The 115343-nt window shown below is 61.0% G+C and carries 101 protein-coding genes and 2 tRNA genes (2 of these 103 cut by a window edge); 38 read left to right on the forward strand and 65 right to left on the reverse strand.

Annotation, left to right across the window (positions count from 1 at the left end):
* From KI617_RS04575 to cobA, 14 genes are all read right to left on the reverse strand, one after another.
* Positions 1-2202: the 5' portion of a DUF927 domain-containing protein gene (locus KI617_RS04575; protein WP_226450842.1), read on the reverse strand. Its footprint begins 690 nt before the window's first position; 2202 of the gene's 2892 nt are visible here — the first part of the coding sequence; its start codon is at positions 2200-2202; its stop codon lies off the left edge, out of view.
* Positions 2199-2525 carry a hypothetical protein gene (locus tag KI617_RS04580; protein WP_226450843.1) on the reverse strand — a complete coding sequence of 109 codons (327 nt, stop codon included), beginning with the start codon at positions 2523-2525 and terminating at the stop codon, positions 2199-2201. The genes KI617_RS04575 and KI617_RS04580 overlap by 4 nt, the downstream gene beginning before the upstream one ends.
* The gene (locus KI617_RS04585) at positions 2522-4750 is read right to left on the reverse strand and encodes a phage tail tape measure protein (protein WP_226450844.1); all 2229 of its coding nucleotides are present in this window, start codon (positions 4748-4750) and stop codon (positions 2522-2524) included. The genes KI617_RS04580 and KI617_RS04585 overlap by 4 nt, the downstream gene beginning before the upstream one ends.
* A complete protein-coding gene (locus KI617_RS04590; RefSeq protein WP_226450845.1) occupies positions 4747-5100 on the reverse strand; it encodes a hypothetical protein in 354 nt (117 codons plus the stop codon). The genes KI617_RS04585 and KI617_RS04590 overlap by 4 nt, the downstream gene beginning before the upstream one ends.
* Before the next feature lie 11 nt (positions 5101-5111).
* Entirely contained in the window at positions 5112-5864 is a 753-nt protein-coding gene (locus KI617_RS04595) for a hypothetical protein (RefSeq protein WP_226450846.1), read from the reverse strand.
* A 301-nt stretch (positions 5865-6165) separates the two neighbouring features.
* Positions 6166-6375: a helix-turn-helix transcriptional regulator gene (locus KI617_RS04600; protein WP_226450847.1), complete on the reverse strand. Its 210-nt coding sequence runs from the start codon at positions 6373-6375 to the stop codon at positions 6166-6168.
* Positions 6376-6503: 128 nt separating this feature from the next.
* Positions 6504-7199, reverse strand: coding sequence for a hypothetical protein (locus tag KI617_RS04605; RefSeq protein WP_226450848.1), 696 nt, complete (start codon positions 7197-7199; stop codon positions 6504-6506).
* 95 nt (positions 7200-7294) lie between these two features.
* Complete coding sequence (locus KI617_RS04610) at positions 7295-7615, reverse strand: hypothetical protein (RefSeq protein WP_226450849.1); 321 nt, start codon at positions 7613-7615, stop codon at positions 7295-7297.
* A complete protein-coding gene (locus KI617_RS04615) occupies positions 7608-7862 on the reverse strand; it encodes a hypothetical protein (RefSeq protein WP_226450850.1) in 255 nt (84 codons plus the stop codon). Before KI617_RS04615 ends, KI617_RS04610 begins: the two co-directional genes overlap by 8 nt.
* Before the next feature lie 83 nt (positions 7863-7945).
* The gene (locus KI617_RS04620) at positions 7946-9271 is read right to left on the reverse strand and encodes a tyrosine-type recombinase/integrase (protein ID WP_226450851.1); all 1326 of its coding nucleotides are present in this window, start codon (positions 9269-9271) and stop codon (positions 7946-7948) included.
* Between the two features lie 112 nt (positions 9272-9383).
* Positions 9384-9468: transfer RNA gene (locus tag KI617_RS04625), tRNA-Leu, on the reverse strand.
* Between the two features lie 25 nt (positions 9469-9493).
* Positions 9494-9892 carry a Rap1a/Tai family immunity protein gene (locus tag KI617_RS04630; RefSeq protein WP_226450852.1) on the reverse strand — a complete coding sequence of 133 codons (399 nt, stop codon included), beginning with the start codon at positions 9890-9892 and terminating at the stop codon, positions 9494-9496.
* A 147-nt stretch (positions 9893-10039) separates the two neighbouring features.
* Positions 10040-11638 (reverse strand): hypothetical protein, encoded by a 1599-nt coding sequence (locus KI617_RS04635; RefSeq protein WP_226450853.1) that lies wholly within the window; start codon positions 11636-11638, stop codon positions 10040-10042.
* Positions 11639-11808: 170 nt separating this feature from the next.
* The gene (cobA, locus tag KI617_RS04640) at positions 11809-12579 is read right to left on the reverse strand and encodes a uroporphyrinogen-III C-methyltransferase (protein WP_226450854.1); all 771 of its coding nucleotides are present in this window, start codon (positions 12577-12579) and stop codon (positions 11809-11811) included.
* A gap of 298 nt (positions 12580-12877) precedes the next feature.
* On the opposite strand from cobA, the gene KI617_RS04645 reads away from it, so the two are divergent.
* The 8 genes from KI617_RS04645 to ahbB (KI617_RS04680) all read left to right on the forward strand — a co-directional run bounded on the left by KI617_RS04645 (position 12878) and on the right by ahbB (KI617_RS04680) (position 19243).
* Positions 12878-14524: a cytochrome D1 domain-containing protein gene (locus KI617_RS04645; protein WP_455550760.1), complete on the forward strand. Its 1647-nt coding sequence runs from the start codon at positions 12878-12880 to the stop codon at positions 14522-14524.
* Positions 14525-14652: 128 nt separating this feature from the next.
* Positions 14653-15486: an ethylbenzene dehydrogenase-related protein gene (locus tag KI617_RS04650; protein ID WP_226450856.1), complete on the forward strand. Its 834-nt coding sequence runs from the start codon at positions 14653-14655 to the stop codon at positions 15484-15486.
* Between the two features lie 6 nt (positions 15487-15492).
* Positions 15493-15843, forward strand: coding sequence for a plastocyanin/azurin family copper-binding protein (locus tag KI617_RS04655; RefSeq protein ID WP_226450857.1), 351 nt, complete (start codon positions 15493-15495; stop codon positions 15841-15843).
* Between the two features lie 22 nt (positions 15844-15865).
* Positions 15866-16168 (forward strand): c-type cytochrome, encoded by a 303-nt coding sequence (locus tag KI617_RS04660; protein WP_226451838.1) that lies wholly within the window; start codon positions 15866-15868, stop codon positions 16166-16168.
* Between the two features lie 7 nt (positions 16169-16175).
* Complete coding sequence (locus KI617_RS04665; RefSeq protein WP_226450858.1) at positions 16176-17339, forward strand: cytochrome D1 domain-containing protein; 1164 nt, start codon at positions 16176-16178, stop codon at positions 17337-17339.
* Positions 17339-18307, forward strand: coding sequence for a siroheme decarboxylase subunit beta (ahbB, locus tag KI617_RS04670; protein ID WP_226450859.1), 969 nt, complete (start codon positions 17339-17341; stop codon positions 18305-18307). Before KI617_RS04665 ends, ahbB (KI617_RS04670) begins: the two co-directional genes overlap by 1 nt.
* A complete protein-coding gene (locus KI617_RS04675; protein WP_226450860.1) occupies positions 18300-18758 on the forward strand; it encodes an AsnC family transcriptional regulator in 459 nt (152 codons plus the stop codon). The genes ahbB (KI617_RS04670) and KI617_RS04675 overlap by 8 nt, the downstream gene beginning before the upstream one ends.
* Positions 18755-19243 carry a siroheme decarboxylase subunit beta gene (gene ahbB, locus KI617_RS04680; RefSeq protein WP_226450861.1) on the forward strand — a complete coding sequence of 163 codons (489 nt, stop codon included), beginning with the start codon at positions 18755-18757 and terminating at the stop codon, positions 19241-19243. The genes KI617_RS04675 and ahbB (KI617_RS04680) overlap by 4 nt, the downstream gene beginning before the upstream one ends.
* A 63-nt stretch (positions 19244-19306) precedes the next feature.
* Here ahbB (KI617_RS04680) and KI617_RS04685 read toward each other — a convergent pair whose 3' ends face one another.
* From KI617_RS04685 to KI617_RS04710, 6 genes are all read right to left on the reverse strand, one after another.
* Positions 19307-19522 carry a hypothetical protein gene (locus KI617_RS04685; RefSeq protein WP_226450862.1) on the reverse strand — a complete coding sequence of 72 codons (216 nt, stop codon included), beginning with the start codon at positions 19520-19522 and terminating at the stop codon, positions 19307-19309.
* Between the two features lie 36 nt (positions 19523-19558).
* Complete coding sequence (locus KI617_RS04690; RefSeq protein WP_226450863.1) at positions 19559-20371, reverse strand: ferredoxin--NADP reductase; 813 nt, start codon at positions 20369-20371, stop codon at positions 19559-19561.
* 242 nt (positions 20372-20613) lie between these two features.
* The gene (gene cphA / locus KI617_RS04695) at positions 20614-23184 is read right to left on the reverse strand and encodes a cyanophycin synthetase (protein WP_226450864.1); all 2571 of its coding nucleotides are present in this window, start codon (positions 23182-23184) and stop codon (positions 20614-20616) included.
* A gap of 15 nt (positions 23185-23199) precedes the next feature.
* A complete protein-coding gene (locus KI617_RS04700; protein WP_226450865.1) occupies positions 23200-25455 on the reverse strand; it encodes a cyanophycin synthetase in 2256 nt (751 codons plus the stop codon).
* 131 nt (positions 25456-25586) lie between these two features.
* Positions 25587-26057 (reverse strand): cyanophycin metabolism-associated DUF1854 family protein, encoded by a 471-nt coding sequence (locus KI617_RS04705; RefSeq protein ID WP_226450866.1) that lies wholly within the window; start codon positions 26055-26057, stop codon positions 25587-25589.
* Positions 26058-26061: 4 nt separating this feature from the next.
* Positions 26062-28359, reverse strand: coding sequence for a cyanophycin metabolism-associated ABC transporter (locus KI617_RS04710; RefSeq protein ID WP_226450867.1), 2298 nt, complete (start codon positions 28357-28359; stop codon positions 26062-26064).
* Positions 28360-28482: 123 nt separating this feature from the next.
* On the opposite strand from KI617_RS04710, the gene nirJ reads away from it, so the two are divergent.
* Together nirJ and KI617_RS04720 are read left to right on the forward strand one after the other, a co-directional pair.
* The gene (gene nirJ, locus KI617_RS04715; RefSeq protein ID WP_226450868.1) at positions 28483-29622 is read left to right on the forward strand and encodes a heme d1 biosynthesis radical SAM protein NirJ; all 1140 of its coding nucleotides are present in this window, start codon (positions 28483-28485) and stop codon (positions 29620-29622) included.
* Positions 29619-31190, forward strand: a complete 1572-nt coding sequence (locus tag KI617_RS04720; RefSeq protein WP_226450869.1) for a nitrite reductase — start codon at positions 29619-29621, stop codon at positions 31188-31190. Before nirJ ends, KI617_RS04720 begins: the two co-directional genes overlap by 4 nt.
* Positions 31191-31317: 127 nt before the next feature.
* Here KI617_RS04720 and KI617_RS04725 read toward each other — a convergent pair whose 3' ends face one another.
* The 8 genes from KI617_RS04725 to KI617_RS04760 all read right to left on the reverse strand — a co-directional run bounded on the left by KI617_RS04725 (position 31318) and on the right by KI617_RS04760 (position 41301).
* Positions 31318-31635 (reverse strand): c-type cytochrome, encoded by a 318-nt coding sequence (locus KI617_RS04725; protein ID WP_226450870.1) that lies wholly within the window; start codon positions 31633-31635, stop codon positions 31318-31320.
* 48 nt (positions 31636-31683) lie between these two features.
* Positions 31684-34359: an arsenate reductase (azurin) large subunit gene (locus KI617_RS04730; protein ID WP_226450871.1), complete on the reverse strand. Its 2676-nt coding sequence runs from the start codon at positions 34357-34359 to the stop codon at positions 31684-31686.
* Positions 34360-34370: 11 nt separating this feature from the next.
* Positions 34371-34949: an arsenate reductase (azurin) small subunit gene (locus KI617_RS04735; RefSeq protein ID WP_226450872.1), complete on the reverse strand. Its 579-nt coding sequence runs from the start codon at positions 34947-34949 to the stop codon at positions 34371-34373.
* A 12-nt stretch (positions 34950-34961) separates the two neighbouring features.
* Entirely contained in the window at positions 34962-36098 is a 1137-nt protein-coding gene (locus KI617_RS04740; protein ID WP_226450873.1) for a cytochrome-c peroxidase, read from the reverse strand.
* Positions 36099-36107: 9 nt separating this feature from the next.
* Positions 36108-37232, reverse strand: a complete 1125-nt coding sequence (locus KI617_RS04745) for a cytochrome c peroxidase (RefSeq protein WP_226450874.1) — start codon at positions 37230-37232, stop codon at positions 36108-36110.
* Between the two features lie 180 nt (positions 37233-37412).
* Positions 37413-38783 (reverse strand): sigma-54-dependent transcriptional regulator, encoded by a 1371-nt coding sequence (locus tag KI617_RS04750; protein ID WP_226450875.1) that lies wholly within the window; start codon positions 38781-38783, stop codon positions 37413-37415.
* Between the two features lies 1 nt (position 38784).
* Positions 38785-41061 (reverse strand): PAS domain-containing sensor histidine kinase, encoded by a 2277-nt coding sequence (locus KI617_RS04755; RefSeq protein WP_226450876.1) that lies wholly within the window; start codon positions 41059-41061, stop codon positions 38785-38787.
* A gap of 66 nt (positions 41062-41127) precedes the next feature.
* Positions 41128-41301 carry a hypothetical protein gene (locus KI617_RS04760; protein WP_226450877.1) on the reverse strand — a complete coding sequence of 58 codons (174 nt, stop codon included), beginning with the start codon at positions 41299-41301 and terminating at the stop codon, positions 41128-41130.
* A gap of 36 nt (positions 41302-41337) precedes the next feature.
* Between KI617_RS04760 and KI617_RS04765 the strand changes: the two genes are divergently transcribed.
* The 9 genes from KI617_RS04765 to KI617_RS04805 all read left to right on the forward strand — a co-directional run bounded on the left by KI617_RS04765 (position 41338) and on the right by KI617_RS04805 (position 46940).
* Complete coding sequence (locus KI617_RS04765) at positions 41338-42030, forward strand: L,D-transpeptidase family protein (protein ID WP_226450878.1); 693 nt, start codon at positions 41338-41340, stop codon at positions 42028-42030.
* A 68-nt stretch (positions 42031-42098) separates the two neighbouring features.
* Positions 42099-43343 (forward strand): nucleoside recognition domain-containing protein, encoded by a 1245-nt coding sequence (locus KI617_RS04770; RefSeq protein ID WP_226450879.1) that lies wholly within the window; start codon positions 42099-42101, stop codon positions 43341-43343.
* Between the two features lie 85 nt (positions 43344-43428).
* Positions 43429-43513, forward strand: a tRNA-Leu gene (locus KI617_RS04775).
* Positions 43514-43735: 222 nt separating this feature from the next.
* The gene (locus KI617_RS04780; RefSeq protein ID WP_226450880.1) at positions 43736-43984 is read left to right on the forward strand and encodes a type II toxin-antitoxin system RelE/ParE family toxin; all 249 of its coding nucleotides are present in this window, start codon (positions 43736-43738) and stop codon (positions 43982-43984) included.
* Positions 43981-44295 (forward strand): helix-turn-helix domain-containing protein, encoded by a 315-nt coding sequence (locus KI617_RS04785; protein ID WP_226450881.1) that lies wholly within the window; start codon positions 43981-43983, stop codon positions 44293-44295. Before KI617_RS04780 ends, KI617_RS04785 begins: the two co-directional genes overlap by 4 nt.
* Before the next feature lie 198 nt (positions 44296-44493).
* Positions 44494-45069, forward strand: a complete 576-nt coding sequence (locus KI617_RS04790; protein WP_226450882.1) for a pseudouridine synthase — start codon at positions 44494-44496, stop codon at positions 45067-45069.
* The gene (locus KI617_RS04795; RefSeq protein WP_226450883.1) at positions 45062-45505 is read left to right on the forward strand and encodes a DUF192 domain-containing protein; all 444 of its coding nucleotides are present in this window, start codon (positions 45062-45064) and stop codon (positions 45503-45505) included. Before KI617_RS04790 ends, KI617_RS04795 begins: the two co-directional genes overlap by 8 nt.
* The gene (locus KI617_RS04800; RefSeq protein ID WP_226450884.1) at positions 45505-46035 is read left to right on the forward strand and encodes a chorismate--pyruvate lyase family protein; all 531 of its coding nucleotides are present in this window, start codon (positions 45505-45507) and stop codon (positions 46033-46035) included. Before KI617_RS04795 ends, KI617_RS04800 begins: the two co-directional genes overlap by 1 nt.
* Positions 46036-46073: 38 nt before the next feature.
* A complete protein-coding gene (locus KI617_RS04805; protein ID WP_226450885.1) occupies positions 46074-46940 on the forward strand; it encodes an alpha/beta fold hydrolase in 867 nt (288 codons plus the stop codon).
* Between the two features lie 47 nt (positions 46941-46987).
* On the opposite strand, the gene KI617_RS04810 is transcribed toward KI617_RS04805, so the two are convergent.
* Positions 46988-47242 carry a hypothetical protein gene (locus tag KI617_RS04810; protein ID WP_226450886.1) on the reverse strand — a complete coding sequence of 85 codons (255 nt, stop codon included), beginning with the start codon at positions 47240-47242 and terminating at the stop codon, positions 46988-46990.
* On the opposite strand from KI617_RS04810, the gene KI617_RS04815 reads away from it, so the two are divergent.
* Positions 47241-48791: an alkaline phosphatase gene (locus KI617_RS04815; protein WP_226450887.1), complete on the forward strand. Its 1551-nt coding sequence runs from the start codon at positions 47241-47243 to the stop codon at positions 48789-48791. The genes KI617_RS04810 and KI617_RS04815 overlap by 2 nt on opposite strands.
* 90 nt (positions 48792-48881) lie before the next feature.
* The gene (locus KI617_RS04820; protein WP_226450888.1) at positions 48882-49601 is read left to right on the forward strand and encodes a hypothetical protein; all 720 of its coding nucleotides are present in this window, start codon (positions 48882-48884) and stop codon (positions 49599-49601) included.
* An 88-nt stretch (positions 49602-49689) separates the two neighbouring features.
* On the opposite strand, the gene phaP is transcribed toward KI617_RS04820, so the two are convergent.
* From phaP to gspG, 9 genes are all read right to left on the reverse strand, one after another.
* A complete protein-coding gene (gene phaP, locus KI617_RS04825) occupies positions 49690-50256 on the reverse strand; it encodes a phasin family protein (protein WP_226450889.1) in 567 nt (188 codons plus the stop codon).
* Positions 50257-50334: 78 nt separating this feature from the next.
* Positions 50335-52059: an alkaline phosphatase D family protein gene (locus KI617_RS04830; protein WP_226450890.1), complete on the reverse strand. Its 1725-nt coding sequence runs from the start codon at positions 52057-52059 to the stop codon at positions 50335-50337.
* Positions 52060-52155: 96 nt separating this feature from the next.
* Positions 52156-52680, reverse strand: a complete 525-nt coding sequence (locus tag KI617_RS04835) for a hypothetical protein (RefSeq protein ID WP_226450891.1) — start codon at positions 52678-52680, stop codon at positions 52156-52158.
* Positions 52677-53234, reverse strand: a complete 558-nt coding sequence (locus tag KI617_RS04840; protein ID WP_226450892.1) for a GspMb/PilO family protein — start codon at positions 53232-53234, stop codon at positions 52677-52679. Before KI617_RS04840 ends, KI617_RS04835 begins: the two co-directional genes overlap by 4 nt.
* Positions 53231-53761: a PilN domain-containing protein gene (locus KI617_RS04845; RefSeq protein ID WP_226450893.1), complete on the reverse strand. Its 531-nt coding sequence runs from the start codon at positions 53759-53761 to the stop codon at positions 53231-53233. The genes KI617_RS04840 and KI617_RS04845 overlap by 4 nt, the downstream gene beginning before the upstream one ends.
* Complete coding sequence (locus KI617_RS04850; RefSeq protein WP_226450894.1) at positions 53754-54521, reverse strand: hypothetical protein; 768 nt, start codon at positions 54519-54521, stop codon at positions 53754-53756. The genes KI617_RS04845 and KI617_RS04850 overlap by 8 nt, the downstream gene beginning before the upstream one ends.
* A complete protein-coding gene (locus tag KI617_RS04855; RefSeq protein WP_226450895.1) occupies positions 54502-56196 on the reverse strand; it encodes a GspE/PulE family protein in 1695 nt (564 codons plus the stop codon). The genes KI617_RS04850 and KI617_RS04855 overlap by 20 nt, the downstream gene beginning before the upstream one ends.
* A gap of 9 nt (positions 56197-56205) precedes the next feature.
* Positions 56206-57390, reverse strand: coding sequence for a type II secretion system F family protein (locus KI617_RS04860; protein WP_226450896.1), 1185 nt, complete (start codon positions 57388-57390; stop codon positions 56206-56208).
* Positions 57391-57401: 11 nt separating this feature from the next.
* The gene (gspG, locus tag KI617_RS04865; RefSeq protein ID WP_226450897.1) at positions 57402-57836 is read right to left on the reverse strand and encodes a type II secretion system major pseudopilin GspG; all 435 of its coding nucleotides are present in this window, start codon (positions 57834-57836) and stop codon (positions 57402-57404) included.
* Between the two features lie 112 nt (positions 57837-57948).
* Here gspG and KI617_RS04870 point away from each other — a divergent pair, with 112 nt between their 5' ends.
* Positions 57949-58578, forward strand: coding sequence for a lytic transglycosylase domain-containing protein (locus KI617_RS04870; RefSeq protein WP_226450898.1), 630 nt, complete (start codon positions 57949-57951; stop codon positions 58576-58578).
* An 84-nt stretch (positions 58579-58662) separates the two neighbouring features.
* Here KI617_RS04870 and KI617_RS04875 read toward each other — a convergent pair whose 3' ends face one another.
* From KI617_RS04875 to KI617_RS04885, 3 genes are all read right to left on the reverse strand, one after another.
* Positions 58663-59562, reverse strand: coding sequence for a nucleotidyl transferase AbiEii/AbiGii toxin family protein (locus KI617_RS04875; RefSeq protein ID WP_226450899.1), 900 nt, complete (start codon positions 59560-59562; stop codon positions 58663-58665).
* Positions 59559-60185, reverse strand: coding sequence for a type IV toxin-antitoxin system AbiEi family antitoxin domain-containing protein (locus KI617_RS04880; protein ID WP_226450900.1), 627 nt, complete (start codon positions 60183-60185; stop codon positions 59559-59561). Before KI617_RS04880 ends, KI617_RS04875 begins: the two co-directional genes overlap by 4 nt.
* Positions 60186-60296: 111 nt before the next feature.
* Positions 60297-61592: a hemolysin family protein gene (locus KI617_RS04885; RefSeq protein WP_226450901.1), complete on the reverse strand. Its 1296-nt coding sequence runs from the start codon at positions 61590-61592 to the stop codon at positions 60297-60299.
* A 486-nt stretch (positions 61593-62078) separates the two neighbouring features.
* Between KI617_RS04885 and KI617_RS04890 the strand changes: the two genes are divergently transcribed.
* Both KI617_RS04890 and KI617_RS04895 read left to right on the forward strand, forming a co-directional pair.
* A complete protein-coding gene (locus KI617_RS04890; protein ID WP_226446022.1) occupies positions 62079-63128 on the forward strand; it encodes an IS630 family transposase in 1050 nt (349 codons plus the stop codon).
* Positions 63129-63229: 101 nt separating this feature from the next.
* Positions 63230-65542, forward strand: coding sequence for a P-loop NTPase fold protein (locus KI617_RS04895; RefSeq protein WP_226450902.1), 2313 nt, complete (start codon positions 63230-63232; stop codon positions 65540-65542).
* A gap of 248 nt (positions 65543-65790) precedes the next feature.
* Here the strand turns inward: KI617_RS04895 and KI617_RS04900 are convergent, their stop codons facing one another.
* Both KI617_RS04900 and xseA read right to left on the reverse strand, forming a co-directional pair.
* Positions 65791-66375 carry a superoxide dismutase gene (locus KI617_RS04900; RefSeq protein ID WP_226450903.1) on the reverse strand — a complete coding sequence of 195 codons (585 nt, stop codon included), beginning with the start codon at positions 66373-66375 and terminating at the stop codon, positions 65791-65793.
* Between the two features lie 39 nt (positions 66376-66414).
* The gene (xseA, locus tag KI617_RS04905) at positions 66415-67767 is read right to left on the reverse strand and encodes an exodeoxyribonuclease VII large subunit (protein ID WP_226450904.1); all 1353 of its coding nucleotides are present in this window, start codon (positions 67765-67767) and stop codon (positions 66415-66417) included.
* Between the two features lie 282 nt (positions 67768-68049).
* Between xseA and KI617_RS04910 the strand changes: the two genes are divergently transcribed.
* From KI617_RS04910 to KI617_RS04965, 12 genes are all read left to right on the forward strand, one after another.
* Entirely contained in the window at positions 68050-68655 is a 606-nt protein-coding gene (locus tag KI617_RS04910; RefSeq protein WP_226450905.1) for a MotA/TolQ/ExbB proton channel family protein, read from the forward strand.
* Positions 68656-68658: 3 nt separating this feature from the next.
* Positions 68659-69072 (forward strand): ExbD/TolR family protein, encoded by a 414-nt coding sequence (locus KI617_RS04915; protein ID WP_226450906.1) that lies wholly within the window; start codon positions 68659-68661, stop codon positions 69070-69072.
* Positions 69072-70073, forward strand: coding sequence for a tetraacyldisaccharide 4'-kinase (gene lpxK, locus KI617_RS04920; RefSeq protein WP_226450907.1), 1002 nt, complete (start codon positions 69072-69074; stop codon positions 70071-70073). The genes KI617_RS04915 and lpxK overlap by 1 nt, the downstream gene beginning before the upstream one ends.
* Positions 70054-70230 (forward strand): Trm112 family protein, encoded by a 177-nt coding sequence (locus tag KI617_RS04925; protein WP_226401137.1) that lies wholly within the window; start codon positions 70054-70056, stop codon positions 70228-70230. The genes lpxK and KI617_RS04925 overlap by 20 nt, the downstream gene beginning before the upstream one ends.
* Entirely contained in the window at positions 70230-71015 is a 786-nt protein-coding gene (kdsB, locus tag KI617_RS04930; RefSeq protein WP_226450908.1) for a 3-deoxy-manno-octulosonate cytidylyltransferase, read from the forward strand. Before KI617_RS04925 ends, kdsB begins: the two co-directional genes overlap by 1 nt.
* A gap of 74 nt (positions 71016-71089) precedes the next feature.
* The gene (gene adk, locus KI617_RS04935; RefSeq protein ID WP_226450909.1) at positions 71090-71743 is read left to right on the forward strand and encodes an adenylate kinase; all 654 of its coding nucleotides are present in this window, start codon (positions 71090-71092) and stop codon (positions 71741-71743) included.
* Between the two features lie 10 nt (positions 71744-71753).
* The gene (locus KI617_RS04940) at positions 71754-73013 is read left to right on the forward strand and encodes a 6-phosphofructokinase (protein ID WP_226450910.1); all 1260 of its coding nucleotides are present in this window, start codon (positions 71754-71756) and stop codon (positions 73011-73013) included.
* A gap of 28 nt (positions 73014-73041) precedes the next feature.
* Positions 73042-75099, forward strand: coding sequence for a sodium-translocating pyrophosphatase (locus KI617_RS04945; RefSeq protein WP_226450911.1), 2058 nt, complete (start codon positions 73042-73044; stop codon positions 75097-75099).
* 105 nt (positions 75100-75204) lie between these two features.
* Positions 75205-77382, forward strand: a complete 2178-nt coding sequence (locus KI617_RS04950; protein WP_226450912.1) for a type I secretion system permease/ATPase — start codon at positions 75205-75207, stop codon at positions 77380-77382.
* Complete coding sequence (locus KI617_RS04955; RefSeq protein ID WP_226450913.1) at positions 77379-78794, forward strand: HlyD family type I secretion periplasmic adaptor subunit; 1416 nt, start codon at positions 77379-77381, stop codon at positions 78792-78794. Before KI617_RS04950 ends, KI617_RS04955 begins: the two co-directional genes overlap by 4 nt.
* Positions 78794-79411 (forward strand): helix-turn-helix transcriptional regulator, encoded by a 618-nt coding sequence (locus tag KI617_RS04960; RefSeq protein WP_226450914.1) that lies wholly within the window; start codon positions 78794-78796, stop codon positions 79409-79411. The genes KI617_RS04955 and KI617_RS04960 overlap by 1 nt, the downstream gene beginning before the upstream one ends.
* 116 nt (positions 79412-79527) lie before the next feature.
* Entirely contained in the window at positions 79528-93687 is a 14160-nt protein-coding gene (locus tag KI617_RS04965) for a retention module-containing protein (RefSeq protein WP_226450915.1), read from the forward strand.
* A 111-nt stretch (positions 93688-93798) separates the two neighbouring features.
* Here KI617_RS04965 and KI617_RS04970 read toward each other — a convergent pair whose 3' ends face one another.
* From KI617_RS04970 to KI617_RS05015, 10 genes are all read right to left on the reverse strand, one after another.
* A complete protein-coding gene (locus KI617_RS04970; protein ID WP_226451839.1) occupies positions 93799-94494 on the reverse strand; it encodes a Crp/Fnr family transcriptional regulator in 696 nt (231 codons plus the stop codon).
* Positions 94495-94569: 75 nt separating this feature from the next.
* The gene (locus tag KI617_RS04975) at positions 94570-96408 is read right to left on the reverse strand and encodes a nitric oxide reductase activation protein NorD (RefSeq protein WP_226450916.1); all 1839 of its coding nucleotides are present in this window, start codon (positions 96406-96408) and stop codon (positions 94570-94572) included.
* Between the two features lie 3 nt (positions 96409-96411).
* Positions 96412-97569, reverse strand: a complete 1158-nt coding sequence (locus KI617_RS04980) for a 4Fe-4S binding protein (RefSeq protein ID WP_226450917.1) — start codon at positions 97567-97569, stop codon at positions 96412-96414.
* Positions 97566-97985: a hypothetical protein gene (locus KI617_RS04985; RefSeq protein ID WP_226450918.1), complete on the reverse strand. Its 420-nt coding sequence runs from the start codon at positions 97983-97985 to the stop codon at positions 97566-97568. Before KI617_RS04985 ends, KI617_RS04980 begins: the two co-directional genes overlap by 4 nt.
* Positions 97966-98748 (reverse strand): CbbQ/NirQ/NorQ/GpvN family protein, encoded by a 783-nt coding sequence (locus tag KI617_RS04990; RefSeq protein WP_226450919.1) that lies wholly within the window; start codon positions 98746-98748, stop codon positions 97966-97968. The genes KI617_RS04985 and KI617_RS04990 overlap by 20 nt, the downstream gene beginning before the upstream one ends.
* Positions 98745-99011: a cytochrome C oxidase subunit IV family protein gene (locus KI617_RS04995; RefSeq protein ID WP_226450920.1), complete on the reverse strand. Its 267-nt coding sequence runs from the start codon at positions 99009-99011 to the stop codon at positions 98745-98747. The genes KI617_RS04990 and KI617_RS04995 overlap by 4 nt, the downstream gene beginning before the upstream one ends.
* Before the next feature lie 2 nt (positions 99012-99013).
* Complete coding sequence (locus KI617_RS05000) at positions 99014-99625, reverse strand: cytochrome c oxidase subunit 3 family protein (protein WP_226450921.1); 612 nt, start codon at positions 99623-99625, stop codon at positions 99014-99016.
* A gap of 91 nt (positions 99626-99716) precedes the next feature.
* Positions 99717-100664, reverse strand: coding sequence for an FxDxF family PEP-CTERM protein (locus KI617_RS05005; RefSeq protein ID WP_226450922.1), 948 nt, complete (start codon positions 100662-100664; stop codon positions 99717-99719).
* 430 nt (positions 100665-101094) lie between these two features.
* A complete protein-coding gene (locus KI617_RS05010) occupies positions 101095-102471 on the reverse strand; it encodes a cbb3-type cytochrome c oxidase subunit I (RefSeq protein ID WP_226450923.1) in 1377 nt (458 codons plus the stop codon).
* A 19-nt stretch (positions 102472-102490) separates the two neighbouring features.
* Positions 102491-102919 carry a c-type cytochrome gene (locus tag KI617_RS05015; protein WP_226450924.1) on the reverse strand — a complete coding sequence of 143 codons (429 nt, stop codon included), beginning with the start codon at positions 102917-102919 and terminating at the stop codon, positions 102491-102493.
* 154 nt (positions 102920-103073) lie between these two features.
* Here KI617_RS05015 and KI617_RS05020 point away from each other — a divergent pair, with 154 nt between their 5' ends.
* A complete protein-coding gene (locus KI617_RS05020) occupies positions 103074-104348 on the forward strand; it encodes an NYN domain-containing protein (protein WP_226450925.1) in 1275 nt (424 codons plus the stop codon).
* 57 nt (positions 104349-104405) lie between these two features.
* Here the strand turns inward: KI617_RS05020 and KI617_RS05025 are convergent, their stop codons facing one another.
* The 11 genes from KI617_RS05025 to creD form a co-directional block, all read right to left on the reverse strand.
* A complete protein-coding gene (locus KI617_RS05025; RefSeq protein ID WP_226450926.1) occupies positions 104406-104912 on the reverse strand; it encodes a hypothetical protein in 507 nt (168 codons plus the stop codon).
* A gap of 99 nt (positions 104913-105011) precedes the next feature.
* On the reverse strand, positions 105012-105383 hold the full coding sequence (gene panD, locus KI617_RS05030; RefSeq protein ID WP_255584486.1) for an aspartate 1-decarboxylase: 372 nt from the start codon (positions 105381-105383) through the stop codon (positions 105012-105014).
* 102 nt (positions 105384-105485) lie between these two features.
* On the reverse strand, positions 105486-106310 hold the full coding sequence (panC, locus tag KI617_RS05035; RefSeq protein ID WP_226450927.1) for a pantoate--beta-alanine ligase: 825 nt from the start codon (positions 106308-106310) through the stop codon (positions 105486-105488).
* Positions 106311-106430: 120 nt separating this feature from the next.
* Positions 106431-107249: a 3-methyl-2-oxobutanoate hydroxymethyltransferase gene (panB, locus tag KI617_RS05040; protein ID WP_226450928.1), complete on the reverse strand. Its 819-nt coding sequence runs from the start codon at positions 107247-107249 to the stop codon at positions 106431-106433.
* Positions 107250-107255: 6 nt separating this feature from the next.
* The gene (locus KI617_RS05045; RefSeq protein ID WP_404826811.1) at positions 107256-107546 is read right to left on the reverse strand and encodes a DMT family protein; all 291 of its coding nucleotides are present in this window, start codon (positions 107544-107546) and stop codon (positions 107256-107258) included.
* A gap of 68 nt (positions 107547-107614) precedes the next feature.
* Positions 107615-108091: a 2-amino-4-hydroxy-6-hydroxymethyldihydropteridine diphosphokinase gene (gene folK / locus KI617_RS05050; protein WP_226450930.1), complete on the reverse strand. Its 477-nt coding sequence runs from the start codon at positions 108089-108091 to the stop codon at positions 107615-107617.
* Entirely contained in the window at positions 108088-109431 is a 1344-nt protein-coding gene (gene pcnB, locus KI617_RS05055) for a polynucleotide adenylyltransferase PcnB (RefSeq protein ID WP_226450931.1), read from the reverse strand. Before pcnB ends, folK begins: the two co-directional genes overlap by 4 nt.
* Before the next feature lie 47 nt (positions 109432-109478).
* On the reverse strand, positions 109479-110147 hold the full coding sequence (locus KI617_RS05060) for a histidinol-phosphatase (protein WP_226450932.1): 669 nt from the start codon (positions 110145-110147) through the stop codon (positions 109479-109481).
* Positions 110144-110797 (reverse strand): DnaA regulatory inactivator Hda, encoded by a 654-nt coding sequence (gene hda / locus KI617_RS05065; RefSeq protein ID WP_226450933.1) that lies wholly within the window; start codon positions 110795-110797, stop codon positions 110144-110146. Before hda ends, KI617_RS05060 begins: the two co-directional genes overlap by 4 nt.
* Positions 110745-112169 carry a glycoside hydrolase family 3 N-terminal domain-containing protein gene (locus tag KI617_RS05070; protein ID WP_226450934.1) on the reverse strand — a complete coding sequence of 475 codons (1425 nt, stop codon included), beginning with the start codon at positions 112167-112169 and terminating at the stop codon, positions 110745-110747. Before KI617_RS05070 ends, hda begins: the two co-directional genes overlap by 53 nt.
* Positions 112166-113515: a cell envelope integrity protein CreD gene (gene creD, locus KI617_RS05075; protein WP_226450935.1), complete on the reverse strand. Its 1350-nt coding sequence runs from the start codon at positions 113513-113515 to the stop codon at positions 112166-112168. The genes KI617_RS05070 and creD overlap by 4 nt, the downstream gene beginning before the upstream one ends.
* Positions 113516-113763: 248 nt before the next feature.
* Between creD and KI617_RS05080 the strand changes: the two genes are divergently transcribed.
* Positions 113764-114615 (forward strand): putative RNA methyltransferase, encoded by an 852-nt coding sequence (locus KI617_RS05080; protein ID WP_226450936.1) that lies wholly within the window; start codon positions 113764-113766, stop codon positions 114613-114615.
* On the opposite strand, the gene creC is transcribed toward KI617_RS05080, so the two are convergent.
* Positions 114616-115343: the 3' portion of a two-component system sensor histidine kinase CreC gene (gene creC / locus KI617_RS05085; RefSeq protein WP_226450937.1), read on the reverse strand. It continues 697 nt past the right edge of the window; 728 of the gene's 1425 nt are visible here — the last part of the coding sequence; its start codon lies off the right edge, out of view — the gene reads right to left on this strand; its stop codon occupies positions 114616-114618.

Genomic DNA, 115343 nt, shown 5'->3' on the forward strand with positions numbered 1-115343 from the left:
GTAGTAACGCTTGGTTGCCAGATCCAAGGCCCGTGAGAAGTCGGCACCATTCTGATAATCGTGAAGTGCTTCCCAGGCACCCAAGCCCGCCCCCGCATCTGCAGCAATATCAACCAAGCGTATTTCCTGACCAGCGCGAGTTACGCGGTTGGCTTCTGCCATGTGCTGGGCTAGGCTGATCTCACCCGCCGACAGGAAGAGCACGCGCCAAAACGCACGCTCGCGGGCGCCTCCTGTCCGTGCGGCGCGGGTCTTGCCGGCGCCATTGGCGAGCATGTAAGCGGTCTCCCCTGCTACCTTGGGGTCAAGCTGGGCCAGCTCATCAAGGGCGAGCAGCGCGTCACAGTGCTGCATGGCCAGCGCTTCGAGGCCGTTATCAGTTGCCCGCCAGCGCTGCATATAGCCGCCATCGCCACAGACAGAGCACGCCACCCGTAGCGCCGTGGTCTTGCCGTCGCTGGAATTGCTGCGGTAGTGAAAGCCCCCAGACTCACTGCCCACCAGGTGCAGCAGCGGGGAAGCGAAGGCCACGGACACGGCGAACAGCAGGCGTGAATTGCCACGGCACAGGCGCCCCACGTTGTCCCGCCATTCATCCGCCGTGCCCTTGGTCTTGAAGGCATGCACGCTACTGCCTTCTGCCTCATACAGCCATTCGTCCGATTCGTTTCCAAATGCACGATTTGGCAGCACATAGACGGCCGGGCCGTCGCTGGTGGCATGCCATCCGGTGCGGCTGGTAATCCGGGCCCGGGCATCCGGCCGGGCGCTCTGCAGGTAGGCAATAACCTTCTGCCGGCCTCCCGTCGCCATGGTCAGGCCAGCATCCAGCAGCATGCCAGCCACTTCGAGACCATCCCCGCGAAATAGCGTCATCGGAATAACCAGCTTGTGCTCTACCTTGTCGGCATCGTAGAGGCGGACCAACAAGCCCCAGCCCTGGTTATCCGGGTTACGCACACGGGCAATGGGCTCAAGGTAAGAGCAAATCCACTTGGGGGCGCCCTGGTTGCCTTCGCGATCCGTGTCGGTGAAATACACGCCACCCACCTCGAGGCCGTAGCAGGTGCGGGACCCGCCTGCCGGTGCGCTGCCCTTGTCCGGCTTGCTCGCCTTGGCGCCGGGCGCTGCGGTTTTTGCTGGCTTTGGCACGTCGACCGCAGTACGCCACGCGCTGCCGGTGGATACGTCTGCACAGCGTGCAGCATCCCAGCCAAGCAAATCGGCGGCATCGTCGCCCTTGTCACTCAGGCCAAAGGCTTGCGGCTGCACCTGGTAGAGCGCGGCCGGCGCATTGGTGAGGGCTGAGAGGATGCTAGCCAGCTTGGCCATGCATGCCGCCCCCGGTTCATCTAGGTCAGGCCACAAGGTGACGTCACGGCCTGCCAATGGCAGCCAGCCGGCCTTATCCACGGCATTGGAGCCACCCGGCCAGCTCACACAAACGAACTCAGGGAAGAGCGGGCGGGCAGCGTCAGCGGCCTTCTCGCCTTCGCAGACGATGACCGGCGCATCGGGCCGGGTGGCGAGCAGCTCAAGGCCATACAGCAGACGCGGGGCCGGTGGCGACTTCCATCGCCATTCAGTGCGGCCGCCCGCGTTCCGCCAAAACGTGAGCTGGGCAAAGCTCTTGCCATCCTTGCCCTGATAGCGATCAATGAAGAAGCCAAGGCGGCCGGCTGCCGTGCGGTATTCATAGCGGATAGATGGCCGGCCTTGGCGTGGATTCGCGACAGGAGGAGCGGCAGCATCTTCAGGAACCGGAATAACACATTCCCAGCCATCGGCACCCGGGGCAGGCTTGCGGCTGGGGGCGGCTGGGGCTGGTTTTCTCGGAGTGGTCGCTGTGCTGGTATTGCCGGCCGGGCGGTCGCTGCTTGTGGCGCGTTTCTGGCGGTTTGGCTTTTGAATGCCGAGCAGGTCGGCGAGGCGTTCGGCTGCATCCATCTGCGAGCAGTCAAAGCGCCATGCCGTCATCGCTACCAGGTCGCCCCAAGTCTCGCCAGTTGCGAAGTCACCACCCGCCCCCGTGTCACGATTGGTCGAGAGGCTGCCCAGCTTGCTATCAGAGCGCTTGGGGTTGAGCGCCAGGTATTCACGGGCCTGATCCTTGCCGCCTGCCATCCCGCAAAACTCCATTACGGTATCGAAGCTAGAAAGCGCTGCCGCGTCAATTCGTCGAATGAAGGTTACGCTAGTCATTGGGAAGCCTCATCTCCACGGTGAAATGCTTCAATAGCCGCCAAGATGGCGTCTCGTTCACTGCGGCCATGTTGATATTTTCTAGAGCAGCGGCGACAAAGCTGATAGGCCCAAGCAACAGGAATGGGCAGGTTTGGCGGGAATAGCCTTATCTCCATGCGCGGCTTGCGGATAGCACCAAATGGCTTTCTGCACCCCGCGCAAGCCTTGCTAGGTTCGCCTATGTGAAATTCATTATCGACCCCAGCAAATGCCGGGTTGATATCGTGGATGGTCTTGCCTTCTGGGATTTCTTCAATGCTGAAAAATGCGGGGCGTTTCATCGTCTAAAGCCCTTCTGCATGGCCTCACGACGGAATAGGGCGGTTACTTCCTTTGCGATATCCGCCCGGGCTTCTGTCTCAAATCGGCCAAGATTTCCGAAGTCCAAAACTACTGTCGATTTGGGGCCCCCATTCATAGAGCCGGAGGTAGGTTTCAGGCTATCCATGGGCATCCTGGCTATTAACGACCTCGGCACCAATCCGCCTTCGGCAAACCTCGGGAGTCGCATGCTGTTGATCTGGTGCAGCAAGCTGGGCCCGTAGTGGCTCACGGCAGCAGCCTTGATTACGTATTCGCCATTGGACAGGCGGGCAAGGATGCTGTCCGATGTGCCACTGCCGGGGCCGCGAATCCAACCACCAGAGGCAAGGGCTGGCGTTGCAGTGGATGATGCATCTGTCGAGACAGTACCTGTTTGGGTAACTGTTACCGGGATTGTTCGCGGTCTGGTTAATTTCTCGAGTTCGAGCTCGATAGTAGCAATGCTGGATTTCAGATCATCAACTTTGAGTTGAACCTGAATGGATCGTGCACTTTCCTTCAAGGCGTCGAGTTTTCCCTGTAATTCACTCAGCGTCTGAGCCTGTGCGGCTGCCTGCTGATTCAGGTCTGCGGCCTCTTTCGATTTGGCCTTGGCCTGGGTTTCCAGGGCTTGCGCCTGAGCTTCAGCAATGCCTTGGATCAGGCCGGAGTCACCCGACTTGCCGGCGAACGATTCGGCCCGGCTCAGGAATTCATCTGCCTTCTTGGCATATGCTTCCATTTCCTTGAGGCGGCCGTCGAGTTGCGCGGCGCCGGCTGCTGCTGCGTAGTAGCGCCCCTGGTCGAACATACCCTGTGCCTGCTGCGCATAGGCCGCCGTTTTGTCTTCCTCGCTCATGCCCTTGGTAGAAGCGTCGAAAGCCTTGTCCGCGGCGCCGGTTCGCTTGGTACGGGCGGCGTCAAACAGTCGGTCTGATTCGCCCTTGGCCTTTTCCGCCTCTTTCAGCGAGGCCTGCCAGGCGCTGCGCACAGCATCAACCAAGCGCTGCTGGTCGGCAATCTGAGCATCGACGCTTTCCTTCGTCTTGCCCTGAACCAAGCTTAATTCGCCCGTTTGAATGTAGGAAACATACTTGGCCAGCTCCGCCTTCTTGGCGCTCAGCGTCTCTTCATAGCCCTGGCGTTTCTTGGCCGTTTCGCCTTCGGTATTGGCCAGGGCCTTGGCCTTTTCCTGAAACTGCTTCAGTGCGGCCTCGGTGTCGGCAATGTTGGCATTCAGGCCTGCATCCGGTTTGATGCCCTGGTCCGCCAGTTCCTTCTGCTTGGCCTTGAGTTCAACCAGGCGCTGGGTTAGATCAGCCACCCGCTTTGCCGGGTCGTTCTGGCCGGTCAGGGCAGCCATGAGCGAATCGAACCAGCCCAAGCCGGCACCCTTGTTTTCGAGAAGAATTGAGGATAGCCGTGCTAGGGTCGGCACAATCTCATTTCCAATACTTCGACCGATAGAAGACGTAGCAAAGCGAATCCGAGCCATGTTCTGTTCCCATTCCTTGGCGGCGGCGATTTGCTCCGGCGTGAAGATCACGCCGATATTCTTGGCTTCATCGGCAAAGCGCTTGATGCTATCGGCGCCCTGAGTGAGAACTGGCAGCAGCTTCAATCCGGCTTCTTCCATCAGCTTGACCGCCAGCGCCGATTTCTGCGCACCATCCGGCATTTTCTTGAAGGCCTCGGCGACGTCGTAGAGGATTGCCTCCATGGGCCGGATATGGCCGGTGCTGTCCCGCACCTCAACACCCAGCGCCTTGAACGTGGCTTGCGCCTCTTGGTTCCCATGGGCCGCTTCATTTACCTTGACGGCCATCCCCTTCATGCCCTGAGCAAACTCTTGGGACGAGACGCCATTAACGGTGAAGGCGTAGCCAAGTTCCTGAAGCGACTGAGCGCCAAGACCGGAACTGACGGACAGTTTGCCCACCTCGTTGGCCGCCGCTGCGGTGTTGTTGGCCATGGCAATGGCGGCAGCCCCGACTGCTGCAGCCACCCCAACCACCTGGGCAATACCGCTCACAGCCAAGCCGGCAAAACCGCCTGCCGTGCTTTGAATTCCTTGGGCTGCAACAGTCTGCACGCTGGCCATATTGGCAGCGAACTTTGCCACCAGGTTGCCGGATTCGTTCAGCGTCTGTTTCAGACCCCGGTTGTCGCCACCAATCTCAACGACAGTGTTTGGGTTGCTCATTGCAGTTCATCCTTGACCAAACCTGAAAAGGCATCGCCGAGGATTTCCGCAATCTTGGCGCACGACTCGTTCAGCAGATCACGCGCCCGGAACATGTGGGGGTTCAGTTCCTTGGCAGCGGTCAGAATGGCTTCAAGTTCTCGATAGGTCAGGCCGTTGAAGTCATCGGTCGGGCAGTCGCACAGCGCAGCCAAGTCATTCAGTGAAATGCCGGGCACGGCGAATTCACTGACAACATCGCAGGTGTGCCCCGGCATCGTGATCCGGTTCCACCAATCGCGCATTTCGGTAATGGAGATTTCGCGGACGGTGAAGGTTTTGGTGTCGGTCGTTACGGTCTTGGTAGCCATGATTTGTTCCTTTATTTGGCGGAGTTGAAAGCCTCTATCAGGGAGGCGTTAAGGTTGTCTTTCCAGGTCTTCGCGATGGTGGTTGCAGCAAGTTGGGGAAGGTCAAAGCGCCGCTTGTAGGATGGTGAGCGGATAACGACCAGGAGCGGCCGGAGGCCAACAGGTGGCCCCATATCGATATAGGCCCCGCGCTTCAAGTGACCATCGCGAGCATTTCCTCTTGCCCAGAAGATGCGGCCAGCTCGTTGAGCGTTTCGCTTGCTGCGCCGACTGTTCGACTTGAAGGCGGCCCGGTCTGGACCAATGCGGAGCTGGGAGAGAATTTGCTGCACTTGGCCGCGGCTCATGTTTCCGTAGGCGTCCAGCCTGGCGCCGGCACCGGGCGCAACGAACTCGCCAAATCCCAGCAGACCAGCTCGGCGCAGATACTGCTCGAGTACTTTTGTGGCACGTCCACCACCCTCGAAGTGGTGACCAAACATCTGGGCAGATGAAAGGCGGTTCTTTGAGAAGGCCTGATCTTTGATGCCTACGCGCGCCCGCAGTTTGTCTCGGGTCGCAGGCTGCACAAAAGTTGATCTAAGGAAGTAGGGGGTTGGCCGGTCGGTCTTACTGCGCATTTCCCGCTTGAGTGCGTCTTCTGTTGCCTTGGCGGTTTTGGTAATGGCGCGGGCGATCCCGAAGCGGCTTTGCTTTTCCAGGTTGTTGAGCGCGCCAAGAACGGAGGCGAGACCGCGAACCTTGAATGTTGGTACGACGCTCATGGAAGGCGCCCCCAAATGAGCACAGTCCGTTCCCGGTCGGCATCTGTGAAGCGATAGCGACCCCGGTAGACGATTTCGCCATCCTTGTCGGTACCCGGGTTTCGCTCGCAAGGGATTTCAAGGCCAGCCCGGCGAAGGGATGCTATCGCATCAGGAACGTTCGAAGCGCCGGCAACCCTGTCCAACTCCTCTCGGCTACATGGGCTGCTAGCCAAGGCGCAAATGATGCGGATTTCGCGAGGGTTGGCAGTGGAGAATGGCGGCAGGCTTGGAATGCCTGGCAGAAATGGCTGATTCATGTTCAGCCCTTCAGCTTTTCCACTAGCTCAGCGATTGACGAGCGCGACCAGGCTACAGTTTTGGGGCCAAGATGCACTGGCTTGGGGAAACGCCCGCTTTTACATCCTGCCCACCAGGTGGATTTGCTGACAGGAATGATTGGCGGGATACCGCTCTTCCTGTCTCCGATGATTTGCGGCAATCGGAGAAAGCCGTCTGTTGCGTTGTCCATTCTTGACCGCCTAGGTTTAGTGAATACCTAAGCAATACTGAATAGACCAATGTTGTTTTTTTACAGGTTAGCAGCTCAACGTGGCACGCGAACCGGTTTGCCGTTATACGTTTATCTGCTAAACGTATTTATTTTGATTTTCGTATCCAGTCATAAGCGGTACGCTCGGCGTTACTTTCTGAGAGGCTGATGCCAAGCGTTCTGGCTTTGTCGAAAAGGTCGGGGGTTATTTTTAACGCCGCCTGTCTCATTGACTTGTAATTCCCTGCCTCATACATCGCGACGGCAATTTCTTCTAGCTTCTTGTATTTTTCGGCCCGAGCACTTCCCCCTTTTTTTCCTGCTTCGCGCATGTCCACCTTCTGATTTGGGCTTTCGCCAAGCTCAGCTTGAATAACTTCGCAGAAGTTTTTAAAGGTAGTGTGCGCAGTGATTGCACACGAGAAGAGGGAAACAGATTCTGAAACATTATTCTCTGACAAGGCACCCAGGCTGGAATAGATGTAATACAGCGCCACTTCGAGGTGCTCGGAAAGGCATTTGGCAAAATCTTGGTAAGTGGCTTGGTCCGGAAGTGCAGAAATTACGGCTTTCCCAGCTTTTGCTCGGTCATATGGTCGGTCAGCAAGCCCGATAAGACCATACCAATCCGAAGGCATCACGCCAAACCAACTGCAGCAAGAGCTAAAGCAATCTGCTATGAAGTCATGATATCCATCAAGTATCAATCGGTTGGCCGGAGTGAAACGCTGGTCATCAATGATCAAGGCCCATTCTGTTGGATTAGGGCCCTCGCGGCCCTGAAGCAATGGTTTGTTTTGCACTGGTGATCCTTCTGCACCCTTCTGTTAGATGCCACCCCCAGGCGGGCGAAGGTTTCCCGCTTTTCATCTGGCCGGACTAGGGGGCGGCGTGCTCGTTACATCTGCTGTTCTTCTGCAAGCTCAATGCGGCGGGCTTGCTGCTCGTCGGCTGTCATTGCTGCCCATGGTTTCCAATTGCTTTCAAGGTTGATATAGCTCCCATCCTGCTCGCTGCAAACGATGAATTCGGCGAGTACGGCCATTGCGCCAGCCGCTTGCTCAGAAAGAGGCCCTGCGCTAGAGAGAATTGCGGCCATAGTGGCATGCTGCTTGGCAAAATATTCATCATCAGTTTGCTTGCCAATAGTCCAGTCGATAGAAGGAAGCATGCTCAGCACGGCCCGGCAGGCCAATGCGCCATCGCGATATTCACTCATGGCAAAGTTCCTTTTGAAGATTTTCAAGACATTCAATAAGTCGAGACGTTTGCCCACTATCTGAAAGCCTATCCTCTAACACCTCAGCTATGCCATGGGCGGTGGTGCCAGCCTCAATGCGGTCTGTCAAGACCGATGCGAGAGAGTATTGACGAAGGTTTTCGGCCAATATTTCTGCAGCCATTTCAGCTGCAAGAGCAATCCGCTTATTTAAGTCGCTGTTGAGAGTAATATTTTCGGTAGCCATTTTCGGAACTCCAATAAGTTGCGTTGTGGTCAGGGCTTGCCTCGCGTTGCAGTCGCTTGGCTTGCCCGCTTTGCCTGATTCCGTCAGGCGGCGGTATTGCCTCGCAGCGGAATGACATCTGCCCCCGCTTTCAACTTATCCAGGTAGTCAGCCCATAGCTGCATCATCGCCTTGCGCTCTTTCAGGAACTTGGTGCGGTTGTAAGCAGTGCCAAGGGCATCAGACACTTGGTGGGCGAGCTGGTGCTCGATTACTTCCGGTTTGACGTGCAGTTCTTCGTGCAGGATGGTCCGTGCCATCGCTCTGAAGCCGTGCCCCGTGATTTCGGTCTTGGTGTCGTACCCCATGCGTCGTAGGGCAGCATTTACCGCAGCATCGCTCATGGGCAACTTGGGATCACGCCCGGGGAATACGTGGGGGCCATGGCCTGTCAGTGCGTGCAGCTCTCGCAGGGTGGCAACCGCTTGCGAAGCCAGCGGAACAAGATGCTCTGTCTTTGTTTTGTTGATGAAATAGCGCCATTCCCCTTTATCCAGGTCGAAACCATCCCAGGCGGCCTTGCGCAGCTCGCCAGGGCGAACGAAAAGCAGGGGGGCGAGCAGTAGGGCGCTGCGAACAACGAACGTTCCTTTGAACCCGTCAATAGCCCGTAGCAATTCGCCGACGCCCTTGGGGTCGGTAATGGATGGAAGGTTTTCTGTCTTGGGGGCCGGGATGGCTCCCCGCAGGTCTGGGCAGGGGTCGCGATCCGCCCGGCCGGTGGCGATGGCATAACGAAAGCACTGGCTGATTTCGCTTTTCGCCTTATGTGCCGTGTAGCGTGCTCCCCGCGCATCGATGCGGCGTAGCACTGTCAGGATTTCAGGGGCAGTAATTTCAGCTATTGGCCGGCTGCCTATCCAGGGGAAAACATCTTTCTCAAGGCGAGCAAGGGCTTTCTTGTATTGAGCCTCTTCGACGTTGCTGCGCTTGTTCTCCAACCATTCGCGGCAGATGATCTCGAAACTATTGGCAGACAACTCAACCCGAGCCGCCTTGGTTGCCTTGCGCTGCTGGCTTGGGTCAATGCCTTCAGCAAGCATGCTGCGCGCTGTGTCGCGATCACTACGGGCCTTCTTCAGGCTGGTTTCAGGATAGACGCCAAGCGATAACAGTTTTTCCTTGCCGTCGATACGAAACTTCAGGCGCCACCATTTCGACCCGTTGGGGCTTACTAGCAGAAACAGCCCTTTTTCATCGGCCAGTTTGTAGGGCTTTTCAGTCGGTTTTGCTGTTCGAATGGCCGTATCGGTCAATGGCATGGCTGTTACTCCGTCGAAACGTCGAAGATGCGCCGTAGCCAGTGGGGGTAAGTGTTTGGGGGTAACACCCTTGGGGGTAGGTGCCGTTACCCCCAGAGTTACCCCCACTAAGGCCCGGATTTGTTCGAATCATTCTGGACCGTGCTGGAACGAAAGGCAACAAAAAACCCGCACTGGGGCGGGTTCTCTGGACTTGCTCGGACTTCTTAAAACACCTTACTGGTGCCCCGGGCCAGACTCGAACTGGCACACCTTTCGGCGGCGGATTTTGAATCCGCTGCGTCTACCGATTCCGCCACCGGGGCGAGTGGAGGCCGGATTATCCATGAATCACTTCTTTGGTTCAAGCGCTTCGCTGCATGGAAATGCTTTTGCCAGTGCGCCGGCGACCAGGGTGGCCGTGCTCATGGTCGTGTTGGGCGGCACGCGTTCGACATGGATGACCACGGCGCGGACCAGTCGCATCGATAGATCCGGGTCGTTTGGCAGGCAGAAGGCGTTGAGTTTGACGCCGATCTTCTCGGCCAGATAGTCGCTGATGGCATAGCTGTCAGCGAAGCCGGCGACGTAAGCGATGCAACGAGCGCTGCGAATCGACTGGAAAGGGTCGCTGCTCTTTTGCCGGGCGTACATTTCTTCGGCAGCCTGACAGTCGCCGCGCAACTCGTCGGGGGAATAGGCGTGAGCTTGGGAGGCAAAGAGGGCGGCAATCAGCCAGAGGTATTTCATGGGGTTTTCCGATAGTCGTGTTGCTCAGGATGAGGCGGCACGGTGCGGAAGAATCCTAACAGAGTCGTTTCTTGCCGGGCAGGGGCGAGATGGAGTGTGGCGATATGCCGGCTCGCTATTGATGGCGCTCCGGCATATCGGCCATGCTTAAAGGCAGCCGCCCAGTTGCGCCCTGTTCAGACGGTTTCTGATCTGGCTGCGCAGGCGACTGATCGCATTGGTCAACTGGCGTCGCCTGAGGGGATTGAGTTCGGCGTCGCGTTCCCGGATCAATTCGGTCAGACGTTGCTGTTGCGCGGCAATCTCTTGCATCAGCGTCGGACAGTCGACCGGCAGGATGTCGGTCACGTTCAGGTAACGGGCCCGACGTTCCTGGACTATTTGCCGAATACGGAGTATCTGGCTGTGCGTGAGCCGCCCTGTGCCGCCGTGGTTCCAGTAAGACATGATGTTTCGGCGGGCCAGTGAGAAAGCGTGACCGCCGAGCGAGAGGGCGTGAATTTCGATAGCGGAGCCGAGTTCGGCGATATAAGGGTCCGGTGGCGTGTCATCGATGAGTGTGCGGTCGCCATCCAGTTCATCGATGGGGCCGCCGCTGAGCAGGTAATCCGTTGCTTCCCTCAGTGTCGCGAAGGACATGCCGTGGGTGTGCGGCAAACCAAAGTGGTGACCGAGTTCATGCGGCAGGACGCCCAGCGCGTTGGGGTCGAAGAAACTCATCGCCACGAAATCCATGTTTGACCAGGAGAAGCCGCCGCCAACTGAATAAGCATCCGGTCCGAAACGATAAATGACGACGACGCTCCGGTGCTGGGCGGCGAGCGCATCGAGACGTGCCTTGATCGTCGGCCATCGCGGCAGGCTTTCGACGTTGCCGGCCGGCAGGCTGTTGACCTCGGTGTCACGCATTTCGCGCAGCAGGCCATCGTAGGTGAAACGCACGCCGGCGACAGCAAAGACCCGGTTGGCTTCGTCGACCCACTGGCGGGCACCGTCGGGCGTGATTTCGCAACGTCGGCCGCCATCGTTGTCCGATACCTGATAGGCGACGATGGGTACGGCATAGTTGATCAACGCGGCGCTGGCAAATTTCTCGACATGTAGTTGCCCCGTGCCAAGGTTGTGTTCGATCTTGCCGTGCTGAAAACGAGCGACAATATACGGCTGGCGGTTGCGCAACTCGTCGTAGGGGGCGCTGACCGGGTAGCCGATCACGCTGCGCTCCCAGCGCAGTTCAGCCCATCGCTCGCGAATCGCCCCGTAAACTTCGTGAGCGCCGGTGGCCGGTGTCCAGTAGATAGAACCCTTCTGGAAGTGGTTATAGCGTCCGATGCCGTCGGGGGCGGTGCTTTCGTTGGTCATCGGGTAGCCGAGCAGGGATAGCTCGGCGCCCATGGTGCGCCAGCGCTCGCGGATCAGGCCATGGATTTCGTAGGCCCCCGTGGATGGGTGCCAATAGACCGAGGCATGCTCGAAATGGTTGAATTTTCCAACCCCGTCGGCGGCTGTCGTTTCATCGGAAATGGGATAGCCGAACGGGGAGGCGTCGCCGCCAAGGGCCAGCCAGCGCGCCCGGATCATGCCGTGCACCTCGAAGGCACCAGTCCGGGCATGCCAATAGATCGCGCCGTTCTGGAATTCCTGCTTTTTTCCGCCATTGGCCGCCGCTACTTCGCCGCCAACTGCCGCGCCGAGGAAACCGGAAGCCCCGCCCAACTGGGCGTATTTGTCGCTAATTGCCGTCATCGCACTCTCCTTGCTGTTCGATTGAACTGACCAAAGGTTTGCTGCTGCAGCACACCAGAGCGGGGCAGGGAGGGGGAAACTCATGAGCTACCGCTCCTGCGGTGTGCTCATGAGTGTATGCCTATTTCATGAAGGCGGTGAGACGGGGATTATTCCAATGGTCTGGCGGGTCAGGCCGGCCTGGATTCGAACCAGTTGAGTTTTTCGTGGAGGCTGACGACGCTGCCAACGACGATCAGGGCCGGCGGCTTGATGCCGGATTCGGCAATGCGATGGGGCAATGTGCCGAGCGTGGCGAGCAGGGTTTGCTGGTCGGCTTGAGTGCCGTTGCGGATCACGGCAGCTGGCGTCATTGAGGGCAGGCCATGATTGATCATTTGCCGGCAGATTTCTTCGGCAGCGCCGATGCCCATATAGAAAACAACGGTATGGCAGGGGCGGGCCAGGGCGGCCCAGTCGAGATTGACCGTACCGTCTTTCAGGTGCCCGGTAACAAAGGTCACCGACTGGGCGTGGTCGCGATGAGTCAGCGGAAACCCGGCGTAGGCAGCGCAACCGGCAGCGGCTGTCACGCCAGGGATCACTTCGAAGGGAATGCCGGAGGCTGCCAGGGTTTCGAGCTCTTCGCCACCGCGGCCGAAAATGAAGGGGTCGCCACCCTTCAGTCGAACGACTGCTAAGCCTTCTTTGGCGAGGTCGACGAGCAGATGGTTGATGGAGTCCTGTGGCATCGTGTGCTTGGAGGATTCCTTGCCGGCGTAGATGATGCGCGCATCGGCCCGGGCCAGATCCATGATGCCGTTGCCGACCAGATGGTCGTACACGATGGCGTCGGCCATTGAAATCAGTCGTGCTGCCTTGATGGTCAGGAGTTCCGGATCACCCGGGCCGGCGCCGACCAGCCAGACCTTTCCGCCCTGCAGTTGTTTTGTAGTGTTCATGCGTTATCTCAGCCGTTTGGCGGCCATCCTAATGCGGGATTGGGCGCCTGCCAATAGCAGGGGATAAATCAATTTATGCGGATAGTTCTAAAGAACTACGCTAATAGTTATATAGAACAACATTTACCTGAATGTAAAGGATTTCTTATGGTTAAAAGCTTGATGAGCATCAAGGATGTGATTTGGGTGGAGGTTCAACCTAGCGAACATCGCGTAACGGGGATCGAGGCGCGAACCGATTCGTTCTAGGAGAGGAAAGATGAAGAAAAACGTAGTGGGGATCATTGCACTTAGCGCCATGGCTGTTGCCATGGGTTCTGCCTTCGCTCAGGAAACCGCCAAGGTCGCTCCGACTCTGACGGCTGCTGAAAAAGAACAGGCCAAGAAGATTTATTTTGAACGTTGTGCCGGCTGCCATGGCGTGTTGCGCAAAGGCGCCACCGGCAAGAACCTTGAGCCGCACTGGACCAAGAAGGACAAGGACGGCAACGTTACCGAAGGCGGCACGCTCAAGCTTGGCCAGCAGCGTCTGGAAAAGATCATTGGTTACGGTACCGACGGCGGCATGGTCAACTTCGACGACATCCTGACCAAGGAAGAACTGTCGCTGATGGCCAAGTACATCCAGAACACGCCGGATGTCCCGCCTGAGTACAGCTTCAAGGAAACCATGGATTCCTGGAAGGTCATCGTGCCGGTCGATCAGCGTCCGACCAAGCAGATGAACAAGTACAACCTGAAGAACATGTTCTCGGTCACCCTGCGCGATACCGGCGAAGTGGCCCTGATCGACGGCGATACCAAGGAAATCCGCAGCATCGTCAAGACCGGCTACGCAGTTCACATCTCGCGTCTGTCCGCTTCCGGCCGTTATGTTTATGTGATCGGTCGCGATGGTCGTCTGTCGCTAATCGACCTGTGGATGGAAAATCCGGCGGTTGTGGCTGAAGTCAAGATCGGTTTCGATGCCCGCTCGGTCGATACCTCCAAGTTCAAGGGCTTCGAAGACAAGTACGCGGTTGCCGGTTCCTACTGGCCGCCCCAGTACGTCATCATGGACGGCGACACGCTCAAGCCGCGCAAGGTCGTTTCCACCCGTGGCATGACCGTCGATGGCGAATACCATCCGGAGCCGCGCGTTGCTTCCATCGTCGCATCCTTCATCAAGCCGGAATGGGTTATCAACATCAAGGAAACCGGTCAGATTCTGCTGGTCGATTATTCCGACATCGAGAACCTGAAGACGACCACGGTCGGTTCCGCCAAGTTCCTGCATGACGGCGGCTGGGATGCTTCCAAGCGTTACTTCCTGGTGGCAGCCAATGCCTCCAACAAGATCGCTGCGGTCGATACCAAGACCGGCAAGCTGGCAGCGCTGGTCGATACCGCCAAGATCCCGCACCCGGGTCGTGGCGCCAACTTCACCCATCCGAAGTTTGGTCCGGTATGGACGACAGGCCACCTTGGTGCTGACGTTCTGACCCTGATCAGCACGCCGTCGGATAAGAAGTCGGATGCCAAGTTCAAGGAATACAACTGGAAGGTCGTTCAGGAAGTCAAGCACGTTCCGGGCAACCTGTTCGTCAAGACCCATCCGAAGTCCCAGCATCTGTGGGCTGACTCGCCGCAGAATCCGGACAAGGAACTGGCTGAATCGGTTGCCGTCTGGAAGATGTCCGATCTGTCCAAGCCGTTCAAGGTCATCAACGTAGCCAAGGACTCCGGTCTGCCGGCAACCAAGGCCACCAAGCGTGCTGTGCATCCGGAATACAGCGCTGATGGCAAGGAAGTCTGGATCTCCCTGTGGGGCGGCAAGGCTGACCAGTCTGCCATCGTGGTTTATGACGATGCAACGCTGACGCTGAAGAAGGTGATTACCGATCCGAAGATGATCACCCCGACCGGCAAGTTCAACGTCTACAACACCCAGCACGACATCTACTGATCGACTGTTGATTGTTTGATTTGAAGCAAGTTACGGGGGCGAAAGCCCCCGTAGCATATGAAGCACAAATACTTGTGCAGAGTAAATTAGCTGCGCAGAGAGCAATCATTTTGGCGGAGATAATCTTGATGAAAAAAAACCTCATTTCCCTGGCTGTATTTGGCGCTTTTGTCGCGCTCGGTTCGCAGTCGGCTATCGCTGCGCCGGACTGGAACAAGGCTGCCAAGAGCACAATCCATGTTTTTCACCCCGGTGCTGCACCGATTGAATGGATTCAAGGCAAGGGTGAGCACAGCGGCGCCAGTGGTCTGAAGAAGGGCGAGGCCTGTGCCGGCTGCCACGTTGAGGACGGCAAGCTGAGTCTTGACCTCAAGCGCCTGGCCAGCAAGGAAATGGAGCCGAAGGGCGCCCCCAAGACGATGACCTACCCGGTTACCGTCCAGGCGGCCTACGATGCGGCCAACCTTTATGTTCGCCTGACCTTCAAGGCGCCGGCTGGCGGCTTCGACAAGTCCGACAAGGACAATGAGCTCAAGGCCACCGTGATGTTCCCGAATGACAAGGTGCCGCTCGCCGATCAGGCTGGTTGCTGGGCAGCCTGTCACGAGGACGCCAAGGGCATGCCGAAGGGCAAGGACAAGACGAAGTACGTCTCGGCCGGTGCGATGGATTTGGTGCAATGGGCGAGCAGCGGCAAGTCGTCTGACGGTTTTGTCGCCGACAAGCGCAACATGACGGGCGGCAAGGCAGGTGCAACGGCCGAAGGCGCCAAGGCTGGCGATACCTACACCGTGACCTTCACCCGCAAGCTGGCCGGCAACGCCGTGCTGGCAGCCGGCAAGGCTGTGCCGTTCGGCATCGCCATTCACGCCGACAATGCCGGCGGTCGTTTCCATCACGTCTCCTTCGGCCACACGATTGGTCTGGGTGCTGATGGCGACGTGAAGGCTGCCAAGCAGTAAATCTACATGCCATCCGGAGCGACGCAGTATCCCGGATGGCTGTGGCTGAAAAGAGCGCCGCTTGTGCTGGCGCTCTTTTCTTTTTCTGCGCTGGCGCAGACCGTGGCAGAAGTTCGTATCGAGAGCTACAAATTTGTGCCTGCCGAGGTGAGTATCAAGGCTGGTGACAGCGTGCGCTGGATCAATCACGAAAAGCGGACCAGCCATTCAGTGGTCTTCCCGGCTGAAGGCGGGCTGGAGTCGGAGCGGATGTTTCCCGATGAAAGCTGGCAGCGCCGTTTCGAAAAGCCGGGGCGCTACGATTATCATTGCGGGCCACACCCAGAAATGAAAGGCAGTGTCGTTGTTGGCGAATAATTCCGTTCTTGGACTTTTTTTTCTGGCGACCGCGAGCATCGTGAGTGCCGGGCCGACATTGGCCGTTGAGCCTGATGCGGTGCGCCAGAAGGAACTGGTTCACCTTGTCCGCCAGGATTGCGGCTCCTGTCACGGCATGACCCTGAAAGGTGGGCTCGGCCCGGCGCTGCTGCCGGAGACCTTGCGCGACAAGCCGGCCGAAGGGCTGGCGGCAACGATCTACTATGGTCGCCCGGGAACGCCGATGCCGCCGTGGAAACAATTCATGTCCGAAGCCGAAGCTGCATGGATTGTCGATAAACTGATGACCGAATTCCCCCAATGAGAACGCCATGCGCCTGCTGCTGAGTCTTTTCTTCGCCCTCTTGCTCAATGCTTGTGCCGGCCCGCAACTGCGCGGCACAGGCGATCTTGGCCTGATCATCGAGCGCTCAAGTGGTCACATCACGCTGGTCAATACCACGTCGCGCCAGCCCTATGCCCGCATCGGCGGCCTGGGCGATCTGTCGCACGCTTCCGCCGTCTATTCGCGGGATGGCCGCTATGCCTTCATCTTCGGTCGCGATGGTGGGCTGACCAAGATCGACCTGCTCGAAGCGAAGATCGTCAAGCGCATCATCCAGTCCGGCAACGCCATCGGCGGCTCAATCTCGCAGGACGGCCGCATCGTCGTCGCCCAGAATTACACGCCGGGCGGCATCAAGGCCTTCGATGCAGAAACGCTCGAACTGCTCTCCGAAGTGCCGGCCGAATTTGCGCCCGGCCAGTTCTCCAAGGTCGTCGGCCTGGCTGATACGGGCGGCAACAAATTTGCCTATGCCTTGTTCGATGGCGGCGAAATCCGCGTCACCGATTTCAGCGATTCCAGGCAGCCGAAAACTCAACGTTTTCCGGCCGGCAGCCAGCCCTACGATGGCCTGGTGACGCCGGATGGCCGCTACTTCCTGGCCGGCCTGTTCGGCGAGGACGGAGTGGCGATGCTTGATCTCTGGCAGCCGGAAAAGGGCGCGAAGAAGATTCTCGAAAACTACGGCCGCGGTCAGGAAAAACTGCCGGTCTTCAAGATGCCGCATCTGCGCGGCTGGTCGGTGGCACAGGGCAAGGCCTACTTGCCGGCGATCGGTCGCCATGAAGTGCTGGTTGTCGATGTCGCGACCTGGAAGGAAGTTGGGCGCATTCCGGTGCGCGGCCAGCCAGTCTTCGTCATGGCACGGCCGGATGGTCGCCAGATTTGGGTTAATTTTGCTTTCCCGGACAATGGCAAGGTCGACGTGATCGACACCTTGGCCGGCCAGGTTGTGCACAAGATGGAGCCGGGCAAGGGCATCCTGCACATGGAGTTTGCCCCGCGAGGTGAGAATGTCTGGCTGTCGGCGCGCGACGATAACAAGGTGGTCATCTACAACACCGAAACTTTCGCCAAACAGGGTGAAATCCCTGCGGAAAGCCCCTCCGGCATTTTCTTTACCTCCCGCGCCGTGCGTATTGGCTTCTGATGGCCGACGCGCTCGACTTCCAGTTGCTCAACGATTTCCAGCGTGATTTTCCGCTGGTGTCGGCCCCGTTTGCCGAACTGGCCTCACGCCTGGGGGTAGGCGAGAAGGTCGTGCTCGGCCGGCTCGAAAACCTGCGTCGCGAAGGCAAGATTTCCCGGGTGGGCGCCGTTTTCGCGCCCAAGCGCATCGGCGCCTCGACGCTGGCGGCGATGGCAGTGCCGCCGGAAAAACTGGAGGCAGTCGCGGCGGCGGTCAATCGCTTTCCCGAGGTCAATCACAACTACGAGCGCGAGCATCGCTACAACCTGTGGTTCGTCGTTACTGCGGCCAGTGAGGGGCGTTTGCAGGCCAGCCTTGGCGCTATCGAACAGGCTGCCGGTTATCCGCTGCTGGCTTTGCCTTTGCTGGAAGAGTTTCATATTGATCTCGGTTTTTGCCTGAACGGTGGCAAGCAGAAATCGGTGGCGACGGCCCTGCCGGTAAAGCCCGTCGCCCTGATGGATGAAGCCGAGCGTCGTCTGGTTTCGGTGTTGCAGGAGGGCCTGCCTTTGTTCATTCGGCCCTTCGCCTTGATCGCCGAGCGCGTTGGCGCCTCCGAGCCGGAGGTTATCGGCCGCATCCGGCGCTGGCTGGAGGAAGGAGCGATCAAGCGCTTCGGTGTTGTCGTTCGCCATCACGAGCTCGGCTTTCGCGCCAATGCCATGCTGGTTCATGACATCCCGGATGACCAGGTCAGCGCCATCGGCCGCGCATTGGCCGAAGAGCCGGGGGTGACGCTGTGCTACCGCCGGCCGCGTCGCCTGCCTGACTGGCCGTACAACCTGTTCTGCATGATCCATGGTCGTGAGCGTGGCGAGGTTGAAGCCACCATTGCCGAACTCCGCCAACGCCATGGGCTTGAGACCTGCGCCCACGAAGTCCTCTTCTCGTTAACCCGCTTCAAGCAGAACGGGGCCCGTTATGCCTGAACTCTCCGAACTCGACCGGAAAATCCTCGCCCAATTGCAAGGCGACTTTCCGATCTGCGAACACCCCTATGCCGAGGCTGCGTCACAACTCGGTATTGATGAGGCCGAGTTGCTGGAGCGCCTCCAGCGTTTGCTGGCCGACAAGGTGCTGACCCGTTTCGGGCCGATGTTCCAGATCGAGGAAATGGGCGGTGCTTTCGTGCTGGCTGCACTGGCCGCGCCTGAGGCGCGTTACGACGAGGTGACGGCGCTGGTCAATGCACTGCCGCAGGTCGCCCACAACTACCGTCGCGAGCACGAACTGAACATGTGGTTCGTGCTGGCTACCGAAACGAAAGATGGTATCGCCGAAGCGATCGCCCGCATCGAGCGCGATACCGGCTTGCCAGTCTATGCCTTCCCCAAGGAGCGCGAGTTCTTTGTCGAAATGAAGCTGGAGGCAAGGCTGTGATCGACCAGAAAATTGACGATGTCGACCGCTCGCTAATTGTCGCCACCCAGGGCGGTCTGCCGCTTGTCTCACGCCCCTATCACGCGATTGCCGAGCAGCTGGGCTTGAGTCCCGACGAGGTCATGCAGCGACTGCGGGCCATGCTGGCCTCGGGCATCATTCGCCGCATCGGTGCCGTGCCCAATCACTACGCCATCGGCTGGACCGCCAACGGCATGACGGTGTGGGATGTTGCCGACGATCAGGTGGACGAACTCGGTGCCCGCATCGGCGCCCTGGATTTTGTCACCCACTGCTATCGCCGCCCGCGCGCCCTGCCGGCCTGGCCTTATAACCTGTTCGCCATGGTGCATGGTGCCTCACGTCAAGAGTGCTCGGCCAAGGCGGCGGAAATACGCGCCCTGCTGGGCGATGCCTGCCGGGCGAACGATATTCTCTATTCGACCCGCATCCTGAAAAAAACGGGTTTGCGCATCAGTCGCTGACTGAAAGCTCCGAGGTCTTCTTGGATGTGAAATGGGTGTGCCGTTTGGCGCGCCCATTTCACTTCATGGGTGGCCGTCGTTAACCGTCGGTAACCCATCGTTTTCCTCATCAAGTATCCGCCAGACGTACATCAGGCTGGATTCGTTGAATTCGTGACCGCTTTCCACGTCTTGCCACCAGACCTGCGATCGGGCATCCGGCCCGAGGTATCGCCAGCGACGAATCTCGCCGCTGCATAATTCGATGCGAAATATGGCTCGTGATCTCAGTGCAGCCACAGCGAGCAGTTCCTTTCAGTGGGCAGATTACTCACTTTACCAATAATTCTCGCAGGCAAAGTGGCCGGGGGCTCGCCCAAGATCGGGGCGGAAGCCGCGAGCGCTCAGTACCTGGCGCACGTCGTCAAGCATTTGGGGGTTGCCGCAGATCAGCATGCGAGCTCGTTCGGTATCGATGGGCAGACCGATGCTTCTCTCCAGTTCTCCATCGTGCAGCAGGTCGGTCAGTCGACGATTCAGCATGCCCGGAACCGCTTCCCGCGTGACAATCGGAGCAAAGCGCAACTTGTGGCGGTGCTCAGCGAAAGCTTCGTCTTGCGCGATGGCGGCAATCTCATTTCGATAGGCGAGTTCGGAAATGTGGCGAACGCTGTAGGCGAGCACCAGATTGTCGTACTGCGCCCAGACCTCTGGGTCACGAAGGATGGACAGGAATGGCGCAATCCCGGTGCCGGTGGCCAGCATCCAGAGATCCTGCCCGCCGACAAAGCGGCTTGTTGTCAGGTAACCGTAGGGCTGCTTTTCGACATAAAGCGTATCTCCGACCGACGCTTCGGCCAATTTTGTGCTGAAGGCGCCGTTGGGCACGATGATCGAAAAGAATTCCAGATGCTCATCGTAATTGGCCGAAACCATCGAATAGGGGCGCCAGATCGTGCCACCACTGCCACTGGCGATGCCAATCCGCGCGAATTGGCCCGGCTGGAAGCGGAATGACAGACTGCGTGTGGTGCGTACCGAGATCAGCTTGTCGGTCCATCGCCGGATGTCGAGAATATGCTCGGCAGTCGCTTTGTCGGTGGGCGCTGGTGGCGGGCCGCGGCGGAATGTAGATGCGGATGTCAGCATGAATTGGCTTTCAACGGGAGTCATGACCGAACAACATGCAAGGTAGCGGCGAGTTTTAATCGCGCTGTAGCGGGTGTTCTTATCTAGGGTAGTCAGTCAAGCCGCTAGCGAAGTTCCCGCCTGTACGATGTAATTCGTGGGCAGGGGGCAATCGTTGCTATCCCAACATCAGGATTCATGGCCTCAAAAAGCGAAGGCCCGGCATCGGCCGGGCCTTTGTTCTACTCGATGGAGAGCAAGGTTTAGCCGGCTGCGATCCGTTTTTCGATATGCGCCAGCGCCTCTTCCACCTGATCGATCAGGATCAGACAGAGGTCGCCGGGTTGCAGGCGGTTCAATGCGGTGTCGATGGCCAGGAACTCGCCGGTAATGGCGTCGATCTGCTTGGTGCGGCTGGCGTTGGCCAGACCGGCACGCAACAGGCCGATCACTTCGCCGTCGGCTCTGCCGCGCTGGCAGGCGTCCTGGTAGAGGATCACGTCGTCGAAGGCTTCGCCGAGGATTTCGGTTTGCTGGCGGATGTCCTCGTCACGACGGTCACCGGCGCCGCTGATGACGACCGAGCGACGCACGGCCGGCATGTTTTCGACGGCTTTGACCAGCGCCAGAATGGCGTCCGGGTTATGGCCATAATCGGCGATCAATGTCGCGCCCTTGAAGTCGAAGACGTTGAAACGGCCCGGGGCGGTCATTGCATCGCTGACGAAATTGGCCAGGGCACGTTCGATAACCGGCCATTCGTAGCCGAGCGCCCAGCCAGTGGCAGCGGCCGCCATGGCGTTCTCGATCTGGAAGCCGATGCTGCCGTTACGGGTCAGCGGGACATTCGCCAGCGGCACGCGGTGTTTCTTGCGGCCCTCGCCGAAAATGATCGCATCGCGCTCGACATAAACCACCCGCTTGCCTTGGGCGCGGTGCGTGGCCAGGACGTGATGGTTGCGGTCGCGGGCGAAGAAAATGACGTCGCCCGGGCAATGGTTGGCCATCGAGGCGACAATCGGATCGGTTGCGTTGAGTACGGCGGTGCCGTGTGGCGAGACGTTTTCGACAATGACCCGCTTGACCACGGCCAGTTCGTCGACCGTGGTGACGTAATTGAGGCCGAGGTGATCGCCGAGGCCGATGTTGGTGACGACGGCGACATCGCACAGGTCGAAGCCGAGGCCTTCGCGCAATACGCCGCCACGCGCCGTTTCGAACACCGCCGCATCGACATCCGGGTGCATCAGAACGTTGCGGGCACTGCGCGGGCCGGAACAATCGCCGGTGTCGATACGCTTGTTTTCGATATAGATGCCATCGGTGCTGGTCATGCCGACACGCAGGCCGTTCGATTCGAAAATGCGGCCGATCAGTCGGCTGGTCGTCGTCTTGCCGTTGGTGCCGGCGATGGCGACGACCGGGATGCGGGCATTGTCACCATCCGGGAACATCATGCCGACGATGGCTTCACCAACCGGACGACCCTTGCCGAAGGACGGATCGAGGTGCATGCGCAGGCCGGGGGCAGCGTTGCATTCGACGATGCCGCCGCCTTGCTCTTCGAGCGGCTTGAGCATGGTGTCGCAGACGACGTCGATGCCGCAGATGTCGAGGCCAACGGTCTGGGCGGCAGCCACAGCGGCGGCAGCCAGTTCAGGGTGAACGTCATCGGTCACGTCGGTGGCCGTGCCGCCGGTGGACAGGTTGGCGTTGTTACGGAGCACGACGCGGACGCCACGGCCGGGAACGGAATCGGCACTGAAGCCTTGTTCGGCCAGGCGGGCAAGGGCGATTTCGTCGAAGCGAATTTTGGTTAACGAGGTGGCGTGACCATCCGAGCGACGCGGGTCGCTATTGACGATATTGACCAGTTCACCGACGGTATGCGTACCGTCGCCGATGACCAGCGGCGGATCACGGCGGGCGGCGGCGATCAGCTTGTCGCCGATGACCAGCAGGCGCCAGTCGTGGCCGGACAGGAATTTCTCGACCATGATGTCGTCGCGGAATTCGATGGCGACACGGTAGGCGCGGCGAACCTGTTCTTCGGTGGTCAGGTTGACCGAAATGCCCTTGCCCTGGTTGCCGTCCTGCGGCTTGACGACGACCGGCAGGCCAATTTCCTGGGCGGCCACCCAGGCGTCGTCTTCATCTTCGACCGGACGACCGAAAGGCACCGCAACGCCGGAGGCGTGCAGCAATTTCTTGGTCAACTCCTTGTCCTGGGCGATCGCTTCGCCGATGGCGCTGGTGAAACTTGTTTCGGCCGCCTGGATGCGCTTCTGCTTGCTGCCCCAGCCGAACTGAACCAGGCTGCCCTGGGTCAGGCGGCGGATCGGGATGCCGCGGGCGATGGCTGCCGAGACGATGGCGCCAGTCGAGGGGCCGAGGCGGATGTCTTCATCGATATCGCGCAGTTCCTTGAGCACGCCGTCGAGATCGAAGGGGGTGTCGTCGAGGGCAGCCTGGCACAGTTGCTCGGCGCGCTCGAAGGCCAGCCGGCCGACGTCTTCTTCGGAGTATTCAACAACGACTTGATAAACGCCGGCATCGACGGTCTGTGTTGTCCGGCTGAAAGTGACCGGGCAACCTGCCTGGGCTTGCAGGCCGAGGGCGCAGAACTCCAGCGCGTGGGCCATCGAGACGGTGTCGAGGTGATCCGACGGGATCAGGTCGCCGAGTTCCGGGAAGCGCTCGCGCAGGCGGGCTTCGAAGCCGGGCAGGTCGGCAATGGCACATTCACCACCTTGGCAGGTGACGATGGCCTGAATCGCGGTGTGGCGGCTCCACAGGTTGGGGCCGCGCAAGGCACGAATGCGGGAAACGTCCATGACGCTAAATCCTTGTTATTTCCGGGTGATCGCCGGCTTCTTGGCGGGTTGCGGTTTGCGGGCACGCTGCGGGAGCAGGGCTGCCGGGTCGGCGATTTCGAGGCTGAAGGTCTTGATGCCGATGGTCAGCACTTCCTGGCTGAGACCCATGGCCCAGCCGCCGGCAATCGCTGCCAGCACGTTGGCAATGCTGGTGGGCAGCTTGGCCTTGCCAATGTAGGGGGCGTCGACCAGGCGGCAGAGGCGGATTTCGTCGGCACCGGAGCGCAGCACAATGCGGTTGTCGACCACGGTGACGCCGCGTTTGCCGGCGGCCAGATGGGCGACCAGCGTCGGGTTGGTGGCGTCGCAGGCAAAGAAAATCACTTCGCCATCGCACAGTTCGGCGAAATCGGCGACCAGTTCGTCTTCGGCATTGAGCACGGCATGGCCGTTCGGTAGTACGACATCGACCTGGGTCCGGTAAATCGAACGCGGCGTCGTGTAGTACTCGCCGCCGGTCGGCTGGACATCCCAGCGCGACAGGTCTTCGTCTTCCGGCACGATATTGGTCACGATGCCGACCGAGCAGCGGTCGTAGGCCAGGCCTTCGCCGAGAATGACCTCGGCGCCGTTCTCGATCACGGCAGCTTGCGCGGCGCGATTGAGCAGCAGGCGGCGGCCGCCTTCCCAGTTGGCCGCACTGGTTTTCTGGACCTGGCGGCGGGCGAGGAAGATACCGTCCGTGCAGGCCAGGCCGCCATGCTGGCCGGAAAGATAGATCAGGTGGGCGACCAGCTTGGCGACAGTATTGCGGCCGTGGGTGCCGGTCACGCCGACGAGCGGAATGCGACCGCTTTCTTCCGGCGCAAACAGATTGTCGACAATCGCCTGACCAACCGGGCGCGGCTTGCCGATGCCCGGCTTGATGTGCATCAGCAGGCTGGGGCCGGCATTGACTTCGACGATGGCGCCGCCTTGTTCGGCCAGCGGCTTCGAGACGTCCCGGCAGACCAGGTCGATGCCGGCGATGTCGAGGCCGACGACGCGGGCGGCCAGCGAGGCAACGGCGGCGGTGTCGGGATGGACTTCGTCGGTGCAGTCGAAGGCGTGGTTGGCGTTGCGCTGGATCAGCACCTCGCGGCCCTTGGCCGGCACGCTGTCAGCATCCAGTTTCTGGCGCTCGAGTTCCATTTTGGCAGCCGTGTCGATCTTGATGATCGACAGCGGGTGCAGTTCGGTGATGCCGCGGCGGGGGTCGGTGTTGACCTGGGTGTCGATCAGTTGCTGCACGGTCGATTTGCCGTCGCCGGTCACGGTGATCAGGTCGCTGCGGTTGGCGGCGACCAGCTTGCCGCCGACAATCAGAAGGCGGTGTTCGATGCCCTGGATCGAGCGCTCGACCAGCACGCCGGAACCTTCTTCGGTCGCAATGGCGTAGGCCTTGGCGACTTCTTCCTTGCTCATCAGGTCGATGAATACGCCGCGGCCGTGGTTGCCGTCGGTCGGCTTGACGACGACCGGGAAGCCGATGTCTTCGGCCGCCTCGCCGGCATCTTCGGCGCTGTCGACTTCGCGGCCTTCGGGGACCGGTACGCCGACCGAGGAGATCAGTTCCTTGGTTAGGTCCTTGTCGCGCGAGATGGTTTCGGCGATGGCGCTGGTCTGGTCGGTTTCGGCCGTCCAGATGCGGCGCATCGCGGCACCGTAGCCGAGCTGGACGAGGTTGCCGTCATCGAGCAGGCGGATGTGCGGAATCTTGCGGGCTTCAGCCGCATTGACGATGGCCGCAGTCGATGGGCCGAGATACTTGCGGTCAACCCGGCGGCGCAGCGGCCTGATCGCCTCTTCAAGATCGAAGGGTTCGTTCTTGATCGCGGCGAGAACCAGTTCGCGACCGGTGTCTAACGCCAGTCGGGTGCATTCTTCGTGGAAATTGCTGACCACCAGCTTGTAAATACCGCGGGTGGTCGTCTCGCGGGTACGGCCGAAGCCGTCCGGCAATCCGGCCAGTGTCATCAGTTCGAGCACGACATGCTCAAGAATGTGGCCAGGCCAGGTGCCTTCCTTCAGGCGACGCAGAAAGCCGCCGCGCTCGTCGTAGTTGCAGCGGTGCTCGACGAGGCCGGGTAGCCAGGCGGCCAGGCGGTCGTAGAGGCCGGGAATCTTGTCGGAAGGGAAGTCTTCGAGTTCGCCGATGTCGATCCAGGTTTCAATCGAAGGCGGGTAGGTCCAGATGCTCGGGCCACGCAGCGAAATCGTGTCCCGGAAAATAATGTCCTTGTTCTTCATGCTCTTGGCTAGGGCTCCAGTGGCCGGCAGTGATGAATGTCTTGTTTCAGCATTATTAACGCTTTCGCGTTGTTTGCGGCTGACCGCTGTGCAAAATTGTCACACTTCTGCACAGGCTGTTACACAACGATTTACAGGAAACGGTCGAGCAGCTTGCGGCTGTTGCGATCAAGCTGGGTCAGGTCGCGAACGAGGAACTGGATGCCGTTGGCGTCGGCGATCAGCAGGCGCGTCTGGCTCAGGCGGCGAATATCTTCCTCGCCCTTCAGGATCAGCTCAGCCTGGCCGCGATTGGTCACCAGTTGCCAGGTGCTCGGGCAGGCAAAGCTGGAGACGCCTTCGATGCGTTCGATTTCCGGCACGAACTCGCGGCTGGCCAGGTCGGCTTCGATCAGTTGGGCGATTGCAGACGGCAAGTCGGCCAGATTCTCGATCCAGGCGACTTCATGGCCTTCGTAATTGACCAGCGACAGGCCTTCGTCGGGGGCAGCGATCGGGAAGGCGCGCACCGGGGTGACGCCTTCGTGGACATCGCCATTGGCGGTGGTGAGAACGAGTCGACCGTAGCTGTCACGTTGCAGTTGGAAATTGGCGTTCGACATGGGTTCATTCCGCATGGGTTTTTGGCTGGTTCGGCGAGCGCGGCAGTTCCGGCTCGGTATCGACGTTACGGGCCTGGGCCTGGTAGAGCTTGTAGTAATGGCCTTCGATGGCCATCAACTGGTCGTGGTTGCCGATTTCGACGATCTTGCCGCGGTCCATGACGACCAGCCGGTCGGCCTTGCGCAGCGTGCTCAGACGGTGGGCGATGGCGATGGTGGTGCGGCCCTTGACCAGGTTGTCGAGCGCCTTCTGGATTTCCTTTTCAGTCTCGGTGTCGACGGCGGAAGTCGCTTCGTCGAGGATCAGGATGCGCGGATCGATCAACAGGGCGCGGGCGATGGAGATGCGCTGGCGCTCGCCGCCGGACAAACCCTGGCCGCGTTCGCCGACCAGCGAGTCGTAGCCGTGCGGCAGGCGCAGGATGAACTCGTGGGCATGGGCGGCGCGGGCGGCGGCGATGATTTCCTGGCGCGTCGCGTGCGGCTTGCCGTAGGCGATGTTGTCGGCGATGGTGCCGAAGAACAGGAAGGGTTCCTGCAGCACGAGGCCGATGTGTTGGCGGAACTCGGCAACCGGTACCGAGCGGACATCGACGCCGTCGATCAGCACCTGGCCTTCGGAAACGTCGTAGAAGCGGCAGATCAGGTTGACCAGCGTCGATTTGCCGGAGCCGGAGTGGCCGACCAGACCGATCATTTCACCCGGCTGAATGACCAGATCGACATCGCGGGTGACCGAGCGGGTGCCATAGCGGAAGCTGGCTTTCTTCAGCTCGAGCTGGCCGGTGACCTTGCTCAGATGCACCGGGTTGGTCGGTTCGGGCACGCTGGAAACATGGTCGAGAATGTCGAAGATGCGCTTGGTGCTCGACGCAGCACGCTGGGTGGCCGAGACGATGCGGCTCATCGAATCAAGGCGGGTGTAGAAGCGGCCGATGTAGGCGAGGAAGGCGGTGAGCACGCCGACCGTGCTATCGCCCTTGGAAATCTGCCAGATGCCGAAGACCCAGACGACGAGCAGGCCGACTTCGGTGAGCAGCGTGACGGTGGGCGTGAACAGCGACCAGGTCTTGTTCAGCTTGTCATTCATCTGCAGGTTGTGCTCGTTGGCGGCGCGAAAACGCTCGCCTTCGCGCTTTTCCTGGGCAAAGGCTTTCACCACGCGAATGCCGGGGATGGTGTCGGCCAGCACGTTGGTCACTTCGGCCCAGACGCGGTCGATCTTCTCGAAACCGGTGCGCAGCTTCTCGCGAACGAAATGGATCAGCCAGCCGATGATCGGCAACGGCAGCAGGGTGACCAGCGCCAGCCACGGGTTGATCGAGAACAGGATGACGGCGGTCATCGAGATCATCAGCACGTCGGTGGCGAAATTGAGCAGGTCGAGCGACAGGAAGATGTTGATGCGGTCGGTTTCGTTGCCGATTCGCGCCATCAGGTCGCCGGTGCGCTTGCCGCCGAAGTATTCGAGCGACAGGCCGAGCAGGTGATCGTAGGTGGTGGTGCGCAGGTCGCGGCCCATGCGTTCGGAGACCAGCGACAGGATGTAGGTGCGAATCCAGCCCAGCACCCAGGCCAGCACGGCGGCGCCAAACAGACCGCCGAGGTACATCAAAACCAGCGGCCAATCGATCGGCTTGCCGTTCTGGAACGGGATCAGCACGTTATCCATCAGCGGCATGGTCAGGTAGGGCGGGACCAGCGTCGCGGCGGTCGAGGCCAGCGTCAGCAGGAAACCGGTGAGCAGTTGCCAGCGGTAGGGGCGGGCGAAACGCCACAGGCGGAACAATGTCCAGGTCGAGGGCGCAACGGTCGATTCACGGTTGCAGATCGGGCATTCGTCCTCGCCCGGTGGCAAGGGGGCCTTGCATTTCGGGCAACAGTCTTCGCTGGCGCGCTGTACCGGCTGGCCGGAAACGACGCTGTCGCGGTTGAGATCGAACTCGCTGATGACGCGCAGGGCGGCCAGGTTCTTGGCCAGCGTGTAACGCCAGGTGGCCAGTTGGCCGTGTTCGTCGATCAATTCCAGCGCGCCGACGCCGGCGTGGTCGTGGTGATTCAGGGTCAGGCCACCGCGCAGGGGCCATTCCTGCCAGCCGGTTTCGCCAGCCGCCTGAGCGAGCAGGCGGCGATCGGTCACCAAAACCAAGCCGTTCGAGAACTTCAGGCGGTTATCGAGGTCGATTTCCAACCACGCCTGCGTTGTTTCGCCGGGAGTCAGCCTGGGCTCGATTGCAGCAGCCCAATGGCCGGGGAGCGCCAGCTCGTTGCTGGCTGAATTCAGTAGTTTCGCGCTCATCATGGGAGTATACCGCAAGGGTGAGGCCACGGGCCGAGCCGCCCAATCCGGCAGTGATTGACCCAGGTCAAGGCGTCGCCAGGCGCGCTACCATTGAATGTCGCAGGACCAAACATCAGGAAAACCATGTTTCGCATCTCTCAATACATGCAGGAAATCGCCGAGCCAACGCCGCTCGGGCCAAAACGCAACCCGCCCGGCCCGGTGGTCATCTGGAACCTGATCCGGCGATGCAATTTGACCTGCAAGCATTGCTACTCGATTTCGGCCGATACCAACTTCCCCGGCGAGTTGAGCACCGAGCAGGTTTTCACGGTGATGGACGACCTCAAGGGCTTCAAGGTGCCGGTGTTGATCCTTTCCGGCGGCGAACCGCTGCTGCGCCCGGATATCTACGACATCGCCAAACGCGCCAAGGCCAAGGGCTTCTATGTCGGGCTGTCGTCGAATGGCACGCTGATCGACGAAAACAATATCGGCAAGATCGCCGAGTGTGATTTCAACTACGTCGGCGTTTCGCTCGATGGCATCCGCGAAACGCACGACAAGTTCCGCCGTATGGACGGCGCCTTCGAGGCGTCGTTGAAGGGCATCCGCCTGTGTCGCGATCTCGGCCTGAAAATCGGCGTCCGCTTCACGATGACACAGGACAATGCCCACGACCTGCCCGGCCTGCTCAAGCTGGTCGAGGACGAAGGCATCGACCGCTTCTATTTCTCGCACCTGAATTACGCCGGGCGCGGCAACAAGAACCGCAAGGACGACGCCCAGCACAAGCTGACACGCTGGGCGATGGACCTGCTGTTCGATACCTGCTGGGAATACAACCAGCGCGGGCTGGAGAAGGAATTCACCACCGGCAACAACGATGCCGACGGAGTCTATTTCTTGCACTGGGTGCGCCGGCGCTTCCCGGACAAGGCGGCGCATGTCGAGGCCAAGCTGCGCCAGTGGGGCGGCAATTCGTCGGGCGTCAATGTGGCCAATATCGACAACCTCGGCAACGTGCATCCGGACACCATGTGGTGGCACCACAACTTGGGCAACGTCAAGGATCGGCCGTTTTCCGAAATCTGGCCCGATACCTCGGATGCCCTGATGGCCGGCCTCAAGCAGCACCCGCGTGCGGTCAATGGGCGCTGCGGCGAATGTGCCTATCTGCAGATCTGCAACGGCAATACCCGGGTCCGTGCCCAGCAGATGACCGGCGATGCCTGGGCCGAAGATCCGGGTTGCTATCTTTCCGACGAGGAAATCGGCGTATGAACTGGAACATCCTGATCCCGGCCGGCTTTGCCGCCTGCACCCTGTTGATGATGGCCGAGCTGGCCCAGGCCGCCGATGCGCCGAGCGCCTACAAGGAGCATTGCGCCTCTTGTCACGGCGAGGCTCGGCTCGGCGGCATCGGCCCGGCGCTGATCCCGGAAAACCTGGCCCGGCTGCGCAAGCCGGAAGCCGAAAAGGTCATCAAGGAAGGCCGCCCGGCGACCCAGATGCTGGGCTTTGGCGACAAGCTGTCGGGCGAAGAAATCAAGGCGCTGGTCGACTACGCCTACACGCCGATCAAGCCGATGCCGGCGTGGGGCGAGAAGGAAATCGGCGCCTCGCGTATCGTCCATGAAAAGCAGCCCTTGCCGGACAAGCCGGTGTTCAAGGCTGACCCGATGAATCTCTTCGTCGTGGTAGAAAGCGGTGACCACCATGTCTCCATCCTCGATGGCGACAAGCTGGAACCAATCCACCGCTTCCAGTCGCGCTTCGCCCTGCACGGCGGGCCGAAATTCACGCCGGATGGACGTTACGTCTTCTTCGCCTCGCGCGACGGCTGGGTCACCAAATTCGATCTGTGGAACCTGAAAGTGATTGCCGAGGTGCGTGCCGGCATCAATACCCGTAACGCGGCGGTCTCCGGCGATGGAAAATGGGTGGCGGTGGCCAATTATCTTCCGCACAGCCTGGTCATCCTCGATGCTGACCTCAACCTCAAAAAGATACTGCCGGTGGCCGACAAGGACGGCAAGGTGACCTCGCGCGTTTCGGCGGTCTATGACGCCTCACCGCGCCAGAGTTTTGTCGCCGCCTTGAAGGATGTGAAAGAGGTTTGGGAGGTTTCGTACAACCCGAAGGCCGACGACATCCCGGCCGGCATGATCCACGACTTCAAGTACAAGGAAGGCAGCTTCGTTCCCGGCTTCCTCAACCCGCAGCGCACGCAGCTCGACGACTACCTCGACGACTTCTACTTCACGCAGGGCTACGACGAGGTGATGGGCGCTTCGCGCAACGACGCCAAGGCGGCAGTGACCGGCCAGGTGGTCAATCTCGATGCGCGCAAGAAAATCGCCGATCTCCAGCTACCCGGCATGCCGCACCTCGGCTCCGGCATCAGCTGGACATGGCAGGGCAAGACCGTAATGGCGACGCCGAACCTGAACGAAGGCCTGATCAGCATCATCGACATGAAAACCTGGCAGACCATCAAACAGATCAAGACGCGCGGCCCGGGCTTCTTCATGCGCAGCCACGAAAACAGCCGCTACGCCTGGACCGATTCGATGATGAGCAAGGAATTCAAGGACACCATGCAGATCATCGACAAGGAAACGCTGGAAATCGTCGCCGAACTGAAGCCCGAGCCGGGCAAGACCTTCGCCCACGTCGAATTCACCAAGGACGGCAAGTATGTACTGGCCAGCCTGTGGGACATGGACGGCGCGCTGATCATCTACGACGCGGTGACGCTGAAGGAAGTGAAGCGCCTGCCGATGAAGAAGCCGGTGGGCAAGTACAACGTGTGGAACAAGATTACGAAGTCGGAAGGCACCAGCCACTGAGTTGCATCTTCCTGGCCGTCGAATTTTGGCGGCCAAATGAGTCGACAAGCGTCGTGGTCTTGCCTAAATAAAACGGCGCGGTAACTTACCGCGCCGCTATAAAGAGGGATGAAACCGTAACAAGAGCTTACTTCAGGGTCAGGACGAAATCGACCAGTACCTTGATGTCGGCATCCTTGACCGTGGCGTTGGGCGGCATCGGAATCGGCCCCCAGGCACCCTTGGTGCCCTTCTTGACCTTGACGACCAGTTGCTCGGCTGCGGCAGGATCACCAGCGTATTTCTTGCCGACTTCGTTCCAGGCGGGGCCGACCAGCTTTTTGTCGAGCGCATGGCAGGCCAGACAGCCGTTCTTCTTGGCGATTTCCATTGCCGTGGCTTGATCAGCAGCCAGACCTGGCAGGGCAAGGCTGGCCAGTGCGACAAGTGCGAGAATTTTCTTCATGCTTGAATCTCCAGGGTTCGGGCGGGATTGCTCCCGCCCGTATTCGGTTTAGACGATGGGACGGGGCTTCAGGCTCATCCGGGTCAGGTCGGTCTTGTATTCCGACTCGCCCACCTTGGTCAGCGTGCCGCGGCCGAGCTTGTAGCGGTAGTTGTTGGTCATCGGGTCCGGTACGGCCGAGACCACCGAGTTGGCCATCGACTTCGGTGTGTTGAAGTTCGACTTGGCAACGCCCTCCTTGATTTCGTCCGACACGATGGCGACGGCGCGGAAACGTCCCTCGGCCACCTTGATGTGACCGTCCTTCATCAATTGGTTGAAGGTCAGGTCAGCATCGAGCACGCCTTGCGGCTGGCCGGTCTGCACATACACCGTGTCGTTGTGGATCTCGACCCAGTCGCCCGATTCGATACCGCGCTTCTTGGCGTCGTTCGGGTTGATGATGATGAAGTTGTCCGGCCAGCGCTGGTTCAGGTAGGGCTTGCGACGGTCGTCAAAACCGGACTGCCAGGTTTCGTTGATGCGGCCGTTAGTCACCCACAGTTCGTTCTTCTCGGCGCGCGGCTTCACGGCTTCGAAGAACTGGTACCAGCCAGCGAACTTCCACGGGCTCTTGAGCAGGATGGCCTTGCCGGAGTGCGTGTTGAAGGCATAGAGCCAGCGGCGCTGGACTTCGCTGCTTTCGATCTCGCCCCAGTTGTTGGCCGGGTCGTGCAGGCGCTGCGTGCCGACCAGCTTGCCGTCTCGAACCCGAACCGGCGTCTGGATGCCGGTGGTGCCCATGGTGCGCAGCAATTCGTGGCCCTTGACACCCATTTCCTTAGCCTTGGTGACCAGCGGCTGGTAGTTGAGCACGCCGCCGCGACCGAAGCGCGCCGCTTCCTCGAACACATCGTTCGACGACTGCCAGTTGTAGCTGCCGTCGGCGGTGTAGCCCATCTTGTCGGCAAATTTCGCTACCGCCCACCAGTCCGGCTTGGCCTCGCCCGGTGCATCGTAGAACTTGGCGTAGAGACGCAGACGGCGCTCGGAGTTACAGCGGGTCAGGTCATCTTCGCCCCAGGTGGCGGCCGGTAGCACGATGTCGGAAAACTCGGTACCGACTGGTTCGCAAGGGTAGATGTCGGAATCGACCATCACCATGCCGCCGGAATCGACGCGCTTCTTCAGCACTTCAAAGATCGCGGCGCGGTCGAGGCTGGTGATCTGGTGCGGGTTGCCGACGGTCAGTTCCTTCAAGCGGGCGCCGAGCGCGTCGGAGGCCATCATCGCCGCTACCCAGGTGGTGCCGAAGACCCAGGCGAATTTGACCTCGCCAGCCATGACCCAACGGTCGAGGTTGAAACTCTTCTTGCGACGACCGGGATACTTTTCTGGCGACAGCCAGCCGGAACCGCCACCGGCGCCCATCATGCCGCGCTGGTGACCGCCGCCGCGCGAGATCATGCGGCCCGGCCGGTTGCCAGCGCCGCAGATCAGGCCCAGTGCGGCGAACGAGGCCGTGTTCATGTAGTTGTTGGACCAGTAGTTGCCCTTCTCGCACATGAACGAGGTCTTCGGCGCCTTGCCGTTGACCGGCTTGGCGATCCACTCGGTGGCCTTGACGATGTCTTCGGCCTTGATGCCGGTGATCCTGGCGGCAACCTCCAGTTTCGATTCTTCCTGGGCCAGGATGAATTTCTTGTAATCCGCCCAGTCGCTCTGCCAGGTGCCCCAAGTGGTGCGCCACTGCCAGCCGGTGTTGCGCGTGCCGCGGCCGTAGCCTTCATCGACTTCCCAAGGTTTGGCGATCCACTGGTCGATGAATGCCTGATCCTGCCAGTTGTTTTCGATGATGATGCGGGCGATCGCCATGTGCAGCACGGTATCGGTGCCGAGGTTGATCGGCAGCCACATGCCACGCCCCTGCGATACCGCCCAGGCGACGCCCATGGTCTTGTGCGGGGTGACGAAGATGAATTTCTTGTCGCCCGGCATCATCCAGGTGGTGAACAGCGTCGTCTTGGTTTCGTAAGGATCGACGCCCGACAGGAAAGCAACTTCGCAATCGGCCCAATCCTGGTAGCTGGAGGCAAAGGAGTCGATGCCGGCATCGTCGAGGCCCGTGGCGTCATTGGTGTTCGAGCACTTGTCGTGCGGCGCAATGGATGGCGTACCGACCGAGGTCATGCCCAGCTTGGTGATGGCGTAGGTGTTCTCGAAATACTGGTAGGAGTACATCTTGATCGCCCAGGCGTGTTCGCCGTGCTTGGCCAGGATGTACTTCGAGATGTCGGCCATCGCTTCGGTAGCCAGATCCCAACTGACCGGAGTCAGCTTGCCATTGACGCGGATCATCGGGCTGGTCAGGCGCTCGCGGGTAGCGGTGTCCGGGTTGTAGCACTTCTGGCCCAGCGTGCCGCCGCGAATCGAGTGGTTGCCGCCAACGTTGACCACGGTCGCATCCTTGTCCGGCACGACGATGACGTGATGCTTCTGGCCCTTGTGGGTGACCACGTTGTACTGCGCCGGGCTGACCCACGAGGTCATCATGGCCTGATGCGGGAAGTCCGCCTTCAGCGCATTCTGGCTGGCTTGCGGGCCGCCTTCCTTGCCCACCGGCCAGCGATAGACCTTGTAGCCGCAGGCGATGGTGCAGTAGTCGCAGGCCGTGGTCAGGACTTCAGCATCCTTCGGCGGCAGCGGGATGCGATCAACGGCGATGTGTTTGTCGTTCTTGCTCATGTCCAATCTCCTCAAGCGCGGGCGGTCATGGCGCTATAGCCATAGACCAGCCCCATGACGCCGACGGCGTAGATGTCGTCGCCCTGCACTTCGAGCACGATCTGCGGCAGGCTTTCCGTGCCGTGGCCGGAAATGACCATGCCGTGCTTGGTCAGGTCGAAAGTCGTCAGGTGCAGCGGGCAAGGGCCAAGGGCCTGGAAGGCATCCTTGTAGGTGCCCTGCAGCGGCCCACCCATGTGCGTGCATTGCTGGTTGAAGGCAACGATGTCCTTGTCGGCGCCAACGCCGCCACCGGCGACCGTGCCCAGCTTGACCAGGATGTTCTGGACGTCGGGATACGGGTAGGCGAAGTCGAGCGGAATGCCTTTCTTCAGGGCCGCCAAACTGCCGATCTTCTGCTTCGGAAAACTGGCTTTCAGGGCGTGGATCGGTGCGGCTTCCGCCGTACCCGGCAGGCCAATGGCGGCCAGCGTGACCATCGCCCCGCCGGCCAGCAGAAATTGGCGGCGGCTCATGCACAGGCGGTCATGGTGATCGTCGTGGCGATTGCTGTGACCATCCGCATGAACGGAAATGACTTTGTTCGTCATGGTGCGTACTCCTTACTTGGCAGCCGAGATCGGCGCGGGAAGCGGCTGGTAATCGCCGGGTAGCTTGGGATCGTCTTGCAGCAGCGGCTCATCCATCGACAGGGCTTCGAGGAAGGCGACCAGATCCTTCTTCTCCTGGGCGCTCAGCTTCAATGGCTTGAGCAACTTGGTCTTGTTCTGGGCCGCACCGCCGCCCTGGTTGTAGAACTCGACCACGTCGCCCAGCGTTGCCAGCATGCCGTTGTGCATGTAGGGGCCGGTGTACTTCAGCTCGCGCAGGCTGGGGACGCGCCACTTGCCGATGTCCTTCGGGTTCATCGTGATGTAGAACAGACCGGCATCGCCCTTGGCATTGCGGTAGTCGCTTTCGGAAACGCCCTTCTGGTACCACTCCCAGCGATGCGTCACCTGGCCGACCGGGTCTTCCGCAAACTGCGGGTGATCCGGCACGCCGGTGGCGAAGAACTGCTGGTTCGAGGCGAGCGGCCCGTTGTGGCAGGCGATGCAGTTGGCCTTGCCGTTGTAGAGCGCCATACCGCGTTTCTGGCTGTCGTTGAGCGCCTTCTTGTCGCCCATGGCGTAGCGGTCGGCCGGCACCTTTTTGGCATCCGAATTCAGCGTGCGCTGGTAGGCGGCAATCGCCCGCCAGGCGTCGTTGATGCGTGGCCACTGGCTGCCGAAGACCTTGTTGAATTCCTGTACGTACTCGGGCAGGAAGCGCAGGCGCATTTCCATCACCGAGTCGTCGCCATTGCCTGCCACGCCACCACCGGCTGCGGCCGGGGCTTGTTGTTCGAGGCTGGTTACCGAACCTTCCCAGAACAGTTTGTTGTAGTAGCCCGAGTTGAGCACGGTCTGCGAGTTGCGCCAGTGCTTGGTCCCGGGGTAGCCGCGCGAGATCTGGCCGCCGTCGCCCCAGCCCAGGCCGGGCACGTGGCAGGAGACGCAGGGCATGGAGCCGTCGCCGGACAGGCGGTTATCCCAGAACAGTTTCTTGCCGAGTTCCACCTTGGCTGGCGTGTTCGGGTTGTCCTTGGGAATCGGTGGTGGCGGCAAGGGGCCGAGTGCCGGATATTTGTCGGCAGCAGTCGCCGAAAGGGCCAGCAGCATGGCGCCGGCAGCGAGGGTAAAGCGGGTTGTCGTGTTCATGTCGCCTCCTCAGTTCTTGCCGTAGGTCTTCCAGACCTGCATGTCGGGCTGGCCGGGATCCTTGACCTCAACCTGATCGCCAGACAGGGAAAGCAGAAATGCCTTGAGCGCTTTCTTCTCGCTGGCCGACAGGTTCAGCGCCTTCAACTCGGAACCGGCGGCGCCGCCCTTGTCGTAGAAATTGATCACGTCGTCGAGCGTGGCCAGCGTGCCGTTGTGCATGTAGGGCGCCGTGTATTTCAGGTCGCGCAGCTGGGCGGTACGGAATTTACCGATGTCGCGCTTGTCCTTCGTGATGGCGTAAGCGCCGACGTCGGTGCGGGCGTTCATGTAGTTCGGCATGCCGCTGGTGGCGTAATGGCGCAGCATGGTGATGGTGCGCAGCGGGTTCTTCAAGACGTCCGGGTGCTCGGGCACGCCGGTCTTGTGCAGGTTGCCGTCAGAACCGATCGGGCCGTTGTGGCAGGCAACGCAGTTGGCCTTGCCCTTGAACAGCGCGTAACCGTCCTTCTGCTCGGAGGTCAGGGCTGATTCATCACCCTTCTTGAACTTGTCGAAGGGCGCATTGGTCGTTTCCAGGCTCTTGATGAATTCGCCGATGACATTGAAGACGCGCATGCCGTTGATGTCGTCATTCGGGCGCCACTTCTGCCACAGCGCGTGGTATTCCGGTACCTGCTTCAGGCGTTCCTGCATCAGGCGGCCGTCCATGTTCATCGTGTGGGCCTCGGTGATCATGTCGCGAACCAGCGTGCCGGCATCGGAGCCGTCAAGACGGCCATCCCACAGGAAGCGCTTCTGGTGCTTCGAGTTCAGTACGGTCGGTGAATTGCGGAAATACTCCATCGACGGATAGCCAGCTGACAGCGCCATGCCGTCACCCCAGCCTTTTTTCGGATCATGGCAAGAAGCGCAGGAAACGCCCCAGTCGCCGGAGAGGCGGTTGTCGAAGAAGAAGTATTTGCCGAGTTCGATCATCGTGGCATTGCCCGGCTTGGCTTCGGGCATGGCGGCGAGATCGGGTGCATTACCCTGGGCATTGACCGACTGCGGGTCGGCCATCAGGGCAACGGCTGTCGCAACACCCATCACTCCCATGGTTAGCGCCAGACGTTTGCGATGCTGGTTTTTCATGATTCCCCCTGTGGATTGGAGACCTGTGGGAACAGCCCCACAACAGGAAGGGAATTGCACGCTCCGTGCCATGGCCGGGAGTGGCTGATTATTCGAGGTTTTACGATGAAGCCAGTTGTTTGGCAGCGGTCATAAATCAACCGGCCGGTTAATTTCTGACCGGTTTGATAGTGATCGGAATCAGTTTTCCGAACCCTCTTCTGGGTCGCGCAACTTGTTGCGCAGCGTCAATCGGGTAATGCCGAGCAGTTCGGCAGCCTGCGTCTTGTTGCCATCGCAAAGCTTGAGCACGTGACGAATGTAGTCTAGTTCGATGTCTGCCAGCGGACGTATTGCGGCGCTGTATTTCGGGCTGTCCGGTGTGCTGTGAACGACGGTTTCACCGGCTATTTCCTTGGGTAGATGCGGCGTCCCAATAGGTTCGCCACGGGAAAGGATGGCGGCGCGCTCCACCACGTTCCGCAATTCGCGGACATTGCCCGGCCAACGATAGGCTTTGAGCAATGGCTCCACCCCGCCTTCAAATCCGGGTGATTCGACCCCGATGACCGGAGCCACCTCGGCCAGGAAGTGCCGGGCCAAAGGCAGGATGTCATCCTGTCGTTCGCGCAGTGCCGGCAAGTCGATGGCACCGACATTCAGCCGGTAATACAGATCCTCGCGGAACTGCCCGGATTGCACCATGGCCGGCAGGTCGCGGTGCGTGGCCGAAACGAAGCGGACATCGACGCGGATTTCCTTCTGTCCGCCCAGGCGGCGAAAGGTCTGCGTTTCCAGCACGCGTAGTAGCTTGGGCTGCAGGGCCAGCGACAGGTCGCCGATTTCATCGAGAAACAGGGTGCCGCCATCGGCCAGTTCGAGCAGGCCGCGCTTCATCTGCTTGGCGTCGGTGAAGGCACCGCGCTCGTGGCCGAACATCTCGGATTCAAGCAAACCTTCCGGCAAGGCTGAGCAGTTGAGCGTCACCCAAGGGCCATCGGCGCGCGGCGACCGGCAGTGGATGGCCAGGGCGATGCGCTCCTTGCCGGTGCCCGACTCGCCACGAATCAGCACCGGCACCTTGCCAGCCGAGGCAATCCGCGCCGTCGTGTCGAGCATTTGCCGAAACGGCGCGCTGTCGCCGATCAGGCCGTCGATGACGCAGTTGTCGGACTGGGCGCGCCGCCATTCGACCTCACGCCGCAGGCGATGCGTCTCCAGCGCCCGGCGTATCAGTTCCTGCAGGTCTTCCAGATCGAAAGGTTTGTTGATGTAGTCGTAAGCCCCGGCCTTCAGGGCGGCGACTGCGGTACGCACCTCGGGATAGGCGGTCATGATGACCACCAGCGGACGATCATCCGATTCGCGCACCTTGGCCAGAATGTCGAGGCCATTCATGTCGGGCAGGCGCAGATCGAGCAAGATCAGGCTGAAAGTGCGTTCCTTGAGCAGTTCGAGGGCCTGCGCGCCATCCTCGGCAACTTCGACATCGAAGCCCTGGCGCGCCAGGAAATTGCCCACCGTTACCCGGATGGTGTTGTCGTCTTCAACGATGAGAATCGGTTCGGGCATGTCAGTTTCCAGCAAGAGGCCAAGTGAGGGTGAAGCAGGTTCCATGCCCCGGCGAACTGGTCACGGCAACGCTTCCGCCGTGCTGTTCGACGATTTTCCTGACGATGGACAGCCCCAGCCCCGTTCCTTCGCGGCGAGTTGTATAGAAAGGCTCGAAGATGCGTTTCAGCACTTCATCGGACATGCCCACGCCGGTATCCGAGATGCGGATTGTTTTGAAATTCGCCTCGGTTTTTGCATCGACCGTCACAACGCCCCCCTTGGGCATCGCATGAATGGCATTCATCAACAGGTTGAGAAAAACCTGCTTCAGTTGATGCGGATCGGCCGACAAGGGGGGATTGGTGTCGATACCGGCTAGTTCGAATCGAATGTTGCCGCTCTTGGCATCCTTGCGCGTCCAGAACAACACGTCATCCAGCACCTGTGCCAGAGGGCAGGCTTCTCGCGCGATCATCTGCGGTGCGGCAAAACCATGGAAGCTGCGCAGGAAACCTGAAAGCCGATCCACCTCCGACTCCATGCGTTTCAATGCCTCGATGAGTCCCGGCGGCACATCCTCTTCGTATTGCATCGCCTGTGCAACAGCCTTCATACCAGCCAGCGGGTTGCCGATTTCGTGCGCCACCCCCATCGCCAGTTCGCCCAGCGTGGTCAACTTTTCCATCTGGAACATCTGGCGGTCCAGTTCACGGCGCTCATCGTGAATTTCGCGTTCCCGGCTGACGTCGCGGGCAACGACAATAAAGCCGGCGGTCGTTGGCGTGACGGCCAGGGAAATCACTTGCTCGGGCAATTCCAGATCACAGCGGATTGCACCGTGGCTGGCATCAAGCGCGATGCTTTTCCATTGCGGCCAGAACTGCTCGACATTCAAGCCGAGCGGGTTGTGCGATTCGCCGAGTAAGCGTCCTGCAGCGGGGTTGAGCAGGCGGATGATCCCATCCCGGTCGATGGCCAGAATACCGTCTGCCGTGTGCTGGATGACTGCTTCGAGCGAGGCCCGCTCCTGCTCCAACTCCTGTGTGCGGGCCCGAACCTCATCTTCCAGGCGGTCGCGATGCGCCGTGATGGCGCGGGAGGATTCTTGCAGGCGCGACGCCATGCCGTTGAACTTTTCACCCAGTGCGGCAATTTCATCATTGCCAAGCACCGAGACGCGGCGCGAAAAATCGCCGTCGGCAATGGCATCCGTCTCTTTCGACAAGTCTTCCAGCGGTCGCAACAGACGCCTTGAAAGCGCATAGCCACCCAGTGCTGTGACCAGGAGTGCGACAAACAGCACCGCATAGAGCAGGTACAGATTGACCACGGCCATGAACAACTCGCGCTCCGGGAAAGCCAAGGCAATGCGCCATTTCCCCTTCGAGTTTTCAGCCAGTGCTTGCTGTGCATAGTCGATGGGCGAGTGGGCGACAATCCAGCCTTCACCGAGGCTGGGCGAGTTGCCACTTTCAATCAGATTGTTCGCGATGCCCGCCGGAAAGAAGCGATGCAGGTTTTCGACCGGTTCCAGCGAAAATGCCCCCGGCTCGCCATCAGCCGAACGGCTGACGAAATGTCCCTGACTATCGAGTAGGTAGGCAGTGCCGTGGCGGGCATTGGCCATTTGCTGGATCTGTTCCAGCAGGATGTCGGCATGCAGATTGATGATCAGGACACCGACCTTGGCGCCACTTGGTGCGGCCACCGGCGTGGCCACCCGAATGACCGGACGCTCCGGTTTTTCGATCTTGCCGAACTCGACGTTCAGATCAAGCGGGGAAACGTAGATCTGCCCGACGCCAACCTCCATCGCATCGCGAAAATAATAGCGATCCCCCTTCGGTTGTAGCGCCTCACGCGGCACGACATGCACGCCGTCCGGTTTGCGATCGACGCGCACCCATTCGTTGCCGTCGGCCGTCAGCAGGCGAATCTGGTAGATATGGGGGTAGAGCGTGGCCAGGGCGGCGTAGTCGCGCTCCAGTCGCGTCGTCGCCAACTGCAGCAACTGGGCATCCCGCGTCTGGCGTGCGGCAAGCACATCAACCAACCCCCGGCTGTTGGCGAGATAGAGCAATTCGGATGAAAGCTGGTCAAAAAACCGGCCTATCCCCTGCGAGCGAACCGTGACTTCCTGATTCAAATTGCGCAGCGTTTCGCCTTTGAGCGCCTGCAAGGACAGATAGACACCTATGGCGCCAGCCAACGCCGTCGGGATGACCGCAGCGACCAGAAACGCGGCGTATATTCGGCGTGAAAGCCCACCTAATGCACTGAAATTGGCGAAATCCATGGTTCATTCTAACAATGAGTGATGCGCCGTTGCCGCTGCGTGACGGCTTTCTTCCCGGTGCGCCGGTCAGGTCAGGTGCGAAACTGGACGCCGGTCGGCACCGTGGCCCTCCATCCTGAATTCGATTGCATCGTCAAAGCGCATTCGGAAGACAGGCTTATTCAGCCGCCGCATGATCGCGGCGACAACGATCGCGATGCGCGCCGCCGTGGGCTGGGGCTGTCCGCGAAAATCGTTCAAAATCGCCCCTTCTCCCGTCTTCGCAGTCTTCCTGTCATGCCCCTTCCGCTCGCATCGAATCAGTTGCTGCTCTGTGTGTCACCCGATTGGGCGACTCCTGCAGGCCGTTTGCAGCGCTTCTTGCGCGCTCAGTCGGCAAATGACTGGCAGCCAGTCGGGCCATCGATTCCGGTAATGCTGGGCCGTTCCGGGCTGGCTTGGGGGCGGGGTTTGCCTGCCGAGCCAGCCGGGGAGGTGCGTCTGAAGAGCGAGGGGGACGGTTGTGCCCCGGCCGGTATTTTCGTGATTTCTGCACTGTTTGGTTATGCGAAGCCGGGCAGTACGTTGGCTCATCCTGCGAAGCTGCCTTATCTGTATGCCAGTCCTGATCTAAAGGCCATCGACGACCCGGCGTCCTCGCATTACAACCGGATTGTCGATCAGTCGTCTGTGGCTTGCCGAGACTGGACTTCGTGCGAAGACATGCGGCGGGACGACCAGCGCTATGCGATCGGTGCCGTTGTCGCGCATAACCTCGAGCAGGCGCCCGGTGCGGGCTCGTGCATTTTCCTGCATGTCTGGGAGCGCGAGGGCGTGCCGACGGCCGGGTGTACGGCGATGTCACTGGCCGATATGACGGAGATTGCCCGCTGGCTGGATGGTGCGGCGGCACCGGTGCTGGTGCAGTTGCCGCGAGCGGAATACGAAGCCTTGCGTGAGGCCTGGGGGCTGCCGCTGTTCGCAGCATGACGCTGCGGTGACAGTCCTCTGCCCGCCGGCTAGACTGGCGGCCTTTTAACCTTCCGGCCTCTTCCCCCGTGCTCAATAAAATCTGGGTCGCTTTCATCCTCGTCGGCTTCGTCGCGGCGGTGGCGCAGTTGCTGCAGGGCGATCTCGATATCTTCACGCGCGTGCTGACCGGGCTGTTCGATACTGCCAAGACGGGATTCGATATCTCGCTTGGCTTGGTCGGGGTGATGAGCCTGTGGCTCGGCATCATGAAAATCGGCGAGCGGGGCGGGCTGATCCAGCTTTTTGGGCGGGCGCTGGGGCCATTCTTCCGCCGCGTCTTTCCCGATATTCCGGCCGGTCATCCGGCCAGCGGCAGCATCGTGATGAACGTCAGCGCCAACATGCTCGGCCTGGACAACGCGGCAACGCCGCTTGGGCTGAAGGCGATGCGCGAACTGCAGGAAATCAACCCGCAGCCAGACACGGCCAGCAACCCGATGATCATGTTCCTGGTGCTGAATACCGCCGGCATCACGCTGATCCCGACTTCGGTGATCGCCATCCGCCAGGCCATCGCGCTGAAGCAGGGGCTGGTTGGCTTCAACGCCGCCGATATTTTCCTGCCGACGCTGCTCGGCACCTTCGTTTCCTTCTGCGCCGGGCTGATCGCGGTTGCCGTCTGGCAGCGCATCAACCTATTCTGCAAGCCGGTGCTCGCCTTTTTTGCCGGATTCGCTGCACTGATGGGCGGGCTGTACTGGTGGCTGGCCGGCATGCCGCCGGAGCAGATGGCACAGATGATCGGCCTGCTCGGCAGCGGCCTCATCGTCGCTATCATCGTGCTTTTCGTTGCCGTCGCCGCCTGGCGGGGCATCGATGTCTACGAAAGCTTCGTCGACGGCGCCAAGGAGGGCTTCGGCGTCGCCGTGCAGATCATTCCCTACCTGATCGCCATGCTCGTCGCGATCTCGGTCTTCCGCACTACCGGCGGCATGGATGCCCTGATCGGGCTCATCCGTAGCGCCGTGCTGGCGCTTGGCCTGAACGCCGATTTCGTCCCGGCGCTGCCGGTCGGCCTGATGAAGACGCTGAGCGGCAGCGGCGCGCGCGGCCTGATGGTCGATGTGATGACGACCTACGGTGTCGATTCCTTCCAGGGCAAGCTGGCGGCGATCATCCAGGGCTCGACGGAAACCACTTTCTACGTGCTGGCCGTCTATTTCGGTAGCGTCAATATCACCAAAACCCGCTATGCCCTGGCTTGCGGCCTGATCGCCGATGCCGTCGGGCTGGTCGGCGCCATCCTGATCGGCTACGCCTTCTTCCACTAAGAGGGGCTTAACAACCCGGCGATTCCCCGCTAGAATCGCGCCCCTTCATCGACGTACGAAGCAGTCAGCATCCCCGGATGCCGCAGCCTTGGTGGTGAAATTGGTAGACACGCTATCTTGAGGGGGTAGTGGCGCAAGCTGTGCGAGTTCGAGTCTCGCCCAAGGCACCAAATGCTTTACGTCGAAGTCCCGAGAACCCGCCTGAGTGCGGGTTTTTTGTTGCCCTTTTGTCCGGTAGTCGGGGCTCACGACGATCAAGCTTGGCCTTGCTTATGCAACGCAAGTTGCGTATATTTTGCCAATGAAAGCACTGTTCATTGAATTGCCGGCGTTTGCAAAATTTCGCACCGATTACCTTGATGACGAGGGGTTTTCGCGGGCTACAGCAGTCCATGCTGAAGAACCCGAAAGCTGGTGATGTAATCGAAGGGACTGGCGGTCTGCGCAAACTGCGTCATGGCGATCCACGCCGTGGCAAAGGTAAGCGCGGTGGGTTGCGGGTGATTTACTACTGGTGGGATGGTGGCCGGCAATTCTGGCTATTCACCCTGTACGACAAGGATGAAATGGAGAACTTGAGTGCTGACGAAAAGAAGGCACTCAGGGGAATGTTGAAAGCTGAGCTGGAGGCCAGACGATGAAAAAGCGGAACTTGTTTGCGGAGATTGCCGAGGGCTTCGACGCCTTGGCGAATGAGCGCACCGGCAAGCAGACGCTGCGCACGCATAAGGTCGAGGTTCTGCCATTGGCGGAGGTTACGGCAGAGGAGCTGGTCTCGCTGCGTGAGCGCCTGCATCTGTCGCGCCCGGTGTTTGCTGGCTACCTGCGTACCAACCCGAGAACCTTGGAGAACTGGGAGCAGGGCAGGGCCAAGCCGAACGCCCAAGCCTCGCTACTGATTCGCCTGGTCGAGAAATTCCCGGATACGGTTGAGCGGCTTGCCGCGGTTTGATTGCTTACCAGTAAGCAGGCTGTGTTTCAGGCCCTGCCGAAAGGCGGGGTTTCTGCTCCGCGCTGCAATTGATTTGGCGAGCCGGTTCATTCCAACCCAAGGCACCAAATGCTTTACGTCGCTGGCTGTCGGTCTCTAGGGGCAACGGTCAAAATCGGCGAAAATTGAATTCCCGCTTCGTCACAGAAATTCACCGCCGTGTCCTCCATCGTTTTGTTCAACAAGCCTTACGGCGTTCTCAGCCAGTTCACGCCGGAGGGCAAGTGGCGGGCGTTGAACGAGTTCATCGCGGTCAAGGATGTCTACGTGGCCGGCCGGCTCGATGCCGATAGCGAAGGCCTGCTGATCCTGACCGACGACGGCAAGTTGCAGGCGAAGATTGCCGATCCCAAACACAAGCTGGAAAAAACCTATTGGGCGCAGGTCGAAGGCGTGCCGGAAGAAGCGGCGTTGGACCAGCTACGTGCCGGCATCAAGTTGTCGGATTTCACCGCCAAGCCGGCCAAGGTGCGGCTGATCGAGGAACCGGCCGGCCTGTGGCAGCGCGATCCGCCGATTCGCTTTCGTGCGGCGATTCCGACTTCGTGGCTGGAAATCCGTATCAGCGAGGGCAAGAACCGCCAGGTCAGGCGGATGACGGCGGCCATCGGTTATCCTACGCTGCGCTTGATAAGGGCGGCCATCGGGGCGGCGACGCTGGATGGTCTGGCGCTGGGGCAATGGCGAAAAATCGACGGCAGTTACCAGGATTTGCAAGGAAGATTCAATGAATAAGACACTCGTTGGCGCACTCATCGGCTTGGCTGTGAGCGCTGCCGCCTGGGCGCAGAACGCCATGCCGGTCATGGAGCTGAGCGCCGGTTTTCATCGCATCGAGGCCGAAGTGGCCGCCACTGATGCCAATCGCCAACTTGGCCTGATGAACCGCAAGGCGATGCCGGCCCAGCACGGCATGCTCTTCGTCTTTACCCAGAACAACACGCATTGCATGTGGATGCGCAACACGCTGTTGCCGCTGTCGGTGGCCTTCATGGATGAGGAAGGCAAGATCATCAACATCGAGGACATGCAGCCGCAGACCGAAGACAACCACTGCGCCCGCCGGCCGGCCCGCTACGCGCTGGAAATGAATATCGGCTGGTTTGCCCAGCGTGGTATCAAGCCGGGCATGAAGCTGAACGGCATTGAAAAGGCGCCGCGGCCTCAATAATGAAACGCAGCAAATGGCGGACTCGCTTCGCAGGTGCTTCCTGCAACCCCATTCTCCGCTCTTGGCTGAGCGAGCCGGACTCGCTGACAGCGCGCTGCCAGCGGGCGAGTTCGGCTTTTTGCGTGCGCCTGTTGCGCTACGGCAAAGGCCAGGCGCTGGCCGACGAGGCCGTGGACGGCAAGGTCGGCCGGCATCCGGCCTGGGTGCGCGAAGTGGCGCTCGAATGCGATGGCGTGCCGGTGATCTTCGCCCACACCACGCTATCGACTGCCGTTGATGGCCGGATGACGCGCTGGATGGCAGGTCTGGGCAGTCGCTCGCTGGGCTCCCTGCTTTTTGCCTATCCCGGCTTCAAGCGGGGGAGCATCGAATTTCTTCGGCTTGATCAGCGTCACCCGCTTTATCGGCGTGCTGCAGCCTTGGGCGCGGTACAAAAGACCCTGTGGGCGCGCCGTTCGCTGCACAAACTTGGCCGGCAGCAGGTGCTGGTGACGGAAGTCTTCCTGCCGGCGATCACTACGCTGAAGTGATGCGCTTGGCGCTGGCGAGTTTCCAGAAAGGAAAAATCATGCAGCCCAGTACGACAGAAACCATCGACATTCGCGGCTTGCGCTATCACGTGCGCCACTGGGGGCCGGTCGATGCGCCGAAGCTCTTCCTGTTGCACGGCTGGATGGATTCGTCGGCCACCTTCCAATTCGTCGTCGACGCCTTCCGGAAATCCTGGCATGTCATTGCGCCGGACTGGCGAGGCTATGGCGACAGCGAGTGGCTGGGGCGACCCTACTGGTTTCCCGATTACTACGCCGATCTCGATGCCCTGCTCCAGCATTACTCGCCGGATGCGCCGGCCCAGCTGGTTGGGCACAGCATGGGCGCGAACATTGCCGCGACCTATGCCGGCTTGCGGCCGCAGCGGGTGGCGCGGCTGGCCATGCTCGATTTTCTTGGCTTGAAGCCGGACCCGGTCGTCGATGCACCGACCCAACTTGGCAAATGGCTGGACGAGATTGTTGAAACGCCCCGCCTGCGCGTCTATCCGGATCATGCGGCACTGGCCCGTCGCTTGCGCCTGGTTAATCCCCGCCTGAGCGTCGAGCGGGGCGATTTCCTGGCTGCTTCAGTCAGCCGGGTGCGCGCCGACGGACAGGTCGAGATGGCCTGCGACCCGTGGCACAAGATTGCCTCGCCAACCTTGTACCGCATTGACGATGCGCAAGCGAGCTGGCGCCGGATCAGCGCACCGGTGCTGCAGGTGATTGCCGCACAAGGCTTTGTCCAGTATCGCTTCGGCAACCTGCCCGAGGAGTTTCAGCGGCGCCTGGCCTGTTTTGCCGATTTGCGCATCGAAACCATTGCCGATGCCGGTCACAATTTGCATCACGATCAGCCGGAGGCCGTTGCCGCAGTGCTTGAGGCTTTCGTTCAGGACTAGGGGTTGGCAAATTCCGAGGGTGGCTGCGGCAAAACAGGCCTCCCTGGTCAGTTGGCAGTTGGCGGCCGGTATAAAAAAAGGGCGGTCCGGGCTGGCTGATTGATCCCGATAGGCCCCCGATTCAGGCTTCGTCTGCTTTGATGTCGATGTAATGCCGGTGCAATGATGAAGAAATATTCCCTGGCTACGATGGGCGGCGCCAATGCATCGCCGGAATCAAAAGAATAATCGGTGATTGTGGCATTCAGGCGCTCGTTAACTCGTTTGGCTTCCCGCCCATTCCATTCAGGAGTCTCGTTCATGCACAAACTCAATCGCAAGGCCATCGTTTCGGCCATTGCCCTCGCTATTTCCGCCGGCGCCATGCCCGCTTTCGCTGCTGATCCGGTCGTTCAGGGGCCGGAATCCGTCCAGGACTGGTACAAGCAAGGCCAGCATTTCATTCGCCATAGCGAAAGAATGCACCACGACAACCATCGTCACGCCAAGAACGTCATCCTGTTCGTCGGCGACGGCATGGGCGTTTCGACTGTGACCGCTGCCCGCATCCTCGAAGGCCAGCTGAATGGCAAGCCGGGCGAAGAAAACCGCCTGTCCTTCGAACACTTCCCGAACCTGGCCCTCTCCAAGACCTACTCCTGGGACCAGCAGACCTCTGACTCCGCCCCGACGATGACCGCCATGGTTACCGGCTACAAGGCCCGTGAAGGCATGCTTTCGGTCAACCACCTGACCGCCCGCGGCGAATGCGATGCCGCCAAGATCGCCGCCAACAGCCTGCCGACCATCCTCGAACAGGCCGCTGCCGCCGGCAAGGCGACCGGTGTCGTCTCGACCGCCCGCATCACGCACGCCACCCCGGCTGCCACCTACGCCCACACCGCCGTGCGCGACTGGGAACATGACGGTCTGGTCGCCAAGGCTTGCGCCGGTGTTGCCAACCCGGTCAAGGACATTGCCCGCCAGTTGATCGAAGTCTCGCCGACCGTGGCCAAGAGCCTGAAAGTTGCTCTCGGCGGTGGCCGTGAATATTTCCGCCCGAACACCCAGTTCGATCCGGAAGACACCACCAAGAAGGGCCTGCGTACCGACGGTCGCGACCTGACCGCCGAATGGGTCGGCACCCGCGGCGCCAACGCCAAGTTCGTCTACGACCAGGCTGGTTTCGATGCCGCCACCCCGGCCAACACCAGCCACCTGCTCGGCCTGTTCGAGCGTTCGCACATGGAGTACGAGGCTGACCGTGCCAACGACACCGCCAAGGAACCGTCGCTGACCGAGATGACCACCAAGGCCATCGACATGCTCGACAACAACCGTCGCGGCTTCTTCCTGCACGTCGAGGCTGGCCGTATCGATCACGCCCACCACGCCGGCAACGCCAAGCGCGCCCTGCTCGACACCATCGAGTTCGCCAACGCGATCAAGAAGGCCTACGAGATGACCGACCCGCGCGAGACGATGATCATCGTTACCGCCGACCACAGCCACGTGTTCACCATCGCCGGCTACCCGCATCGCGGCAACGACATCCTCGGCCTGAGCAAGGAAGTGCCGGCAGTTGATGGCGCGCCGACGGCACCGACCAAGGCTGGCGACGGCATGCCCTACACCACGCTGGGCTACCAGAACGGCCCGGGCGCTGCCAGCAACCCGCGCAGCAACGACCTGAGCAGCGTCGATACCACGGCCCTGAACTACCTGCAGCAAGCCGTTGTGCCGATGGGTTCGGAAACCCACGCCGGTGAAGACGTCGCCATCTACGCGACCGGTCCGAAGTCCCACCTGGTCCGCGGCAGCATGGAACAGAACTGGATCTACCACGTGATGAAGGAAGCCTTCGGCTTCTGATCGCTGTCCCGGGCGGCGGTCAATCCGCTGCCCGGTACTTGCAACAAGGGCGTCCTGCGGGGCGCCCGCTGCGTTTATAGAGGAAGTTGAGTGAACCTGAAAAAAACAGTGATTTTGAGTTGCCTGGGCCTGAGCATCATGGCCGGCGCCCATGCCCACGAAGCGCATCACGAACATCAGGCGACGGCCGGCGCCTCATCCGCCGCCAGCCAGCCGCTCAAGCCGCTGGCTGCCCGCTACGACCTGAGCAACAACAAGGTACGCACCGAGTGGTATCTGTGGCGCGATGCGGATGCAGTCGAGACCGCCGACCTGGCCACCGGCCAGAACAATATCTGGGAGCGCCAGGGCAAGGACGACTACAGCTATCGCCGCGTCTTCCACCGCGACCAGCGTGTCGTCGAATACACGCCGGGCGAGATTCGCACGCGCAATGCCCAGCCCGACTGGGTCAAGCTCGCCTCGGTGGTCTCCCCCGAGTTGCTGGCAAGCCTGAAGCGCGGCCCGAGCAAGATGCAGTTTGGTCAGAAATCCGTGCGCTACAGCGGCACGCTGAATGGCCAGAAGATCGACATATGGTGGCTGGAGCAGGCGCAGTTGCCGGCCCGCCTGCAGATCGTCGGCCCGCAACAGCGCATGGAACTCAGCCTGAAGGAAATCCAGGCCGAAGCACCGGCTGCCTGGCCGCGTGCCACCGATGAACGCATCGCCAGCTACGGCAAGATCGATGCCGCCGATTTTGGCGACATGGAAAGCGACCCCTTCGTCGCCCGCGTCATGCACCAGGACGGCCACCACCACTCGCACTGAGTTATTCCCGAGCTGATGGCCCGTCAGCAATGAAAACAGGCCCTGCGGCGATGACGCCGCAGGGCCTGTTGCTATCTGACGCACTAAATCAGGCGGCTTTTTCGACAGCCTTCACGGCCTTGGCCTTGGTGACCTTGCTTGCCTTGACCGTGCTCTCGGACAGCGCGGCCAGCTTGGACTGGGTCGATTCGGTGGCTTGCTTGACGACGTTCTGCAGCGAATCCATTGCCTCGTTGGCTGTGGTCAGCGCATTCCTGACCGCTTCCACAACCGGTTCGGCGCCCTGCGGCACATTCTTCATCGTCGCTTCGACGGCGGCGACGAACTGCTGTTGGGCATCGGCCATCCGGGCTTCAACCAACTCGCTGAATTCGTTGCCCAGGCCAATGGCGATGCCGAACAGGTTGTGGTTGTAGGCGGCAGCCTTCTCGGCCAGATCCTGCAGGGCGTTGTTGTGCAGCTTCGACAGTTCCTTGATGTCCTTGCTGCTGAGCAGCGAGTGGGCATGCTCGTGATGGCGTTCCAGGGAATTCTTCGAGGTTTCCAGGTTCAGGTGGGCAAGCTTCTCGATCGTTTCCAGTGCCTTGCTGCTCATCTCGTGCAGGGCGGAAAGTTGGGCCTTGTGGGCAGCAATGACTTTTTCGGCGTTCATCATGAGACTTCTCCAATAGGTGGGTTGATTCGGCAAATACCTTAATTCCGGTGCGTTACATGTTTATTGCGGTGCCGCCGCTCAGACGGCAACCAGCTTGCGATTGGCGGCGCCCGGCAAAGTGCGCAGCGATTTGCCCGGCAGCAGGGTGTATTCCGCCGCCTTGACGGTGCTGACGTAATGCCAGTCGGCACGGCACTCTCCGGCCGTCGCCGTGATCACCATGTAGCCACGGTCGCCGGTATTGGCGTATTTGAGAGGGCCGATGATGGCTTCCAGCCCGGCGGCGACCAGGGCGGGGTTCTCGTTCGGGAAATAGGCTTCGAAGCCGGGCGAGCTGACCGAGGAAACGGCGTATTCGACGCCGGCGGTGCGACCCAGGTAATCCTGCAGGTCGCTGGCCCAGGCGTTGTGCGTATCGCCGGCCAGCACGACCAGATTCTTGTCCAGCGCGCGCGACATGCCGAGCACCGTCTCGCGGGCCATTGCATAACCATCCCAGGCGTCGAGGTTGTACGGAATGGCGGGCTGGGCCAGGATGGCCTGCTCGGTGGCGGTCAGGCTGCCGGGTGCGGTCTGTGCCTTGGCCACCAGCGCGGAGTAGGCCGAGAAGCTGATCTGGCCGAGCACCAGCGGGGCGGGAATGTTCATGCGGCCCATCAGCACCTGCTGACCGAGCACCTGCCAGATGGCGCCGGAGCCGGCCATCTGTTCCTGCAGCCAGAGCAGTTGCTCGACGCCCAGCAACTGGCGGTCGGCATCGGCCATGTCGGCAGCGAAACGGGCACTGTCGAAACTGCCTGTGCTGCCGAAGTAATTGGCGTAGTCGAAGGCCTGGTCGCGGGCGATGACCCGGGTGTCCAGCATGTGCAAGGCGAGCAGGTCGCCGAAGGCAAACGAGCGATGAATCTTTTCCGGATGCTTCAGGTCCGGCGTGCGGATCGGCAGCCACTCATGGAAGGCGCGCAGAGCGGCGGCGCGGCGGGTCGAAAATTCGCCTTCGGTCGCCGAATCGTGGTTTTCAGCCCCGTCCTTCCAAGTGTCGTTGGCGATTTCGTGGTCGTCCCAGACATGAATGAAAGGCATGGCGGCGTGCACGGCCTGGAGGTCCGGGTCGGTGCGGTACTGGGCATAACGCTGGCGGTAGTCGTCGAGGCTCAGCAGTTCATGGGCCGGCTCGACTTCGCGGTCGAGCGCGGCGGCATCTTCCGAGGCGTATTCACCACGGCCATACTCGTAGATGTAGTCGCCGAGGTGGATGGCAGCCTGGATGTCGTCGCGCTTGGCGGCCTCGGCATAGACGTGGAAATAGCCGGCTGGATAGTTGGAGCAGGTGAAGACGGCCAATTTGACCTGGGTCGGTTTGCCAACCGGCAGCGTGCGGGTGCGGCCAACCGGCGAAACCCGATGCCCGGCGATGAAGCGGTAAAAATAGACCGTATTCGGCTGCAGGCGGGTGGCATCGACCTTGACCGTGTAGTCGCGGTGCGCATCGGTCAGCGCCGTGCCGGCCCGGACAATGCGCTCGAAATTCTTGTCCAGCGCCAATTCCCAGCGGACCGGGAGGCGGCCGGCCCGGATGCCGTCCACGCGTGTCCACAGAATCACCTGCCGGGCCAGGGGGTCGCCGCTGGCGACGCCATGTTTGAAGGACAGCCGGGCATGCGCCGCCCGCCGGTCATCGTCGTGATCGTGGCCGTGGGCCAGGGCGCTCGCCGGCAGCAGGGCGCTACCGGAGAGGGCGAGCGAGCCAGCGCCCAGTTGATGAACGAAATGGCGGCGTGATTTGCGGAGACGGGTGGTCATGGCGATCCATAGAAGGAGTGAAGATCGCCGCAGACTATCGCGCCGGCATTACCGGAAAATGTCGCTGGTATGACTGCAGATTACTGCGCACGTGCCCTAGATGGCGCCCGTGGCCAGAACCTGGCGCTCCTGCAGCGGCTGGTAAACGAAGACGACCTTGCCGGCCGAGATTTCCTCGACCGCATAGGTGCCGTTGATCACGTCGCCAACCTTGATGACGAGGTGTCGCCCCTGATCCTTGATGAAGACCCGGACTTCGCCGTCTTCGATCAGTTGCCCGAGGAACTGGAAGGGCAAGGGCGGCGCCCGGGGTTTGGGCGGCGGGGGCGGCGGCGGGGCGATGAACCAGCTCTTGGTGCGGAAGGGGTCGATGGTTTCCGGTGTTTCCTCTTTCTCACCGGCCGTTTCGTCCTTCTCCGGCGAGGCTTCCGCCGGGGCGAGGGAGGCGGTTGGCACCATCCCGGCCATGGCTTCGCTACTTGCTGGCAGCTTGCGCTTGGCCGGTCGCTCGGCGGGTTCGGGGGGCGCCGTATCATCTTCGACAAAAACGGCCGCTGCCACCGTGCCGAGCAACAGCGCACCGAGTATCAGCCAGCGTTGGCGTGGGCCGGGCTTGTTCATTGGCTTTCCTGGCGACGGAAGAAGATGACCAGGCGCAACTGTGCATCGACGGCGCCGGCACCGATGTTTTCCCGGCGCAGGGTGACATCCTCGATGGCCAGCGCCGGGAACTCGCTGCGGATGGTCGTCAGGTAAGTCCGCAGGTCGCGGTAGCTGCCCTGCACCGGCAGGTTCAGCACGTAACGGTCGAACAGTTTGTCCTTGCCGGCCAGCAGCCGGTATTCGCCGGCCGATAGCTGCAGGCCTTTTTCGCTAGCCAGTTCGAGCAGGCGACCGAGCTCGGCGTGCAGGCGCTCCTCGTCGGGAAAGCGCTCGAGCAGGCTGAGTCGCGCTTGCTCCGGCGTCGCCTGGGTGAGCTGGCGATCGATCTGGGCGCGCCGGCTGGCCCGTTCGAGCTGTTGTAACTGCCGTTCGCCAGCCTCGATCGCTGTTTCGCGGCCGGGCAGCACAATCAGATGCAGGCCGGCCGCAATCAGCACGAGCAGGCCGCCGGCCAGCGGCAGCCACTGCGGATTGGCCAGGGCAAAACGGCCGCGGGCGAGCCAGTTGTTCATGGTGTGCTGGTCCATGTGGCGGCAATTTCGAAGCTGACCGGGCGTTGCGGGTCGTCGGTCTTGATCTTGTGGGAGAGCAGGCTGACCTGCGACAAGGGCGGCCGGCGCAAGGCGTCGACAAAACCGAGCGCCGCCTGCAGGTTGCGCGCCTCGCCGGAAATCTGCAGCGATTTGGCCGCGGCATTCGGCGTGATGCCCAGCAGACTGACATCTTCCGGCGTTGCCCGCTCGATCTGCAGGTACAGCCCGTCCCAGTCGATGCGGATGGCGGCGACCGCCTGTTGCAGCGCCTTGCCCTGTTCGGCCGGCAGGGCGGCTTCGCGCTGCGCCGCCTCGCGGCTGGCCCGGTTCAGCCGGTCGGCCCGCCGCTTGGCTTGCTCCTGACGCGATTCCAGGTCGGCCAGTTGGGCGTTCTGCTGGCTGGCCTCCAGCCAGGCATCGGCACAGAGCACGGCGCCGACCAGCAACAGAATGAAGGGCAGCAGGCCGGGGCGGCGGGGCTGGAAGTCCAGCGCGAGATCACGCATGGGCACCGCCTTCGAGCCGCGACATCTGCTGTTCGATCTCCCAGTCGCCGAGCGTCTTTGGCCAGGCATCACGACTGAAAATGTGTACTTTTTTCCGGTCGACTGCCGCATCTTCGGCGGCCAGCAGGCCCTGCAACTCGGCACCCAGTTGCTCTGGCTCGGCATGCGTCCGGTGATTGCGCAGCAGCGTGATGTTGCCGTTGCACAGGCCGAGCAGCGTCAGCCAGCCATCGTCGGGGAAGACCACGCAGCCGTCGCCGACCGATAGTCGGCAACTCGCCAGGTTGCTGGTCAGGCGCGGTTGCAGGCTGTCGAGGCGCAGGCGACGGCTTTTGACCATCTGGCGCAGCGCCGCCAGCAGGCCGCCGGGAATGCCGGCCGCCAGGCCATTCAGGCCGAAAGCGGGGCGATCGAGCGCGAGGCTCAAGTGTTCTGCCTGTTCGCCCAGGCTATTGCGGAGCAGGGCCTTGGCCATGCCGAGTCGTGCCTTGTCGCCGAGCACGCTGTCGCTCCACGGCAGCACGGCAAAGCGGACGAACTGGTTGGCGATGACGATCTTCAGGCGGCCAAAGGTACTTGCCTTGGTAGCGAGCAGGGCTGTGGCGGCGGCCAGCGCCGGTTGCCAGTCGGCTTCGTCGGGCTGGGCAGGCGGCACTTCGGCCGTGAAGCGCTGGGCCGGGCCGCGCCACGGCTTGCGGTCGAGCACGATGTGCCGGGGATGGACGAGCAGGGTGTGCCGGTCAAGCCACGAAAGTGACACGGTTGGCCTCCTCCAGACTGGTGATGCCGACCTTGACCAGATCGAGCGCCGATTCGCGCAGCGAGCGCGTGCCGCCGCGCCGGGCGGCTTCCTTCAATTGGCGGATCGGGGCGCGGGCGAGGATCAGTTCGCGGATTTCATCGTCGAGCGCCAGCAGTTCGGCAATGGCCCGCCGGCCGCGATAGCCGGTGCCGCGACAACTGCCACAGCCGACGGCATGGCGGAACTGCCAGTCGGCAGCAGCCAGGGGGTCGATCTCGGCATTGGCCAGCGCTTCGGGGGTCGGCGTCGTCGGGCTGGCGCAGGCCGGGCACAGCGTGCGGATCAGGCGCTGGGCCACGACGCCGTTCAGTGCCGAGACGAGGTTGTAGGGGTCGACCTCCATGTGCAGGAAGCGGCCGATCACGTCAAAGACGTTGTTGGCATGCACCGTGGTGAACACGAGGTGGCCGGTCAGCGCCGCCTGCACGGCGATCTGGGCGGTTTCCGAGTCGCGGATTTCGCCGACCATGATCTTGTCCGGGTCGTGGCGCAGGATGGAGCGCAGGCCGCGAGCGAAGCTCAGGCCTTTCTTTTCATTAACCGGAATCTGCAGTACGCCGGATAGCTGGTATTCGACCGGGTCCTCGATGGTGACGATCTTGTCCTCGCCGCGGTTGATCTCGGACAGCGCGGCGTAGAGGGTCGTCGTCTTGCCGCTACCGGTCGGGCCGGTAACCAGCAGCATGCCGTAAGGTTCGGCCGACAGGCGGCGAATGCGGTACATGGTGTCGGCGTCAAAGCCCATGACGTCGAGGCGCAGGCCGTCGAGATGGTCGCTCAGCGCCTGCTTGTCGAGGACGCGCAGCACGGCATCCTCGCCCCAGATGCTGGGCATGATCGAGACGCGGATGTCGATTTCACGGCCCTGCCAATTGACCTTGAAGCGACCGTCCTGCGGCACCCGCCGTTCGGCAATGTCGAGCTCGGAAAGCACCTTGATGCGCGAAATCATCTGTTCGGCGGTGTCGCTGCCATCGATGGCGCCGGCAAAATTGAGCACGCCATCGATGCGGTACTTGATCGCCAGGCCGCGATTGTTGGCTTCGATGTGAATATCGCTGGCCCCGGCTTTCAGGCCATCGTGCAGGGTCGAACGCACCAGCCGGACGATATTGCTGCCTTCCTCCGAAATGCCCTGCAGCGAGAGGTCTTCGGCGTTTTCGCCGGTGCTGACCTGGGAGTGATCACCCTTGAAGTCGCCGTCCAGCGCCCGGACGCGAGATTCTTCGCGGGCCAGGTAGGCGGTGATCACCGAGGCCGGCGCCAGGCGCCATTCGATGCGCCGGCTCAGCGGCAGCAGGCCTTCCAGCCAGTCGCGCAGGCCGGCATCAAGCGGGTTGGGGGCGACGACCAGACAGGCGGCTTCGGTGTCAATGACCAGCACCTGGCGCCGGAGGTATTCGGCGAAGGAGGCCAGCGACAGGGCCAGGGCGTGTTCCGGCAGCTCGCTCAGGCGAATGCTGGTCAGGCCGAAGGCGGCAGCGGTGATTTCGGCTGCCTTCTGCTCGTCCATGCCATGCGTAGCCTGCAGCCCGGCAATGGCGGCCGATATTCCGTTGAGCCGCGTTAACTGACGGGCTGCTTCAAGCAGCGTGTTGTGTTCAAGCAGGCCGGTGTCGACGAGTGAATTCATGGTCAGCCCCTATTGAAAATTGCCGGCCAATTCGAAAATCGGCATGTACAGAAGGAGGACGATGCCGCCGATCACGCCGCCGATGCCGGTCATCAGCAGTGGCTCGAACAGGCGGCTGAAGGTATCGACCAGACGGTTGATTTCCTCGTCGTAGAAACTGGCCACCGATTCCAGCATGCTGCCGAGCTGGCCGCTTTTCTCGCCGACGGCGATCATGCGCCGGGCGATTGGCGTGCTCAGGCCGCCGTGCAGGGCGGCATCCGAAAAGGCTTGGCCGTGCTCGATGTCGCTGATCGCCCGCTGCAAGCCCTCGCGCAAGGCAACGGGCAGGATGTCAGCGACCATGACCAGCGTCGTGCGCAGCGGAATACCGGCGCGCAGCAGCATGCCGACGGTGCGGTAGAAGCGGGCGAGATAGACGATGCGCAGGCGTTCGCCGATGCCCGGCAGGCGCCAGATCACCCGGGCCAGCATGGCGCGGACAGGGGGCAGGGAGAGCAGGGCGGCGATCCCGAAGGCGGCCAGCAGGCTGCCGATGGCCAGGCCGGCGGCATGCTGGTTGACGAAATCGCCCCAGCTGAACAGCAACGAGGAAAGGCCTTCCGGCTGCCGGCCGCTGTCGGCGAAGACCAGCGCAAAGCGCGGCACGACGAAGCCGAGCAGGAAGAAGGTGACGAGCAGGCCGACGGCAAGCAGCAGGACCGGATAGATGGCGGCGCTGACCAGTTTCTTTTTCAGTTCGCGCAGCTTTTCGTCGAAGGTCAGGTAGCGGCGCAGCGATTCCGGCATGTCGCCGGTTCGCTCGCTGGCCTTGACCGTAGCGACATAGAGCTCCGGGAAAACCTCCGGAAAGCGCTGCAGCGCGGTCGACAGGGATTGGCCCTGGCGCAGCGCGGTGAGCAGGCCATTCAGGACATCGCTTGAGCCTGAACCCTGGTCCTGTTCGGCCAGCGTTTCCAGCCCCTCGACAACATTGAGGCCGGCTTCGAGCAGCGAGAGCAACTGGCGGGTAAACAGCGGCAACTGGAACTTGCCGCTGCGACTCTTGCCGCGTTTTTGCCCGACCGGATCGGCCGAGACGATGACGGCGCCAAGCAGTGAGGTGGCCTGCGGCAAATCGTTCGCGCTATCGGCGGCGACGCGCAAGCGCGACACGCCCTGGCCGGGGAAAACCGCGACGACGTCGAATTCCATCAGCCGGACGCTCACCAGTTGCCGATGTCGGCGGCTTCGCCCTCGCCACCGGGCTTGCCATCCTTGCCCAGCGAGAAGAGATCGAATTCGCCGTGTTCACCGGGCTGGGCGTACAGGTAGGGCTGGCCCCAGGGGTCGGCCGGCACTTCCTTGCGCAGGTAAGGGCCCTGCCAGCGGTTCTCGGACGGGGGGCGCTTCATCAACGCCGCCAGGCCGTTTTCGCTGGTCGGATAGCGGCCGACATCGAGACGATACTGGTCCAGCGCTTTTTCCAGGGCGTCGATCTGGGCGCGCGCCGCCTTGACCTCGGACTTGCCGATCTGGGCAAAATATTTCGGGCCGACATAACCGGCCAGCAGGCCGATGATGACCATGACGACGAGCAGTTCGAGCAGCGTGAAACCGCGCTGGAGCGACGAAACGAACGAACGGGGAATAAGCGCCACGGTGTGCAGACGATTGATGACAGGACCGCTGATGTTATGGCCGATGCGTTACAGCGAAATGACATTGGCAGCGTCAAACCGCTGTAACAGACGGGGCATATTCTTCGCGACCATGTCCCCGATGTTGCGCCGCGTCCTTTTCCTTATTTCGATCGCCTTGCCCCTGCCTGCGCTGGCTTCGGCCAACGGTGCGATCTACGGTTTCGTCGATGAGGATGGCGTCGAACGCTTCAGCAATGTGCCCGATGACCGGCGCTACAAGCTGGTACTGGCCGACCGGCTGGCCCCGGCCACGGCCGCCTTGCAGGTGCCGCGCGGTGTCTTCGCCCTGCCTTTCGAGCAGCGGCCATTCCACGGTGCGATCCACGAGGCCAGCCGCAGCACCGGCGTCGACGCGGCCTTGCTGCATGCCGTCATCTCGGTTGAATCGGGTTACCGGGATCGCGCCGTTTCACCCAAGGGTGCGTCCGGCCTGATGCAATTGATGCCGGCCACGGCCCGCCGCTATGGCCTGGTCAACCTGCAGGATCCGGCCGAAAACATCCGGGCTGGCGCCCGCTATCTGCGCGACCTGCTGGCCATGTTCGACAACGATATCGAACTGGCCCTGGCCGCCTACAACGCCGGCGAAAACGCCGTGCTGCGCTTCGGCCGGCGCATCCCGCCCTACGGTGAAACAAAACGCTACGTGCCGCTCGTCATGGCGCACTACCAACGGATCAACGCCAATACCCGTCGCTGATACGGGGCCGGGGCGATGCCTGGCCGTGTCCTGATAGCGGACAGTTCCTTCTGTTCCTCCAAGAGCGTGCCGCTCGCAGGGAGATTACGGCGCACTCTGTAATGATTTATCCGATCCCCCGGTGGCTTGAATACTCGCGGCTTGAATGAGAATCGGCGCCAGCGTTGTCCGAAGCTTTGCCACCACCTCAGGCAGTGGGGCCATGACAATTTCGTTCTTTTTCAGAAATGCTTGCCACATTGCCTGACGCGATGTGTCGGTTGCGAATTCATCTGTCAGGCCAACAGGCAAGACGACCGGGAGCGGCATGCCTCGCCGGATGAAGGTTGCGGCGATTGCCTTTGCCAGCGTATTGGCATTCAGCACCTCGCGATCAAGCAACACCCAAATATCCAGGTAATCCTTCAAGCGGCTGTTGGTCATGCCGAGTAGGGCGATGGCATGCAGTTTTTCGGCGATGACCGTATAGACGGGGTTGGTCCGTAGTTGAGGCGCGGGCAAGTCGTCGATCAGAACCGGATAGGCTGCGTGCACCGGACCGGGGGTGACCGCATCTCCGAAGCCGATGTCGATCTGCGTTTTGCAGCGTGCCTTGGCAATTTCAGCGGTGATCAGAACGCGGGCTCCGGCATAGCCTGCATCCTTGCGGATTTCCTCGACGCTGACAGAGGCTGGATCGAAGACAATCCCATCCGCTACCTCAATGCTGGCGATGTCATGGAAGGTCCGGGCTATCGATTCGAGATCGCTTGCCCCAAAACCGAGAAGATCGGCATCCCTCGTACTCCGGTGGGGCATGTCATACCACAGTGTGAAGAGCAGTGCCCCCTTGAGCAGAAAGTGATCGGCGTACGCCGACTGGCTCAACCGGTAAAGGATTCGCTCCAATGCAAAGCGCACCAGTATCTGGTTGAAATCCGCGCCTTGTGCTTTCGCGGTATTCAGCAAGCGCGCCCTGACTGATGTGGCGAGATCCTTTTTCATTCGAGCGCCTCAAGATAGGGACGCATCACATTGGCAACCCGGCAAATTTTGGCGAAGCGCCAGAGTTCGTCGGCAGAGGCCTTTTTCTGTGCCTTTGCATCCTTCAATGCCTCCAGCGCAACGTCGAGCCCGATTTTGTTGCGGTGCTTGAAACAGTCGGCTATGGTCTTCGCAACACAATAAATCCGAAGCTTGACCTGATCGCGCTCCACGACCTCAATCCCTTCAGCGTAGGAATCTCCCGCAAACTGGACCATCTTCAATGGCGGGTAGTTGATCTTCGGTGTGTGGCTTCCGCGTGGCATTGCAATCCATATCCGGCGCGGCAGCTGGGTGGTGAGTTCATGAAACTGCAAGGCGGTGAGCAGGCAGAAGACTGCTTGCGGCACTTTGGTTGCGATGGCGAGCAGGTTTTCATGTTCAGAAACCTGACTGTCCGGGAGTCGATAGATTCCCCGCCCCGTTTTTTCCAGCAGGCCAGTGGTCGTCAGGCGCGTCAGGATCACTCGGGGGGCACCGATTTCATCAAGGTCGCGCGAACGCAGCGTTCCCTTCTGGCGGGCCAGGTCCAGGACTCGTTGGGTGTGGGTGTTAGGGCTCATGATTGGCCAAGTTTGTTCCATATATTCGTTTTATGCAAATAAATAACGAATTAACGGAACATATGGTAGCCTCGGAGAAGAAGCCCTTTGTTCCCCATTCCGGCCGGGCCTTTTGGCCGGCGCATCCGGCTTTCAGTTGGGCAAAGCGGGTAGGCGAGTCGCCAGCACTTCGTCGACCCGGTTCTTTTCCATGTCCATGATCTCGAAGTGCCAGTCACCCCAGTCGAAAGCTTCCGTCTTTTTCGGAATCCGGCCGAGATGAACGATGACGAAGCCGCCAACCGTGTGGAAATTGCCCAGGTCTTCTTCGGGCAGTTCCTTGATGCCGAGCAGTTCCTTCATCTCGTCGATGGCCAGCAGCCCGTCGAGCAGCCAGCTGCCGTCGCCGCGCTGGATGGCCAGCGGCGACTCGACCGCACCCGACAGCACATCACCGACCACGGTGCCCATCAGGTCGGAAAGCGTGACCAGCCCTTCGGTCGCTCCGAATTCGTTGGCGACCAGCGCCGTCTGCGTCTGATTGGCCTTGAAGAATTCGAGCAGGCCGATCAGCGACAGGGTGCCGGGCACGTAGTGCGGCGGGCTGGGCGACAGCTTGCCGAAATCCAGATCCTTGCCGTTGAGCAAGACCTGCAGCAGTTCGCGGCTCTCGACAAAGCCCAGGGCGTTGGCAATCCCGCCCTTGCACACCAGAAACCGGGAAACGGCCCGTTCCTGCAGAGTTTTCAGGTTTTCCTCGCGGCTGATGCTGAGGTCCAGGTAAGCGATGCCGGCCGCTGGCGTCATGATCCCGGCGACCCGCCGGTTGTCGAGACGAAAGACATTGCCGAGGATTTCGCTCTCCGTCTGGTCGAGGTTCCCGTCCTTGCGGCCGGCTTCGATCAGGAAACGGATTTCATCGGCAGCCGTCGCTTCGGCCGAGCCCTTGCTTGGGAAGAGGGCCAGAATCCAGTCGGCTGTTTTCGAGACGACCAGCACCAAGGGGTGGGCCAGCCGGAGCAGCACGGAGATCAGCCCGGCCAGTGCTTCGGCCAGCGCTTCAGGATGGGAAAGGGCGAGACGTTTCGGAATGACCTCGCCGAAAACAATCGAGAAGAAGGTGATGACGGTGACGACGATGCCCAGCGCAACCCCGTAGGCCGGCCCCTCAGCCAGCGGGAGCAGGCCGGAAAGCCAGGCCTGCAGGCGGGGCACCCACAGCGCTTCGCCATAAACCCCGGACAGCATGGCCAACGCAGTGATACCCAGCTGGGTCGTCGCCAGCAGACGGCTGGCGTGCTGGCGAAACCCCAGCACCGCCGAAGCCGCCGCCGAACCCTGCTCGGCCCGCATGGCGAGATGGGAAATACGGCTCGCCCCGACAGCCATCTCGGCCATGGCCAGGACACCACAGCCCAATATCAGCGCCACCAGAATCCAGATTTCCATATCCCCTCCTTTTGCCTCGATCAGGCCGGGCAATGCCCGTCAAATCAATGCTGGCACAAGCCGGCGGTTTTGGGGTGTGAAATTGCGGGGGGCAGTGGGGCGGTTGCCAGGGCTGCGACGAATGGGTGATGCGCCTTCGTCTTCGGGTAATCGGTCGTTGCTGCCGTTGGGCTGTTGGACAGGTTTGGGCCTCAATACGCCGGTTACCTTGTCGTTCAACCGCTGATGGAGGCGCGTTTAGCTTCTGCTTTGAATCCACGATCTACAATTTTGGCATCACTAAAAAGCTAGAATACAAGCAGTTCACCACGTTACAGGCCAAGCTCTATTGCTAACGATTTTGTGCTGGCCGGCAACCGTATCAATATGGAGAGATGATGCCGTTCAGATACGACGCAGCAAAAGATAAGCTACAAGCTCTGGTAAATCATTTTCGGGCATTATTAACCCGGCAATCAAATAGCCGATTTTGATATAATACTGGGCATGGAAAAGTTCGATGCCCGTAAATTGCCCCGCGATGCCCAAGACGAAATGCGTCGGCAGGCGATGCGGATGCGTGAAGAACTGAAATTGTCCTGGAAGGCCATTGCAAAGGTAGTTGGGGTGCATGTGAGCACGGTCATTGGTTGGTCCAAGCGCTATTCAATGGAAGGCTCGACGGGTCTGAAATCGAAGACGCGGGGTCGCCGTTATTTGTCGGGGCGGACGCTGACTTTGGCTCAGGAATGGCAATTGCGCTCGATCATCGTGGGCGAGAATCCAAAGCAGTTGAGTTTGCCGTTTGCCTTGTGGAATCGCCGTGCGGTGATGCAAATGGTCAAGGTTCTCTTTGACATCGACATGCCGATTCGCACGGTGGGCGAATACCTGCTGCGCTGGGGCTACACCCCGCAGCGACCGATGAAGCGGGCGCTGGAGCAGAACCCCGTCAAGGTTGAGCAGTGGCTCAATGACACCTACCCGACAATCGCTGCCCGGGCTAAGGCTGAAGGAGCCACCATCTATTGGGGTGATGAGACAGCGGTGGCGGAAGACGGGCACTGGCTTCGCGGTTATGCGCCGGCTGGCCAAACACCAGTCCTGGCTGCACCGAGCAAGCGACATGGCTTGTCGATGGTCTCTGCCATCAGCAACCAGGGGCTGGTTCGCTTCGAGTTCATTGAAGAAGCCATGAACACCGACCTGTTCATTGGGTTCATGGAAAGGCTGATCGCCGACAGCGGCCAGAAAGTCTTTCTCATTCTCGATAACCTGAAAGTCCATCACGCCAAGCTGGTCACCGCGTGGCTGGCGGAGAGGACGGATCAAATTGAGGTCTTCTATCTCCCGCCGTACTCGCCGGAGATTAATCCCGACGAATACCTGAACCGGGATTTCAAAACCGGGCTGCGTTCCTCTGACCGTGCCACCAGCAAAAAGGCGTTGCTGCAAAAGGCGACCGGATTCATGGAATTCCTCAGCAAAACACCGGAACGGGTGATGGCTTATTTCAATCATTCGGCTGTCCAATATGCAGCTTTGTCATCTATTTGATTGCCGGGTTAATAGATTGCCTCAATGAGGCAGAGACTCGGTTCCAATTTATTGATCAATTCTTGGTCGATTGCCTTGGCTGGGACCGAAATCTTGTCAGGGTGGAACGGTATGAAAATGGTGATTTTACTGATTATGAGTTGGGCGATCCGCGTGGCCTAATACTTGAGGCAAAACGCGATAATCGATACTTCGAAATACCTGCCCGGAATAAAGCGAAACTAGTCACCTCTATACGCTCGATATGTGACTTAAGCCCAAGCGCTAAAGACGCTATTGAGCAGGTTCAGCGCTATTGCTCATCTCGTGGAGTCCGCCTTGCTGCGGTATCCAATGGATCTCAGTTAATCGCATTCATCGGCAGTCGTTATGATGGGAAATCGCCACTAGATGGAACTGCACTCATTCTCGACGGCTTCGATGAGTTGCTAGAGAATTTCGGAAGAGTTTATGAATGCTTATCCCCTTCTGGCGTTTCTGCCAACAAACTAGCTTCGTTCTTAGAGGAGAATAGCGTTGCAGGTATCCCAGAAAAAATTTCCACATTTATTCGCAACTATCCATCCTTCCGGTATCAGACAAACTCTGCGAGCCAATTACGTCTCATCGCTGAACTCCTACTGGAGGATGTAATCAGAACGGAAGAGGTTGAAAAGCAGTTTTATAAGGAATGTTATTGCGAAAGTGGAGCACTGGCCCAAGATGCATTAGTTAGCAAAAATTTGCTTCGTACTCGTTATGCAGCGCTTTTCGATCCATCGGAGGCATCTCCTGTGCTTTCACCTGCAAAGCCCAAAGGAGGAGCTTCAATCTCGGCTGAAATTTTGGCCGAGGGGCTTTCACGGCGACCAATTATTTTAATTGGAGATGTCGGTGTAGGGAAAACATCGTTTATTAAGAACCTGATTTTAGTCCTTGCTGAGAAAGAGTTTAAGGAGTCCATCTATTTGTATTTGGATCTTGGGGTGAACGTTGTTCTTGAAAATGGAGTTGAGGACTATGTTCATCGAGAAATACAAAAACAATTAGAGCAGAAGTACGATATAGATATCTCCTCTCTCGCATTTATATCTAATGTATACAAGGAAGATATCACCAAATTTGAGCGAGGAATCTTCGGACCTCTTAAAGTGACAGATAGTTCTCTGTACCAACTTAAATTATGTGAAATGCTGGAAAGCAAGGTCAAATCCGTCGAACAACATTTGCGTTACGCTTTTCAAAAAATCAGCAAAGAAACCCGCAAGCAGGTTGTTGTAATCATCGACAACATTGACCAACGAGATCTCGAACTGCAACAGAAAGCCTTCATTATTTCTCAGAGCATTGCTCAGCACTGGGGCGCGATTGTCTTTCTTGCCGTACGCCCAAATACTTTCCATGAGTCGAAGCGCTCAGGGTCACTTTCTGCATATCCCAATAAGATTTTTTACATCATGCCACCTCGACCTGAGCAGGTGTTAGAACGGAGACTGGTGTTTGCATTGAATATGGCAGAGGGGCGGATGCCTATAGAGTCTCTCTCCAGCGTCAGTCTGAATCTCACTGAAATCGCTTTGTTCTTTAAAGCTCTTTTATTGGCACTGAGAAAAAACCCCCAAGTCTCGGAGTTTTTGTCAAACATAACCGGTGGCAATGTTCGCTCAATGATCGATTTTGTAACGAAATTTATCGGGAGCCCAAATGTTGACTCCGATAAAATTGTTGGCCATATGAAAGATGGCGACGGATACATCATACCTGTTCATGAGTTTTCGAAAGCAGCATTACTGGGTGATTATGCTCACTATGACCCAGGATCTTCATTAGCCATAAATTTATTTGACGTGAGGTACCCTGATCGTCGAGAGCACTTTTTGTCCACGCTAATACTTGGTTATTTAAACTACGACCCTTCCCATGGACGATCTGACGGTTTCGTAGGAATTCTGGATTTGCTTTCTGAGCTTCAATCACAAGGTTTCTCTAAGGAACAGGTTGGAAGTGCGCTGCGCCGACTTACAAATAAAAAACTAATTGAAACCAGCCAACGTGTGACTTTTGAGGAGACCACTGGAGTCGAGCTTCTCGGTGACCTTCCTGAGTCATTCCGAATAACGACCGTCGGTGCGTACCATCTAACTAGATGGTGTGGAACATTTGCGTACATTGACGCGATGGTTTTCGATACCCCGATTTTTGATAGTGAATTAAGGAAATTGTGCAGTTTTGAATATGAGTCATTTGACATCGCCCATCGCTACGAACGCTCTATCAACTTCAGGCACTACTTGAACGAGACATGGGGTTTAGCAGGAATTAGTGTTCCATACTTCAATTGGAATACTGTACGCGATCAATCTCAATCTACTTTCGATAGTGTGAACAGTTTTATCAAGAGTGGAGTTAAACCTCGAAGAACGAAACATCGCTGAGCTTGATGTGTCGTACCCTGTCATAACGAACACGACAGCGGTAACGGTAGCGAGTTGGATGCCGTCCTGTGCTGCGGATGGCAGCTGCCATTAGCCACCGTACGACAGGTTGCCGGTATATTGCAGCCAGATACTGCGCAAAAGCCCAAAGGCATAAAAGGCCGATTAATTGCCATTCTGGGTAAACCTGAGTCAACGAAAAAGGGAGCTGCTAGCTCCCTTTGGTCCTGAAATATCAGAAACAGAAATCAGGCGAAGTTGGCTTCGACGAAGGACCAGTTGACCAGCGAGGCCAGGAAGGTTTCGACGAACTTCGGACGCATGTTGCGGTAGTCGATGTAGTAGGCGTGTTCCCAGACGTCGACGCAGAGCAGGGCCTTGTCGCCGGTGGTCAGCGGGGTGCCGGCGGCGCCCATGTTGACGATGTCGAGGGAACCGTCGGCCTTCTTGACCAGCCAGGTCCAGCCGGAACCGAAGTTGCCGACCGCGGAGGTCTGGAAGGCGGTCTTGAAGGCATCCAGCGAGCCCCACTTGGCATCGATGGCTGCAGCCAGCGCGCCGGTCGGAGCGCCGCCGCCGTTCGGCTTCATGCAGTTCCAGAAGAAGCTGTGGTTCCAGACCTGGGCTGCGTTGTTATAGACGCCGCCGGCCGGGGCCTTCTTGACGATGGCTTCGAGGTCGAGGTTTTCGTACTCGGTGCCCTTGATCAGGTTGTTCAGGTTGGTGACATAGGCCTGATGGTGCTTGCTGTAGTGGTAGTCGAAGGTCTCGGCCGACATGTGCGGGGCGAGTGCGTCCTTGGCGTACGGCAGCTGGGGCAGTTGATGTTCCATTTATATTCTCCGTTGTATTTGAGGGGTGAAACGAAAATTCTAGTCAGCTTCGGGCGTTGTCACAACCTGATTGACGGTGGCCGTGGCCGAGCCGCGAGCAAAGCTGAGCTTGAGGGCATCGCCGGGTGCCAGCGCCGAGGCATCGCGGATGGCGCGGCCGTCGGGGCCAATGGCCAGCGCATAACCACGGGTCAGTACCGCATGCGGATCCAGCTGCTTGAGACTGCTGGATAGCGAATTAAGTTTCCCGGAATGTTGAGAAAGTGCCCATTGGGTCTGTTTGGCCAGGCGGTGGCGCAGGTGTTCCAGGGCTCCGGCCTGTAATTCAGGGCGCGGCCGGGCCGTTGTCTGGCGCTGGCCGAGGGTGGTCAGTTGCAGGCGGGAGCGATCGATCTGGCGAAACAGGGCGCGCTGCAGGCGCAGGCCGAGTGCGTCGTTTTCCTGATGGCGTTGGCGAATCCGTTCGGCCGGGTGGATCAGGCGGCCGCCCAGCCAGTCGATACGCTGTTGCTGGTCGGCCAGCGAACGTTCGACCCGTCGCCGGATCTGATTTTCTAGTTGGCCGAGGCGGTTGAGCAGGCTGTCGCGGTCGGGGCTGACCAGCTCGGCGGCGGCGGTTGGCGTCGGGGCGCGCAGGTCGGCGGCAAAATCGGCAATGGTGAAGTCGGTTTCATGGCCGATGCCGGAAATGACCGGAATGGCCGAGGCGCGAATGGCGCGGGCGACGCATTCCTCGTTGAAGGCCCACAGGTCTTCGATACTGCCGCCGCCGCGGCACAGGATGATCGTATCGCATCCGCCGTTGGCGGCCTGGCCAAGCGCTTCGGCGATTTTGGCGCCGGCGCCTTCACCCTGGACGAGAGTCGGGAAGATGGTGATGCGCAGGTGGGGCGCCCGTCGATGCAGGGTGGTCAATACATCGCGCAGGGCGGCTGCCTGCAGGCTGCTGACAATGGCAATGTGCCGGGGGAAGGCGGGAATCGGGCGTTTGTTCTCGGGGGCGAACAGTCCTTCGGCTTCAAGTTGCGCCTTCAGACGCAGGAAGCGTTCAAACAGATCGCCCTGACCGGCCCGGCGGACGGCTTCGATGTTGAGCTGGAATTCGCCGCGCGGCTCATAAAACGAAACCAGCGCCCGCGCCTCGATCTTCTGGCCATTTTCCAGGCGCCAGCCCAGCAGTTGGGCACGGCTGCGCCAGATGACGCAGCGAACCTGGGCGCTGCTGTCTTTCAGCGAAAAGTAGACATGGCCCGACGCGGCATAGGTCAGATTGGAAATCTCGCCGCCGACCCAGGTGAGCGGAAAGGCCGCTTCCAGACAGTCCCGCACCAGGCGGTTCAGGCTGGCAACGCTGAGGACGGAGTTGCCGACAGGCGGGGTGGGTATGAGCATGGCCGGATTGTAACTCGTGGCCAAAATTGCATGTCGTCTGTTGACAGGCTGAAGTTTTCTTAAGTGACTGATTTTAAATGGTTCAAATTATATGCCTTGTTTTTTGGCAGAGCAGGAAAAGTCCTTTGTGGAAGGGGGTTTAGCGCAGTTGATGACAACCGATTCACAGACTTATCCACAGGTTTTGGGGATAAGCCGCGGCGAGGGCGGTATTTCGTCGCTTGCTCTGTAGCGGGGGGCAGGGCAGAATTGCGGGCTAATATTCCACCAAGGATTTCCACAGTGTTAGCTATCGTTCAAGCGGCCGGCTGGCCAATTTGGCCCCTGTTACTGGCTTCGGTTATTTCGGTCGCGCTGATTATCGAGCGTCTGGTTGCCTTGCGCCGCTCCAAGGTGGTGCCGACAGGTTTGCTCCAGCGCGCCGTCGGCGAGTTCAAGCGTGGCGCCAACAACGACAAGTTGCTGGAAGAGCTGGATGCCCATTCACCGCTTGGCCGTGTGCTGTCGGCTGGTCTGCGCAACGTTAATTCGACCCGCGAGATCATGAAGGAGTCCATCGAAGAATCCGGTTCTGCAGTCTCCCATGAGCTGAACCGTTATCTGACGACGCTTGGCACTATCGCCTCGATCAGCCCGCTGATGGGCCTGTTCGGTACCGTGGTCGGCATGATCGAAATCTTCGGTTCGCAGTCGCCGACTGGCGCCAATCCGATGCAACTGGCCCACGGTATTTCCGTGGCCCTGTACAACACCGGCTTCGGTCTGGTCATCGCCATCCCCAGCCTGATCTTCTGGCGGCATTTCCGGGCGCTGGCCGATGGCTTCGTCGTCGAGATGGAGCAGCAGGCCGTTCGCCTCGTCGAGTACATGCACGGCGACCGGAAGTAAGTCATGAATTTTCAGCGCGGCCGTAGCCGGGAAGAGCCGGAAATCAACCTGATTCCGTTGATCGACGTCCTGCTGGTCATCATCATCTTCCTGATGCTGACCACCACTTACGCCAAGTTCTCCGGGCTGGAAATCAACCTGCCGACGGCGGATGCCAGCAAGCAGGCCGAGCAGCCGAACGAAGTCGATGTTGCTGTGACCGCCAGCGGTCAGATCCTGGTCAACAAGTCACCGTTGACGGCCACCGACGTCAAGAGCATTGCCGATGGCCTGCGCCGGGCGGCGGGCAGTCGTGAGGATCCGCTGATCGTCATCAATGCCGATGCCAAGGCAACGCATCAAAGCGTGGTCGACGTGATGCAGGCGGCGCAGACGGCCGGTTATCCGCACATTTCCTTCGCCACCCAGAATCGCTGATGCTGGCACGCTGGTTACAGCGACAGTGGTTTGAGCAACGCCGGCTGACGCCGGCGTTGTGGCTTTTGCTGCCGCTCGCCTGGCTGTATGCCGGTTTGAGCGCGCTCAATCGCCGTTTCACCAAGCCGCAACGCCTGCCGGTGCCGGTCATTGTGGTTGGCAACATCATCGTCGGCGGTGCGGGCAAGACGCCGCTGACCCTGTGGCTGGCTCGCCAATTGCGCGATCGCGGCTGGCGACCGGGGATTGTCAGCCGTGGCTACGGTCGTTCCGGGGATGAAGTCATTGCGGTGAGTGCCGCATCGCGGCCGGAGGAGGTCGGGGATGAGCCTTTGTTGCTCGCCCGGCGCAGCGGTGTTCCCGTCTGGGTCGGGCGCCATCGGGCGGCGGCTGGCGAGGCTTTGCTGGCTGCCCATCCGGAAGTCGATGTCGTGCTCTGCGACGACGGATTGCAGCATTACGCCCTGGCGCGGGACGTCGAACTGGTTGTCTTTGATGCCCGCGGCGCCGGCAATGGCTGGCGCTTGCCGGTCGGGCCCTTGCGTGAGCCGGTTTCACGGCTGGCGACAGTCGATGCCATCATTTGCAACGGCTTGCCGGAAACTGGCTTGTCTACTGCGACGCCGAGCTTCGCGATGACTCTCAAGCCTGACTTGTTCTATCGCCTTGGCGCCACCGGGCAAACGGCTTCGGCCGAGAGTCTGCGTGGCCGAGGTGCGCTTCACGCCCTCGCCGGTATTGGCAATCCGGAGCGCTTTTTCCGGACGCTGGCGTCGCTCGGCTTGCACTGCGAAAACCATCCTTTTCCGGATCATCATCGCTATGTTGCTGCCGATCTGGCTTTCGCCAGGGACGGCATCCTGCTGATGACCGAGAAGGATGCAGTAAAATGTGCCGGACTGACGGCGGGTGAAACCTGGGTTCTGCCCGTCGAGGCCGAGCTTTCGCAGGCCCTTATTGAACTGATTTTGGAGAAACTCCGTGGACGCCAGGTTGCTTGATATTCTCGTCTGCCCGATTTGCAAGGGCAATCTCGAACACCGCAAGGCCGAAAAGGAACTGGTCTGCAAGCCTTGCAAACTGGCTTTCCCGATCCGCGACGACATTCCCATCATGCTCGAGGACGAAGCGCGCCAACTCAACGCGGACGGGCAGTAATGTCCGGTCTGGCATTCAAGGTCGTCATTCCGGCTCGTTACGCGTCGACCCGTCTGCCAGCCAAGCCGCTGCTCGATCTTGGCGGCAAGCCGATGGTCGTCCGGGTAGCCGAGCGGGCGCGACTGTCGGGGGCCGAGGAAATCTGGGTGGCAACCGATCACCCCGAAGTTCGCGCCGCGGCCGAAGCGCACGAAGTGGCCGCCCTGATGACGCGCAGCGACCATGCCACCGGGACCGACCGTCTGGCTGAAGTGGTCGAGCAGCGCGGCTGGGCGGGTGACACCATCATCGTCAATGTGCAGGGCGACGAGCCGCTGATTGAGCCGGAAGTGATCATCCAGACGGCACGCCAACTTGCGGCCAGCGGTGCCGACATCGCGACGGTGGCGCACCCGATTACCGATGCGGCAGATTTCTTCAATCCGAACGTCGTCAAGGTGGTGTGCCGGGCCGATGGCGATGCCGCCTACTTTTCCCGGGCGCCGATTCCTTATGCCCGCGATCATTTCGCCAAAGAGGATGGGGGCGAAACCTTGCCCGCCAACTTCCCGGCTTATCGCCATGTCGGCTTGTATGCCTATCGGGCCAGCTTCCTGAAGGCCTACGCCGGATTGACGCCGGCACCCACCGAGCATTTTGAGTCGCTGGAACAACTGCGTGCGTTGTGGCACGGCTACCGGATCAGCGTCACGCTGATCGATGCTGCGCCAGCGCCCGGCGTCGATACGCCCGAAGACGCAGAGCGGATGCGCAAACTGTTTGACCGTGCCAATAATTGCGAGTAATTTTCCGCTCTTAGAGAGCGGCCACGACTGAAGCCGATAACAAGAATTTCTTAGACAAAACCGAGGGACTTTTCATGAAATTGATTCTGTTGGGCGCACCCGGCGCCGGCAAAGGAACGCAAGCCACTTTCATCTCCAAACAGTTTGGTATTCCGCAGATTTCCACCGGCGACATGCTGCGTGCCCAGGTCAAGGCCGGCACCGAGCTGGGGCTGGAAGCCAAGAAGCACATGGACGCAGGCGGCCTGGTGCCGGATGCCGTGATCATCGGCATGGTCAAGGATCGTCTGACCCAGGACGATTGCAAGAACGGTTACCTGTTCGACGGCTTCCCGCGCACCATTCCCCAGGCTCAGGCCATGAAGGATGCTGGCGTGCCGATCGAGTTCGTGCTCGAAATCGACGTGCCGGACAGCGATATCGTCGAGCGCATGGCTGGCCGTCGTGCTCATCTGGCTTCGGGCCGTACCTACCACGTCAAGTTCAACCCGCCGAAGGTTGAAGGCAAGGACGACGTGACCGGCGAGCCGCTCGTTCAGCGTGACGACGACAAGGAAGAGACTGTCAAGAAGCGTCTGGAAATCTACCATTCGCAAACCAAGCCGCTGGTTGATTTCTACGGCAAGTGGGCGGCTGAAGGCGATGCCAAAGCCCCCAAGGTGCGCAAGGTGGCCGGCGTTGGTAGCGTCGACAACATCACCAAGAGCGTTTTTGAAGCGCTGAAGTAAGGAGCTAAAGATGGCGGCGAAAAATGCCTTCTACGCGCAGTCGGGGGGCGTAACTGCCGTCATCAACGCAACGGCGTGCGGCCTGATTCAGGAAGCACGCCGGCATCCCGAGAAGATCGGGAAAGTCTACGCCGGGCGCGATGGCATCATCGGGGCGCTGACGGAAGACCTGATTGATACCAGCCTCGAATCCGACGAGGATATCGCCCGCCTGCGGCACACGCCGGGCGGCGCTTTCGGTTCCTGTCGTTACAAACTGAAAAGCCTGGAGCAGCATCGGGCGCAATACGAACGCCTGATCGAAGTCTTCAAGGCGCACGACATCGGCTATTTCTTCTACAACGGCGGCAACGACTCCATGGATACCGCCTGGAAGGTGTCGCAGATCGCCGAAAAGATGGGTTACCCGGTGGTCTGTGTCGGCGTGCCGAAAACCGTTGATAACGACCTGCCTCATACCGATTGTTGTCCCGGTTTTGGTTCGGTCGCCAAGTACGTGGCAACGTCGATCCGTGAGGCCGGCTACGATGTGGCTTCGATGGCGCGGACCTCGACCAAGATTTTCGTGCTGGAAGTGATGGGGCGTCATGCCGGCTGGATCACTGCCGCTTGCGGCCTGGCTTCGGAAAATGCCGGCGAACCGCCGCATATCCTGCTTTTCCCGGAAGTGCCTTTCGATCCCGAGCGTTTCCTCGCTCGCGTCGATGAGTGCGTCAAGCAATACGGCTACTGTACGGTGGCGGTTTCCGAGGGCTTGTCCGACGCCGCCGGCAATCTGATCGCCGAGTCCGGAACCAAGGATGCTTTCGGGCATTCACAACTGGGCGGTGTCGGTCAGATGGTGGCCCAGTTGGTCAAGGACAAGCTGGGTTACAAGTACCACTGGGCGCTGGCTGATTACCTGCAGCGCTCGGCCCGACATCTGGCCTCGAAAACCGATCTGGAACAGGCGCATGCCCTGGGTGTTGCGGCCGTCGATCTGGCCTTGCAGGGCAAGAATGCGGTGATGGCGACCATCGAGCGTCTGGACGATGCCCCGTACCGCTGGCAGATCGGCAACGCGCCGCTGGCCGAGATCGCCAACGTCGAGCGCAAGATGCCGCCCGAGTTCATCTCGCCGGATGGCTTCCATATCACCGATGCGTGCCGTGCCTATCTGCAGCCATTGATTCATGGCGAGGAGCCGCCGCCCTATCGCAACGGCCTGCCGGATTACATTCGCCTGAAGAATATTTCTGTCGCCAAAAAGCTGGGGAGTTTTAACGTTTGATTTCGTTGTTAACCAAGGAGGGGGAATAATGAGTACAGCGTTGTTGCTGGCGCTAGGTTGCGCCGTGTTGGCAGTCCTGTATGGCTGGATTTCCAGTCGACAGATCCTCGCGTTGCCCGCCGGCAACGAGCGAATGCAGGAGATCGCCAAAGCCATCCAGCAGGGGGCGGAAGCGTATCTCAGCCGCCAGTACAAGACTATTGCGATGGTTGGCGTCATCCTCTTCCTGGTGATCGGACTCATCCCCAAGCTGGGCTGGTTGACTGCTTTCGGCTTCCTGATCGGTGCTGTGCTCTCTGGCGCGGCCGGCTTCATCGGCATGAACGTTTCCGTGCGCGCCAATGTCCGGACGGCTGAAGCGGCCCGTAGCGGAATTTCTGCTGCACTGGATGTCGCCTTCAAGGGCGGCGCGATTACCGGCATGCTGGTGGTTGGTCTGGGTCTGCTCGGTGTGGCTGGCTACTTTGCTTTCCTGAAATCGGCCAGTGCGCCAGGCGCTGACCTGCACCACATCATCGAGCCGCTGGTCGGTCTGGCCTTTGGTTCTTCGCTGATCTCCATCTTTGCCCGACTGGGTGGCGGTATCTTCACCAAGGGTGCTGACGTTGGTGCCGACCTGGTGGGCAAGGTCGAAGCCGGCATTCCCGAAGACGACCCGCGCAACCCGGCCGTTATCGCCGACAACGTTGGTGACAACGTCGGTGACTGTGCCGGTATGGCGGCCGACCTGTTTGAAACCTACGCGGTGACGGTCGTCGCGACCATGGTTCTGGCCGCGCTGACCATCAAGTCCTTCCCGGGCTTGGGTGAAAATCTTGTGCTCTATCCGCTGGCCCTGGGCGGCGTGTCGATCATCGCGTCCATCGTCGGCTGCTATTTCGTCAAGGCGACCGAAGGCGGCAAGATCATGGCGGCGCTTTATCGCGGCCTGATCGTCGCCGGGGTGCTGGCGCTGGCCGCCTATTATCCGATCACCTCATGGCTGATCGGGGCCGGTGATGCCGCTGCCAAGATCACGACCGCCTCGATGTTCGGCTGCTCGGTCGTCGGTCTTGTCCTGACCGCTGCACTGGTCTGGATTACCGAGTACTACACCGGTACCGACTACGCGCCGGTCAAGCATGTTGCTTCGTCCTGCCAGACCGGTCATGCGACCAATATCATCGCCGGTATCGGCGTCTCGATGAAGGCTTGCGCCTGGCCGGTGCTCTCCGTCTGTGCGGCGATCTATGCTGCCTTCGCGATGGGTGGCCTGTTCGGTATCGCCATTGCTGCAACGTCGATGCTGTCGATGGCCGGTATCGTCGTGGCGCTTGATGCCTATGGTCCGATCACCGACAACGCCGGTGGTATTGCCGAAATGGCCGAACTGCCGAAGGAAGTCCGCAATGTGACCGATCCGCTCGATGCCGTCGGTAACACGACCAAGGCCGTAACCAAGGGCTATGCCATTGGTTCCGCCGGTCTGGCGGCTCTGGTGCTGTTCGCCGACTACACGCACGGTCTGGAAGCGGCTTCCGGCAAGGTCTTTACCTTCGATCTGTCGAACCATCTGGTCATCATCGGCCTCTTCATCGGCGGCCTGATTCCTTACCTGTTTGGCGCCATGGCGATGGAGGCGGTGGGCCGTTCGGCCAGCGCCGTGGTCATGGAAGTGCGTCGTCAGTTCAAGGAAATCCCCGGCATCATGGAAGGGACGGCCAAGCCGGACTATTCCCGTGCCGTCGATATGCTGACCGTTGCGGCCATCAAGGAAATGATGATTCCGTCCATCCTGCCGGTGGCTGTGCCGATCGTTGTCGGTCTGGTGCTTGGGCCACAGGCGCTGGGCGGCCTGCTGGTCGGGACCATCGTGACTGGCCTGTTCGTGGCCATTTCGATGACCACCGGCGGCGGCGCATGGGATAACGCCAAGAAGTACATCGAGGATGGTCACTTCGGTGGCAAGGGCTCGGAGGCCCACAAGGCAGCCGTGACCGGCGACACCGTTGGCGATCCGTATAAGGATACGGCGGGTCCGGCCGTTAATCCGCTGATCAAGATCATCAATCTGGTCGCCCTGCTGATTGTTCCGTTGATTGCTTGATCAACTCAGGGCTTTCGTGAAAAAGGCGGTCTCGGCCGCCTTTTTACATTTCTTTGAATTGCCATTATCAAGCCAAGCTAGAATCGCCAAAAATCAGGGAGTGGCATGAGCGAAGTTGCGAGCAGGTCTGCGGGTGTCGGCGTATCCGGGGTGCGGGAAGATATCCTGCATCATGACCCGCTGTTGGATTGTCTGGTTGAACTGACGCGAATTCACGGCCGGCCGAGTACCCGGGCCGCGCTGGTTGCCGGATTGCCCCTCGAGAAGGGTGTCTTGCCGCCTTCCATGTTTGCACGCGCGGCTAGTCGGGCCGGTCTTTCGGCCAAGGTGGTCAGGCGCTCGCTGGAGCGCATCGACGACGTGCTGCTGCCGGCAGTTTTGCTGCTTAATAACGAGGAGGCCTGCGTGCTCCTCGGTTGGGATGCGTCTGGACAAACCGCCCGCTTGCTGTTTCCGGAAACTGCTCAGGGAACGGTGCTGTTGTCCCGAGATGCCCTGGCAGAGCGCTTCTCGGGCATTGCGATTTTTTCGCGGCCGCATTTCAGGTTCGACAGTCGTACGCCGCAGGTGGGCGATATCAAGCTTCGCCACTGGTTCTGGGGTGCGCTGGCCGATCAGTGGATGGTTTACCGCGATGTCCTTGGCGCGGCCTTGCTGATCAACCTGATGGCGCTGGCCATGCCGCTGTTCACGATGAATGTTTACGACCGCGTGGTGCCGAACCGGGCGACCGAGACACTCTGGGTCCTGGCCCTTGGCGTCATGCTGGTCATTGGTATCGACATGATCCTGCGCTCCCTGCGCGGCTACTTTATCGATCTGGCCAGCGCGCGGATCGACATGCAGCTTTCCGCCAGGATCATGGAGCGCGTTCTTGGTGTTCGCATGGAGGCCAGGCCGGCCGCCGTTGGCGCGTTTTCATCGAATCTGCGCTCATTCGAGTCGGTGCGTGATTTCATTACCTCGGCTTCGGTCACCGCCTTCATTGATCTGCCTTTTGCCCTGCTGTTCGTGCTTGTTATCGCGATCATTGCGTGGCAATTGATCATCCCCGTCCTGCTGGCGATCGTTGTCGTCGTTATCTACGCCTACGTGCTGCAGCATAAGATGCACGCGCTGTCGGAGACGACCTATCGGGCATCGGCGCAGCGAAATGCCACGCTGATCGAAAGCCTGACCGCCCTGGAAACCATCAAGACCCAGGGCGCCGAAGGCGTGATGCAGGCGAAGTGGGAAAAAACCGTAGCCTTCGTCGCACGGGTCAATAACCAGATGCGTTTCCTCTCCGCCGCGGCCACCAATGGCGCCATGGAAATCCAGCAGATTGTTAACGTTGTCGTCGTGATTGCCGGCGTTTATCTGATCGGCAATGGCCAATTGAGCATGGGCGGCCTGATCGCCTGTACGATGCTGACCTCGCGGGCCGTTGCGCCCTTGGGGCAAATGGTCGGGCTGCTGATGCAGTACCACAACGCCAAGGTGGCGCTGACCTCGCTCGAGCAGATCATGAATAACCCGGTCGAACGGCCGGCCGACGCCAATTTCGTCCATCGTCCGGAGCTGAAGGGCGATATCGAGTTTCGCGATGTCGAGTTCAGCTATCCCAATGCCCAGATTGCCGCATTGCGCGGTCTGAGTTGCAAGATCAACGCCGGCGACAAGGTGGTTGTCATCGGTCGCGTCGGTTCTGGTAAAACCACCCTGCAGAAACTGCTGCTCGGCTTGTACCAGCCGACGGGCGGGGCGGTCAGCATCGATGGTGTCGATCTCCGCCAACTGGATCCGGCCGACCTGCGGCGCAATATCGGCTACGTCGCCCAGGATCTGACGCTGTTCTATGGCACTTTGCGCGAAAACATCGCCATCGGCGCGCCTTACGCCGACGATGCCGCCATCGTGGCGGCGGCCGAGGCGGGTGGTTTGACCGAATTCGTCAATCGTCATCCGGATGGTTTCGACATGATGATCGGCGAGCGGGGCGATTCCCTGTCTGGCGGTCAGCGCCAGGGGGTGGCGATTGCCCGTGCCTTCCTGATGGATCCGCCGATTCTGTTGCTGGATGAGCCGACCAGCGCCATGGATTTCTCCTCGGAGCAGCAGTTCAAGGAAAGGCTGCGCCTGACGGCCGCCCACAAGACGGTATTGATCGTCACCCACCGCAACAGCCTGCTCGATCTGGCGACGCGCGTCATCGTCGTCGATGATGGCCGCATCGTGGCGGATGGTCCGCGGGATCAGGTGATTCAGGCGCTGCAGAGCGGTCGCGTCGGGAGGGCGTCATGAGTCGCGCCAAAGCCTTGTTGGGGGCCACACATGCCTGGCTGGAGCATGTCGCCCAGCGCGGTGCGCCGTATGTCGAAAAGGTTCTCGGGCGCTTGCCGAACCGGGAGGAAATCGAGGTCGTCGATTTTGCAACGGATGCCGATCTCGCCATGCTGCGTCAGGAGCCATTGCGGGCTCGCGTCCTTTTACGCGCCATCAGCGTCGTGTTCATTGCATTCGTTCTCTGGGCAGCGATTGCCCAGCTGGATGAAGTGACCCGTGGCGAGGGCAGGGTCATTCCGTCGCGCCAGGTCCAGATTCTGCAGAGCATCGATGGCGGGCTGGTTTCCGAAATTCTGGTCAAGGAAGGCGAGGTCGTTCAGCCCAATCAGTTGTTGATCAAGATCGACGAAACGCGCTTCGTCTCCTCAGTGAAGGAAAATCAGGCGCAGTATCTTGGCCTGGTCGCCAAGGCTTCCCGTCTGCGGGCAATTTCCGAAGGCAAGCCCTTCGTGCCGCCGCCGGAAGTGCTCAAGGCGGATGCCTCGATCGTCCAGCAGGAACGCCAATTCTACGAAGCGAGAAACGACGAGCTGAATGCCGCCGTTTCCATTGCTCGTCAGCAGCTTGCCCAGCGTCAGCAGGAGCTGAATGAAGCGCAGGCCAAGAGGGCGCAGGCTTCACAAGGCTATGACCTGACCTCCAGGGAACTGGCGGTGACCAAGCCCCTGATCAACTCCGGTGCCGTTTCCGAAGTTGAGTTGCTCCGCCTTGAGCGCGATGTCTCGCGCTACCGTGGCGAACGTGACATGGCTGCGGCCCAGATTTCCCGCGTTCAGGCATCGATCAACGAAGCTCAGCGCAAGATCGAGGAGGTAGAACTGACCTTCCGCAATGACGCCAGCAAGGAGCTCTCCGAAACCATGGCCAAGTTGAACAGCCTGGCGGAAGGCAGCGTCGCGTTGTCGGATCGAGTCAAGCAGTCGTCCATTCGTTCGCCGGTCAAGGGGACGGTCAAGCGTCTGCTGGTCAATACCGTGGGCGGCGTCATCCAGCCCGGCAAGGACATGATCGAAATTGTTCCCCTGGAAGACACGCTGTTGCTGGAGGCCAGAGTATTGCCGCGCGACATCGCCTTCTTGCGCCCGGGGCAGCCGGCCATGGTCAAGTTCACCGCCTACGATTTCTCCATTTATGGCGGGCTGGAGGGCACCCTCGAACACATCGGGGCCGACACCGTCATGGACGATAAGGGCAATGCCTTCTATACCGTGCGGGTTCGGACCAACAAACCCGGTTTTGGCGATGCCAATCTGCCGATCATTCCGGGCATGGTCGCCGAGGTCGATATCCTGACCGGCAAGAAGAGTGTCCTGGCCTATCTGGTCAAGCCGGTGCTCAGGGCCAAGAGCGTGGCCTTGACGGAACGCTGATGAATCACTACTTCGTTGATCGCGACGCGGCGCCCTTGCCGACCTGGCTGGCCGCTTTCCCGCAAGCCCGGGCATTGCGCCGGGACGAAAATATGGCGTTTCCCGCCGGCCAACCCGCGATTGTCTGGTATCGATGCCGGGCTGGCGAATCCGTGGAATCGGTCTTGCATTTTCATGTTCATCAAGCCGGTCAGCGCGTGGTGCTGTTGGCAGATGAGCCGGATGAATCCGTCGTCGAGGCCGCCCTGGCCCTGGGGGCCTCGGGCTGTTGCAACAGCCATGCGGCACCCGAGGTTCTGCGTCAGGTCGCACTGGTGGTCGAGAACGGCGGCTTGTGGGTTGGCCAGTCGTTGTTGCTGCGCCTGGTCGGTGGGGCATCACGTGCCCTGGCGGCGAAATCTGAAAGACCGCCGCGGGTGAACTGGGCGACGCTGCTTTCCGAGCGCGAGGTCCAGGTGGCCAGACTGGTTGCCGGTGGCGCCAGCAACCGTGAGGTGGCCGACCAGTTGTCGATTACCGAGCGGACGGTCAAGGCACACATGTCGGCGATCTTTGAAAAGCTTGGTCTGCGCGATCGCTTGCAGCTCTCGCTGCACATCAATGGCGTAAATCTTTAACGCCTGAGCGTGGAATTACTCACGCTTTTTTACAATAACTGTACTTTGGTTCAATAGCCGGGAGGCACGGGCAGCCCTAGACTTTTAGCATTGCTAATAGTGTCTGGAGTTTCACCGTGGCCCAATCCCAAATCATCGCTAAAGTTTCCGAACTGTCCGGTCAGGCGTTTGCCCGAGATAGCGCAGGAAACATGCGCCGCCTCAAGTTGGGTGACGTGATTCGCGAAGGCGAGAGCGTGGTGGCGGCCGATGGGGCCAAACTTGTACTGGCGCTGGCCGATGGCCGTGAGATGAGCGTTCGCCCGGGCGAAACGGTCAGGCTGGATGCCGAAGTGGCGGCTGCAGTGAAGCCGGATGCCGCCGACAGTGCCGTCGTCAATAACCAAGCCGGGTTCCAGAAAATCGCCAAGGCCCTGCAGTCGGGTGGCGACCTCGATGCGCTGCTTGAAGAAGAAGCACCGGCGGCCGGTCTGGTTGGTCAGGGTGGCAACGAAGGGCATACCTTTGTCGAACTCCTGCGTATCGTCGAAACGGTCGATCCGCTGGCCTATCAGTTTGGGACCAATCGCGGTCGGCCGATCGAGACCATTGAAGGGGCGCCTGTCACGGTGGCTGCTGCCGGTGAGCCGGAGCAAGTCCTTTTCGCGCGCAACGATGCCAATGCAGTGAGCGAGTTGGTCGATAGCGCCGCAGCCAGCAAGGTCAGCGGCAATGTGTTGGCGGCTGGTGCGGTAAGCGATGTTGCCGACAGCGGTTTGCCGGGGGCTGTGCTGGCTGTGACCCAGATTCGCTTCGGGGCGACTGTTGCCGCACCGGGCAGCGTCATTGCGCTGGCGCACGGAACGCTGGTGGTTGCTGCCGATGGTTCCTATACCTATACGCTCAGCAATACCGATCCAGCAGTCAATGCCCTCAATGTCGGTGACCAGCTTTCCGAGCAGGTGACCTACACGATCACCGACGGCCTGGGCCATACGGCGCAGGCAAACCTGACCCTGACCATCAATGGGGCGAACGACTCGCCGACGGCGACACCCTCTGTGACGCCAATCGTGGCCGTGGAGGATAGTTCCGTTGCGGTGCCGGTCGGCGGTAGCGATCCGGATAGTCCGATCGCTTTCGTCACGGTAACGACTCTGCCGACTGATGGCGTTCTGCTCAAACCAGATGGCACGCCGGTGGTTGCTGGCGAAGCGATTCCCGTTGATCCGGTCACGCACCAGGCACTGCTCACTTTCGTCCCGAGTGCAAATTTCAGCGGCCCGGTTTCCTTCCCCTTCACCGTGACCGATACCGGCGGGCTGACTTCCGCTCAGGCGACCCAGCAAATTGACGTTAACCCAGTCAACGATCCGCCGGTTGCCGTCGTCATTCCAGCTTCGGGCGACGAAGATACCGCGATCACCATCAACCTGTCGGGTACCGACATTGATGGCAGCATCAAGAGCGTAACGGTGACCACCCTGCCGCCAGCCACTCAGGGCGTCCTCTACCTGCCGGACGGCACCACACCAGTCACGGCGAACACCCCGCTCAACCCGAGCGATGCCGCTGGCCTGATCTTCAAGCCCGCTGCGGACTTCAACGGCACGGTCAACATTCCGTTCACCGTTACCGACAACAACAACGCCACCTCGGCTCTGGCGATGGCACCGATCACTGTCAATCCGGTCAACGATCCCCCGGTCGCAGTCGTTACCCCGGCTGCCGGCAACGAAGAGAGTCCGATTCCGGTCAGCCTGACCGGTACCGATGTCGACGGCAGCATCCAGCATGTCACCGTGACCACCCTGCCGCCAGCCACTCAGGGCGTTCTCTACCTGCCGGACGGCACCACGCCAGTCACGGCGAACACCCCGCTCAGCCCAAGCGATGCCGCTGGCCTGATCTTCAAACCGGCCGCAGACTTCAACGGCACGGTCAATATTCCGTTCACCGTCACCGATAACAGCAACGTTACCTCGGCTTCAGCCACCACACCGATTACGGTCAATCCGATCAACGATCCCCCGGTTGCTGTCGTGACGCCAGCCTCGGGCGATGAAGATACGCCGATCCCGGTCAGCCTGACCGGCACCGACATCGACGGCACCATCCAGTACGTCACCGTGACCACCCTGCCGCCGGCCGGCCAGGGCGTCCTCTACCTGGCCGACGGCACCACGCCGGTTGTGGCTGGCGCCCAGCTGACGCCGACTGAAGCCGCTGGTCTGGTTTTCCAGCCGGCCCCTGACTTTAACGGCACGGTGAATATTCCATTCACCGTTACCGATAACGAAAACGGCACCTCGCCGCAGGCCACCGCAGCGATCAGCGTCAATCCGGTCAACGACCTGCCGGTCGGTGTCACCGCTCCGGCTGTCGGCAACGAAGATAGCCCGATCCCGGTCAGCCTGAGCGGCACCGACATCGACGGCACCATCCAGTACGTCACCGTGACCACCCTGCCGCCGGCCGGTCAGGGCGTCCTCTACCTGGCCGACGGCACCACCCCGGTGGTGGCTGGCGCCCAGCTGACGCCGACTGAAGCCGCCGGTCTGATCTTCCAGCCGGCGCCCGACTTCAATGGCACGGTCAACATTCCATTCACCGTCACCGACAACAACAACGCCACCTCAGCCCCGGCCAATGCGCAGGTCACGGTTACCCCGATCAACGACCTGCCGGTTGCTGTCGCTACTTCCGCTGCGGGCAACGAAGGCAGCCTGATTCCGGTCAGCCTGACCGGCACCGACATCGACGGCATCATCCAGTCTGTCACTGTCACGACCCTGCCGCCAGCCGGTCAGGGCGTCCTCTATCTGGCCGACGGCACCACCCCGGTGGTGGCTGGCGCCCAACTGACGCCGAGCCAGGCTGCCGGTCTGATCTTCCAGCCGGCTGGCGGGTTTAACGGTACTGTCAGCCTCTCGTTCACCGTCACTGACAACGAAAGCGCCACCTCAACCCTGGCCAACGCGCTGATCATCATTAATCCAGTGAACGACCCGACCCTGATCACCGGCGGCACCAGCGGTGCCGGCAACGAAGACACCGGGATCAGCGGCACGCTGACCGCCACCGACGCCGACGGCCTCGCTGACGGCAGCGTCTACACCGTCAGCACCAACGCCGGCCACGGCACGGCCAGCATCGACCCGGCCACCGGCACCTGGCACTACACCCCGGTCGGCGACTACAACGGCGCCGACAGCTTCACGGTGAGCCTCACCGACGACGCCGGCAACACCACGACGCAAGTCATCAGCCTGACCATCGCCGCCGTGGCCGACATCCAGAACGACAACCTGAGCACCACCGAAGACACCGCCGTCACCATCCTCGCCAGCGACCTGCTCGGCAATGACAGCTTCGAAGGCAGCCCGGTCGTCACCGCCGTCGGCAGCGCCGCCCACGGCACCGTCGCCCTGGTTGGCGGCAACCTGACCTACACCCCGACCGGCAACTACAACGGCCCGGACAGCTTCACCTACACGGTGACCAGCCCGACCGGCGTCACCGAAACGGCGACCGTGAACGTCACCGTCACCCCGGCCAACGATGCGCCGGTTGCCGGCGACGACAGCGCCAGCACGGCCATCAACCAGCCGGTGACGATTGACGTCAAAGCCAACGACAGCGACCCGGACAACGCGAACAATCAACTCACCGTCAGCAACCCGCTCGTAGACCCGACGAAGGGCAGCGTCACGCTCAATCCGGACGGCACGCTCACCTTCACTCCGGTCAGCAACATCACCGGCCCGGTCACCATTACCTACACCCTGACCGATCCGGACGGACTGACTGACACCGCGACGGTCACCATCAACGTCGGCACCAACACCGCGCCGGCCGGCACCGACAACAGCTTCACCTTTGCCGAAGACAGCAGCCAGGCCTTCACTGCCGCCGCCTTCGGCTTCACCGATGCCGACCTGGGTCAGACCCTGCAAGCCGTGCGTATCGACAGTCTGCCGGCGACTGGTAGCCTGACGCTGAACGGCGCAGCCGTCAGCGCCGGACAAATCATCGCCGCCGGCGACCTGGCCCAACTCCTCTACACACCGCTGCCGAACGGTAACGGTGCGCCGTACGCCAGCTTCAGCTTCTCCGTGCAAGATAGTGCCGGCGCCTTTGACAACGCACCGAACACCATTACGCTCAACGTCACCCCGGTCAACGACCTGCCATTCTCCACGCCGACGACCGTCAATATCGCCGAAGATCAGACCTATGTTCTGGGCAGCAGCGATTTCGCCATGAGCGACATTGACGGCACGATCGTCTCGGTCCATGTTGGCTCCGCCTCGGGCGGCGTCCTCCAGCAACTCGTTGGTGGCGTGTGGACCACGCTGACGATACCGGTCGGTGTCGGCATCGATGTCGCCAAGTCAGTCATCGATGCCGGGGAACTCAGATTTGTTCCGGTTGATGACCTGAACGGAAACGCCGTCGCTGGCATCAGCTACAAGCCGGTTGATGATCTGGGTGGTTCCCGCGCTGTATTTACGCAAGTCGCCATTCGCATCGCCGCCGTCGCCGACATCCAGAACGACAACCTGAGCACCACCGAAGACACCGCCGTCACCATCCTCGCCAGCGACCTGCTCGGCAATGACAGCTTCGAAGGCAGCCCGGTCGTCACCGCCGTCGGCAGCGCCGCCCACGGCACCGTCGCCCTGGTTGGCGGCAACCTGACCTACACCCCGAACGGCAACTACAACGGCCCGGACAGCTTCACCTACACGGTGACCAGCCCGACCGGCGTCACCGAAACGGCCACCGTCAACGTCACCGTCACCCCGGCCAACGATGCGACCACCGTCACCGGCGGCACCTCGGGTGCCGGCAACGAAGACACCACGATCAGCGGCACGCTGACCGCCACCGACGCCGACGGCCTCGCTGACGGCAGCGTCTACACCGTCAGCACCAACGCCGGTCACGGCACGGCCAGCATCGACCCGGCCACCGGCGCCTGGCACTACACCCCGGTCGGCGACTACAACGGCGCCGACAGCTTCACGGTCAGCCTCACCGACGACGCCGGCAACACCACGACGCAAGTCATCAGCCTGACCATCGCCGCCGTGGCCGACATCCAGAACGACAACCTGAGCACCACCGAAGACACCGCCGTCACCATCCTCGCCAGCGACCTGCTCGGCAATGACAGCTTCGAAGGCAGCCCGGTCGTCACCGCCGTCGGCAGCGCCGCCCACGGCACCGTCGCCCTGGTTGGCGGCAACCTGACCTACACCCCCGATGCCAACTACAACGGCCCGGACAGCTTCACCTACACGGTGACCAGCCCGACCGGCGTCACCGAAACGGCGACCGTCAACGTCACCGTCACCCCGGCCAACGATGCGACCACCGTCACCGGCGGCACCTCGGGTGCCGGCAACGAAGACAACACGATCAGCGGCACGCTGACCGCCACCGACGCCGACGGCCTCGCTGACGGCAGCGTCTACACCGTCAGCACCAACGCCGGCCACGGCACGGCCAGCATCGACCCGGCCACCGGCGCCTGGCACTACACCCCGGTCGGCGACTACAACGGCGCCGACAGCTTCACGGTCAGCCTCACCGACGACGCCGGCAACACCACGACGCAAGTCATCAGCCTGACCATCGCCGCCGTGGCCGACATCCAGAACGACAACCTGAGCACCACCGAAGACACCGCCGTCACCATCCTCGCCAGCGACCTGCTCGGCAATGACAGCTTCGAAGGCAGCCCGGTCGTCACCGCGGTCGGCAGCGCCGCCCACGGCACCGTCGCCCTGGTTGGCGGCAACCTGACCTACACCCCGAACGGCAACTACAACGGCCCGGACAGCTTCACCTACACGGTGACCAGCCCGACCGGCGTCACCGAAACGGCGACCGTCAACGTCACCGTCACCCCGGCCAACGATGCGACCACCGTCACCGGCGGCACCTCGGGTGCCGGCCACGAAGACACCGCGATCAGCGGCACGCTGACCGCCACCGACGCCGACGGCCTCACTGACGGCAGCGTCTACACCGTCAGCACCAACGCCGGTCACGGCACGGCCAGCATCGACCCGGCCACCGGCGCCTGGCACTACACCCCGGTCGGCGACTACAACGGCGCCGACAGCTTCACGGTCAGCCTCACCGACGACGCCGGCAACACCACGACGCAAGTCATCAGCCTGACCATCGCCGCCGTGGCCGACATCCAGAACGACAACCTGAGCACCACCGAAGACACCGCCGTCACCATCCTCGCCAGCGACCTGCTCGGCAATGACAGCTTCGAAGGCAGCCCGGTCGTCACCGCCGTCGGCAGCGCCGCCCACGGCACCGTCGCCCTGGTTGGCGGCAACCTGACCTACACCCCGAACGGCAACTACAACGGCCCGGACAGCTTCACCTACACGGTGACCAGCCCGACCGGCGTCACCGAAACGGCCACCGTCAACGTCACCGTCACCCCGGCCAACGATGCGACCACCGTCACCGGCGGCACCTCGGGTGCCGGCAACGAAGACACCACGATCAGCGGCACGCTGACCGCCACCGACGCCGACGGCCTCGCTGACGGCAGCGTCTACACCGTCAGCACCAACGCCGGTCACGGCACGGCCAGCATCGACCCGGCCACCGGCGCCTGGCACTACACCCCGGTCGGCGACTACAACGGCGCCGACAGCTTCACGGTCAGCCTCACCGACGACGCCGGCAACACCACGACGCAAGTCATCAGCCTGACCATCGCCGCCGTGGCCGACATCCAGAACGACAACCTGAGCACCACCGAAGACACCGCCGTCACCATCCTCGCCAGCGACCTGCTCGGCAATGACAGCTTCGAAGGCAGCCCGGTCGTCACCGCGGTCGGCAGCGCCGCCCACGGCACCGTCGCCCTGGTTGGCGGCAACCTGACCTACACCCCGAACGGCAACTACAACGGCCCGGACAGCTTCACCTACACGGTGACCAGCCCGACCGGCGTCACCGAAACGGCGACCGTCAACGTCACCGTCACCCCGGCCAACGATGCGACCACCGTCACCGGCGGCACCTCGGGTGCCGGCCACGAAGACACCGCGATCAGCGGCACGCTGACCGCCACCGACGCCGACGGCCTCACTGACGGCAGCGTCTACACCGTCAGCACCAACGCCGGTCACGGCACGGCCAGCATCGACCCGGCCACCGGCGCCTGGCACTACACCCCGGTCGGCGACTACAACGGCGCCGACAGCTTCACGGTCAGCCTCACCGACGACGCCGGCAACACCACGACGCAAGTCATCAGCCTGACCATCGCCGCCGTGGCCGACATCCAGAACGACAACCTGAGCACCACCGAAGACACCGCCGTCACCATCCTCGCCAGCGACCTGCTCGGCAATGACAGCTTCGAAGGCAGCCCGGTCGTCACCGCCGTCGGCAGCGCCGCCCACGGCACCGTCGCCCTGGTTGGCGGCAACCTGACCTACACCCCCGATGCCAACTACAACGGCCCGGACAGCTTCACCTACACGGTGACCAGCCCGACCGGCGTCACCGAAACGGCGACCGTCAACGTCACCGTCACCCCGGCCAACGATGCGACCACCGTCACCGGCGGCACCTCGGGTGCCGGCAACGAAGACAACACGATCAGCGGCACGCTGACCGCCACCGACGCCGACGGCCTCGCTGACGGCAGCGTCTACACCGTCAGCACCAACGCCGGTCACGGCACGGCCAGCATCGACCCGGCCACCGGCGCCTGGCACTACACCCCGGTCGGCGACTACAACGGCGCCGACAGCTTCACGGTCAGCCTCACCGACGACGCCGGCAACACCACGACGCAAGTCATCAGCCTGACCATCGCCGCCGTGGCCGACATCCAGAACGACAACCTGAGCACCACCGAAGACACCGCCGTCACCATCCTCGCCAGCGACCTGCTCGGCAATGACAGCTTCGAAGGCAGCCCGGTCGTCACCGCGGTCGGCAGCGCCGCCCACGGCACCGTCGCCCTGGTTGGCGGCAACCTGACCTACACCCCGACCGGCAACTACAACGGCCCGGACAGCTTCACCTACACGGTGACCAGCCCGACCGGCGTCACCGAAACGGCCACCGTCAACGTCACCGTCACCCCGGCCAACGATGCGACCACCGTCACCGGCGGCACCTCGGGTGCCGGCAACGAAGACAACACGATCAGCGGCACGCTGACCGCCACCGACGCCGACGGCCTCGCTGACGGCAGCGTCTACACCGTCAGCACCAACGCCGGCCACGGCACGGCCAGCATCGACCCGGCCACCGGCGCCTGGCACTACACCCCGGTCGGCGACTACAACGGCGCCGACAGCTTCACGGTCAGCCTCACCGACGACGCCGGCAACACCACGACGCAAGTCATCAGCCTGACCATCGCCGCCGTGGCCGACATCCAGAACGACAACCTGACCACCGCCGAAGACACCGCCGTCACCATCCTGGCGACCAGCCTGCTCGCCAATGACAACTTTGAAGGCAGCCCGGTCGTCACCGCGGTCGGCAGCGCCGCCCACGGCACCGTCGCCCTGGTTGGCGGCAACCTGACCTACACCCCGACCGGCAACTACAACGGCCCGGACAGCTTCACCTACACGGTGACCAGCCCGACCGGCGTCACCGAAACGGCGACCGTCAACGTCACCGTCACCCCGGCCAACGACCCGACCCTGATCACTGGCGGCACCAGCGGTGCCGGCAACGAAGACACCACGATCAGCGGCACGCTGACCGCCACCGACGCCGACGGCCTCGCTGACGGCACGGTCTACACCGTCAGCACCAACGCCGGCCACGGCACGGCCAGCATCGACCCGGCCACCGGCACCTGGAACTACACCCCGGTCGGCGACTACCACGGCGCCGACAGCTTCACGGTCAGCCTCACCGACGACGCCGGCAACACCACGACGCAAGTCATCAGCCTGACCATCGCCGCCGTGGCCGACATCCAGAACGACAACCTGAGCACCACCGAAGACACCGCCGTCACCATCCTCGCCAGCGACCTGCTCGGCAATGACAGCTTCGAAGGCAGCCCGGTCGTCACCGCCGTCGGCAGCGCCGCCCACGGCACCGTCGCCCTGGTTGGCGGCAACCTGACCTACACCCCGAACGGCAACTACAACGGCCCGGACAGCTTCACCTACACGGTGACCAGCCCGACCGGCGTCACCGAAACGGCCACCGTCAACGTCACCGTCACCCCGGCCAACGATGCGACCACCGTCACCGGCGGCACCTCGGGTGCCGGCAACGAAGACACCACGATCAGCGGCACGCTGACCGCCACCGACGCCGACGGCCTCGCTGACGGCAGCGTCTACACCGTCAGCACCAACGCCGGCCACGGCACGGCCAGCATCGACCCGGCCACCGGCGCCTGGCACTACACCCCGGTCGGCGACTACAACGGCGCCGACAGCTTCACGGTCAGCCTCACCGACGACGCCGGCAACACCACGACGCAAGTCATCAGCCTGACCATCGCCGCCGTGGCCGACATCCAGAACGACAACCTGAGCACCACCGAAGACACCGCCGTCACCATCCTCGCCAGCGACCTGCTCGGCAATGACAGCTTCGAAGGCAGCCCGGTCGTCACCGCCGTCGGCAGCGCCGCCCACGGCACCGTCGCCCTGGTTGGCGGCAACCTGACCTACACCCCGACCGGCAACTACAACGGCCCGGACAGCTTCACCTACACGGTGACCAGCCCGACCGGCGTCACCGAAACGGCGACCGTGAACGTCACCGTCACCCCGGCCAACGATGCGCCGGTTGCCGGCGACGACAGCGCCAGCACGGCCATCAACCAGCCGGTGACGATTGACGTCAAAGCCAACGACAGCGACCCGGACAACGCGAACAATCAACTCACCGTCAGCAACCCGCTCGTAGACCCGACGAAGGGCAGCGTCACGCTCAATCCGGACGGCACGCTCACCTTCACTCCGGTCAGCAACATCACCGGCCCGGTCACCATTACCTACACCCTGACCGATCCGGACGGACTGACTGACACCGCGACGGTCACCATCAACGTCGGCACCAACACCGCGCCGGCCGGCACCGACAACAGCTTCACCTTTGCCGAAGACAGCAGCCAGGCCTTCACTGCCGCCGCCTTCGGCTTCACCGATGCCGACCTGGGTCAGACCCTGCAAGCCGTGCGTATCGACAGTCTGCCGGCGACTGGTAGCCTGACGCTGAACGGCGCAGCCGTCAGCGCCGGACAAATCATCGCCGCCGGCGACCTGGCCCAACTCCTCTACACACCGCTGCCGAACGGTAACGGTGCGCCGTACGCCAGCTTCAGCTTCTCCGTGCAAGATAGTGCCGGCGCCTTTGACAACGCACCGAACACCATTACGCTCAACGTCACCCCGGTCAACGACCTGCCATTCTCCACGCCGACGACCGTCAATATCGCCGAAGATCAGACCTATGTTCTGGGCAGCAGCGATTTCGCCATGAGCGACATTGACGGCACGATCGTCTCGGTCCATGTTGGCTCCGCCTCGGGCGGCGTCCTCCAGCAACTCGTTGGTGGCGTGTGGACCACGCTGACGATACCGGTCGGTGTCGGCATCGATGTCGCCAAGTCAGTCATCGATGCCGGGGAACTCAGATTTGTTCCGGTTGATGACCTGAACGGAAACGCCGTCGCTGGCATCAGCTACAAGCCGGTTGATGATCTGGGTGGTTCCCGCGCTGTATTTACGCAAGTCGCCATTCGCATCGCCGCCGTCGCCGACATCCAGAACGACAACCTGACCACCGCCGAAGACACCGCCGTCACCATCCTCGCCAGCGACCTGCTCGGCAATGACAGCTTCGAAGGCAGCCCGGTCGTCACCGCGGTCGGCAGCGCCGCCCACGGCACCGTCGCCCTGGTTGGCGGCAACCTGACCTACACCCCGACCGGCAACTACAACGGCCCGGACAGCTTCACCTACACGGTGACCAGCCCGACCGGCGTCACCGAAACGGCCACCGTCAACGTCACCGTCACCCCGGCCAACGATGCGACCACCGTCACCGGCGGCACCTCGGGTGCCGGCAACGAAGACAACACGATCAGCGGCACGCTGACCGCCACCGACGCCGACGGCCTCGCTGACGGCAGCGTCTACACCGTCAGCACCAACGCCGGCCACGGCACGGCCAGCATCGACCCGGCCACCGGCGCCTGGCACTACACCCCGGTCGGCGACTACAACGGCGCCGACAGCTTCACGGTCAGCCTCACCGACGACGCCGGCAACACCACGACGCAAGTCATCAGCCTGACCATCGCCGCCGTGGCCGACATCCAGAACGACAACCTGAGCACCACCGAAGACACCGCCGTCACCATCCTCGCCAGCGACCTGCTCGGCAATGACAGCTTCGAAGGCAGCCCGGTCGTCACCGCCGTCGGCAGCGCCGCCCACGGCACCGTCGCCCTGGTTGGCGGCAACCTGACCTACACCCCGAACGGCAACTACAACGGCCCGGACAGCTTCACCTACACGGTGACCAGCCCGACCGGCGTCACCGAAACGGCCACCGTCAACGTCACCGTCACCCCGGCCAACGATGCGCCGGTTGTGGGTAACGCATCTGTTACCGTATCCGAAGAAGGTCTGGCTGGTGGCATTGCCGATGGGGATGGCAATCCAACTGACAGTACTAATCTGACTGTACGCTCGGGTACTCTGAGCGTGCTTGATATCGATAGCGCTGTTTCAGTTTCCTTGCTGCAACCGTTGAGCGCATTGACGGCGGGTGGCGTTGCAGTAACGTGGAGTGGCTCCGGAACCCAAACATTGATCGGTTCCGCTGGTGGTATTGAGGTGCTGCGAGCCACCATCGACAACGCCGGGAATTACACGGTGACGCTCTCCAAAGCCATTGATCACGAGGCCGGTAATGATGAGAACATCGCAGCCATCGAGCTCCGTGTTTCGGTCAGTGATGGGGTTGCGGCACCGGTTCTAGGCAATCTGACGGTGAATATTGAGGACGACATGCCTGTCCTCAGCAATACGACGAATACCATCGCCGTCGATGTCGATACGATCGTTATCAACAGTTTGCAGGCTGGTTGGATCAACCCGCTTTTCCTGGGTGGTACGAATCAGACTTCGCAAACCAATACTGACGCCGATAGTTTCACCGACAAGATATTGTGGGGGAATCCGGCGAGCGGCAGCGGTCAGTCGGGCTATACGCTGGTTGATAGCACGGCGTTCGTCAGTGCAGTAGGAACGGAGGTGCACTCCGGGGAACTCTTCAAACTGGCAGACTTCAGCCACCTCAATTGGCCGATCTATTCCAATTCGTCGACCTTGGACAAAGTCACCCTGACGATGACTATGAATGTGGTCATTAATGGTGTGTCCACGCCGATCAACTTTACCGTTCTGCTGGATCACACTGAAACGCCGAATGACGGTGCCGATCCTCGGGACATCATCACCCTGCCGACTCAGGATGTGACGGTCTCTCTGGCCGGACAGGACTACGTTTTCCGTCTGGAAGGCTTCAAGAACGACGCTGGGCAGATCGTCAATACGATTTATACCGATGAGCAGGCGACTAACCCGTTCGGTATTTATGGCAGCGTAAGCACGGTTGATCCTCTGCCCACCGTTACTGGCTCGGTGGGCGGGAATATCGGTGCAGACGGACTGGGAACGGTGACCTGGGGGAATACTTCCAGCACTTACGGGACGATGGTCGCCAATGCCGATGGAACCTATCAGTTCGTGGTCAATCGCGCGACTCGCGACAGCCTGGCCTATGGTGATCTTCTGACGCAGACTTTCGCCTATACCATCACTGACAAGGATGGCGATTTGGTGGCCGGGTCGGTGACCATCGAAATCAAGGCTCCGGAAGTGGTCGAACTTACCTCGACATCAGCCACCATCAGCGGCCTCAATATGGGCTTGTCCGGTGAGTATTTTGGCTACAACGATACGCGTACCGGAACGGCTAGCGATCCCGCCTATCAGGGAACGACGAGTATTCGTCTGCATTCCGATGACGGTACGGCAGATGCTGGTGATCCTAATAATGTGGATCGTCTGGCTGACGTTGAGGAAATCATCGAAGGGCGAAATAACAATACCAACCTGATTAATAACGCCATTCTTTCCGATCCCATGAAGGCTGATGCCACCTTCTCGGCCAACAAGCTGGAATTCGGCCTGCCAACTGGCTCCAATATCCCGCTATTTAGCAATGATCTTGGCCAGAACGGTAAGGTTACAAGCGGTACGATTTCCGCAACGGCAGGTATTGAGACAAACAATCTCTACACTTTTCTCAAGGTTTCTTCCGGGAATGTTGATGGCCTGGCTGCAACCAGTGGCTTGGGCGATACGACCGATGCCATTATCCGGATGGTTGGTTACATCTATATTCCGGCCGGCGGTGTCTACGATATGCGAGTCACCGCTGACGATGGCTATCGTGTGCTGATCAATGGCCAGAACCTCGCTCAGGTTGACTTCATCCAGGCGACGGCAACGAAGATTTACACAGGTGTCACCCTTTCCGAAGGTTTGCAGCCTATCGAGATTCTGTATTGGGATCAGGGGGGGCATGCCAGCTTACGCGTCGAGTTCAAGGTGAGCGGTGCGGCCGACACTACCTACAAGATTATCGGCAATGACGAATACGCCTTGTTCTCGCCAACCGACGTGCCTGTCTTGGGTGCCAATCAGGATATCGTTGAATCCTCGACAAGCAATGGCGTTTGGCAGATTCGTGACGGTGAAACCTACAACGGTACCAATGAGGCAGAAAAGATTGTTGGCAGCGACGGCAAGGACACCATCCATGCGGGTGGCGGAAACGATATCGTTCAAGGCGGTAACGGATCTGATCTGATTTCAGGTGGTGCGGGCGATGACGTCCTGACTGGTGGTCTGGGGTCGGATACCTTTGCCTGGACGCTGGCTGATCAAGGCAGTGTTGGCTTGCCGGCAAAGGACATCATCACAGACTTCAATGTGGCGTCGAAGGCCACTGGTGGGGATGTGCTTGATCTACGCGATCTTTTGCCGACAGCAACAACAGTGAGCGCACTCGATACTTATCTCAACTTCAGCAAGTCTGGCAGCGATACGGTGATTGATGTGAAACCCGATGGTACAAACGTAACGCAGACGATCGTGCTGGCCGGCGTTGATCTGGGGGCCACCGGAACAAATGATGCAACAATCATCCAGGATCTGCTGACCAAAGGTAAGTTGATTACCGATTAAGCGGCTGCACCCCAAGGGAACTTCCTTTGGGGTGAAAACGGCAATAAAAAGGGGCGATTTTCATCGCCCCTTTTTATTGCCGCCCGCTGCAGCAGGCCAGTCGAAGATCGATCAGCCTTCGTGCTGGCGCAGCTTGGTAGCGTTGGGAATATGAATCTTTCGGCCTTCGACGACGATCAGGCCGAGCTCGGTCAGCTCATGCAGGATGCGCGAGAAATGTTCCTGGGTCAGGTTCAGGCGTGAGGCGATGATGCCCTTGTTGGTCGGCAGGGTGACGGCAACGTTGAAGCCTTCATGGTCGGCCTCGGGGAGTTCGCGCAGCAGATAGCCGATGATGCGTTGCTTGCCGGAGTGCAGCGAATAGGATTCGACGTCGTTCATCAGTTGATGCAGGCGCATGGCCATGCCGGCCAGCATCTTGCGGCACAGGTTGTGGTCGCGCTCCAGTTCCTCGAAGACGGCTGCCTTCGAGATGTGCAGCAGCAGCGAGTCGCTGAGCGCCTGGGCGAAGACGATGTAGGGTTTCTCCATGAACATCACGGCTTCACCGAAACTTTGTCCCTGACCGATGATCTCGACGACTTTTTCGCTGCCCTGCGAGGAAGTGAAGGCCAGCTTCATTTGCCCATAGACCAGCAAATGAAATCCGTTGCATGGGTCGCCCTTGTGAAAGAGGATTTCCCCCTTGGCGGCGTGCATTTCGCGGGTTCCCCGGGCGATGCGGGAAATCTCTTCCGGCGCCAGTCCGTTGAACAGCGGAATGTGGGTCAGTAGTGCTTCTATGTTGATTGGATTATTGCCATGCATGGTCATTTTGGCCTGAGCGAGGACGGCCGATGTTGTCATCCGGCTAGTTCTAATGCAATACGACTTTAGGACTAATTACTGACGAGTTAGTTGCACGTAAAGCAGAGGCAAGCGACGCGGTAATTCCTCCGGTTTGCGGATCACGCAGAATCCGGCCGGGCCGAAAAGATAGGGCAGGTAGGCGCCGGCTTCGTGGTCGATGGTCACGCAGAAGGGCGTCAGGCCCATGCGCCGGGCTTCATGCACGGCCATTCGGGTGTCCTCGATGCCGTAGCGGGAGTCGTAGATATCCAGATCGTTCGGCTTGCCGTCGGTGATGATCAGCAGCAGGCGGCGGCCGGCCGGCTGTTCGGCCAGGATATTGGCAGACTGGCGAATGGCAGCACCCATCCGGGTGTAGTAGCCGGGCTTGACGGCCAGGATGCGACCACGGGCGGCGGCGTCGTACTTGCCGGCGAAGTCCTTGAGCAGATGAAAACGGATGTTCTGGCGACGCAGCGATGAAAAACCATAGATGCCGAAACGGTCGCCGGTGGCGGTCAGTGCCTCGGAAAAAAGCAGCAGCGAGTCGCGGATGACATCGATGATGCGGTGCGAATCGGAAATCGGCGCATCGGTGGACATCGACAGATCGGCCAGCAGCAGGCAGGCCAGATCGCGCTCACAACGGGCCTGGGCCAGGTAGCCGCCAGTTTCCGGTGTGTGGCCCGAGGCGCGGTCGGCATGGTTGCGGACGCAGGAGTCGACATCGAGTTCAGGGCCGTCGGGTTGAGCCTTCAGCCAGCGCCGTTGTGGTGCCAACGCCGCGAACTGGCCACGCAGTTTTTTGGCGGTGGCGGCGAGCTCGGCTGGCAGCGCGGCGGGTTCGGCATCGCTGGCGACCATCGGCTGGAGCAGGCAATGCCTTTCCTGCATCAGCTCCTTGCGGTAATCCCATTCCGGCAGTGCAATGCCGGGGCCGATCGGCGTGTCGTCTTCGGCGGCCGAGGGCAGGTCAAGGTCGAACTTGACGCGTGATTTCGCCGTCTGGCCATCGCGGATCAGCGAAAGTTTGTCGAGATCCTTCGCGGCGTCGCGGGCATTGGGGTCTTCGTCTTCATCGAAAGCCCGGTTGACCCGCACATACTCGGCCCAGGTCGGCAGGCTTTCGGCCCGGAACATGGCCAGCATCGGATTCTTGTTATCCGGCGTTTCGACCTGTTCTGCCTTGTGGGCTTCCTTGGAAGTCGCACTATTGCCGGTGCCTTCGGGCGGGAGTTCTTCGTCGGGGTCGGCGACGCGGCTCGGCGTGCTTTCTTCCGATGCGATCAGCCAGAGCAGAACGGGTTGCGGTGGCCGAGACTTTTTTGAGTTGAGGGGGGGCAGGCCATCGACCGTGCCGGGGTCACGCATGGCCTGACGCAGCGCCTCTTCCTGGGCCGCTTCATCCGGGAGCAGATCGCTCGCGGGAAGGCGCCCGGCGATGTGGGCATCGACCAAGCGCTTGTAGCGTGAACGCAGTCCCGGGTAGCGCGCCAATGCGGCCTGACTGGCCCGCTGGTTGCGGATGAACCAGGCTTGTCCCGGTGCAACATCGCTGGCGGCCAGTGCGGCCAGCCACAGATAAAGGTCGCGATTGAGCGCTTTGTCGGGGAAGACTGCGATTTCGGGCGGCAAGCGCAGGGTTTCGGCATCGCGCCGGGCGTGCGCCACCTTCTCGCCGCTACCGGCCAGTCGTTGCAGCCAGCTGCGCCGGGCGCCATGCTGTTCGGCGGTCGCCGCCGCCACTTTCAGGCCGGGATCACCACCAAAGGCACGGAACAGGATGCCGGCCGTCTTTTCGATGTCGGCCAGTTTGACCGCTGCTTCCGGATAATGGCCGCCAGAGGTCTTGGTGACCCAGTTGTGCCAGAGTTTGCCAACGTATTCTTCCATGAATCAGATTTTCCCACCGGCATCTTCGTCGGTATTTGATAGGGCTGAAAAACCAGCCTCGTTGCGTTGTGCGGCGCTGCCGTTGACCCAGCGCAACAACTGGCCATTCGGGTTGTCGCGATTGACCGTCGCACAGGCCGAGATGCACTGGCCGCACTGGGTGCAGGCGAACATCCAGCGTTTGACGTTGCGTGGCTTCAGTCGCATCGGGCAGACGGCATCGCAGGCGCTGCCGGAGGGCGGAGCAGACTCCACGGGGCGTGGCCCCGTGGATGCGACCCCGGAGGCAGCGAGGGTTCCGGCGAGCGAGCTGCCGGCTGCTGAAAGGTGGTTTGCGCCGGAACAGCCGGAGGATGGGACAAGTGGGTCGCTGCTTTCGCGCAGGGCTTGCCGGGCGAGAACGGTGTTGCCGGCAGTGCCGCAGCCTTGCATGCAGCTGGCGCAATCGGTCAGTCGCTTGCGGTCGAAGCCGACCACCATCGCCTTCTTGTTCACGATCCAGGCAAAGCTCTGGAAGATGCCGATGGCGCAGCCGTAGCGGCAGAACAGGTGGCGGGCGAACAGGAATTCGAGGGTCAGCACCGTGGTTGCCGCGCTCAGGAAAATGACCTCGCCGCGATAAAGCGTGAAGGTCAGCAGCCCGTGATAGACCTGAAACGGCGGCATCAGGTAGGTCAGCAGCACGACCGCCCAGGCAAAGGCAAAGCCGATGGCGGCAGGAACGACGGCCAGCCAGTAGCGCCGGTCGCGTGGCATCGGGGTGCCGTCGGGTTCCCATGGCGGTGTCTGTTTCTTGTCCCAGACTGAATGCTTGCCGGTGGCACGCAGCATCAGACGGTTGATGGTTTCGACCACGGAAAAATGCGGGCACAGCCAGCCGCAGTAGAGGCGGCCCCATTTCCAGGCGACAGCGATGATCAAGCCCAGCGTGCCGAGAATGGGCAAAAACAGGTAAAGAATCAGGTTGGCCGCAGCGCTCAGCGGGTCGCCGGTGCCGGCGAGCAATGCGTCGAGGCCGATATGCCAGGGACGGGTCAGGAAATAGGCGTGGCGCTCGGTCAGGTCGTAGCGCAGCAGGTCGAAAATCGGGGTGACCGTGAATAGCGCGAAAAATCCCATCTGCGCCAGCAAGCGGGCGCGTTGCAGGGGTTGTTTTTTCATGCCTGGTCGGTGTCGACCGCCGGGCCGATCAGTGGATAACGCCAGGTCTGCCCGGCCAGTGCCTTGGCCAGCCCGAACATGCCGAACATGACCAGCGTGGAATGCACGCAGGTGAAATACATGATGACGGCGACCCAGGTCCATTCCCAGTCGAGGCCGCCGAGGGCGATGAACAGGCCGCTCAGGACGACGATCAGCAGGCCGCCGTAGAGGCTGACGAAGGTGGTTTGCTTGAGGTGCTGGCGGGCCAGGCGTGGCGCGTTGTCCTTGTTCCTGAGCCATAGCCAGAACAGGACAGCGAAGCAGATACCTGGCACCAGCAGCAGGTTGCCGAGGTACAACGCCTCGGCCAGCACGGCCAGGTTCTGGCCGGGCGTGCGTTCGTCGAAGCCGGTGTCAGCGTCCGAAAGTGGCATTGACGATTTCCATCAGCGCCTCGACGGTTTCCTCGTCGTCGGTCAGGCTTTCGACCAGGGCGGCGCGGCAGGCAGCCGAGACATCGAAGCCGGACTTGATCAGCGTTGCGGCATAGACCAGCAGGCGGGTACTGGCGACTTCTTCGAGGTCGCGATCCTTGAGCGCACGGAAGGCCTTGCCGATGCCGACCAGGCGTTTGGCCAGATCGACATCGCAGCCGGTTTCGCCGAGCAGGATGGAAATTTCGCGTTCGGCTCCGGGGAAATCGAAGCGCATCGAGACAAAACGCTGGCGGGTTGATGGTTTCAGACCCTTGAGCAGGTTCTGGTAGCCGGGGTTGTAGGAAACGACCAACATGAAGTTGTCCGGTGCGACCAACATCTCGCCAGTGCGGTCGATGGGCAGGATGCGGCGGTCGTCGGCCAGCGGGTGGAGGACGACGGTGGTGTCCTTGCGGGCCTCGACCACTTCGTCGAGGTAGCAGATGCCGCCTTCGCGCACGGCACGGGTCAGCGGGCCGTCGCTCCAGTAGGTACCCTTGTCCGAAATCAGATGGCGACCGACCAGGTCGGCGGCGGTCAGATCGTCATGGCAGGCGACGGTATAGAGCGGCAGCTTCAGGCGGGCCGCCATGTGCGAGACGAAGCGTGTCTTGCCACAGCCGGTCGGGCCCTTGATCAGGAGCGGCAGGCGCTGGTGGAAGGCGTGTTCGAACAGGGCGATTTCGTTGCCGGAGGCTTCGTAGAAGGGCAGGTCGGTCATTTAAGGGAAATCCAGTAAGCAAGCAGAATCAGGCTGGAAACGAGTATAAGCCAGCCTTCGAGGAGGATGCGCCAGAGTCGCGGTGCCTCGCGCAACTCCATGAAATCGAGGATGACCAGTCGGCCCTTGATGAAGGCAATAAGCAGCATGGCGACGATGGCCGAGGTGCCGGCGGCACCGACTTCACCGAGGTACCAGGTAATCACGGTGGCAATGATGAGGATGATCCAGGCCCGATGGGCGGGGTTCTTGAGCAGGTCCATGGTCAGCGCATCACGTAAACGAGTGGGAAAAGCACGATCCACAGCAGATCGACCATGTGCCAGTAGGCGGCGCCGCTTTCCAGTCCATGGGCGTTATGGCTGCCGTAGGCACCCTTGCGGGACTGGAACCAGAGAACCGTCAATATGACCATGCCGAGTATGACGTGCATGAAATGGAAGAAGGTCAGCGAGATGTAGAACATGTAGAAGGTGTTGGTCGACATCGAAATGCCGGCGCCGAACTTGGCCGCATATTCGATGACCTTGACGACCAGAAAGCCGCCACCACAAAGCCAGCCAAGGAGGATGTTGCGCGAAATGGCCGGGCGGTTGTCGTGATGGGCTGCCTGAACGGCGAGCACGATGAACCATGAGCCGGTAATCAGCAGCAAGGTGTTCAATGCGCCAAGATTGCGATCCAGCGTCTGCTGGTAGAGGTTGAACATCTCGACATTTTTTGCCCGCGCAAAGGCGTACGAAGTAAAGAAGACAGCGAAGGCGAACATCTCGGCCAGAATGAAGAACCAGATGGCAAGGTCGCCGGGCAGCCGACGACTCGGTGGCGTATCGGATTGCTGGGTGGCGGGCGGGCTGTTATTCATCATGTCCCGCATGTTAGCGGCTTGACGCTGGCCGGGACTTGATCTGCCCCAAAATAAAAACGGCCCGGGATGGCCGGGCCGTTGCTGCCGAGAAATAGCTTGCTTACTTGCGGCGACGCGCAGCAAAGCCCACCAAACCCAAGCCGGCCAGCAGCATGGCGTAGGTTTCCGGTTCCGGCACGGCGGTCAGCACGAACAGGCGGGAATTGGTTGTGCCACTGTCTTCGGCGACGAGATAGATAGTCCCTTTTTCATCAACCGTCACGCCTTCGATGGCTTGGGTGGTGACGTCGGACAGGTCAAAACTGCTCAGTACGGTGCCGGTAGCGCGATCGAGTTCCACCAGCTTTTTGGAATCCAGGCTGAGGATCAGCAGATTGTCGGCGGCAGCGGTGCCAGTCAGGGCGTCGACCGGTGACAGGGTCTGGATGTCGGACAGGCTGTTCAGACCGAACAGGCTGCTGGCGCCCGAGTTGAGTATGGTCGTGCTGGCCGTTCCCCCACCGACCGCGAAGCTCAGGGTGCTCTCGCGCAACTGAGCCGGATCGTCCTGCTTGACGCTGTAGAACTTGCCGGTGAGCGGGTCGTAGCTGATGCCTTCGGTGCCGACGTTTTTGACGCTGGTGGTGCTGCCCATGATGGCGACCTTGGGCTGGTTGTTGAGCATCACCGAACCTCCGTTGCTGAAAGCGAACTGGTAGGCAATCTGTGGACGCTCGTCGACGACCACCAACTGGCCGTTGCCGAGGTAGGTCAGACCTTCCGCATCGTTGTTGCTACTAGCTGTTCCGGTCCAATCGAAGGCCATCGAGCCCAGGGTCTGGCCGGTCTTGGAAATTTCCACGACACCCAGGCCTTCATCACCGACAAAGAACAACGTGCCGCGGTCGCGGGCGTAGGTGACGGCGGAGGCTTCGAGGCCCATTTTGCCCAATGCATCGAGCGCGTAGTTGCCGGTTACCTGGTAGTTGGCGAGATTGATCGAGGTCTGGGCGGAAGCCGCCATGCTGCAGAGGGCGGCGAGGGCGACAATAATTTGTTTGAGTTTCATTTTTTCTCCGGAATTGGGGCTCGCAGCAGTGATGCCGGGGAAATTCCGGCAATCGATTTTGACAGTGGCTGATTACCGGTCGATGAACGGATTTGGGATAAACCTAAGCCGATCGGATTAGGCTTCGCTGCTTCGCTGCTTCGATGGCGAGAAAAGCCCTGAGTGCAGGGAAGCGCTGTCAGCCAAAACGGCGGTTGCCCGGTAGGCGGTGTGTGCGGTTAGCCACTCAACGGGTTCGGGCGGAACCACATCAGCGGAATCTAAAGCGTGGATCGCCAAGGCAGTCGATCGTCATTGCCTACTAAGCGTCAGGATTGAACGCTCGGCCATGGTGGCGGGCCAGGCTGCCCGTCTGCAGTCGATTTTGGCCAATAAAAAAGGCGCGGTCCGAAGAACCGCGCCTTGGGTGCCACCAGGAGGAGTTATCCCCTTATGCGGCTTCCTTCTCGTCACCGCCCACAAAGAAGCTGATGATGTAGATGATGAGGCCGATCAGGAAGGCAACGCCTGCCCATTCGCGCATCCAGTAGAACAGCGAAATCTTGTCCTGCGCCACCATGAAGGGCAGCGGAGAATCAGAAACGCGTTGCAGCCAGACTTGCAGGATGCCGGCAGCGGTCAGGAACAGGGTGATGAAGACGATAGCGACCGTCATCAGCCAGAACGACCACATTTCCAGCACTTGCGACTTGTTGCTGTTGGCAGCACGGCCGCGCAGGATGGGCATGGCATACGAGATCATCATCAGGTTAACCATGGCGTAGGCGCCATAGAAAGCCATGTGGCCGTGAGCCGCGGTGATTTGCGTGCCGTGCGTGTAGTAGTTGACCGGAGCCAGGGTGTGCAGGAAGCCCCACACGCCAGCGCCCAGGAAGGCCATCACGCCGGTGCCCAGCGCCCATAGCACAGCAGCCTTGTTCGGATGCTCGCGACGGCGACGGTTCACCATGTTGAAGGCAAACACGGTCATGCCAAAGAACGGGATTGGTTCCAGAGCGGAGAAGATGGAACCCCACCACTGCCAGTATTCCGGCGTACCGATCCAGAAGTAGTGGTGACCCGTACCGATGATGCCCGAGATCAGCGTCAGGGTGACGATGACGTACAGCCATTTTTCGATCACTTCACGGTCAACACCGGTCGTCTTGATCAGCACGAAGGCCAGGAAGGAGCCGAGGATCAGTTCCCATACGCCTTCAACCCAGAGGTGCACCGTCCACCACCAGAAGAACTTGTCGAGAACGACGTTCACCGGGTTGTAGAAGGAGAACAGGAAGAAGACGGCGAGGCCCCACAGACCGAGCAGCAGAACGATCGAGATTGCCGTCTTCTTGCCCTTCAGCACCGTCATGGTGATGTTGAACAGGAAAACCAGCGCAACGACGACGATACCAAGCTTGGTTGGCAGCGGCTGTTCCAGGAACTCGCGACCCATGGTTTCGAGCAGGCCGTTACCGGTCAGCTCGGCCAGGGTGGCGTATGGAACGGCCAGATAGCCAACGATGGTCAGCGCACCAGCGACCAGGAAGATCCAGAACATGAGCAGCGCCAGTTTCGGGCTGAACAGTTCGGTTTCTGCTTCTTCCGGGATCATGTAGTACGCGCCGCCCATGAAGCCAAAGAGCAGCCACACGATCAGCAGGTTGGTGTGGACCATGCGGGCCACGTTGAACGGAATGGCGGGGAACAGGAAGTCGCCGAGCACATACTGCAGGCCAAGAATCAGGCCGAACAGGATCTGACCGACAAACAGACCGATTGCCGCGATGAAGTAGGGTTTTGCAACCGCTTGAGATTTAAATTGCATGTTCAGTTTCTCCTCTCGATCAGCCTTGGTCGTTGGGCGGCCAGTTGGCATCGTTGATCGAATTGACGTGCTTCAGGAAAGCCACGATGGCGTTCAGCTGCTCGTCGGTGAAGTTGAACTGCGGCATGCTGCGGCGGCCTGGGATGCCCTCTTTCGGACGGCTCTGGATGAATGCCTTGACGCCTTCGTCGCCGTAGCGAACGATGACGTTGCCCAGTTCCGGGGCAAAGTAGGCACCTTCACCCATCAGGGTGTGGCAACCGATACAGTTATTTACTTCCCATAGCTTCTTGCCTTCGGCGACCTGCGGCGTAATGTTCTGCCGCATGTCACGTTTCGGAAGTTGCGAATGGGTGTCGAATGACAGCGCAAGGAACAACAGGAAGAAGAAGACCGTCCCCCCGTAAAATATGTTCCGCGCCATCGATTTGGTGAAAGCGCCACTCATTGTTTTTCCCCCTTTCGGAAATTGTTTGGCCGGCCGATGGTATTTGCATGGCAGAGCTCGGGGCTTTGATGTTCGCTAAAAAAGCGGAAATACTTGAGCCGGACAGGGGAGGCGTCGGCGGTATACTGCGGTTTCCTGACATTGAAAGTATTTCATGGCCGCAGCCAACGACACCGCCAGCATGGCGCTCTTTTGCGACTTCGAGAACATCGCTCTCGGCGTACGCGATGCCCAGTATGAAAAATTTGATATTCGCCCGGTCCTGGAGCGTCTGCTCGCCAAGGGCAGTATCGTCGTCAAGAAGGCGTATTGCGACTGGGATCGCTACAAGGCCTTCAAGGCGGCCATGCACGAGGCCAATTTCGAGCTGATCGAAATTCCCCATGTTCGCCAGTCCGGCAAGAACTCGGCCGACATCCGCATGGTCGTCGATGCGCTCGACCTCTGCTATACCAAGGCGCATGTGGATACCTTCGTGATCATCTCCGGTGACTCCGATTTCTCGCCGCTGGTCTCCAAGTTGCGCGAAAACGCCAAGAAAGTGATCGGCGTCGGCGTCAAGCAGAGCTGTTCGGACCTGCTGGTGACCAATTGCGATGAATTTATCTATTACGACGATCTGGTTCGCGATCGCGAGGCCGGGCGCGGGACGCAGCAGCGCCGCGAACGCGAAAAACGCTCACCGGAAGAAGAGGCCAAGCGTCGTGACAAGCAGGAAGAGCGCAAGAGCAAGGCGATCGATATCGTTTCGGCTACCTTTGTCGACCTGATGGCCGACCGAGGCGAAAGCGAGCGAATCTGGGCCTCGGTGCTCAAGGAAGTGGTCAAGCGGCGCAACCCGGGCTTCAACGAGAGCTATTACGGCTTCCGGACCTTTGGCAATCTGCTCGAAGAGGCAGCTGGTCGCGGTCTGCTCGGTTTTGGCCGTGACGATAAAGGCGCCTTCGTGTTCCGCGGCCCGCAACGTCCACCGGTGATCGAGGGAGAGGTCGCGACACAAGCAGAAATCGCGGAACCCGCCGAGGCAAGTGTTCGCGAGCCGGCGGCAGCGGAAGTCCCGGCCATCGAGTCGGAACCGACGGGCAATGCCCGTCGTCGAGGCGGGCGTCGTGGGCGTAACGGCAAGGATCGTGCGTCGACCGACATGGTCGAGGTCGCGCCGGTGGCTGATGTGGCGCCAGCCATCTCTGAAACGGCTCCGGTGGTGTCAGGCGAAGCGCCGACTGCCGAGCCTGTTGTGCCGAGCGAGGACAAGCCGCGCCGCGGTCGTCGTCCGCGCAAGGTGTCTGCACCCGATGCCGCGCCAGCCCCCGTCGAAATGCTGGTTGCGGAAGCGGCCGTCGCCGAGCCGAAACCGGCCAAGGCCAAGCGGCAGCCCCGCTCTCCGCGGGCCCGCAAGCCAAAAACCGGGGAAGCTACGGAAAGCTGATCGCCAAGACGCTTGGCCTGACTGTCTTATTCACTTGTCCCGTCAGGTCAAGCGGTTCTAAATGACATTGAGCAGCTTGCCACGTAGCGATTCGGCTTCGCGCTTGCCATCGCGCGACATCACAATCGAGTGATACCACTCATCGTAAAGCGCCCGCAGCTCAACGTGCCCGGCCGCATTTTCCAGGCGATCCAGCAGTGAACTGGTGCCGAGGGCGCCGACAAAGGCGTTCAGCGTGTTGATCATGAAATTGCGCGCCTGCTGCAGGCGCACCGGATCCGGGTTGCTCGGCAACTCACTGAAAGCGGTAATCGCTGGCAAGGCCGCCGGGGTGGCGGCGCCGGGCGGAATGCCGGCAATATCATGGAACTCGATATAGCCTTCTTCTTCGAGCATGCCGAGCGTATGTTGCAGGTCGTCAGCCGGCAACATCCCGCGCAGTTCCTCGACAGATCGCTTTCCGTCAACGAAGATCAGCAAGCGTCGCACGCGCGGCGACAGCCCTCCTGCCTTCGTGGCGATTTCGTCATGCCCCTTCGGGGTCTTTGCGAAAACAACGCCCATGGTTTGTCTCCAACTAGGTGTGAAATTTTGTAACGCATTGTACTAAACGAAAAAACCCGCCAGTAGGCGGGTTTTTATCAAGTGTGAATTAGTTCTCGGTCAGGCTGCAGCTTGCACCGGAATCTTGTGGCCGCGACGCACGATGCGATTCTGTGAATCGACGTAGATCAGGTCCGGCTCGTGTTTGGCCAGTTCCACCTCGTTATAGACGGCGAAGGTGGCGATGATCAGGATGTCGCCCGGTGCGGCACGGCGGGCAGCGGAACCATTGACGGAAATGACACCCGATCCGCGTTCGGCGCGGATGGCATAGGTCGTGAAACGCTCGCCATTGTTTACGTTCCAGATATCGATCTGTTCGTATTCCTTGATGTTTGCCGCTTCGAGCAGGTCTTCATCGATGGCGCAGGAACCCTCGTAGTGCAGGTCGGCATGGGTGGCCGTGACACGGTGCAACTTGGATTTCAGCATTGTTCTCTGCATGGTTTCACTCATCCAGATAGTTGGGGGAAGCGCATTGTAGCGACAATAGCCCCCCTGTCAACGGGCGTAATTATGGATATTCCGACCGCGTCAAATCTCGATGTTATCGATCAGCCGCGTGCTTCCCAAGCGGCTGGCGGCAAGCACCACCAGCGGGGCGTTTACGCCTTTCGGCATGGATAGGTCGGACTGTTGTCGCACCGCAACATAATCCGTTTTCCAGCCGGCGGCAGACAGTGTTGTAATGGCTGCATTTTCCAGTTTGATGGTGTCGGTTTCGCCGGAACGAATGGCGGTACGGATTTCGTTGAGCAGGCGATACAGCCGCGGCGCTTCGGCGCGTTCGCTGGTGCTGAGGTAGCCATTGCGTGACGAGAGGGCGAGGCCATCCTCGGCCCGCACCGTTTTGCCGCCGATGATGTCGATAGGCAAAGCCAGCTGGCGGGTCATGTTGCGGATGACCATCAACTGCTGGTAATCCTTCTTGCCAAAGACGGCAGCCTGCGGCTGGACGCAGTTGAACAGTTTGAGAACAACGGTAGCGACGCCGCGGAAATGGCCGGGGCGGAATTCGCCATCAAGGATGTTCTGGATGGCCGGCGGTTCGACGGTGTATTCCTGCGGTTCCGGATAAAGATCGGCTTCGGTCGGGGCGAACAGCACATCGACGCCGGCGGCGGCCAGCTTGTCGCAGTCGGCCTGGAAGGTGCGCGGATATTTGTCGAAATCCTCGTTCGGGCCGAATTGCAGGCGATTGACGAAAATCGACGCGACCACCGTGTCGCCTTGGGCACGGGCCTGTTCCATCAGGCTGATGTGGCCGGCGTGCAGGTTGCCCATGGTCGGCACGAAAACGAGGCGGCCATGGTTTTTCAGTGCGGCGCGTAGGTCGGCAATGCTGGAATGGATTTGCATATGCTTGGTTCAGGAAGGGTTTTTGTCGAATCGTCATTCCCGCGTCCCACAGGGACTTCCTGCGGTCGCAGGTGGGAATCCAGCGGCTCTGGGTCCCCGCTTGCGCGAGGACGACGCGTATCAGGCAGCGTAAGTGTGTTCCGGACCCGGATAGCTGCCATCTTTGATGGCGGCGACGGCGCGGCAGGCGGCATCATGAATGCTGCTGGCGCCTTCCATGAAATTCTTGACGAACTTGGCCTTCTTGCCGGGCGGAATGTCGAAGGCGTCGTGCAATACCAGCACTTGACCGGAACAGTCCCTGCCGGCACCGATGCCGATGGTGATGATGTGCAGGCTGGCGGTGACTTCGGCGGCCAGTGCGGCCGGAATGGCTTCGAGGACGATCATCGTCGCGCCGGCATTCTGCACGGCAAGAGCATCATCCTTGAGCTTTTGCGCCGCCGCTTCGCCCTTGCCCTGGACCTTGTAACCGCCCAGTGCATGGACTGATTGAGGCGTCAGGCCGACATGGCCGCAGACCGGGATACCGCGGTCGACCAGGAATTTGACGGTGGCAGCCATTTCCTTGCCGCCTTCCAGCTTGACCATCTGGGCGCCGGCTGCCATCAGCGTCACCACGTTGCGGAAGGCTTGTTCCGGCGATTCCTGATAGCTGCCAAAAGGCATGTCGGCAATGATGAATGCACGGTCGGAACCACGCTTGACGCAGGCGGTGTGGTAGGCGATATCGGCGACGGTGACCGGCAGGGTCGTGTCGTGGCCCTGGATGACGTTGCCCAGCGAATCGCCGATGAGCAGGCATTCGACGCCGGTACCATCGAGCAGACGCGCAAAGCTGGCGTCGTAGGCGGTGAACATGACGACCTTCTCGCCGGCCTGGTAGAGCTTGGCGAGATCGGCCTGGGTCAGGCGACGGGTAATGGTTTGAGCAGACATGATGGTTTACGTCCTGAAGACGAAATAGACGGCGCCTAGGATACACAGAGCGGCCCACAAGTAGTCAAGCTTCAGTGGCTGGTCCATGTAGAAAACGACGAAAGGCACGAAGACGGCCAGCGTGATGACTTCCTGCAGGATCTTGAGCTGGCCGAGGTTGAGCTCGGTATTGCCGATGCGGTTGGCCGGCACCTGCAGCAGGTACTCGAACAGCGCGATGCCCCAGGACAGCAGCGCGGCAATCCACCATGGCTTGTCGTTGAGGTTCTTGAGATGGGCGTACCAGGCGAAAGTCATGAAGACATTCGACAGGGCCAGCAGCGTCACCGTCTGCCAGAGCACGGGGATGTGCAGGCCGAAGAGGGTCACAACTTGACGATGCCCTGATTGGCGACGGCCGGCAGCCAGGCGGCAATGCTGCCGCGACCGGGAATGACCAGGTCGGGCGCGATTTCGGCCAGCGGCTGGAGGACGAAAGCGCGCAGGTGGAGGCGCGGGTGGGGCAGGGTCAGGCACGGTAGGTCGATCAACTGGTCGTTGTAGAGCAGGATGTCGAGATCCAGCGTGCGCGGCCCGTTGCGCTCGGCGCGAACGCGGCCGAAACGGTGCTCGATGTCGAACAAGGCGTCGAGCAGCGCTTCCGGGGCCAGGCCGGTTTCCAGTTGGGCAACGGCATTGACGAATTCCGGCTGTTCGGTGATGCCGACCGGCGCCGTCCTGTACAGCGAAGAGCTATGAACGACGCGGCTTTCCGGCAGGTTGGCCAGGGCGCCGAAGGCAGCGCGCACGGTGGCCGCCGGGTCGCCGAGGTTGGCCCCCAGCGCAATGTAGGCAGTGTTCATTCAGCGGTGTTGTCTGAGCCGCCAGCGCCGGCCGGTTTTTTCTTGCGGCGCCGGCGTTTCTTGTCGCCGGCCTGATCGGGGACCAGCATGGCGGCGCGCTCATCCCCATCGACGCTCTGGAAACGGGTCCACCAGTCGGCCAGTTCCATGTCGATTTCACCAGCCTGGGCGCGCAGGACCAGGAAGTCGTAGCCGGCGCGGAAGCGCGGCTGTTCAAGCAGACCATACGGGCGTTTACCGGCACGGGCTTCGAAGCGCGGCTGCAGGGCCCAGATGTCCTTGATGTCGCCAGCGATGCGGCGGGTGATGGCGAGCTTTTCGCCTTGCACGTCGAGCACGGTATCCATCGCCTGATAGAGCGCCGGAATCTTGGCTTCACCCTTGGCCTTGAGCTTGTCCCAGTGGGCCAGTACTTCGTGCCAGAGCAGCGTCGCGAACAGGAAGCCGGGCGAGGTGCCCTTGCCGCGGCGGACGCGCTCGTCGGTGTTGGCCAGGGCCAGCATGACGAATTTTTCGCCCATCGGCTGTTCGAGAATGACGTCGAGCAGGGGCAGCAGGCCGTGGTGTAGGCCTTCGTCGCGCAACTGGGTGATGCATTTGACCGAGTAGCCTGAGGTCAGCAGCTTGAGCATTTCGTCGAACAGGCGGGCGGCCGGGACGTTTTCCAGCAGGTCAGCCATTTCGCGGATCGGCTTTTTGGCCTCCGGGTCGATGATCAGGCCGAGCTTGGCAGCGAGGCGGACGGCGCGCAGCATGCGGACCGGGTCTTCGCGGTAGCGGGCGCGCGGCTCGCCGATCATGCGCAGGGTTTTCTGCTTGAGATCGCCAACGCCGTGGTGATAGTCGATGACCGCTTCGGTGGCCGGGTCGTAATACAGCGCGTTGGCCGTGAAGTCGCGGCGGGCGGCATCGTCGGCATGGCTGCCGAAAACGTTGTCGTGCAGCACGCGGCCGTGTTCGTCGGTCTTGGTCTTTTCGTCGAGCATGCCGCGGAAGGTAGTCACTTCCAGCGTTTCCGAACCCATCATGACATGCACGATCTGGAAGCGGCGGCCGATGATGCGTGAGCGGCGGAAGGCGCGGCGGACTTCTTCGGGCGTGGCATCGGTGGCGATGTCGAAATCCTTCGGTTCGGCGCCGATCAGCAGGTCACGCACCGCGCCGCCAACGACGTAGGCCTTGAAGCCATGACTTTGCAGGGTTTCGCAGGTACGGCGGCTGCCACTGCTGATGCGGTCGCGGGTGATGCCGTGGCTGGAGACGGGAATGACGGCTGGCTCGTGGCGGCTGGCCTTGGGTTTCTTGCCGCTGAAAACGCGGGAGATAAGTTTGCGAATCACTTGTACCGATCGAAGAGCGTTTGGGGCGCTGCGGAAAAGGCGAAATTCTACCGCAATGTAATGATTTTCCAGCCCATTTCGCCGGCATGGGCGCGCAGCTTGTCATCCGGATCGACGGCCACCGGGGTCTTCACCTTCTGCATCAGCGGCAGGTCGTTGTGCGAATCGCTGTAAAAGAAGCTGTTATCGAAGCTGCCCCACCACAGGCCGAGCGATTCCAGCCAGCTATCGACGCGGGTGATCTTGCCGGCCTGGAAGGAGGGTGTGCCGCGCGGGCCGCCGGAAAAGGCACCGAGTTCGGTATCGACCGCCGGGACCGTGCCGATCAGGTGCGGGATGCCGAATTCACGGGCGATCGGGCCGGTCACGAAGCTGTTGGTGGCAGTGACGATGGCGCACAGGTCGCCGGCGGCCAGGTGTTGGGCGACCAGTGCTTTGGCCTGCGCGGTCATGATCGGCCGGATGTGGCGGTCCATGTATTCGCGATGCCAGGCGTCGAGTTCGCTGCGGCTGTGGCGAGTCAGCGGTGCCAACTGGAAGATCAGGAATTCGTAGATGTCCAGCGTGCCGGCCTTGTATTGCTCATAGAACTGGATGTTCTTGGCTTCCTGCAGTTCGCGATCGACGACGCCCTTGCTGATCAGAAATTGGGCCCACTCGAAATCAGAGTCGCCGGCGAGGAGGGTGTTGTCGAGGTCGAAGAGGGCGAGATTCATGAGGAAGCTTCCATGTTGAGCAGTTCGCGCAGCAGCGGCAGGGTCACCGGGCGCTTTTGTTCGAGGGTGTATTCGTCGAGGGCGACGATGATGGTCGACAGCGTGCGCATGTCGCGCGGGGCGTGGCGCATCAGGTAATCGATCAGTTCCGGTGTCAGCTTGAGGGCGCGTTCCCTGGCCTGGGCGCCCAGCGCGGCGGCCTTTTCGGCATCGGAAAGCGGTTGCAGCCGGCAGATCAGGCCGGAGCCGAGGCGGGTGCGCAGGTCTTCGCGCAATGCCAGGTGGGCCGGCGGCTGATCTGCCGCGGTCATCAGCATGCCCGAGCTCATCTTGAGGCGGTTGAAATGGTTGAACAGCGCGATCTGGCCGGTTTCATCCAGCAATTCAACGTGGTCGACTGCCAGTTGCTCGGCCGTCGGGGCCGTCTTCAGCGCCGGGTCGAGCGCCGCGTCGACATAGGCAAAGCCGCTCGCCTGGAGCAAGTGCGAGCGTCCCGATCCGGCTTCGCCCCACAGGCAGAACGAGCTATCGGCACGCGTGCCAGCCAGCCATTCGGTGAGCAGGGCGAGTGTTTCTGCATTGCCCCCGGCGACGAAGTTATCCAGCGTGGGCGGGCTTTCGGGCAGCAAGTCGAGAATCAGCTGGCGCATCGGGCGATTGGAATGAAACAGGGGCCGCGATTTTAACATTTGTCCTGAAATCGGCCCGGGTTTCAGCCGGGGGAATGAAGTCGGCGAGGCGCCGCTCGCTTTGCTGCAGGCGCTGAAGAGGAATCTCCCCCCGCTCCAGCGCCTGGGCCGCCGCATAAACGGCGCGATAGACCTGGCGTGGATCGTAGGAAACGAGCACCAGATCAATGCCGGCCGCCAGCGCTTCACTCGCCACCCGGCCGACGCCAAGATCGTAGACCGCACCCATGTTGAGGTCATCGGTAATCAGCACCCCGTCGTAGTCCCACTCGCTGCGCAGCAGGCCATCGACTACGGCTGCCGAGTGCGAGGCGGCGCGTTGCGGGTCGATGGCGGCGAGCGTGACATGGCCGAGCATGATGGCCGCGCCGGGGTGGCTGGCCAGTTGGCGGAAGGGTTGCCAGTCGGTGGCCAGCGCGGCCGGCGGTTCGTCGAGTCGCGCCGGGCGCAGATGGGTGTCCTGCCTGACCCGGCCCAGACCGGGGAAGTGCTTCAGCGTGGCGCGGACGCCGCGTTCGCTCAGGCCATCGATATAACCCGCCGCGACGGTGCCGACGGTGGCCGGGTCGTCGGCAATGGCGCGGGCCGAAAGCCGGGTCAGACGGTCGTGGGGGTTGTCGGTGCCGGGTGGTCGCAGGTCGACGACCGGGCCGAAATTGAGATTGACGCCGAGCGCGCTCAAGCCTTGTCCCTGCTGCGCCCCGTAGCGGTGGGCGCGCCAGCGCTGGTCCCCCGCCCCGACGAGGCTGGCCAGCGGCGGCATGGCTTCGAGCAGCGGTGAAAGATGCGAAACCGGACCGCCTTCCTGATCGCCGGCGACGATCAGTGGCGGCAGTCCGGCCCGCTGGCGGATGGCTTGCAGCTCGGCAATATCGGCCGCCACTTCGGCCAGCGTGCGGCCGCGCAGGTTGCGTTTGGCCAGGTAGATGCCGCCGATCAGGCCGCGCGCGGCCAGGGTTTTTACCTCCGCGAAATCGGTGTAGCCGACGATGAAATGGCCGCCCACGGCCTGCATGCTGTCGCCGCCACTCAGCACGGCGGCCCGTTGCAGCTGATATTCGCCTTCACGAAGCAGCGTGACGATGATGACGGCGAGGAGCAGAACCACCAGCAATCGCCCCGGAAAGCCGCCTCGCCAGACCAGACCGGCCATCGCCAGGGCAAGCAGCAGCGGCGTTTCGACATGGCGCAGCCAGAGCATCAACGGGTGTTTCAGGTGCCAGGCGAGGCCGAGCAGCAACAGCGAAAAGAGCAGGGGGAGCAGGCGAAGAAAAGGGAAAATGAAAAGGCCGGCGGCCCTGCCGGCCGGCCTGGTGCTCAGAGAAAGTTTCATGGCGCGCTGGCTTCGCTGTCAGGGTTGAGCTGGGCGCCGAGGCGGTACCAGTCGAGGCGGCGGGTGGCGAGCATGGTGGTGCCGAGAGCGAGGAAGAGCAGCACGCTGCCCATCAGCAAGGCGTTGTCCTCGGAGAGCAGCACGCCGTAGAGCACGCCGTAAAGGCCGGTCAGTCCGGCGCCGAAGGCCAGGCCTTGGCGCATGCCGCCAAGCGCGCCGGCCAGATAGGTGGCGATCAGCCCGATACAGGCGACGGCCGACAAGCCATAAGCGGCGTAGAAGGGCAGGTGCTCGGAGAAGGCGATCAGCAGCAGGAAGAAGATGGCCAGCGCCAGGCCGACCAGCAGGTACTGCATGGGGTGGATCGGCGAACGGCGCAGGATTTCGGTCAGGAAGAAACCGGCAAAGGTCAGCACGATGAACAGCACGCCGTATTTGACGGCCCGTTCGGATTGCAGATAGACATTGACCGGATCGACGAAATCGATGCTCAGCATTTCGCCGCGCGCCGGGTTCAGCGTGGCTTCGAAGTTGCGGGCCAGATGCGAGATTTCCCAGCGGGCGCCAAAGCCATCCTTGCTCACCGCGCGGCTGTTGGGCAGGAAGCGGCCGCCGAAATTCGGGTGTGGCCAGGCCGATTTCAGTTCGATTTCATTAGATTCGCCGGTCGGGGCAATGGCCAGCCGGGCGGTGCCGGTCAGCTGCAGCGGAAAGCTGAAGTCGAAACGGCTTTCGCGCTGGAGGTCGAGTCGGCCAAGATCGATGCTCAGTCGGCGGATGGGCGACTCCTGGTCGCCCTTGTTCTTGCTAGCCGGTGAGGCAAAACGATGCGCCTTGCCGTTGATCATCACCTCGGGGTCGTTATTGACGCCGCGCGGGTCGGCAATGCCGAGCACCAGCCGGGCGCTTGCTTCCAGAATTCGCCCGCCGCTCGCTGCCTCGCCCAGGGGCTTGATGACGAAATGCCCGCTGGTGGCGAGGCCGAGGCGGAACAGCCGGGCCTGGTAGATGCCCCGGTTCCGTGTCTCGACCACTGTTTCGCCCGCCATGACGAGCTTTTCGGGCGGTAGCATCAGCGTACGCTCGACCACCTGCAGCCGGGTTTTTCCTGCCTGGCCGGCCTCGCCTTCGGGGATCTGTACTTCGACCTGTTCGCGATAACGTAGCTCGATTACCGGTCCGACCAGCGTTTGTTCGCCGGCCGCGCTGTTGGCAATGCTGGCCTGCACCTCGTTCTGGCGTTGGCTGCGGTCGCGGATCTGGCCCTCGATCAGGCCCAGTGGCACCAGCAGCAATAGCGACATGAAGCAGATCGCAGCAATCTTGAAGAGCAGTTTCTTGTCCATTTGTGGCTCCCTTGTTTGAAAGTGAGCCCAGTCTCGGCGCGCTGCGTGAACGCCTGTCGAAGCGACGGTGAAGCTGTGTGAAGTCGGGGTGAAGTAGGGTCGGAGCTGGCATCCATCGGCCAAACCAGCGAATTCGGCGCGAATCGCGCTACCATCTGGAACGACACCTTGGTCTGCCGGGCGCCGGCTGCGGTGCCGCAAAGCACATTGCCACCCCTATTTTGTCCGGCCGTCAGGTCGCTGAATCAATGAACATCATCCGTTTCATGGCGTTGGCCTGCCCACTGGACGGCGCTCCCCTGTTCCGCCACGGCGCGACTTGGCGCTGTGCCGCCAGCCACAGTTTCGACATTGCCAGCCAGGGCTATACCCATCTGTTGCCGGTCCAGAAAAAGCGCTCGCATGATCCGGGCGACAGCAAGGAGATGGTGGCGGCTCGCCGGCGGTTTCTCAATGCCGGTTACTACCGGCCGATCGCCGCAGCGGTCAGCCGGGCAGTGCTGGCCGATTTGCCTCCCGATGCAACGCTCAATTGCCTTGATGCCGGCAGCGGCGAAGGCTACTACCTGCGCCAGCTGGCCGCAGCGACTGGTGAAGGACAAACGCTCGCCGTGCTCGGGTTGGATATCTCCAAGTGGGCTGTCCTCTCTGCCGCGAAACAGGACAAGCGGCCAAACTGGGTGGTCGGCAGCAACGCCAATCTGCCCGTGCTGTCGGGCACGTTTGATCGGGTGCTGTGCATGTTCGGCTTTCCGGTCTATGCCGAGTTTGCCCGGGTGCTCAAACCGGGCGGCCTGCTCTTGCAAGTCGATGCCGGGCCGGATCATCTGCGAGAACTGCGCGAGATCATCTACCCAAGCCTGAAGCCGGAGCGCGTCGGCGAGGTTCAGGTGCCAGCCGGTTTTAGTCGCCAGCCGGGCGAAAGCGTCCGGTTTTCTGTGGATATCTCCGGGGCGGAACAGATCGCCGATTTGCTGGCGATGACCCCGCATCTCTTCCGTGCCAGTGCCGAGGGGAAGGCGCGGGCAGCCGCACTGACGGCACTGTCGCTGACCGTCGATGTACGTCTGACACATTTTTGGCGGGATGCGACCGGCTGATCAGTTCGGCAGCCGAATCCGCGCTAACCCGCCGCCTTCCGGGTGATTCTCGAAGCTCGCCTCGCCGCCGTGCAGGCGAGCCACTTCGCGGACCAGCGCCAGCCCCAGGCCGGTGCTTTTGCGCCCGGTCGCCGGGCGGGGCAGGGAGTAGAAACGGTCGAAAATCTGCGGCAGGGCATAGTCGGGGGCGCCGGCTCCGTGGTCGCGGATGGTGATTTCGACATGCTCTTCGGTGGTCAGCAGGCAGATTTCGATGCAACTGCCTTCCGGTGCGAATTCGATGGCGTTGTCGAGCAGGTTGAGGACGGCCTGTTGCAGCAGGAAGGCATCGCCACGGACATTGGCTGCGGCATTGGCATCTATCCGGCAATCGAGGTGGCGGGCGTCGAGTTGCTGGCGGCGCAGGGCGATGCAGGTTTTGAGCAGCTTTTCGAGGTCAAGTCCGGCAATGCCTTCCGGGGACTGCAGTTGCTCGACGCGGGCCAGCATCAGCATGCGGTCGATGATCGCCTGCAGGCGGCGGCCCTGTTCGCTGATGCTGTCGGCGAAGCGACGGCGGTCATTGGCGGGCGGGTCGCCTTCGAGGATTTCGGCGGCGCCGATCACTGCGGTGAGCGGGCTTTTCATTTCGTGCGCCAGGTTCTGCACGTATTTCTCGACGTATTGCTTGCCTTCCAGCCGTTCGCGCATCTGGGCCAGGGCGCGGGCCAGTTCGGAGAACTGGTGAC

The sequence above is a fragment of the Ferribacterium limneticum genome, assembly GCF_020510625.1.
GTDB lineage: Bacteria > Pseudomonadota > Gammaproteobacteria > Burkholderiales > Rhodocyclaceae > Azonexus > Azonexus limneticus_A.

What these genes read in the sequence shown, in the direction of transcription:
- KI617_RS05080 (WP_226450936.1), top strand. Translation starts at nt 113,764, where the DNA reads ATGAACATCATCCGTTTCATGGCGTTGGCCTGCCCACTGGACGGCGCT.
- KI617_RS04600 (WP_226450847.1), bottom strand. Translation starts at nt 6,375, where the DNA reads ATGGACAACGCAACAGACGGCTTTCTCCGATTGCCGCAAATCATCGGA.
- KI617_RS05000 (WP_226450921.1), bottom strand. Translation starts at nt 99,625, where the DNA reads ATGCGGGACATGATGAATAACAGCCCGCCCGCCACCCAGCAATCCGAT.
- KI617_RS04975 (WP_226450916.1), bottom strand. Translation starts at nt 96,408, where the DNA reads ATGGAAGAATACGTTGGCAAACTCTGGCACAACTGGGTCACCAAGACC.
- KI617_RS04835 (WP_226450891.1), bottom strand. Translation starts at nt 52,680, where the DNA reads ATGAACAAGCCCGGCCCACGCCAACGCTGGCTGATACTCGGTGCGCTG.
- KI617_RS04635 (WP_226450853.1), bottom strand. Translation starts at nt 11,638, where the DNA reads ATGACGGCAATTAGCGACAAATACGCCCAGTTGGGCGGGGCTTCCGGT.
- adk (WP_226450909.1), top strand. Translation starts at nt 71,090, where the DNA reads ATGAAATTGATTCTGTTGGGCGCACCCGGCGCCGGCAAAGGAACGCAA.
- KI617_RS04970 (WP_226451839.1), bottom strand. Translation starts at nt 94,494, where the DNA reads ATGCATGGCAATAATCCAATCAACATAGAAGCACTACTGACCCACATT.
- KI617_RS05015 (WP_226450924.1), bottom strand. Translation starts at nt 102,919, where the DNA reads ATGAGTGGCGCTTTCACCAAATCGATGGCGCGGAACATATTTTACGGG.
- KI617_RS04745 (WP_226450874.1), bottom strand. Translation starts at nt 37,232, where the DNA reads ATGAAAAACCAGCATCGCAAACGTCTGGCGCTAACCATGGGAGTGATG.
- KI617_RS04945 (WP_226450911.1), top strand. Translation starts at nt 73,042, where the DNA reads ATGAGTACAGCGTTGTTGCTGGCGCTAGGTTGCGCCGTGTTGGCAGTC.
- KI617_RS05020 (WP_226450925.1), top strand. Translation starts at nt 103,074, where the DNA reads ATGGCCGCAGCCAACGACACCGCCAGCATGGCGCTCTTTTGCGACTTC.
- hda (WP_226450933.1), bottom strand. Translation starts at nt 110,797, where the DNA reads ATGCGCCAGCTGATTCTCGACTTGCTGCCCGAAAGCCCGCCCACGCTG.
- nirJ (WP_226450868.1), top strand. Translation starts at nt 28,483, where the DNA reads ATGTTTCGCATCTCTCAATACATGCAGGAAATCGCCGAGCCAACGCCG.
- KI617_RS04615 (WP_226450850.1), bottom strand. Translation starts at nt 7,862, where the DNA reads ATGGCTACCGAAAATATTACTCTCAACAGCGACTTAAATAAGCGGATT.
- KI617_RS04860 (WP_226450896.1), bottom strand. Translation starts at nt 57,390, where the DNA reads ATGGAATTCGACGTCGTCGCGGTTTTCCCCGGCCAGGGCGTGTCGCGC.
- KI617_RS05070 (WP_226450934.1), bottom strand. Translation starts at nt 112,169, where the DNA reads ATGAAACTTTCTCTGAGCACCAGGCCGGCCGGCAGGGCCGCCGGCCTT.
- KI617_RS04590 (WP_226450845.1), bottom strand. Translation starts at nt 5,100, where the DNA reads ATGGCTACCAAGACCGTAACGACCGACACCAAAACCTTCACCGTCCGC.
- folK (WP_226450930.1), bottom strand. Translation starts at nt 108,091, where the DNA reads ATGAACACTGCCTACATTGCGCTGGGGGCCAACCTCGGCGACCCGGCG.
- KI617_RS04610 (WP_226450849.1), bottom strand. Translation starts at nt 7,615, where the DNA reads ATGAGTGAATATCGCGATGGCGCATTGGCCTGCCGGGCCGTGCTGAGC.
- kdsB (WP_226450908.1), top strand. Translation starts at nt 70,230, where the DNA reads ATGTCCGGTCTGGCATTCAAGGTCGTCATTCCGGCTCGTTACGCGTCG.
- KI617_RS04725 (WP_226450870.1), bottom strand. Translation starts at nt 31,635, where the DNA reads ATGAAGAAAATTCTCGCACTTGTCGCACTGGCCAGCCTTGCCCTGCCA.
- KI617_RS04800 (WP_226450884.1), top strand. Translation starts at nt 45,505, where the DNA reads ATGAAACGCAGCAAATGGCGGACTCGCTTCGCAGGTGCTTCCTGCAAC.
- panC (WP_226450927.1), bottom strand. Translation starts at nt 106,310, where the DNA reads ATGCAAATCCATTCCAGCATTGCCGACCTACGCGCCGCACTGAAAAAC.
- panD (WP_255584486.1), bottom strand. Translation starts at nt 105,383, where the DNA reads ATGCTGAAATCCAAGTTGCACCGTGTCACGGCCACCCATGCCGACCTG.
- KI617_RS04890 (WP_226446022.1), top strand. Translation starts at nt 62,079, where the DNA reads ATGGAAAAGTTCGATGCCCGTAAATTGCCCCGCGATGCCCAAGACGAA.
- KI617_RS04655 (WP_226450857.1), top strand. Translation starts at nt 15,493, where the DNA reads ATGCCATCCGGAGCGACGCAGTATCCCGGATGGCTGTGGCTGAAAAGA.
- KI617_RS04645 (WP_455550760.1), top strand. Translation starts at nt 12,878, where the DNA reads ATGGCTGTTGCCATGGGTTCTGCCTTCGCTCAGGAAACCGCCAAGGTC.
- KI617_RS04580 (WP_226450843.1), bottom strand. Translation starts at nt 2,525, where the DNA reads ATGAAACGCCCCGCATTTTTCAGCATTGAAGAAATCCCAGAAGGCAAG.
- KI617_RS04880 (WP_226450900.1), bottom strand. Translation starts at nt 60,185, where the DNA reads ATGGAACAAACTTGGCCAATCATGAGCCCTAACACCCACACCCAACGA.
- KI617_RS05045 (WP_404826811.1), bottom strand. Translation starts at nt 107,546, where the DNA reads ATGACTTTCGCCTGGTACGCCCATCTCAAGAACCTCAACGACAAGCCA.
- KI617_RS04980 (WP_226450917.1), bottom strand. Translation starts at nt 97,569, where the DNA reads ATGAAAAAACAACCCCTGCAACGCGCCCGCTTGCTGGCGCAGATGGGA.
- KI617_RS04870 (WP_226450898.1), top strand. Translation starts at nt 57,949, where the DNA reads ATGTCCCCGATGTTGCGCCGCGTCCTTTTCCTTATTTCGATCGCCTTG.
- KI617_RS04840 (WP_226450892.1), bottom strand. Translation starts at nt 53,234, where the DNA reads ATGAACAACTGGCTCGCCCGCGGCCGTTTTGCCCTGGCCAATCCGCAG.
- KI617_RS04855 (WP_226450895.1), bottom strand. Translation starts at nt 56,196, where the DNA reads ATGAATTCACTCGTCGACACCGGCCTGCTTGAACACAACACGCTGCTT.
- KI617_RS04740 (WP_226450873.1), bottom strand. Translation starts at nt 36,098, where the DNA reads ATGAACACGACAACCCGCTTTACCCTCGCTGCCGGCGCCATGCTGCTG.
- KI617_RS04585 (WP_226450844.1), bottom strand. Translation starts at nt 4,750, where the DNA reads ATGAGCAACCCAAACACTGTCGTTGAGATTGGTGGCGACAACCGGGGT.
- ahbB (WP_226450859.1), top strand. Translation starts at nt 17,339, where the DNA reads ATGGCCGACGCGCTCGACTTCCAGTTGCTCAACGATTTCCAGCGTGAT.
- KI617_RS04830 (WP_226450890.1), bottom strand. Translation starts at nt 52,059, where the DNA reads ATGACCACCCGTCTCCGCAAATCACGCCGCCATTTCGTTCATCAACTG.
- KI617_RS04750 (WP_226450875.1), bottom strand. Translation starts at nt 38,783, where the DNA reads ATGCCCGAACCGATTCTCATCGTTGAAGACGACAACACCATCCGGGTA.
- xseA (WP_226450904.1), bottom strand. Translation starts at nt 67,767, where the DNA reads ATGCTCATACCCACCCCGCCTGTCGGCAACTCCGTCCTCAGCGTTGCC.
- KI617_RS04950 (WP_226450912.1), top strand. Translation starts at nt 75,205, where the DNA reads ATGAGCGAAGTTGCGAGCAGGTCTGCGGGTGTCGGCGTATCCGGGGTG.
- KI617_RS04765 (WP_226450878.1), top strand. Translation starts at nt 41,338, where the DNA reads ATGCCCCTTCCGCTCGCATCGAATCAGTTGCTGCTCTGTGTGTCACCC.
- KI617_RS04985 (WP_226450918.1), bottom strand. Translation starts at nt 97,985, where the DNA reads ATGCCACTTTCGGACGCTGACACCGGCTTCGACGAACGCACGCCCGGC.
- KI617_RS04595 (WP_226450846.1), bottom strand. Translation starts at nt 5,864, where the DNA reads ATGAGCGTCGTACCAACATTCAAGGTTCGCGGTCTCGCCTCCGTTCTT.
- KI617_RS04795 (WP_226450883.1), top strand. Translation starts at nt 45,062, where the DNA reads ATGAATAAGACACTCGTTGGCGCACTCATCGGCTTGGCTGTGAGCGCT.
- KI617_RS04810 (WP_226450886.1), bottom strand. Translation starts at nt 47,242, where the DNA reads ATGAACGAGACTCCTGAATGGAATGGGCGGGAAGCCAAACGAGTTAAC.
- KI617_RS04955 (WP_226450913.1), top strand. Translation starts at nt 77,379, where the DNA reads ATGAGTCGCGCCAAAGCCTTGTTGGGGGCCACACATGCCTGGCTGGAG.
- KI617_RS04875 (WP_226450899.1), bottom strand. Translation starts at nt 59,562, where the DNA reads ATGAAAAAGGATCTCGCCACATCAGTCAGGGCGCGCTTGCTGAATACC.
- KI617_RS04940 (WP_226450910.1), top strand. Translation starts at nt 71,754, where the DNA reads ATGGCGGCGAAAAATGCCTTCTACGCGCAGTCGGGGGGCGTAACTGCC.
- KI617_RS04960 (WP_226450914.1), top strand. Translation starts at nt 78,794, where the DNA reads ATGAATCACTACTTCGTTGATCGCGACGCGGCGCCCTTGCCGACCTGG.
- KI617_RS04845 (WP_226450893.1), bottom strand. Translation starts at nt 53,761, where the DNA reads ATGCGTGATCTCGCGCTGGACTTCCAGCCCCGCCGCCCCGGCCTGCTG.
- KI617_RS05060 (WP_226450932.1), bottom strand. Translation starts at nt 110,147, where the DNA reads ATGAATCTCGCCCTCTTCGACCTCGACAACACCCTCCTCGCCGGCGAC.
- creD (WP_226450935.1), bottom strand. Translation starts at nt 113,515, where the DNA reads ATGGACAAGAAACTGCTCTTCAAGATTGCTGCGATCTGCTTCATGTCG.
- KI617_RS04995 (WP_226450920.1), bottom strand. Translation starts at nt 99,011, where the DNA reads ATGGACCTGCTCAAGAACCCCGCCCATCGGGCCTGGATCATCCTCATC.
- KI617_RS05010 (WP_226450923.1), bottom strand. Translation starts at nt 102,471, where the DNA reads ATGCAATTTAAATCTCAAGCGGTTGCAAAACCCTACTTCATCGCGGCA.
- KI617_RS04710 (WP_226450867.1), bottom strand. Translation starts at nt 28,359, where the DNA reads ATGATGAGCGCGAAACTACTGAATTCAGCCAGCAACGAGCTGGCGCTC.
- KI617_RS04990 (WP_226450919.1), bottom strand. Translation starts at nt 98,748, where the DNA reads ATGACCGACCTGCCCTTCTACGAAGCCTCCGGCAACGAAATCGCCCTG.
- KI617_RS04755 (WP_226450876.1), bottom strand. Translation starts at nt 41,061, where the DNA reads ATGGATTTCGCCAATTTCAGTGCATTAGGTGGGCTTTCACGCCGAATA.
- KI617_RS04730 (WP_226450871.1), bottom strand. Translation starts at nt 34,359, where the DNA reads ATGAGCAAGAACGACAAACACATCGCCGTTGATCGCATCCCGCTGCCG.
- KI617_RS04815 (WP_226450887.1), top strand. Translation starts at nt 47,241, where the DNA reads ATGCACAAACTCAATCGCAAGGCCATCGTTTCGGCCATTGCCCTCGCT.
- lpxK (WP_226450907.1), top strand. Translation starts at nt 69,072, where the DNA reads ATGCTGGCACGCTGGTTACAGCGACAGTGGTTTGAGCAACGCCGGCTG.
- KI617_RS04885 (WP_226450901.1), bottom strand. Translation starts at nt 61,592, where the DNA reads ATGGAAATCTGGATTCTGGTGGCGCTGATATTGGGCTGTGGTGTCCTG.
- KI617_RS05005 (WP_226450922.1), bottom strand. Translation starts at nt 100,664, where the DNA reads ATGAAACTCAAACAAATTATTGTCGCCCTCGCCGCCCTCTGCAGCATG.
- KI617_RS04780 (WP_226450880.1), top strand. Translation starts at nt 43,736, where the DNA reads ATGCTGAAGAACCCGAAAGCTGGTGATGTAATCGAAGGGACTGGCGGT.
- KI617_RS04805 (WP_226450885.1), top strand. Translation starts at nt 46,074, where the DNA reads ATGCAGCCCAGTACGACAGAAACCATCGACATTCGCGGCTTGCGCTAT.
- KI617_RS04700 (WP_226450865.1), bottom strand. Translation starts at nt 25,455, where the DNA reads ATGAAGAACAAGGACATTATTTTCCGGGACACGATTTCGCTGCGTGGC.
- KI617_RS05025 (WP_226450926.1), bottom strand. Translation starts at nt 104,912, where the DNA reads ATGGGCGTTGTTTTCGCAAAGACCCCGAAGGGGCATGACGAAATCGCC.
- KI617_RS04915 (WP_226450906.1), top strand. Translation starts at nt 68,659, where the DNA reads ATGAATTTTCAGCGCGGCCGTAGCCGGGAAGAGCCGGAAATCAACCTG.
- KI617_RS04650 (WP_226450856.1), top strand. Translation starts at nt 14,653, where the DNA reads ATGAAAAAAAACCTCATTTCCCTGGCTGTATTTGGCGCTTTTGTCGCG.
- KI617_RS04705 (WP_226450866.1), bottom strand. Translation starts at nt 26,057, where the DNA reads ATGTCGAACGCCAATTTCCAACTGCAACGTGACAGCTACGGTCGACTC.
- panB (WP_226450928.1), bottom strand. Translation starts at nt 107,249, where the DNA reads ATGTCTGCTCAAACCATTACCCGTCGCCTGACCCAGGCCGATCTCGCC.
- cphA (WP_226450864.1), bottom strand. Translation starts at nt 23,184, where the DNA reads ATGGACGTTTCCCGCATTCGTGCCTTGCGCGGCCCCAACCTGTGGAGC.
- phaP (WP_226450889.1), bottom strand. Translation starts at nt 50,256, where the DNA reads ATGATGAACGCCGAAAAAGTCATTGCTGCCCACAAGGCCCAACTTTCC.
- KI617_RS04690 (WP_226450863.1), bottom strand. Translation starts at nt 20,371, where the DNA reads ATGCTGACATCCGCATCTACATTCCGCCGCGGCCCGCCACCAGCGCCC.
- KI617_RS04900 (WP_226450903.1), bottom strand. Translation starts at nt 66,375, where the DNA reads ATGGAACATCAACTGCCCCAGCTGCCGTACGCCAAGGACGCACTCGCC.
- KI617_RS04785 (WP_226450881.1), top strand. Translation starts at nt 43,981, where the DNA reads ATGAAAAAGCGGAACTTGTTTGCGGAGATTGCCGAGGGCTTCGACGCC.
- KI617_RS04665 (WP_226450858.1), top strand. Translation starts at nt 16,176, where the DNA reads ATGCGCCTGCTGCTGAGTCTTTTCTTCGCCCTCTTGCTCAATGCTTGT.
- KI617_RS04735 (WP_226450872.1), bottom strand. Translation starts at nt 34,949, where the DNA reads ATGACGAACAAAGTCATTTCCGTTCATGCGGATGGTCACAGCAATCGC.
- cobA (WP_226450854.1), bottom strand. Translation starts at nt 12,579, where the DNA reads ATGAACACTACAAAACAACTGCAGGGCGGAAAGGTCTGGCTGGTCGGC.
- KI617_RS04720 (WP_226450869.1), top strand. Translation starts at nt 29,619, where the DNA reads ATGAACTGGAACATCCTGATCCCGGCCGGCTTTGCCGCCTGCACCCTG.
- KI617_RS04675 (WP_226450860.1), top strand. Translation starts at nt 18,300, where the DNA reads ATGCCTGAACTCTCCGAACTCGACCGGAAAATCCTCGCCCAATTGCAA.
- KI617_RS04630 (WP_226450852.1), bottom strand. Translation starts at nt 9,892, where the DNA reads ATGAAATACCTCTGGCTGATTGCCGCCCTCTTTGCCTCCCAAGCTCAC.